The 115,343-nt window shown below is 68.0% G+C and carries 99 protein-coding genes and 5 tRNA genes (1 of these 104 running past the window's edge); 61 read left to right on the top strand and 43 right to left on the bottom strand.

The window, feature by feature from the left end; genetic code table 11:
• The 18 genes from KZC51_RS05300 to KZC51_RS05385 form a co-directional block, all read left to right on the top strand.
• Positions 1–187, top strand: the end of a protein-coding gene (locus tag KZC51_RS05300) for an FHA domain-containing protein (RefSeq protein WP_247628969.1). 1,268 nt of this gene lie to the left of the window's left edge; 187 of the gene's 1,455 nt are visible here — the last part of the coding sequence; the start codon falls outside the window, past its left edge; it ends in the stop codon at positions 185–187.
• Entirely contained in the window at positions 184–1,833 is a 1,650-nt protein-coding gene (locus KZC51_RS05305) for a serine/threonine-protein kinase (RefSeq protein WP_247628970.1), read from the top strand. The genes KZC51_RS05300 and KZC51_RS05305 overlap by 4 nt, the downstream gene beginning before the upstream one ends.
• The gene (locus tag KZC51_RS05310) at positions 1,830–2,555 is read left to right on the top strand and encodes a hypothetical protein (RefSeq protein ID WP_247628971.1); all 726 of its coding nucleotides are present in this window, start codon (positions 1,830–1,832) and stop codon (positions 2,553–2,555) included. Before KZC51_RS05305 ends, KZC51_RS05310 begins: the two co-directional genes overlap by 4 nt.
• The gene (locus tag KZC51_RS05315; RefSeq protein WP_247628972.1) at positions 2,552–4,042 is read left to right on the top strand and encodes an RDD family protein; all 1,491 of its coding nucleotides are present in this window, start codon (positions 2,552–2,554) and stop codon (positions 4,040–4,042) included. The genes KZC51_RS05310 and KZC51_RS05315 overlap by 4 nt, the downstream gene beginning before the upstream one ends.
• Before the next feature lie 43 nt (positions 4,043–4,085).
• On the top strand, positions 4,086–8,585 hold the full coding sequence (locus KZC51_RS05320) for a type VII secretion EssC family protein (protein ID WP_247628973.1): 4,500 nt from the start codon (positions 4,086–4,088) through the stop codon (positions 8,583–8,585).
• Positions 8,586–8,653: 68 nt separating this feature from the next.
• Positions 8,654–9,154 carry a hypothetical protein gene (locus KZC51_RS05325; RefSeq protein WP_247628974.1) on the top strand — a complete coding sequence of 167 codons (501 nt, stop codon included), beginning with the start codon at positions 8,654–8,656 and terminating at the stop codon, positions 9,152–9,154.
• Positions 9,155–9,229: 75 nt separating this feature from the next.
• Positions 9,230–9,592 carry a hypothetical protein gene (locus KZC51_RS05330; protein WP_247628975.1) on the top strand — a complete coding sequence of 121 codons (363 nt, stop codon included), beginning with the start codon at positions 9,230–9,232 and terminating at the stop codon, positions 9,590–9,592.
• A gap of 9 nt (positions 9,593–9,601) precedes the next feature.
• Positions 9,602–10,918: a putative T7SS-secreted protein gene (locus KZC51_RS05335; protein ID WP_247628976.1), complete on the top strand. Its 1,317-nt coding sequence runs from the start codon at positions 9,602–9,604 to the stop codon at positions 10,916–10,918.
• A gap of 1 nt (position 10,919) precedes the next feature.
• Positions 10,920–11,528 (top strand): hypothetical protein, encoded by a 609-nt coding sequence (locus tag KZC51_RS05340; protein ID WP_247628977.1) that lies wholly within the window; start codon positions 10,920–10,922, stop codon positions 11,526–11,528.
• A 33-nt stretch (positions 11,529–11,561) separates the two neighbouring features.
• A complete protein-coding gene (locus KZC51_RS05345; RefSeq protein WP_247628978.1) occupies positions 11,562–12,227 on the top strand; it encodes a hypothetical protein in 666 nt (221 codons plus the stop codon).
• A gap of 109 nt (positions 12,228–12,336) precedes the next feature.
• A complete protein-coding gene (locus KZC51_RS05350; protein WP_028501988.1) occupies positions 12,337–12,624 on the top strand; it encodes a WXG100 family type VII secretion target in 288 nt (95 codons plus the stop codon).
• A 275-nt stretch (positions 12,625–12,899) separates the two neighbouring features.
• The gene (locus KZC51_RS05355) at positions 12,900–13,604 is read left to right on the top strand and encodes a hypothetical protein (protein WP_247628979.1); all 705 of its coding nucleotides are present in this window, start codon (positions 12,900–12,902) and stop codon (positions 13,602–13,604) included.
• 219 nt (positions 13,605–13,823) lie between these two features.
• Entirely contained in the window at positions 13,824–14,111 is a 288-nt protein-coding gene (locus tag KZC51_RS05360) for a WXG100 family type VII secretion target (RefSeq protein WP_028501988.1), read from the top strand.
• 85 nt (positions 14,112–14,196) lie between these two features.
• On the top strand, positions 14,197–14,490 hold the full coding sequence (locus KZC51_RS05365) for a hypothetical protein (RefSeq protein ID WP_247628980.1): 294 nt from the start codon (positions 14,197–14,199) through the stop codon (positions 14,488–14,490).
• Complete coding sequence (locus KZC51_RS05370; RefSeq protein WP_247628981.1) at positions 14,487–16,151, top strand: alpha/beta hydrolase; 1,665 nt, start codon at positions 14,487–14,489, stop codon at positions 16,149–16,151. The genes KZC51_RS05365 and KZC51_RS05370 overlap by 4 nt, the downstream gene beginning before the upstream one ends.
• A gap of 14 nt (positions 16,152–16,165) precedes the next feature.
• Positions 16,166–16,873, top strand: coding sequence for a hypothetical protein (locus tag KZC51_RS05375; RefSeq protein ID WP_247628982.1), 708 nt, complete (start codon positions 16,166–16,168; stop codon positions 16,871–16,873).
• Between the two features lie 26 nt (positions 16,874–16,899).
• A complete protein-coding gene (locus KZC51_RS05380) occupies positions 16,900–17,601 on the top strand; it encodes a hypothetical protein (protein WP_247628983.1) in 702 nt (233 codons plus the stop codon).
• 134 nt (positions 17,602–17,735) lie between these two features.
• On the top strand, positions 17,736–18,482 hold the full coding sequence (locus KZC51_RS05385) for a hypothetical protein (RefSeq protein WP_247628984.1): 747 nt from the start codon (positions 17,736–17,738) through the stop codon (positions 18,480–18,482).
• A gap of 15 nt (positions 18,483–18,497) precedes the next feature.
• On the opposite strand, the gene KZC51_RS05390 is transcribed toward KZC51_RS05385, so the two are convergent.
• Positions 18,498–18,971 (bottom strand): recombinase family protein, encoded by a 474-nt coding sequence (locus tag KZC51_RS05390; RefSeq protein WP_247628985.1) that lies wholly within the window; start codon positions 18,969–18,971, stop codon positions 18,498–18,500.
• Positions 18,972–19,024: 53 nt separating this feature from the next.
• Positions 19,025–20,014 carry a malate dehydrogenase gene (locus KZC51_RS05395; RefSeq protein ID WP_247628986.1) on the bottom strand — a complete coding sequence of 330 codons (990 nt, stop codon included), beginning with the start codon at positions 20,012–20,014 and terminating at the stop codon, positions 19,025–19,027.
• A 51-nt stretch (positions 20,015–20,065) separates the two neighbouring features.
• Between KZC51_RS05395 and ypfJ the strand changes: the two genes are divergently transcribed.
• Both ypfJ and pip read left to right on the top strand, forming a co-directional pair.
• Positions 20,066–20,944: a KPN_02809 family neutral zinc metallopeptidase gene (ypfJ, locus tag KZC51_RS05400; RefSeq protein ID WP_247628987.1), complete on the top strand. Its 879-nt coding sequence runs from the start codon at positions 20,066–20,068 to the stop codon at positions 20,942–20,944.
• A gap of 67 nt (positions 20,945–21,011) precedes the next feature.
• Complete coding sequence (gene pip / locus KZC51_RS05405; protein WP_247628988.1) at positions 21,012–21,980, top strand: prolyl aminopeptidase; 969 nt, start codon at positions 21,012–21,014, stop codon at positions 21,978–21,980.
• 22 nt (positions 21,981–22,002) lie between these two features.
• On the opposite strand, the gene KZC51_RS05410 is transcribed toward pip, so the two are convergent.
• The 3 genes from KZC51_RS05410 to KZC51_RS05420 all read right to left on the bottom strand — a co-directional run bounded on the left by KZC51_RS05410 (position 22,003) and on the right by KZC51_RS05420 (position 25,703).
• Entirely contained in the window at positions 22,003–23,769 is a 1,767-nt protein-coding gene (locus tag KZC51_RS05410) for an aldehyde dehydrogenase family protein (RefSeq protein WP_247628989.1), read from the bottom strand.
• A gap of 247 nt (positions 23,770–24,016) precedes the next feature.
• Complete coding sequence (locus tag KZC51_RS05415) at positions 24,017–25,396, bottom strand: MFS transporter (RefSeq protein WP_247628990.1); 1,380 nt, start codon at positions 25,394–25,396, stop codon at positions 24,017–24,019.
• A gap of 43 nt (positions 25,397–25,439) precedes the next feature.
• Positions 25,440–25,703, bottom strand: a complete 264-nt coding sequence (locus KZC51_RS05420) for a glutaredoxin family protein (RefSeq protein ID WP_247628991.1) — start codon at positions 25,701–25,703, stop codon at positions 25,440–25,442.
• An 83-nt stretch (positions 25,704–25,786) separates the two neighbouring features.
• Between KZC51_RS05420 and KZC51_RS05425 the strand changes: the two genes are divergently transcribed.
• Complete coding sequence (locus KZC51_RS05425) at positions 25,787–26,179, top strand: SIP domain-containing protein (protein ID WP_247628992.1); 393 nt, start codon at positions 25,787–25,789, stop codon at positions 26,177–26,179.
• Positions 26,180–26,209: 30 nt separating this feature from the next.
• On the opposite strand, the gene KZC51_RS05430 is transcribed toward KZC51_RS05425, so the two are convergent.
• Entirely contained in the window at positions 26,210–26,665 is a 456-nt protein-coding gene (locus KZC51_RS05430) for an FAD synthase family protein (RefSeq protein WP_247628993.1), read from the bottom strand.
• 221 nt (positions 26,666–26,886) lie between these two features.
• Here KZC51_RS05430 and KZC51_RS05435 point away from each other — a divergent pair, with 221 nt between their 5' ends.
• The gene (locus tag KZC51_RS05435) at positions 26,887–28,044 is read left to right on the top strand and encodes a glycosyltransferase (protein ID WP_247628994.1); all 1,158 of its coding nucleotides are present in this window, start codon (positions 26,887–26,889) and stop codon (positions 28,042–28,044) included.
• Here KZC51_RS05435 and KZC51_RS05440 read toward each other — a convergent pair.
• Genes KZC51_RS05440 through rfbA form a run of 3 tightly spaced genes read right to left on the bottom strand, consistent with a single transcriptional unit; the run spans position 28,041 to position 31,323 of the window.
• Positions 28,041–29,456, bottom strand: coding sequence for a sugar nucleotide-binding protein (locus KZC51_RS05440; RefSeq protein ID WP_247628995.1), 1,416 nt, complete (start codon positions 29,454–29,456; stop codon positions 28,041–28,043). The two genes, KZC51_RS05435 and KZC51_RS05440, sit on opposite strands and share 4 nt — an antisense overlap.
• On the bottom strand, positions 29,456–30,454 hold the full coding sequence (rfbB, locus tag KZC51_RS05445; protein ID WP_247628996.1) for a dTDP-glucose 4,6-dehydratase: 999 nt from the start codon (positions 30,452–30,454) through the stop codon (positions 29,456–29,458). Before rfbB ends, KZC51_RS05440 begins: the two co-directional genes overlap by 1 nt.
• A complete protein-coding gene (gene rfbA, locus KZC51_RS05450; RefSeq protein WP_247628997.1) occupies positions 30,451–31,323 on the bottom strand; it encodes a glucose-1-phosphate thymidylyltransferase RfbA in 873 nt (290 codons plus the stop codon). The genes rfbB and rfbA overlap by 4 nt, the downstream gene beginning before the upstream one ends.
• Positions 31,324–31,470: 147 nt before the next feature.
• On the opposite strand from rfbA, the gene KZC51_RS05455 reads away from it, so the two are divergent.
• From KZC51_RS05455 to KZC51_RS05485, 7 genes are all read left to right on the top strand, one after another.
• On the top strand, positions 31,471–32,688 hold the full coding sequence (locus KZC51_RS05455) for a lipopolysaccharide biosynthesis protein (RefSeq protein WP_247628998.1): 1,218 nt from the start codon (positions 31,471–31,473) through the stop codon (positions 32,686–32,688).
• Between the two features lie 47 nt (positions 32,689–32,735).
• Complete coding sequence (locus KZC51_RS05460; RefSeq protein WP_247628999.1) at positions 32,736–34,079, top strand: YveK family protein; 1,344 nt, start codon at positions 32,736–32,738, stop codon at positions 34,077–34,079.
• The gene (locus KZC51_RS05465; protein WP_247629000.1) at positions 34,063–35,373 is read left to right on the top strand and encodes an O-antigen ligase family protein; all 1,311 of its coding nucleotides are present in this window, start codon (positions 34,063–34,065) and stop codon (positions 35,371–35,373) included. Before KZC51_RS05460 ends, KZC51_RS05465 begins: the two co-directional genes overlap by 17 nt.
• 19 nt (positions 35,374–35,392) lie before the next feature.
• The gene (locus KZC51_RS05470) at positions 35,393–36,007 is read left to right on the top strand and encodes a hypothetical protein (RefSeq protein WP_247629001.1); all 615 of its coding nucleotides are present in this window, start codon (positions 35,393–35,395) and stop codon (positions 36,005–36,007) included.
• A gap of 81 nt (positions 36,008–36,088) precedes the next feature.
• Positions 36,089–41,434 (top strand): PKD domain-containing protein, encoded by a 5,346-nt coding sequence (locus KZC51_RS05475; RefSeq protein ID WP_247629002.1) that lies wholly within the window; start codon positions 36,089–36,091, stop codon positions 41,432–41,434.
• A gap of 128 nt (positions 41,435–41,562) precedes the next feature.
• Positions 41,563–42,147 carry a CDP-alcohol phosphatidyltransferase family protein gene (locus KZC51_RS05480; RefSeq protein WP_247629003.1) on the top strand — a complete coding sequence of 195 codons (585 nt, stop codon included), beginning with the start codon at positions 41,563–41,565 and terminating at the stop codon, positions 42,145–42,147.
• A gap of 182 nt (positions 42,148–42,329) precedes the next feature.
• Positions 42,330–44,876 carry a right-handed parallel beta-helix repeat-containing protein gene (locus KZC51_RS05485; protein WP_247629004.1) on the top strand — a complete coding sequence of 849 codons (2,547 nt, stop codon included), beginning with the start codon at positions 42,330–42,332 and terminating at the stop codon, positions 44,874–44,876.
• Positions 44,877–45,157: 281 nt separating this feature from the next.
• On the opposite strand, the gene KZC51_RS05490 is transcribed toward KZC51_RS05485, so the two are convergent.
• From KZC51_RS05490 to KZC51_RS05520, 7 genes are all read right to left on the bottom strand, one after another.
• A complete protein-coding gene (locus tag KZC51_RS05490) occupies positions 45,158–49,630 on the bottom strand; it encodes a PKD domain-containing protein (protein ID WP_247629005.1) in 4,473 nt (1,490 codons plus the stop codon).
• 56 nt (positions 49,631–49,686) lie between these two features.
• The gene (locus KZC51_RS05495) at positions 49,687–50,121 is read right to left on the bottom strand and encodes a DUF4352 domain-containing protein (protein ID WP_247629006.1); all 435 of its coding nucleotides are present in this window, start codon (positions 50,119–50,121) and stop codon (positions 49,687–49,689) included.
• 390 nt (positions 50,122–50,511) lie between these two features.
• Positions 50,512–51,672, bottom strand: a complete 1,161-nt coding sequence (locus tag KZC51_RS05500) for a glycosyltransferase family 4 protein (protein ID WP_247629007.1) — start codon at positions 51,670–51,672, stop codon at positions 50,512–50,514.
• Positions 51,669–52,574: a hypothetical protein gene (locus KZC51_RS05505; protein WP_247629008.1), complete on the bottom strand. Its 906-nt coding sequence runs from the start codon at positions 52,572–52,574 to the stop codon at positions 51,669–51,671. The genes KZC51_RS05500 and KZC51_RS05505 overlap by 4 nt, the downstream gene beginning before the upstream one ends.
• Positions 52,575–52,576: 2 nt before the next feature.
• Positions 52,577–53,686 (bottom strand): Gfo/Idh/MocA family protein, encoded by a 1,110-nt coding sequence (locus KZC51_RS17815; RefSeq protein ID WP_247629009.1) that lies wholly within the window; start codon positions 53,684–53,686, stop codon positions 52,577–52,579.
• Positions 53,683–54,894 carry a DUF1972 domain-containing protein gene (locus KZC51_RS05515; RefSeq protein WP_308194289.1) on the bottom strand — a complete coding sequence of 404 codons (1,212 nt, stop codon included), beginning with the start codon at positions 54,892–54,894 and terminating at the stop codon, positions 53,683–53,685. Before KZC51_RS05515 ends, KZC51_RS17815 begins: the two co-directional genes overlap by 4 nt.
• A 58-nt stretch (positions 54,895–54,952) precedes the next feature.
• Positions 54,953–56,485, bottom strand: a complete 1,533-nt coding sequence (locus KZC51_RS05520; RefSeq protein WP_247629011.1) for a sugar transferase — start codon at positions 56,483–56,485, stop codon at positions 54,953–54,955.
• Between the two features lie 358 nt (positions 56,486–56,843).
• On the opposite strand from KZC51_RS05520, the gene KZC51_RS05525 reads away from it, so the two are divergent.
• From KZC51_RS05525 to KZC51_RS05535, 3 genes are all read left to right on the top strand, one after another.
• Complete coding sequence (locus tag KZC51_RS05525; protein WP_247630592.1) at positions 56,844–57,989, top strand: low temperature requirement protein A; 1,146 nt, start codon at positions 56,844–56,846, stop codon at positions 57,987–57,989.
• Between the two features lie 84 nt (positions 57,990–58,073).
• Positions 58,074–59,039, top strand: a complete 966-nt coding sequence (locus KZC51_RS05530) for an intradiol ring-cleavage dioxygenase (protein ID WP_247629012.1) — start codon at positions 58,074–58,076, stop codon at positions 59,037–59,039.
• Positions 59,040–59,249: 210 nt separating this feature from the next.
• A complete protein-coding gene (locus tag KZC51_RS05535; protein ID WP_247629013.1) occupies positions 59,250–59,537 on the top strand; it encodes a hypothetical protein in 288 nt (95 codons plus the stop codon).
• 30 nt (positions 59,538–59,567) lie between these two features.
• On the opposite strand, the gene KZC51_RS05540 is transcribed toward KZC51_RS05535, so the two are convergent.
• The gene (locus KZC51_RS05540) at positions 59,568–60,035 is read right to left on the bottom strand and encodes a hypothetical protein (protein WP_247629014.1); all 468 of its coding nucleotides are present in this window, start codon (positions 60,033–60,035) and stop codon (positions 59,568–59,570) included.
• Between the two features lie 225 nt (positions 60,036–60,260).
• Between KZC51_RS05540 and KZC51_RS05545 the strand changes: the two genes are divergently transcribed.
• On the top strand, positions 60,261–61,292 hold the full coding sequence (locus tag KZC51_RS05545; RefSeq protein WP_247629015.1) for a fatty acid desaturase family protein: 1,032 nt from the start codon (positions 60,261–60,263) through the stop codon (positions 61,290–61,292).
• A gap of 155 nt (positions 61,293–61,447) precedes the next feature.
• Here the strand turns inward: KZC51_RS05545 and KZC51_RS05550 are convergent, their stop codons facing one another.
• Positions 61,448–62,818 (bottom strand): coiled-coil domain-containing protein, encoded by a 1,371-nt coding sequence (locus KZC51_RS05550; protein WP_247629016.1) that lies wholly within the window; start codon positions 62,816–62,818, stop codon positions 61,448–61,450.
• 268 nt (positions 62,819–63,086) lie between these two features.
• Positions 63,087–63,392 carry a DUF7882 family protein gene (locus KZC51_RS05555; protein WP_247629017.1) on the bottom strand — a complete coding sequence of 102 codons (306 nt, stop codon included), beginning with the start codon at positions 63,390–63,392 and terminating at the stop codon, positions 63,087–63,089.
• Between the two features lie 99 nt (positions 63,393–63,491).
• Between KZC51_RS05555 and KZC51_RS05560 the strand changes: the two genes are divergently transcribed.
• Both KZC51_RS05560 and KZC51_RS05565 read left to right on the top strand, forming a co-directional pair.
• The gene (locus tag KZC51_RS05560) at positions 63,492–63,800 is read left to right on the top strand and encodes a hypothetical protein (protein ID WP_247629018.1); all 309 of its coding nucleotides are present in this window, start codon (positions 63,492–63,494) and stop codon (positions 63,798–63,800) included.
• Positions 63,801–63,930: 130 nt separating this feature from the next.
• Positions 63,931–65,253, top strand: coding sequence for a VCBS repeat domain-containing M23 family metallopeptidase (locus tag KZC51_RS05565; RefSeq protein ID WP_247629019.1), 1,323 nt, complete (start codon positions 63,931–63,933; stop codon positions 65,251–65,253).
• 12 nt (positions 65,254–65,265) lie between these two features.
• Here KZC51_RS05565 and KZC51_RS05570 read toward each other — a convergent pair whose 3' ends face one another.
• On the bottom strand, positions 65,266–66,186 hold the full coding sequence (locus KZC51_RS05570) for an AEC family transporter (protein ID WP_247629020.1): 921 nt from the start codon (positions 66,184–66,186) through the stop codon (positions 65,266–65,268).
• Positions 66,187–66,287: 101 nt separating this feature from the next.
• Here KZC51_RS05570 and KZC51_RS05575 point away from each other — a divergent pair, with 101 nt between their 5' ends.
• The gene (locus KZC51_RS05575) at positions 66,288–66,782 is read left to right on the top strand and encodes a hypothetical protein (RefSeq protein ID WP_247629021.1); all 495 of its coding nucleotides are present in this window, start codon (positions 66,288–66,290) and stop codon (positions 66,780–66,782) included.
• Between the two features lie 300 nt (positions 66,783–67,082).
• On the opposite strand, the gene KZC51_RS05580 is transcribed toward KZC51_RS05575, so the two are convergent.
• Both KZC51_RS05580 and KZC51_RS05585 read right to left on the bottom strand, forming a co-directional pair.
• The gene (locus tag KZC51_RS05580) at positions 67,083–69,179 is read right to left on the bottom strand and encodes a DEAD/DEAH box helicase (RefSeq protein ID WP_247629022.1); all 2,097 of its coding nucleotides are present in this window, start codon (positions 69,177–69,179) and stop codon (positions 67,083–67,085) included.
• Positions 69,180–69,295: 116 nt separating this feature from the next.
• Positions 69,296–70,120, bottom strand: a complete 825-nt coding sequence (locus KZC51_RS05585; RefSeq protein WP_247629023.1) for a hypothetical protein — start codon at positions 70,118–70,120, stop codon at positions 69,296–69,298.
• A 420-nt stretch (positions 70,121–70,540) separates the two neighbouring features.
• Between KZC51_RS05585 and KZC51_RS05590 the strand changes: the two genes are divergently transcribed.
• Entirely contained in the window at positions 70,541–70,819 is a 279-nt protein-coding gene (locus tag KZC51_RS05590) for a hypothetical protein (protein WP_247629024.1), read from the top strand.
• A gap of 115 nt (positions 70,820–70,934) precedes the next feature.
• On the opposite strand, the gene KZC51_RS05595 is transcribed toward KZC51_RS05590, so the two are convergent.
• The 3 genes from KZC51_RS05595 to KZC51_RS05605 all read right to left on the bottom strand — a co-directional run bounded on the left by KZC51_RS05595 (position 70,935) and on the right by KZC51_RS05605 (position 71,251).
• Positions 70,935–71,007, bottom strand: a tRNA-Phe gene (locus tag KZC51_RS05595).
• Positions 71,008–71,076: 69 nt separating this feature from the next.
• Positions 71,077–71,150 (bottom strand) — tRNA-Asp (locus KZC51_RS05600).
• Positions 71,151–71,178: 28 nt separating this feature from the next.
• Positions 71,179–71,251: transfer RNA gene (locus KZC51_RS05605), tRNA-Glu, on the bottom strand.
• A 209-nt stretch (positions 71,252–71,460) separates the two neighbouring features.
• Between KZC51_RS05605 and KZC51_RS05610 the strand changes: the two genes are divergently transcribed.
• On the top strand, positions 71,461–72,822 hold the full coding sequence (locus KZC51_RS05610; protein ID WP_247629025.1) for a M23 family metallopeptidase: 1,362 nt from the start codon (positions 71,461–71,463) through the stop codon (positions 72,820–72,822).
• 97 nt (positions 72,823–72,919) lie between these two features.
• Here the strand turns inward: KZC51_RS05610 and ppa are convergent, their stop codons facing one another.
• A complete protein-coding gene (gene ppa, locus KZC51_RS05615; RefSeq protein ID WP_247629026.1) occupies positions 72,920–73,411 on the bottom strand; it encodes an inorganic diphosphatase in 492 nt (163 codons plus the stop codon).
• A 147-nt stretch (positions 73,412–73,558) separates the two neighbouring features.
• On the opposite strand from ppa, the gene tilS reads away from it, so the two are divergent.
• Entirely contained in the window at positions 73,559–74,557 is a 999-nt protein-coding gene (gene tilS / locus KZC51_RS05620; RefSeq protein ID WP_247629027.1) for a tRNA lysidine(34) synthetase TilS, read from the top strand.
• Positions 74,558–74,668: 111 nt separating this feature from the next.
• On the opposite strand, the gene KZC51_RS05625 is transcribed toward tilS, so the two are convergent.
• On the bottom strand, positions 74,669–75,262 hold the full coding sequence (locus KZC51_RS05625; RefSeq protein WP_247629028.1) for a DUF937 domain-containing protein: 594 nt from the start codon (positions 75,260–75,262) through the stop codon (positions 74,669–74,671).
• A gap of 138 nt (positions 75,263–75,400) precedes the next feature.
• Here KZC51_RS05625 and hpt point away from each other — a divergent pair, with 138 nt between their 5' ends.
• From hpt to KZC51_RS05675, 10 genes are all read left to right on the top strand, one after another.
• Complete coding sequence (hpt, locus tag KZC51_RS05630; RefSeq protein ID WP_247629029.1) at positions 75,401–75,952, top strand: hypoxanthine phosphoribosyltransferase; 552 nt, start codon at positions 75,401–75,403, stop codon at positions 75,950–75,952.
• 145 nt (positions 75,953–76,097) lie between these two features.
• Complete coding sequence (gene ftsH, locus KZC51_RS05635) at positions 76,098–78,098, top strand: ATP-dependent zinc metalloprotease FtsH (protein WP_247629030.1); 2,001 nt, start codon at positions 76,098–76,100, stop codon at positions 78,096–78,098.
• Between the two features lie 2 nt (positions 78,099–78,100).
• On the top strand, positions 78,101–78,730 hold the full coding sequence (gene folE / locus KZC51_RS05640) for a GTP cyclohydrolase I (RefSeq protein ID WP_247629031.1): 630 nt from the start codon (positions 78,101–78,103) through the stop codon (positions 78,728–78,730).
• Between the two features lie 2 nt (positions 78,731–78,732).
• On the top strand, positions 78,733–79,554 hold the full coding sequence (gene folP / locus KZC51_RS05645; RefSeq protein ID WP_247629032.1) for a dihydropteroate synthase: 822 nt from the start codon (positions 78,733–78,735) through the stop codon (positions 79,552–79,554).
• 168 nt (positions 79,555–79,722) lie between these two features.
• Positions 79,723–80,118, top strand: a complete 396-nt coding sequence (folB, locus tag KZC51_RS05650; protein ID WP_247629033.1) for a dihydroneopterin aldolase — start codon at positions 79,723–79,725, stop codon at positions 80,116–80,118.
• On the top strand, positions 80,115–80,654 hold the full coding sequence (gene folK / locus KZC51_RS05655) for a 2-amino-4-hydroxy-6-hydroxymethyldihydropteridine diphosphokinase (RefSeq protein WP_247629034.1): 540 nt from the start codon (positions 80,115–80,117) through the stop codon (positions 80,652–80,654). The genes folB and folK overlap by 4 nt, the downstream gene beginning before the upstream one ends.
• A complete protein-coding gene (locus tag KZC51_RS05660) occupies positions 80,651–81,133 on the top strand; it encodes a DUF3180 domain-containing protein (RefSeq protein ID WP_247629035.1) in 483 nt (160 codons plus the stop codon). Before folK ends, KZC51_RS05660 begins: the two co-directional genes overlap by 4 nt.
• A complete protein-coding gene (locus KZC51_RS05665; protein ID WP_247629036.1) occupies positions 81,084–81,665 on the top strand; it encodes a PH domain-containing protein in 582 nt (193 codons plus the stop codon). Before KZC51_RS05660 ends, KZC51_RS05665 begins: the two co-directional genes overlap by 50 nt.
• Positions 81,662–83,623, top strand: a complete 1,962-nt coding sequence (locus KZC51_RS05670) for a PH domain-containing protein (protein ID WP_247629037.1) — start codon at positions 81,662–81,664, stop codon at positions 83,621–83,623. Before KZC51_RS05665 ends, KZC51_RS05670 begins: the two co-directional genes overlap by 4 nt.
• Before the next feature lie 4 nt (positions 83,624–83,627).
• Positions 83,628–84,320, top strand: a complete 693-nt coding sequence (locus tag KZC51_RS05675; RefSeq protein ID WP_247629038.1) for a DUF2520 domain-containing protein — start codon at positions 83,628–83,630, stop codon at positions 84,318–84,320.
• A 30-nt stretch (positions 84,321–84,350) separates the two neighbouring features.
• Here KZC51_RS05675 and KZC51_RS05680 read toward each other — a convergent pair whose 3' ends face one another.
• Positions 84,351–86,201 carry a DUF2207 domain-containing protein gene (locus KZC51_RS05680; protein WP_247629039.1) on the bottom strand — a complete coding sequence of 617 codons (1,851 nt, stop codon included), beginning with the start codon at positions 86,199–86,201 and terminating at the stop codon, positions 84,351–84,353.
• An 82-nt stretch (positions 86,202–86,283) separates the two neighbouring features.
• On the opposite strand from KZC51_RS05680, the gene lysS reads away from it, so the two are divergent.
• The gene (gene lysS, locus KZC51_RS05685) at positions 86,284–87,828 is read left to right on the top strand and encodes a lysine--tRNA ligase (protein ID WP_247629040.1); all 1,545 of its coding nucleotides are present in this window, start codon (positions 86,284–86,286) and stop codon (positions 87,826–87,828) included.
• On the opposite strand, the gene KZC51_RS05690 is transcribed toward lysS, so the two are convergent.
• Positions 87,821–88,957: a DUF4192 family protein gene (locus KZC51_RS05690; protein WP_247629041.1), complete on the bottom strand. Its 1,137-nt coding sequence runs from the start codon at positions 88,955–88,957 to the stop codon at positions 87,821–87,823. The genes lysS and KZC51_RS05690 overlap by 8 nt on opposite strands.
• Positions 88,958–89,081: 124 nt before the next feature.
• Between KZC51_RS05690 and KZC51_RS05695 the strand changes: the two genes are divergently transcribed.
• Complete coding sequence (locus KZC51_RS05695) at positions 89,082–89,255, top strand: hypothetical protein (RefSeq protein WP_247629042.1); 174 nt, start codon at positions 89,082–89,084, stop codon at positions 89,253–89,255.
• 91 nt (positions 89,256–89,346) lie between these two features.
• The gene (cls, locus tag KZC51_RS05700; RefSeq protein WP_247629043.1) at positions 89,347–90,807 is read left to right on the top strand and encodes a cardiolipin synthase; all 1,461 of its coding nucleotides are present in this window, start codon (positions 89,347–89,349) and stop codon (positions 90,805–90,807) included.
• A 128-nt stretch (positions 90,808–90,935) separates the two neighbouring features.
• Here cls and KZC51_RS05705 read toward each other — a convergent pair whose 3' ends face one another.
• The 4 genes from KZC51_RS05705 to KZC51_RS05720 all read right to left on the bottom strand — a co-directional run bounded on the left by KZC51_RS05705 (position 90,936) and on the right by KZC51_RS05720 (position 96,163).
• A complete protein-coding gene (locus KZC51_RS05705; RefSeq protein ID WP_247629044.1) occupies positions 90,936–92,267 on the bottom strand; it encodes an ABC transporter substrate-binding protein in 1,332 nt (443 codons plus the stop codon).
• A gap of 64 nt (positions 92,268–92,331) precedes the next feature.
• Positions 92,332–93,228 carry a carbohydrate ABC transporter permease gene (locus KZC51_RS05710; protein ID WP_247629045.1) on the bottom strand — a complete coding sequence of 299 codons (897 nt, stop codon included), beginning with the start codon at positions 93,226–93,228 and terminating at the stop codon, positions 92,332–92,334.
• The gene (locus KZC51_RS05715) at positions 93,225–94,151 is read right to left on the bottom strand and encodes a carbohydrate ABC transporter permease (RefSeq protein ID WP_247629046.1); all 927 of its coding nucleotides are present in this window, start codon (positions 94,149–94,151) and stop codon (positions 93,225–93,227) included. Before KZC51_RS05715 ends, KZC51_RS05710 begins: the two co-directional genes overlap by 4 nt.
• Entirely contained in the window at positions 94,148–96,163 is a 2,016-nt protein-coding gene (locus KZC51_RS05720; RefSeq protein ID WP_247629047.1) for a beta-galactosidase, read from the bottom strand. Before KZC51_RS05720 ends, KZC51_RS05715 begins: the two co-directional genes overlap by 4 nt.
• Positions 96,164–96,308: 145 nt before the next feature.
• Between KZC51_RS05720 and KZC51_RS05725 the strand changes: the two genes are divergently transcribed.
• The gene (locus KZC51_RS05725) at positions 96,309–97,325 is read left to right on the top strand and encodes a LacI family DNA-binding transcriptional regulator (protein WP_247629048.1); all 1,017 of its coding nucleotides are present in this window, start codon (positions 96,309–96,311) and stop codon (positions 97,323–97,325) included.
• 38 nt (positions 97,326–97,363) lie between these two features.
• Positions 97,364–98,095, top strand: coding sequence for a hypothetical protein (locus tag KZC51_RS05730; RefSeq protein ID WP_247629049.1), 732 nt, complete (start codon positions 97,364–97,366; stop codon positions 98,093–98,095).
• Between the two features lie 15 nt (positions 98,096–98,110).
• On the opposite strand, the gene KZC51_RS05735 is transcribed toward KZC51_RS05730, so the two are convergent.
• Positions 98,111–99,109, bottom strand: a complete 999-nt coding sequence (locus tag KZC51_RS05735; RefSeq protein WP_247629050.1) for a diacylglycerol/lipid kinase family protein — start codon at positions 99,107–99,109, stop codon at positions 98,111–98,113.
• 70 nt (positions 99,110–99,179) lie between these two features.
• Here KZC51_RS05735 and KZC51_RS05740 point away from each other — a divergent pair, with 70 nt between their 5' ends.
• Positions 99,180–99,719 (top strand): RNA polymerase sigma factor, encoded by a 540-nt coding sequence (locus KZC51_RS05740; protein ID WP_247629051.1) that lies wholly within the window; start codon positions 99,180–99,182, stop codon positions 99,717–99,719.
• Positions 99,720–99,753: 34 nt separating this feature from the next.
• Here KZC51_RS05740 and KZC51_RS05745 read toward each other — a convergent pair whose 3' ends face one another.
• On the bottom strand, positions 99,754–100,134 hold the full coding sequence (locus KZC51_RS05745; RefSeq protein WP_247629052.1) for a YybH family protein: 381 nt from the start codon (positions 100,132–100,134) through the stop codon (positions 99,754–99,756).
• Between the two features lie 138 nt (positions 100,135–100,272).
• On the opposite strand from KZC51_RS05745, the gene serS reads away from it, so the two are divergent.
• The 4 genes from serS to KZC51_RS05765 all read left to right on the top strand — a co-directional run bounded on the left by serS (position 100,273) and on the right by KZC51_RS05765 (position 103,824).
• Complete coding sequence (gene serS / locus KZC51_RS05750; protein ID WP_247629053.1) at positions 100,273–101,589, top strand: serine--tRNA ligase; 1,317 nt, start codon at positions 100,273–100,275, stop codon at positions 101,587–101,589.
• On the top strand, positions 101,586–102,407 hold the full coding sequence (locus tag KZC51_RS05755; RefSeq protein ID WP_247629054.1) for an HAD family hydrolase: 822 nt from the start codon (positions 101,586–101,588) through the stop codon (positions 102,405–102,407). The genes serS and KZC51_RS05755 overlap by 4 nt, the downstream gene beginning before the upstream one ends.
• A 43-nt stretch (positions 102,408–102,450) precedes the next feature.
• Positions 102,451–102,535 (top strand) — tRNA-Ser (locus tag KZC51_RS05760).
• Between the two features lie 50 nt (positions 102,536–102,585).
• Complete coding sequence (locus KZC51_RS05765; protein WP_247629055.1) at positions 102,586–103,824, top strand: LCP family protein; 1,239 nt, start codon at positions 102,586–102,588, stop codon at positions 103,822–103,824.
• A 122-nt stretch (positions 103,825–103,946) separates the two neighbouring features.
• Here the strand turns inward: KZC51_RS05765 and KZC51_RS05770 are convergent, their stop codons facing one another.
• From KZC51_RS05770 to KZC51_RS05790, 5 genes are all read right to left on the bottom strand, one after another.
• On the bottom strand, positions 103,947–105,347 hold the full coding sequence (locus tag KZC51_RS05770) for a rhamnulokinase (protein ID WP_247629056.1): 1,401 nt from the start codon (positions 105,345–105,347) through the stop codon (positions 103,947–103,949).
• Positions 105,348–105,486: 139 nt separating this feature from the next.
• Positions 105,487–107,538 carry a bifunctional aldolase/short-chain dehydrogenase gene (locus tag KZC51_RS05775; protein WP_247629057.1) on the bottom strand — a complete coding sequence of 684 codons (2,052 nt, stop codon included), beginning with the start codon at positions 107,536–107,538 and terminating at the stop codon, positions 105,487–105,489.
• A gap of 22 nt (positions 107,539–107,560) precedes the next feature.
• Complete coding sequence (locus KZC51_RS05780) at positions 107,561–108,397, bottom strand: alpha/beta hydrolase (protein ID WP_247629058.1); 837 nt, start codon at positions 108,395–108,397, stop codon at positions 107,561–107,563.
• A gap of 3 nt (positions 108,398–108,400) precedes the next feature.
• Positions 108,401–109,567 (bottom strand): L-rhamnose isomerase, encoded by a 1,167-nt coding sequence (rhaI, locus tag KZC51_RS05785; RefSeq protein ID WP_247629059.1) that lies wholly within the window; start codon positions 109,565–109,567, stop codon positions 108,401–108,403.
• Positions 109,564–109,959 carry an L-rhamnose mutarotase gene (locus KZC51_RS05790; protein ID WP_247629060.1) on the bottom strand — a complete coding sequence of 132 codons (396 nt, stop codon included), beginning with the start codon at positions 109,957–109,959 and terminating at the stop codon, positions 109,564–109,566. The genes rhaI and KZC51_RS05790 overlap by 4 nt, the downstream gene beginning before the upstream one ends.
• Before the next feature lie 156 nt (positions 109,960–110,115).
• Here KZC51_RS05790 and KZC51_RS05795 point away from each other — a divergent pair, with 156 nt between their 5' ends.
• On the top strand, positions 110,116–111,120 hold the full coding sequence (locus tag KZC51_RS05795; RefSeq protein WP_247629061.1) for a LacI family DNA-binding transcriptional regulator: 1,005 nt from the start codon (positions 110,116–110,118) through the stop codon (positions 111,118–111,120).
• Positions 111,121–111,147: 27 nt separating this feature from the next.
• Here the strand turns inward: KZC51_RS05795 and KZC51_RS05800 are convergent, their stop codons facing one another.
• From KZC51_RS05800 to KZC51_RS05810, 3 genes are read right to left on the bottom strand one after another with little or no spacing between them, the layout of a single operon-like run.
• Positions 111,148–112,758 (bottom strand): MFS transporter, encoded by a 1,611-nt coding sequence (locus tag KZC51_RS05800; protein WP_247629062.1) that lies wholly within the window; start codon positions 112,756–112,758, stop codon positions 111,148–111,150.
• Positions 112,755–113,549 carry an ion channel gene (locus KZC51_RS05805; RefSeq protein ID WP_247629063.1) on the bottom strand — a complete coding sequence of 265 codons (795 nt, stop codon included), beginning with the start codon at positions 113,547–113,549 and terminating at the stop codon, positions 112,755–112,757. Before KZC51_RS05805 ends, KZC51_RS05800 begins: the two co-directional genes overlap by 4 nt.
• A 1-nt stretch (position 113,550) precedes the next feature.
• A complete protein-coding gene (locus tag KZC51_RS05810) occupies positions 113,551–114,927 on the bottom strand; it encodes a hypothetical protein (RefSeq protein WP_247629064.1) in 1,377 nt (458 codons plus the stop codon).
• 141 nt (positions 114,928–115,068) lie between these two features.
• Between KZC51_RS05810 and KZC51_RS05815 the strand changes: the two genes are divergently transcribed.
• Positions 115,069–115,157, top strand: a tRNA-Ser gene (locus KZC51_RS05815).
• The last annotated feature ends 186 nt before the right edge of the window (positions 115,158–115,343 follow it).

A 115,343-nucleotide genomic window follows, 5' to 3' on the forward strand; every position in this document is an offset into this window, starting at 1 on the left:
TCTCGAGGTCCGTCCGGAGGGCGACACGGTCGTGGTGATCGATCTGCACACGACGAACGGGTCGACGCTGCTGCGCCCGGGTGCCGATCCGATGCGGTTGCACCCCGGCGAGCAGACGCTCGTGCTCTCCGGTGACGTGGTCGACCTCGGCGACGGCGTCACGGTCGCCTTCGAGGATCTGCCGTGAGTCGTCGTCCCTCTCCGCCACCCGAGCTGCCCGGCTTCACGTACGTGGAGCCGTTGGGCACGGGCGGCTTCGCCGACGTCTTCCTGTACGAGCAGGAGATGCCGCGTCGTCGTGTCGCCGTGAAGGTGCTGCTGGCCGACCGCATCTCGAGCGGCGCCGCGCAGGAGTTCACCGACGAGGCGAACGTCATGGCGATGCTGTCGACACATCCGGCGATCGTCACGATCTATCAGGCGGGCGTCGCCGGAGACGGCCGACCGTACCTGGTGATGGAGTACTGCCCGCGGCCGAACCTCCAGTTGCGCGCGCGCAAGGAGCCGTTCTCGGTGGCGGAGGCGCTGCGGGTGGGCGTGCAGGTGGCCGGTGCCGTCGAGACCGCACATCGTGCCGGGGTCCTGCACCGCGACATCAAGCCTGCCAACATCCTGGTCACGGAGTACAACCGGCCCGCTCTCACCGACTTCGGCATCGCGTCGACCACCGGCGCGACGGGCGAGGCCTCCGGCATGTCGATCCCGTGGTCGCCGCCGGAGTCGTTCGCGGAGCCTCCGCAGAGCGGTCCCCGCACCGACGTCTGGGCGCTGGGGGCGACGCTGTACACGCTGCTGGCCGGACGGTCGCCGTTCGAGAGGCCGGGCGAGCGCAACTCGAGTGCCGACCTGATCGAGCGCATCGAGCGGGCGGCACTGCAGTCCCTCAACCGTCCGGACTCTCCCGAGAGCTTGCAGCGCGTGCTCGACCGCGCTATGGCGAAGAACCCCGACGACCGGTTCCCGAGCGCTGTGGCGTTCGCGCGCGCGCTGCAGAAGGTGCAGATCGAGCTGTCGCACTCGGTGACGCCGATCGATATCGTCGACGAGCACCCGTCGCAGGACGAGCTCGAGGACGACGGCGACGGGCTCACCCGCGTGCGGGAGATCGTGAGCATCGACCCCGATGCCGCCTCGTTCACGCGTCCGTCCGCGACCACGCAGCCGCGTGGTTCGCAGTGGGCGCCCACCGACGTCCCGCGCTTCGATGCGCCGCCCGCCGCCGAGCCCGCGGTCGAGGCCACGCAGATCCGTCCGCCGCGGCCGCCGGCGCCTGCCCCCGCCGCCGAGGAGCGCACGATCCTGCGCGCCCCGATGGTGGTCGCTCCCGATGCGGCGGCGCCGTTCCCGACGGCGCCCCCGACGGCGGGTGCGCCGGGAGCCCCGACGCCGCCCCCGCCGGCGAGCGAGACCCCGGCGGCACCGCGCCGTCGCACGGGACTGTGGATCACTCTCGCCGCCGCCAGTGTCGTGCTGATCGTCGGAGGCATCTTCGGGCTCAACGCCCTCGTCGCCGGCCTCGCTCCGGAACCGAACCCGCAGGCCTCGGATGAGCCGGAGGCGACCCCGCAGGATCCGATCTCCGAAGCCGTGCCCAAGGTCGCCGATGCGACGGCCACTCGCACCGGCGATCAGGTCACGTTCACCTGGACGAACCCGAAGCCGCTCGAAGGCGACAGCTACCTCTGGGTGAACCTGGACCCCGCCGGCGACGGTGCCGTGAACCAGGTCTCGGAGGAGTCGGCGACGGTCACCGGCGCCGGGCAGGTGTGCATCGAGGTGATGCTGCGTCGCGCGAACGGCACGGCCTCCGACGTGGTGAAGGTGTGCGGATGAGCGCCGCGGCGGGCGTCACGGTCGAGTTCGCGGGAGAGTACTTCCCCGTGAGTGCCGGGGGACGGTTCATCGTGGGGCGCGAGGGCGACCTCGAGCTCGACGACAACCTGTTCCTGCACCGGCACTTCCTCGAGATCACGGATGCCGATGGGTTGTGGTGGCTGTCGAACGTCGGTACCCGGCTGACGGCGACCGTGACCGACTCAGCCGGTGGGGTGCAGGCCTGGCTGGCGCCGGGCGCGCGCCTGCCCCTGGTGTTCGAGAAGACCACGGTGGTCTTCAGTGCCGGGCCGACCACGTACGAGCTGACCCTGCACGCTGCCGAGCCGACGTTCCGCGCCACCCAGCGCGAGCACGACGACGGTGGGGCATCCACGATCGGCGACATGCCGCTCACGCTCAGCCAGCGGTTGCTGATCCTGGCCCTCGCCGAGCCGCAGCTGCGGCGCGACGGGACCGGGATGAGCGAGATCCCGACCTCCGCGAAGGCGGCAGAGCGACTGGGGTGGACGGTCACCCGGTTCAATCGCAAGCTCGACAATGTCTGCGACAAGTTCGACCGCATCGGCGTTCCCGGGATGCGCGGCGGCCAGCGCAGCTTCGCCACGAACCGGCGGGCCCGGCTCGTCGAGCATGTGATCGCCTCGCGCCTGGTGACTCGAGCGGATCTGCCGCTGCTGGACGCCTCTCACGACGACGACGGAGAAGGAGAGCAGGAGTGATCTGGGAGATCGACGATCACGCTCCTGAGATCGAGGGACTCGACAAGAACGGACGACCCGACCCGGCGTATGCCGCATCCCTCGGCCTGATCGCCGCGGGGCGCGGTGCGCGCGTCGGCGCGGCGGTGCTGGAATGGGTGTTGGCCGTGATCATCGCCCTGCCGGCGATCTTCACGCTGACTCCGATCCTGGTCGGTGCTGCCGCCGGCGGATTCGACCCGGAGAAGTTCTTCGCGCGCGACGATCTGGTCTGGATCATCGTCGCCGTCGCGGCGTCGCAGGGCCTCATGATCGCCTACATCGTGGTGCAGCTGGTGCTGCACGGACGCAAGGGCATCACGCTCGGCAAGGCCGTGTGCGGCATCCGCTCGATCAACGTCCGCACGCTCGAGCGCCCCGGCTTCTGGCGCGGCGCGGTCGTGCGCTACCTCGTCGCGTGCGCATCGTTCCTGATTCCCGTGATCGGGCCCGCGCTGGTCGTCGCGCTCTCCCCGCTGTTCGACATCGAGAGGAGAGGACGCGGGTGGCTCGACCTCGCCGCCGCCACCTGGTTCGTCGATGCCCGTCGCGGGCTGAACCCCTATGACCAGAAGCGGATGCGTATCGCGCGCAAGCGCGTGAAGACCCCGGAGCACGAGGAGAAGGCGCCGCTGCCGTCGCTCGCGACCCCGGTCGACCGTGATGCTCCCGCCGCCTACGTGCCGAGTGCGCGTCAGTCCGGCGGCGTGATCGGCGCGCACCGCAGCGGCACCGGGACCGTGCCGGCCGCGTCGCCGGAGGAATCCTCCGGAGCGGCGGTCGTGTCGGCTGTGCCGCCGTCGCTGGCCACCGGAGCGCCCGCCCCGACGTTCGCGCCGCCGGCCGCCCCGGCCCCGGTCGCTGCTCCGGTGTCCTCGTTCGCGCCGCCGGCACCCGCGCCCGCCGCCCCCGCGCCCGCTGCCCCCGCGCCCGCCGCCCCCGCGCCCGCCGCGCCCGCTGCGGTGCCCGTTGCCGCGCCGGCTGCCCCGTCGACACCGGCCGTCCTGCGCCCGGCGGCCACCCCCGCCCCCGCCGCGGCACCGTCGCCGTCGACACCGCCCTTGGCTCCGGCATCCGCATCCGCATCCGCCCCCGCACCGGCGGCCGCATCCGCACCTGCACCGACAGCTGCACCTGCCGGTGTGCGCGCCGTGCTGATGCTCGACTCGGGCGACCGCATCGAGGTGCGCGGCACCACGCTGTTCGGGCGCGCGCCCGCCGCCGCCGCCGGCGAAGGCGAGGCGCAGCTGGTGCGCGTGCCCGACGACACCCGCTCGGTGTCCAAGACGCACCTGGCCGTGATGCCCGCCAGACGCGGTGTCTTCGCGGTCGATCGCGCCTCGACCAACGGCAGCGCGATCATCCGGAACGGGGCCGAGACCCCGCTGGTCGCCGGCCATCCGGCCGAGCTGCAGACCGGCGACACCGTGCGTTTCGGCGACCGGACGCTGACGGTGGAGTGGGTATGACCGCACACGATGAGACGCGCCCCCGGCGCGGTGAGGACGGACGATGAGAGTCAAGCTGACCCTGCGTCGACCCGCAGCCCCCCTGACGGATGTGGTGGTGATGGCGGACTCGACGGCGACCATCGCCGATGTCGCTCGCCAGATTGCGACCACCGATCCGCAGCGGAGCATCGCGGCGGGTCCCGCCGATGTGCTCACGCTGTCCGTGGCGCCGCCGACGAGCGACCAGCTCACGATGCTCAGCCCCGACCTGCTCGTGGGCGACGCCCCGATCGGCTCCGGGTTCCTCGCCGAGGTCGTCAACGTCGGACCTCACCACGCCTCGACCGGCACCATCGGCGCCCGCCCCGCCGCCTTGCTCAGCGTCGTGTCCGGACCCGCGTCCGGGCAGGAGTTCCCGCTGCCGATCGGTCACTTCCTGATCGGTCGCGATGCGGCCAACGACGTCACCGTGGCCGACCCGCTCGTGTCGAAGCGCCACGCCCGCATCGAGGTCGCCTCGACCTTCGTCGAGCTGGTCGATCTCAACTCCGCCAACGGCATCCTCGTCGACGGCGGGCTCGTGCAGCGCCTGCGTGTGATCCCCGGCCAGCGGTTCACGCTGGGCGACTGCGAGTTCGTGGTGCATCTGGTGAGCGATTTCGACGGCTCCGCCGACGGCGACCCCGTGCTCGAGCGGGGCGGCGCGCTCATGTTCAACCGCAGCCCGCGCGTCGAGGAGCGGTTCACCGGCGAAGACCTCGACGAGCCGCGCTACCCGCGCGATCAGGTGCAGCGGCTGTTCCCCTGGCCGATGCTGGTGGCGCCGATCCTGCTCGGCCTCGCGATCTTCGCCATGAGCGGGAACCCGCGGTCGCTGCTCATCGTCTTCATGTCGCCGCTGATGATGCTCGGGAACTTCATCTCGCAGAAGACCAACCTCGGCCAGCGTCTGCGCAAGGAGGAGGAGTCCTTCGAAGAGCAGTTCGAGCGCCTGGAGGAGAAGCTCTACCACGCGCACCCCCGGGAGCGGGAGGTCCGTCACAACGAGGTGCCGGCGGTCGCCGTCGTGTTCGACGAGGCGATGCGGCTCGGTCCGCTGTTGTGGACGCGGCGCCCCGAGCACTGGAACTTCCTGGCGCTGCGTCTCGGAGTGTGCGAGGACGAGTCACGCACCCGCATCAAGCGCACCGAGACGCCGGAAGCGCTCGTCGAGTACGTGGAGCGCGTCGACCGTCTGGAAGAGCGCTACAGGATGATCGCCGATGTGCCGATCCTGGAGTCGCTGCAGAGCGTCGGGTCGATCGGTGTCGCCGGGCCCACGTCGCTCGCGAGCGATGCCCTGCGCGGTATCGCGGTGCAGCTGTTCGGCATGCACTCGCCGAACGAGCTCGTCACCGTCGCGCTCACGGAGCCGGGCTGGGCGAACGAGCTGGACTGGTTGAAGTGGCTTCCGCACACCTCCAGCGAGCGCAGCCCCTTCAAAGATGTCTCGCTCGCCGATTCCGCCTCCACGGGCGCTGCCCTGCTCAGCGGTCTGGAGGAGATCGTGCTGCGCCGATCGCGCGAGGCGAAGTCGCAGCGTCCGCCCTACGGGGACGACTGGGACCCGATGCTGTACGGCACCGACGTCAAGCGTGCCGCGGAGGATGCGACCTTCCCCGGCCAGACGGCCATCCTGGTGATCGTCACCAACGACGCCCCCGTCGATCGTGCCCGGCTGACGCAGATCCTCGAGCGCGGAGCGGATGTGGGGGTCTACGGTCTGTTCGTGGCTCCGGTCGTCGCGGCTCTGCCTGCCGCCTGCCGCACCTTCGTCGACGTGAGCGCCGGCCTCGAGCACGCCGTCGTCGGCACCGTCCGCAGCGGCGTCGGGTACGGCGACGTGCAGGTCGAGGGCGTGTCGCACGCGTACATGACCATGTTCGCCAAGCGCCTCGCGCCGGTCGTCGACTCCAGCACGGTCATCGAGGACTCCTCCGACATCCCGAACTCGGTGAGCTTCCTGTCCCTCGTCGGATCCGAGGTGGCGGAGGACGCGAACGCGGTGATCGACCGCTGGCGTCAGAACAACACGATCATCGACCGCTCCGGCGCTCGGCAGTCCCGGCTCAAGAAGGCCGGCAACCTGCGCGCCATCATCGGGCAGTCGAAGACCGATGCGATGACGCTCGACCTGCGCACGCAGGGGCCACACGCGCTCGTCGGCGGCACGACCGGTGCCGGCAAGAGCGAGTTCCTGCAGGCCTGGGTGCTCGGCATGGCCGCCGCACACAGCCCCGACCGCGTGACGTTCCTGTTCGTCGACTACAAGGGCGGATCCGCGTTCGCGGACTGCGTCGACCTGCCCCACACCGTGGGCCTGGTCACCGACCTGAGCCCGCACCTGGTGCGGCGCGCTCTGACCAGCCTGCGTGCCGAGCTGCACCACCGTGAGCACCTGTTCAACCGCAAGAAGGCCAAGGACCTCCTCGAGCTCGAGAAGCGCCGCGACCCCGAGACCCCGCCCGCCCTGGTGCTCGTGATCGACGAGTTCGCCGCGCTCGCCGGCGAGGTCCCCGAGTTCGTGGACGGCGTGGTCGACATCGCCCAGCGCGGCCGTTCGCTCGGCATCCATCTGATCATGGCGACCCAGCGCCCGGCCGGCGTCATCAAGGACAACCTGCGCGCCAACACCAACCTGCGTGTCGCCCTGCGCATGGCCGACGAATCGGACTCGAAGGATGTCGTGGACGACCCGGTGGCCGCGTCCTTCTCGCCGTCGCTCCCCGGGCGCGGCATCGCGAAGACCGGGCCGGGGCGCCTCGTGCCGTTCCAGTCGGCCTACGCCGGCGGATGGACCACGGACGAGGCCCAGGTCGCCGAGGTTCGAGTGGCCGAGCTGCGGTTCGGCTCGATCCAGACCTGGGAGGCCGAACAGGCGCCGGAATCGGACTCGCACGACGAGGATCTCGGCCCCAACGACCAGAAGCGCATCGTCGCCACTCTCGTGAGGGCGGCACGTGAGGCGCGCATCCCCGCCCCCCGACGCCCGTGGCTCGACGACCTGGAGAGCTCTGTCGATATGCGCGACCTCCCCGTGCTCGGCGACGGACAGGTGCTGCTCGGCAAGATGGATGTGCCGGAGCGGCAGCTCCAGGAGCCGGCGTACTTCCACCCCGACAAGGACGGCTCCCTGCTGGTCTACGGCACCAGTGGATCGGGGAAGTCCACCGTGCTGCGCACGCTCGCGATCGCGGCCGGCTTCGACCCCGCGCACTCGAACGTCGAGGTGTACGGTCTCGACTTCGGATCCGGATCCCTCAAGAGCCTCGAGGTGCTCCCGCACGTCGGGTCGATCATCTCCGGCGACGACTCCGAGCGCGTGCAGCGTGTGCTGCGCTCCCTCGCGAAGGTGCTCGACGACCGTGGCAAGCGCTTCAGCGCCGCCAACGCCTCCAGCCTCACGGAGTATCGCGAGATCACCGGCACGGACGAGGCGCGCATCCTGTTCCTGATCGACGGGTTCCCGCAGTTCCGGGCGGAATGGGAGTCGACCACGGCGCGGATGCCGTTCTACCAGACGTTCATGCGCATCCTCGGCGAAGGGCGTCCGCTCGGCGTGCACGTGATCGCGAGCGCCGATCGCTCGGGATCCGTGCCGACAGCGGTCAGTGCGAACGTCTCGCGACGCGTGGTGCTGCGCCTCTCGGACGAGTCCGGATACGCGATGCTCAACGCCCCCAAGGACGTGCTCGACGAGCGGTCCGCCCCCGGGCGCGCGATCGTCGACGGTCTCGAGACGCAGATCGCGACGCTCGGCGGCACGCCGAACGTCGCCGAGCAGACCAAGCTCCTCGACCACCTCGCCGCGCAGCTCCGGGCGAGCGGTGCGCGGGAAGTGGCCGAGATCGGCGCCCTCCCGACACGGCTGTCCGTGCGCGACCTCCCGGACCGGATCGGCGAGTTCCCTGTTCTCGGCGTCGCCGAGGACACGCTGGCGCCTCGCGAGTTCGACCCGGTGGGGACGTTCGTGGTGGCCGGCCCGCCGCAGTCCGGCAAGACGACGGCCCTCAAGGCGATCATCACATCGATGCAGCGGCTGGACCCCGGGGTCAGGCTCTTCCACTTCGGCGGGCGGCGCGCGCAGCTCAAGGGCTATGTGGACTGGACGCGCAGCGCGGTCACCCCGGAGGACGCGAAGGAGCTCGCGAAGGAGATCGCCGAGATCGCTGTCGACGAGACCCTGCCGATGCGGATGCTCATCGTGGTCGAGGATGTGCCCCAGTTCGCCGACGGCCCCGCGGAACGTGAGATGAAGGCGCTCTTCCAGGCGATCAACCGCAGCGATCATCTGCTGGTGGGCGATGCCGACGTCACTCAGGTCACGAGCGGCTTCGGCTTCATCGGAGACTTCAAGGCCGGACGCAAGGGCATCATCCTCAAGCCGGATGCGTTCGACGGCGATGCGGTCTTCAAGGTGCCCTTCCCCAAGGTCAAGCGCACCGACTTCCCGGAGGGGCGAGGCATCTTCGTGCAGGCGGGGCGTCAGGTCACGCTGCAGATGCCACTGGTGGAGGGCTGAGGGATGGTCGTGATCGCGGTGGGGCACGACGGGGCGAAGAGGCGGAACAGATCAGCGAGGATGGCGGAATGAGCGGGAACGAGGGAAAGCGCGCGAAGTCGACGCCGTGCGATTGCGGATACGTGGAATCCGGGGTCCTGCCCGCGCGACTCTGCTACGCGTGCGGCGATCGCGCTCTGCGCGCCTGGGAGGCCGAGGAGAAGTCCGTTCTGGGGAGGATGCCGGGTTATGCCACGGCCGTGGCCGAGCTGGTGAGAGAGGCGGCGAAGAGCCAGGACCGTGCGCTCAAGGCGCGTGCCAACGAGCCGTTCGCCGACGCCGCGTGGGAGCGCAGCAAGGCGGCGCGGGGCCTGGCGCGAATCCGGCGCGCGCACAGACACGAACTGGCGCAGGTGCCGCTCGACCGCTGGAATGACGCGGCGGCGGTCGTGGCCCACGACCCCCGGGAGCTCTTCCGCAAGGAGTCGAAGCGGTTCGCGAAGCGTGGTCCCGGTGCGGCTGCGCTCACGGCCCTCGGCGCGGTGGCGATGGAGGATCTCCTCAAGGTCGTCCGTTCGCGGAACGGGTGACCGAGGTGGGGAGTTCTCCCCATCGCAGCACGTGGCGACGAGCGGCTATCGTCGGATCGGGAAGAGGAGGGTGTCGTGGCAGGCAATGACGGCATGTTGCTCCCAATGGGAGAGCTGCAGACGATGGCGCAGCAGATCAGTGGGATCATCTCGGAGTTCGAGTCAGCAAGCGCGAGGCAGGGCGATGTGCAGGACGCCGTCGGCCGCCCCGCCGGGGACGGTCGCCTTCGCGACCGCTGCCATGCGTTCGAAGGCAGCTGGAACGACAGCCGGGACAAGCTGCTCACCAAGCTCCGCTCGGTGAGCGAGCGTGTGCAGGGGACGATCGACGAGACGACCGCGGCGGATCTGGATCTCGCCGGTCAGATGGAGCAGGCTGCGGCGACGCCGCAGGCAGCAGCTCCGAGCGCCGGTCACGGCCAGCCGTACGCCAACTAGGAGGCACTGATGCAGACCACGAGAGGGCGAAACGTCGAAGTCATCGCGGGAGACCCGGTCGGGATCGACACCCGTGCGACACAGATCTCCGAGCTCGCCGAGGACATGCTCTCCGCGGCCGCGGTGTTGCGCGGCATCGGTGACGGGAGCATTCGCGGCAAGGGCTATGCCATGGACAAGATCCGCGAGGTCGTCGACGACTCGCACAAGGATCTCAAGGAGGCCGGGGAGCGATACCAGCCGGCGGGCACCGTGCTCGGAAGGTATGCCGATGCCCTCAGCACGGCCCAGCAGCAGATGTCGACCATCGTCAGCGACTGCGCGGACTCTCTGAGCGCGCTCAGTACGCGTCAGACCGCTGCCGCCGACGCCCAGAGCGACTTCACCAGTCACACCACGGCGCTCGCGTGGAATCCCCCGGCCCCGGATGCCGAGGACGCGAGCGCCCGCGAGAGCGACCGCCTCGAGCAGGCCGCGGCCAGCGCTGCCACTGCGCTCGCGCAGGCGCGTGAGGCCCATGACGCCAACCTCGCTCGTTTCGACACCGTCTACGACTCCTGGGAGAGCGCGTACGAGACGGCGGTCAACGACCTGGAGGACGCGAACAAGATCGGTGAGGACTCGACCTGGGAGGACATCGCGGGGGTGATCGCCGTGATCGCCGAGATCCTCAGCTGGGTCGGCCTCGGCCTCGCGGTGCTGGGGCTCATCATCGGCGGCCCCTTCATCGCTGCACTGGCGGTGATCGTGGCGGTCGTATCGCTCGTGCTGACGGTGGCGCTGATGTTCGACGGGCGCAAGGGCATAGGCGATCTCCTCTGGTCGGTCGTCGGCATCCTTCCGATCGGAAAGCTGGGGATGCTCTTCAAGAAGGGTGGCCAGCTGAAGTTCCTCGGAGAGATCGGCAAGGGCATCACGAAGCCCTTCCAGCAGATCCGCGGGCTCAACAACCTGCAGTTCGCTCCCCGCTCCGGCTGGCGGGCGGACTGGCTGCCGAAGTTCGATGCCTTCGCCGGTCGCGTGTCAGGGGTCAAGATGACCGGTCCGTTCTCGCTGACGGGAATGCTCGACCGTCTCGTCGGCGGCACCAATCGGTCGTTCACCATCGCTTTCACGAATGCGGTGAACTCGGCACCCAAGCAGGCGATGGGGACGCAGCTCATGAGTCAGCTGCCGACAGCACTGCAGAACGTGGTGGGCGGTGCGCCGACGGCGTTCGAGCAGGCCTTCAACGTCTACAAGTGGATCGACCGCGGCATCTCCGTGACAGGAGGACGCCCCAGCGGGGCCCTGTCGCCCGCGGGTGCCATCAACGGGGTGTTCTGAGATGGCGACTGCGACACCCGCGATCACGTGGGGGCTGGACTACGACGCGGCACAGTTCATCCCGCTGCCCGCTGCCGGCGAGGGCGCGGAGCATCCGGACGGAGCCCGCGCCTGGATCGACACGGTCATCTCCCATTACGAGAGTTCCGCGCCGCTCACCGATGGCGATCGTCAGGGGCTCGCTGTCACCGCTGAGGCCCTCCTCACGATGATCGAGCCGTTCGTGACGCGCCTGTGGTTCGCGCCGCCCGGGGTCTACAGCGACGTCCTGGTCAGCGTCGTGGTCACAGACCTCGAAGGAGACTCGGCCCGCGAGATCATCGCGGAGGTCACCGCCTCGCCGGAGTCTACGGCGTCGGATGGCGTCGCTGTGGAGACCGACTCGCACGGCTCGGGCATCCTGGTCCGTCGCACCACCGGAGTGCAGCCGGAGGACGGGCGGGCGCTGTTGGTCGCGCAGTGGGATCTGCTCCTGCAGAACGGTGCCGTCCTGATCGCGATCAACGCGATGGGCACGACGCTCCCTGTCTTCGCGCGGCTCGAGGAGGAGCTGATGGGGCTCGTCGAGGGCATCGTGCTCCCTGCCGGCTCCGGGGCCGATGCGCAGTGAGCTCGCGCGCACGGCATCTGTGAGGATGGTCCTATGAATGATCTCCGCGTCGAGCTGCAGTACGGGATCCCGCCGTTCCGCATCGCACTTCCCCCAGGGTGGCGTCGGAAGGCGGCATCCTCCGAGACGGAGAGATCGGACCTCGAGCGCGCAGCGCAGTTGTTCCGCCAGGCGGGGCGCCCCGACCTCGAGGCGCAGTACCGGGCGATGATGGCCCGCGTGCGCCAGGGCATGGCGCGGTCCAAGGTCTTCGCGATCTTCCGACAGGAGGAGGTCGAGGCCGAGGAACTGCTCCCCATGACGATCACGGCATCCGCGGTCGACGGAGAGGGCGGAGCGAACCTCGACGGGTGGATCTCGGAGGCGTTCCGCACCAGGGGTGCCGACTTCCTCGAGGACGCCAAGCACATCGTGCGATGGGAGGCGGAGTCTTCGGCGATGCCCGGCGGGTCGGATATCGGCGCGGTGGCCGGACGCACACTCACCTACGTCCTGCCCGTACCCGCCACCAACAGGTCACGTGCCCTGGTGTTCACCACGACGATCCTCACGCCGGACAGCGCGGCGATCTCGGAGAGCGCGATCCGCGGCATGACGGTGCTCAGCGATCTGATGATCTCGACGGTGGCCTGGGAGCAGCTGGCGGAGGAGCCGGCAGTCCCGGAGTTGGCAGGGCAGACGCCCACCCACGGCAGCTGAGGCGCGGCATGGGGAGTTGTCCCCATCGACGGCTTTGCCGGTTTGTCCGTAGGGTGGAGTTATTCGGGCCGGAGGGGTCCGTTCCAGTCGATTTGCGGAGGTGTGGACGATGGCCGATTTCGGTGCGTCTTATGCGGAGATGGAGCAGGTGGCGTCGTCGCTGTCGCAGGCTCGTGATGACATTCAGGGTCAGTTGGACACGCTGAAGGGTCAGGTGGACACTCTTCTGGGTGAGGACTTCAAGACGCAGCACGCGTCGGGCAAGTTCGGTGAGGGGTACACGGAGCTGACGACGGGTCTGAAGACCGCGGTCGATGGCATCAATGACATGTCCGAGTCGCTGCTGGGCATGATGCGTGCGATCCAGGACCTGGATCAGCAGCTCGCCGGCAGCTGACACGCGGCACTGTGTCACGAAGAGGGGCGACCATGACGGTCGGCCCTCTTCGTCGTTCGCGGACGCTTACCCTGGGAGCATGAGTCCGTCTGAGGCTGTCGTGGAGTTCGAACGCGGCGTGCTTCAGGCGAATGCACCCCTGGCCGCGCTGCATGAGGCGGCGGGAGTCTCGGGTGATGCTCGGATGCGGGAACTCGCGGCCCACATCGCGTTTCCCGTCCTGGCCGGGCGCCACCTCCGCCACCGTGTGGAAACGGGCGGCGCAGGAGGCGGAGATGACTGCGGTGTTGGACGAGTACGCGTCGTCCGCGCGCCCGCTGATCCGACCGGCGGACCAGGAGCGTTGGGAGCTGCTGGTTGCCGACATGCAGCGCAGAAGCGGCGAAGGCTTCCTCGCAGACGAGCTCGGGCGCAGCGCGGTGGGAGCCGCGCTCCTGCGGGCGAAGCTCGGCGGACGTCCGCATCGGGCGCAGCAGCGCGGCGGCATCGACTGCGCATGCGGTTATGCGGTCGACGGTGTCATGCCGGAGAAGCTGTGTCCGGAGTGCGGGGATGTGCTCCTGCGGCGCTGGGTGGCCGAGGAGCGGCGACTGTTGCGGTCGATGCCAGAGTACGCGGAGGAGGTCACGCGAGTGATCGAGGCGACTGCACAGAAGCAGGCCAAGCTGGCCCAGAGTCGCGGCGACGACACGGCCGACGAGGCGAGCGCGACGCGCAGAGCCGGCGGACGTCGGCTCGCACGTCTCCGCCGCACGTACCGCGTCGAGTCGATGAAGCTCGATCTCCGGCGTTGGTCGAGCTTCATCGAGGTGCTCTCGCGAGAGGCCCGCCCTGCGGTTCGGACCACCGCGGCGAAGGCGCAGAAGCGCGGCCTCGGCGCTGCGGCACTCACCGAGCTCTCTCTCCTCTCGATGGCCGACGAAGTCAAGATTGCTGAGCGCATCCTCGAGAAGCGCAAGAACAGTCGCTGGAAGGTCTGAGGTTCAGCCAGATGGGGAGCACTCCCCATCGCGTCGCGCGGAGCTTCCCAGTGGGCGCCGAGTTCCGCACGATGATGGCGCAGGCCAACCGGTGCCCGGGTCGCTGCGCCGCTCGTCGATGGGGAGTTGTCCCCATCGACGGCTTTGCCGGTTTGTCCGTAGGGTGGAGTTATTCGGGCCGGAGGGGTCCGTTCCAGTCGATTTGCGGAGGTGTGGACGATGGCCGATTTCGGTGCGTCTTATGCGGAGATGGAGCAGGTGGCGTCGTCGCTGTCGCAGGCTCGTGATGACATTCAGGGTCAGTTGGACACGCTGAAGGGTCAGGTGGACACTCTTCTGGGTGAGGACTTCAAGACGCAGCACGCGTCGGGCAAGTTCGGTGAGGGGTACACGGAGCTGACGACGGGTCTGAAGACGGCGGTGGACGGCATCAATGACATGTCCGAGTCGCTGCTGGGCATGATGCGTGCGATCCAGGACCTGGACCAGCAGCTCGCCGGCAGCTGAACCACCGTGTTCCCGGTGAGGGGCTGACGGGAGACTGTCGGCCCCTTTCCGTCACGCACATCCAATATTCGTCGGGGGGCGAACCATGAGCGATGTCGAGATCTTCTACGCCGAGTTGAACGACGCGTCCAGCGCGCTCACCGCGGCCACGTACGAGGTCCTGATGGAGGCCGCGAACGTCATCGGCGAAGACACCGGGGTCGAGAATCCCGCGCAGCGCGCCGCACTCCGTCTCGAGATGCACCGACGCCTCACCGCCCTGCACGACGCGGCGTACGACCGCAACGAAGCCGCCGATGCTCTCGCTGCCGCGATCACCGACATCGCGAACAAGTACACCGAGCTCGACACCGAGCTCACCGGGGGAGACCGCTCATGACGCTCACCTCGCCGAACCGCGGCTACCCGCTCGAACGCCTCGAGGGCAACAGCGGATCGATGGCGTACTGGAGCGGCCTGTTCACGCGCGTCGCGGATCGACTCGGTGACCTACGCACGGCGGTGCAGTCCGCCCACGACCTTCCCGGCGTCGGCAGGGCCGTCACCGCGGTGCGCACCGACGCGAGCGACCTCTCCGGACTGCTCCCGGCCGACATCGCCGAGGCGCAGCTGCTCGCCGGAGTCATGCAGCGCTACGCCGACGCCTTCGACGCGCACGCGAAGCCGGCCAACGACCTGATCGACGACATCGAGACCGCCCACGCGGAGTGGTCGCGCCTGAACATGGCCGCCGACCACGCCGGTCGTGCGGCGATGGCCGCCGCCTACGGCGATGACCAGGACAAGATCGACGACACGAACGATGCGGTGACCGAGGCGATCGGCGACCGGGATGCCGCGAAGGAGGCGCTGGACGCCCTCTGGACGCAGTACGAGGGGTACTACGGCGACTGGGACACCGCGTACGCCGCCGCGCTCTCGGAACTCGCCGGTGGTGGTGGGACCGTGCTGACGAACGAGGCGCGCGATCTCCTCGACGCGCTGCTCGCGGCCACGAGCCCGGAGGACATCTACCGGCTCTGGCTGGAGAACCCCGAGCTGCAGGACGAGATCATCAAGAGCCATCCCGAGATCATCGGCAACCTCGACGGCATCCCCTGGGACGTGCGGGCGACGGTCAACAAGGCGCGGCTGGACGAGCTGCTCGAGACCGAGCCCGAGGGGCCGCATCGGGATGAGCTCGAAGCGATCGTGCGGGCGCTGAACGCGGCGGGAACTCCGAAGCCGAACCTGATCAGCTTCGATCCGGACGGCTCGGAGCAGGTCACCGCAGCGCTTGCCTACGGCGATCTGTCCACAGCATCCGAGATCAACACGCTGATCCCTGGGATGAAGGGCAACGTAGGCGATCTCTTCTCCTGGGGGGAATCGGCGAAGGCGCTCAATGACTCGGTCGGTCCCGGGTCTGCCACCGTGGTGTGGTTCGGCTACGACACGCCGGAGCTGCTGGAAGAGCCTGCGATGGACCGGGCGCAGGATGGCGCGGCGGCGTTGCGTTCGTATCTGCTCGCGGTGCGCGCGCTGTCGCCCGATGCCGACGTCAACGTGATCGCGCATTCGTACGGGTCCACCACGGCCGCACTGGCGATCGGCTCGCAGCCGGACGGACTCGGTGTCACCTCGTTCATCGCGGTCGGTTCCGCCGGCTTCCCGAACGATCCCACCGTGGTCGAGAACCTGACCAACGGCAAGCCGCCGCAGATCTATGCGACCATCTCCGAGGACGATGCGATCGCTCGGATCGGCCGGGCTACGGCCCCCGGGCATCCTGTCAGCCCCGAGCGGCTGCCGGGCACTACCGTGTTCGACAGCGATGGCGGAGTTGATTCATCCGGGGGGAGCCTTCCCTCGGCGACCGGGCACGATGCCCTCGGGCCCGGTGCCTACCTGGAGCCGGGGTCCGAATCGTTCTATAACGTGTCGGAGATCATCCAGACCGGGCAGCCGGGCACGGAGCGCGGAGGCGAAGGCAGCACGCAGGGATTCTGGGATGCGGACAACTGGTGGATCAGCGATGAGTATGCGCTCATCGACTTCTGAGCGGATGGTGACGGATGCGCGGTAAGTGGCAGCGCGGACTGATGGCGGCAGCAGCCGTCGGATTGGTGATGACGATGACGAGCTGTGGGTCGGCGCCTGAGGGCGATGCGCTGTATCGCGAGGGGGAGAAGAACTACGTCGCTTATGCCACGGTCATGCACTCCGTGATCATGGCCGTGCATGAGGGGGACTGGGCCGTGGATCAGGGCTCCTTCGGCGCGTCGCCGATTCCCTGTCGCATCAACGGCGAGCTGACGGGGTACACGTTCTCCTGGGCGCGGGTGCTGGAGCCCGAGGAGGCGATCGATGTGGACGCCGTCGTCGCTGCCGCGACCAAGGCCTTCGAGGACGCCGGGGTGGAGGCCAGCACGGCGAAGTTCGGTGAGGGAGATCGCCAGGAGGTGAACGTCATCGGCACGGGCGGCGACGTCGGTCGTGGTGTGGTGACGATCCGTCCTGGTCGGAATCAGATCCGGGCGTCAGCAACCCCCGGCTGCATTCCCGGCGATGCTGCGGATCTCTCCGATATGGTCTTCGGTGGCGAGCTCGCCGATGACGGGGCGTCGCTGCGCTTCCCCGCGTTCGAGGGCCCGGACTGGCAGCCGCGGTTCTACTTCCCCGAGGGGAGCCCGATCTACGTCAACGAGGACGGTACGCCTGTCGAGCCGCAGCCGACGACCACCGAGTTCCCCGTGGCGCCCTACGGTGGCGCCGCGTCCTGACAGCCGGGTTCTGCTTGGATACTAGGGTGGCAGCCATGCGTTACGCGTGGGCGGTCGTGGCCGCCGGATTGGTGCTGGTGATGACCGGATGTGCTGCGCAGGCGGCTCCCGAAGGCGATGAGCTGTATCGCGACGGAGAGAAGCGCTATCTCACGATGGCGAACACGATGCACACCGTCCTGATGGGTGTGCACGAGGGCGTGTGGGACGTGCCGATCGGGGGCTACGGAGCCTTCCCGATCGCGTGCGATCTCGGCCATGCCGACGATGGCTACCGTTTCGCGTACCGACGTTCCGTGGCGTTGTCTGACGTCGACGGACAGGCCCTCAGCGACGCGGCCGTCAAGGCGTTCGCGGATGCCGGCTTGGAGTCGGATACGGCCGTCTACGGCGAGGGGGACCGCGCCGAGTGGAATGTCATCGCCGAGGACGACGCGGTGGGCCGAGCCGTCGTGACCATCCGGCCGGCAGAGGGCACGGTGACGGCATCGGCCGACACCCCGTGCATGCCGGGAGATTCTGATGCTCTCTCGGCGATGGTCGGCGATGACGAGAACCGTGGGGACGACATCCTGACGTGGCGTTCGATCCCGGCGACAGAAGGCGTGGATTCGGTGCCGCAGTTCTACTTCCCCGCTGGCGGACCGGTGTACTTCAACGAGGACGAGAGCGTGGTCGAGCCGCAGCCCGTGGTGACGGATCCGCCGAAGGCGCCCTTCGGGAGCTGAGGCGGGCGAGCCGGTCGTTCCGGCAGTCGTCGAACGCGCCGCAGATCTACTCGACACTCTCGGACGATGCCGTCGCGCGGCTTGGTCGGGCCACATCGTCGGCGCACCCGGTCAGCCCGGAGATGTTGCCGGGCGTGACCGTGTTCGACAGCGACAGCGACAGGGGTAAGACGATGATGCGAAGTGTGTGGGTGGCTGTGGCTGCCGGATTGGTGTTGATGATGACCGGATGTGCCGCGCAGCCTGTCCCTGAAGGCGATGAGCTCTACCGGGAGGGGGAGAAGCACTACGTGGCGATGGCGTCCACGATGCACGACATCATCATGGATATTCATGCGGGGGACTGGGAGATCCCGTTCGGCGGTCATGGAGCTGTCCCCGGGGACTGCGATGAGGGTGTCGCGGATGATGGTTACAGCTTCCATTACCGCCGCACAGTGGACATGGTGGACCTGGTGGATATGGATCCGCAGACGATCAGTGATCGTGCTGTCGCTGCGTTCACGAAGGTGGGCTTGGAGCCGGTGACATCGATCTATGGGGAAGGGGGCGATCGGCCGCAGTGGAACATCATCGCCGAAGACGACACCGCCGGCAGCATCTTTGTCGAGATTCATCCGGCCGAGGGGTGGGTCGGCGCGTCCGCCGACTCCCCCTGCTATCCCGGCGATAGCGATGACCTCGGCTGGATGGTGACTGATGACGGGAACCGGAGCAACGATGATGTGGTCTGGCAAACGCTCCCGGCGTTCGAGGGAGTCGATTCGGTGCCGCAGTTCTACTTCCCCGCCGGTGGCCCGGTGTATTTCAACGAGGACGAGTCACCTGTCATCCCGCAGCCTGTCGTCACGGACCCGCCGAAGGCGCCCTACGGGAGCTGAGGCGGCGGAGGGCGCTCAGCGCGCCGCAGCGTCGGCCAGGTGCCGCGCGTCGTGGTTCAGGACCTTCACGATGATGCCGTGACGGCGCAGCTCCGCGGCCGTGCGAGCCCCCTCGTCGGCGTCGAGGCCGAGTGCCTTGATGTTCGCGACGACCACGACATCACCCTCTCGCAGGGTCGAGATGAGGCGCGCGAGGCGGTCGTTCCAGCTCTCCAGGATGTCGGGCGCCGGATGACGGAAGCCCTCGATCGGCACGCCGAAGCGGGTCAGGTCGTCACGCTGCTCGACGACAGACGGCATCCCTTCGCGAGCGACGACCAGGCCGACCAGACGCGAGCCGGCGGGCCGCGCGATCCAGAAGTTGCGGTTCTGCTGCAGCTCGGTGAAGCACTTCGGGCACTGCGCCGCATCGTGGGGCAGGTGCAGCGGACTGGTGAGGGCGTCGTCGACGGATGCCGCCACCTTCGTGGGATCGATCGTCTCGCTCATCGCGCACCTCCGCACCCATTCTGCCCTGTTCTGCCGTGATTCGGCGACCGGTGTCAGAGCAGTCCGAGGGCCTTCACCGCGTCGCGCTCCTCGACCAGTTCGGCGACGGAGGCGTCGATGCGGGCCCGCGCCCAGTCGCTGACCTCGAGGCCCTCGACGATCTGCCACTCGCCGTCGACGGAGCGCACGGGGAACGACGAGACGAGGCCCTCGGGCACGCCGTACTCGCCGCGCGAGACGACACCGGCGGATGTCCAGTCCTCGGTGCCGCGCACCCAGTCGCGCACGTGCTCGATGGTCGCGTTGGCCGCCGAGGCGACGGATGACGACCCGCGCACCTGGATGATCTCGGCACCGCGCTTCGCGACCCGGGGGATGAACGTCTCGTCCAGCCAGGTCGGCACGTCGCCCACGATCGCCTCGAGCGCGTCTGTGACCGACTCTCCGCCGACCGTGGCGTGCGAGATGTCGGGGAACTGGGTGGCCGAGTGGTTGCCCCAGATCGGCAGGCGACGGATCGTGGAGACCGGAACGCCCAGCGTCTGCGAGAGCTGGGCGCGGGCGCGGTTCTCGTCGAGGCGGGTGAGGGCGGTGAACCGCTCGGCGGGCACTCCGTCAGCGGATGCCGCGGCGATCAGCGCGTTCGTGTTCGCGGGGTTGCCGACCACCGTGACGCGCACACCAGGGGCCGCGTTCGCGGCGATCGCGGCACCCTGCGGCCCGAAGATGCCGGCATTGGCGGCGAGCAGATCCCCGCGCTCCATACCGGGACCGCGCGGACGGGCGCCGACGAGCAGCGCGAGATCGCAGCCGTCGAAGCCGACGGCGACGTCATCGGTCACTTCGACGTGCTCGAGCAGGTCGAACGCCCCGTCCTGCAGCTCGAGCGCTGCGCCCTCCGCGGCCCCCAACCCCTGCGGAATCTCGAGCAGCCGCAGCCGCACCTTCTCGTCGGGGCCGAGCAGGTCGCCTGCCGCGATCCGGAACAGGAGTGCGTAGCCGATCTGTCCGCCGGCGCCGGTAAGGGTGATCGTGGTCGTCATGCCCCGAGCCTACGTCCGTTCCGGGTCGGCTGTCGGAGTACCCTCTCTCTCATGACCTTCAACCCCGACGCCGACCTCTCCGGCAACACGACGCGTCGCCGTGGGCGCACGGCCGCCGTCGCCGGTGGTGCGGGTGTCGGCGTGCTCGCCCTCATCGCGCTCATCGCCGGTCCGCTGCTCGGCATCGACCTCACGGGGTTGCTCGGGGGGATCTCGCAGCCGAGCGGGTCGGGAACCGGCGACAGCTCTGTGATCGAGAACTGCGACACCGGGCAGGACGCCAATGAGAACGTCGACTGTCGCATGGCCGGCGCGCAACTCGCGCTCGACGCCTTCTGGGAGAAGAACGTCGACGGCTACCGCGCCCCGCAGCTCATCGTCGTCGATGGTGCCACAGGCACGGCCTGCGGCACGGCCTCCAACGCCGTCGGCCCGTTCTACTGCCCCGGTGATGAGACGGTCTACATCGATCCGACGTTCTTCGACCTCATGCGGCAGCAGTTCGGCGCATCGGCGGGCAACCTCGCGCAGCTGTACATCGTGGGTCACGAATGGGGCCACCACATCCAGTACATCACCGGGGTCATGGACCGTTACCCGAACGACGGGACGGGGGCGGCGAGCAACGGCGTGCGAACCGAACTCCAGGCGGACTGCTACGCCGGAGCATGGATCGCGCGGATGTCGGAGGACGAGGGCCCGGACGGAGTCCCCTACCTCCAGCCATCCACTGAGGAACAACGTGTGGATGCGCTCAACGCGGCATTCACGGTCGGCGACGACCATATTCAGGCGCAATCCGGCTCCATCAACCCCGAGAGCTTCACCCACGGAACCAGCGACCAGCGGCAGGGGTGGTTCGCGAACGGCTACACCAACGGGCTCGGTGTCTGCGAGCAGGCACTCACTGCTGCCGACGGCGACCTGTAATCCCCGCTGACCGGGTCCTCCCGGGGTAGCGTGGAATCCGTAGTCTTCTTTCCGGGCTGGGGGCACAATGACGATGAACCTGGATGCGCTGTATCCGCCGATCGAGCCGTACGAGTCGGGCGAGCTCCTCGTCGGCGACGGCCACCGCCTGTACTGGGAGGTCAGCGGAAACCCCGAGGGAAGGCCGGTCGTCTTCCTGCACGGCGGCCCGGGCAGCGGTACCTCGCCGTGGCAGCGTCGCTTCTTCGACCCCGAGAAGTACCGCATCGTGCTGTTCGACCAGCGCGGATGCGGGAAGAGCACCCCGCATGCGGGAGAGCCTGGTGCGGATCTGCGTCACATCACCACGGCCCACCTGATCGCCGACATCGAGCTGCTGCGCAAGAACCTGGGCGTCGAGCAGTGGCAGGTCTTCGGTGGCTCCTGGGGCAGTGCGCTCGCGCTCGCCTACGCACAGGCGCATCCGAATGCCGTCTCGGCGCTCGTGCTCCGCGGCATCTTCACGCTGCGGCGTATGGAGCTGGAGTGGTTCTACGAGGGCGGAGCCGCGGCATTGTTCCCCGACCTGTGGGAGAGCTTCATCGCGCCGATCCCGGTACTGGAGCGCTCGCACATGATCGACGCGTATCACCGGCGGCTCTTCGACCCCGACCCCGCCGTGCACGTGCCCGCTGCGATCGCCTGGTCGACCTGGGAGGCCTCGACCGTCACGCTGCGTCCCGACACCGAGCAGATCGCCGCGATGTCCGACCCGCGCGCTGCCACCGCCTTCGCCCGGATCGAGAACCACTTCTTCGTGAACCGGGGCTGGTGGACCGAGGGGCAGCTGCTCGCCGGCATCGATGCGATCCGGCACATCCCCGCCGTCATCGTGCAGGGCCGGCATGACGTCTGCACGCCGATGATGACCGCCTGGGATCTGCACCGGGCCTGGCCGGAGGCCGAGTTCGTGGTGGTCGACGACGCCGGGCACTCGGCGGCAGAGCCCGGCATCCAGCAGGCGCTGCGCGACGCGACCGACCTGTTCTCCTTCTGACGTCGGCCGCTGCGCCCGGGGTTCAGGCCCGCAGCGCCTTCGTCAGGGTCTTCACGAGCCCGAGCACGCCGCCGTTCGCGCGGAAGCGGGTCAGTCCTTCGCTCACGGTCGCCCCGGTCCGGGACGACACGAACCACGGCGGCTTCGGCAGGATCGTCAGGCGTCCTCCGCCGTTCAGGATCGGCAACGACCGCGGCAGCGGGCGGAACGGTCCGCGGATGACGGAGCGCTCGACGTCGTCGAGCAGCAGCGCGTTGTGCACCACGCCGATCCCGCTGCCCACGTCATCGATCGTGTTCCCGGGGAACGCGCCCCAGGTCATGGTCGGGGTGATGAAGCCGAACGCCGTCCACCCGTTGATCGCGATGGAACCGTAGCGGAGGCTCGCGATCGCCCGCTCGAAGCCGGTGCCGAGTGCGCGCTCGGTGGCAGGCGCGATGATCAGATTCGCGCCGAGCGTGCCCTGGAGCTGATCGTTCGCGTACGCGACGGCGGCGTCGAGGAACTCCTGACCGGTGCCGGCCACGGCGACGACGCCGAGCACCGGCGCGAAGTACTCGGTGTTCTGCAGCGCGGTCGGGTCGTCGTCGCCGTCGATCTCCACGAGCACGCGGTCGCCGAGCACGAGTGCGTCGGGATAGTCGTCCGCGGCGCGATGCATGCGCGCGGGGGAGCCCGGGTACCAGATCGGCCGCTCCGGGGCGTTCGCGTAGGCGCGGCGGAGTGCGGCGCGGAAGGCGGGGCCCTGCGCCCAGTCGGACGAGAGGATCACGATCTGTCCGGCGATGCAGTTGTGTCCGCTGTTCTGCAGCCGCATCGTGGCGATGTGCTCGGCGTGATAGGTGAGATCCGCGTCGCTCCAGTCGCCGGGCACGACGATGATTGGCGAGACCCCGCCGAGCTCGGCAGTGATCGGCTTCTTCAGCTGTGGCCGCATCTCGCGTCGGCGGCGCTTCGCCGCGGCTCCGGTGCCCCACACGATCGCGTCGAAGGTGGCCGCAGACCCGGTGATGTGCACGTGCGCCAGGTCGGGGTGCCCGGTGAGATACGCGCCGACCTCGGGCCCGCCGCGCACGATGCGCACCAGACCGGGTTCGATCAGGGGGGCGAAGGCGCGCTTGTAGATCGGCACCAGAGCGTCCTGAGTCGGGTTGACCTTGAGCAGTGCGGTGCGGTTGTGGGCGAGGAGTTCGTAGAGCACATCGAGCACGGGGATCGAAGTGATGTTGCCGGCGCCGAGCACCAGGCCGACGCCTCCCGAGACTGTCGGCGTGCGCTGAGCGAGCCCCGCCGCGGCGCGCGCGGCGTTCGGGGTGACGCCGGGCTCCAGCCAGACCTCACCGGTGTAGCCGGAGAGCAGGAACCTGTCGATGCCGGTGAGGGGGAAGGCGTGCACGCGCGCGCGTCCGCCCGGTGCCCGGTCGATCGTGATCCCGTCGAGGGGGTTGGTGCCCTCGGCCAGTCGCGACAGCGTCTCGATGTAGGCGTCGAGCGCGCCGAGCACGCTGTACGGTCCGCTGAGCCACTCCTCGCCGCGGAGGGGATGGCGTGCGTCGAGGCCCTTCGACGCGGCGGCGGTGTGCGCCCAGTCCTCGGCCGTCGCTGCCACGCTGGTCCGCACGGCGCGCAGCAGGGTGACGCGCTGGGCGAGGGTGAGCGCCGTCCACGTCCGCGCCCCGGCGTGCAGTTCGACGATCGCGGAGTCGAGTCGTCCGCGTGCGTCGGCGCTCAGCTCGTTCGTCGGTGCGTTCGCGGCAGCTGGACTAGCCGTTGTGGTCGCAGAAGTCATCGCAGTCTCCTTCGGACGGGATCCCAGCTTAGGCCGCGAGCCTGGGCGAGTTCGCGGGGCGGATGACGCCGAGAACGCGCGACGTGCAGGAAGAAGTGCGAGTTGTGGGAGCATCCGCCCCGGTTTGCTCCTGCACGTCGCGGATCCTCCTGCACGTCGCGAGCCTCGTGGTCGCGGGTGGCGCTCTCTCGGCACGCACAGGCGAGGGCGCAGGCGTCGGCGTCATGAGCCCCCGCGGGTGAGCGATTCACGGGCGCTCGATATCGCTCCGACGCAGCCGGTAGCGCCGCAGCGGGAGCAGGCTCGCGAGCATCAGCACGGCGGGGAGGATGCTGAAGCTCAGCACGATGCCGGTGATGGCCTCCTCGGGCTGCGCGACCGCGGTGCCGGCGACCGTGGAGATGTAGCCGGTGCCGGCGAGGGTCAGCGACACCGCGGTGGCGCCGAGCGCGAAGCCGACGGTCTCTCCCGCGGTCCAGATGCCGGTGAAGGTGCCGGCCTGCCCGCGTCCGCTCGTGCGCTCATCGTGCGAGATGACGTCGGGGAGCATCGCCATCGGCAGCGACTGCAGTCCGGCGTAGGCGATGCCGGCGACGGCGACCGAGCCGTAGATCCAGCCGCCTGGCGCCCAGAGCGCGACCGTGATGGAGGCGGCCGCCAGGGTGAACAGCACGCTCGCCATCGTGAATGCCCGTTCCTTGCCGACACGGCGGGCGATCACGGTCCAGCCGGGGGTCGCAAGGAGCGCGGGCCCGACGAGGGCGATGAAGACGAAGGTCACGGCGTCTTCCGAGCGCAGCACCCAGGTCGCCAGGTACTGCGCGCCGGCGAGCATCGTTCCCGTCGCCAGCGCCTGCAGGAGGAACGTACCCAGAAGGGCGCGGAAGGGCTGACTGCGGCGCAGAGCCCGGAAGCCGGAGAGGTACTGCTCGCGGATGCCGTTCGGTGCGGTGGCTGCCTGCCCGGTAGGGGAGGTGCGCGACGCTGCGATGTCGGCCGTGCGGGCGGCGATGAACATGCCGATGCCGATCGCGAGACCGGCGATGATCCCCATGAGCAGGTAGCCGATGACCTGATCAGAGCCGGCCTTGCGCAAGGCTGGTCCCCCGGCGCCGAACAGCAGGATCGAGGCGGTCAGCACGACGACGCGCCAGCCGAGCAGGCGGGTGCGTTCGTCATAGCTGTCGGTGAGCTCGGCCGGCAGCGCGACGTACGGGACCTGGAAGAGGCTGAACGCGGTGGCAGTGGCGAGGAAGGCCAGGAGCACGCAGATCGCCCCGGTCACCGGTCCCCACGACGGCGGTACCGCGAAGGTGAGCGCGAAGAAGACGGGCAGCGCGAGCGCGCCGGTGATCATGAAGCCGCGGCGGGAGCCCGTGCGTGCGAGCTGTCGGTCGGAGGCCGCGCCGATCAGCGGATCGATCACGACATCCCAGATCTTCGCTGCCGTCACGATGAGGCCGGCGGCGAGTGCGGCGACGCCGAGGTTGTCGGTGAGGAAGTACGTCAGCACCAGCCCGGGGAGCGTGGCGTAACCGCCGGTGCCCAGCGAACCGATCGCGTATAGCACGATCGTGCGGGCGGACAGGCGGACGGATGCGTGTTCCGGGGGAGCCTCGGTGCTCATCGCGCCAGTGTATCGGCGCGTGCGAGCGGTGCGACCGTGCGCGTCAGATCAGCGACAGCTCGCGGAGCTTGGACTCGACGTCGGAGTTCGCGGGCTCGACGTGGTGGGTGGAGTCGGGGTAGACGACCACCGGGATGTTGGTGCGGCCCGAGATCTCCTTGGCCACATCCGCCGCAGACGGGTCGGCGACCAGATCGACGTAGGTGTACTCCACGCCGAGCTCATCGAGCTGCTTCTTGGTGCGGATGCAGTCGCGGCACCAGTCGGCGCCGAACAGGGTGATCGTGGATTCGCTCGGAGAAGTCATACATCAAGGGTATGCCCGGAGAGGAGGGAGGGCTTCGCCGCCTCGGCATTGTGAGTAAGGGTAGCCTTACCTATACTTGGAGTATGACTGGCGCGTGCGAACATCTGAGCGATCCGGATTGGGGCAATATCGAGGGCCCGGTCCTGATCGCCGGCGACGCCGCGGACGCGGCTGCCATCGCCGGTATCGCGGCACGTCTGCCGTGGGATGCCCAGGGCGCGATCGTTCTCGAGGCCGCTGCTCGGGTCCAGCTCCGTCACATCGACGTCCCCGCGGGCGTCTCCGTGCGGTGGCTGCTGCGCGGCGACGGCATCCGCGCGCACACCAAGGGGGAGCGCCTCGCGAACGCCGTGCACGCGTGGTGCGTCGAGTGGACCTGCGCCGAGCCGCCCGCGCACTGGACGGTATGGCTCGGGCCACACACGCCACCCCACGTGGCGCGCATGGCCCGAAGTCTGTTGGGCGTCGCGAACTGACGGTTCCCCGCCGGCGGTCGGGTCTCCGGATCAGCGCGAGGCGGACGTCGTCTGCATGTTCGCCCCCGCGGTGATCGCGTCGAGCGCTCGTCGCAGCGACGAACTGGAGGTGTGCGCGGTGTACGGGAAGTACACGACCTCGACACCGACCTCCGCGAACTCGCGCTCGAGACGCAGGCCCTTCTCGGTGCCACGCCAGTCGTCACCCTTGAAGAAGTGCGTGAAGCGCACATCCTCCCACGCGTCCATCTTGGACGGGCTCGTCTCGACGTAGACGTCGTCGACGAAGGAGATGTGACTCACGATCTCCGCACGCTCCGCCGTCGGGATGACGGGCTCGATGCCCTTCACCTGGCGCAGCATCTCGTCGCTCACGACGCCGGCGATCAGGATGTCGCACTGCTGCTTGGCGTGACGAAGAAGGTTGAGGTGCCCGACGTGAAAAAGGTCGAAAGCTCCCGCGGCATAGCCGATACGCGTCCCCATGCGTGATCTCCCCAGATCAGTAATCCCCAGAGCGGATCCCCATCCGCCAGCGACTCCCACAGCCGCATCCGATCAGTCTAGCGGACCCGCGTCCGCCCATGCGACCCCCGATCTCGCGACCGTGCACCGGCATCCGCGGGTTTCCCACCCCACAGGAACCCGTGCGACGATGGGTGCCGCAGGCCAGTGAAGCAGGGGGAGGGCGGCGCGTGGGGACAGCGGTGACGGTCATCGTGCCGACGTTCAACGAGCGCGACAACGTCGCCGAACTCGTGGAGCGCACGGCAGCGGCACTGCGTGGTCGTGACGCCGAGATCCTCTTCGTCGATGACAGCTCCGATGACACAGCTGATGAGGTCGCCCGCGTGGCCGCGGACGCCCCGGTGCCGGTGCGGGTCATCCACCGCACGGACAATACCGGGGGGCTGGGCGGTGCCGTCGTCGTCGGGCTCGCCGCCGCAGGCTCCGACATCTGCATCGTGATGGACGGCGACCTGCAGCATCCGCCCGAGTTGCTGCCGGCGCTGCTCGACCGGTTCGCCGAGGGGGGCGCCGACGTCGTCGCGGCCTCGCGCTATGTGGGCGGCGGTGACACCAGCGGCCTGGGTACCGCGGTGCGCTTCGGGGTGTCGCGGGCGGCGACCTGGCTGACGCGGGCGATGTTCCCCATCCGACTCGCGCGAAGCACCGACCCCATGACCGGGTTCTTCCTCGTCGACCGCCGTCGGCTCGACGTCGCGTCGCTGCGCCCGCAGGGGTTCAAGATCCTGCTCGAGATCCTCGCTCGCACCGACCTGCGCATCGCCGAGATCCCGATGGAGTTCGCCGAGCGCCGGCACGGCACCTCCAAGGCGAGTCTGCGTCAGGGCGTCACCTTCGTCGCGCACCTCGCACGCCTCCGCTTCGGCAAGATGTCGTTGTTCGCGATGATCGGCGTGATCGGAGCCGTGGCCAACATCGGCATCATGTGGCTCCTGGTCGCGCTCGGAGTCCCCTACATCTGGGCCGCGATCATCGGAGCCGAGGTCACCATCGTCGGCAATTTCATCCTGCAGGAGCGGTTCGTCTTCGCCGACATGCGTACGGATGCCCGTGGCCTCGGCCTGCGCTTCGCGACCTCGTTCACGTTCAACAACGTCGAAGCGGCCGTGCGCATCCCGGTGATGGCGCTCATGGTGGAGAGCTGGCACATCTCCAGCGTGCTGGCCACCGGGCTCACGCTCGTCGTGGCGTTCTTCGCCCGCTTCCTCTTCCACTCGCTCGTCGTCTACGCGCCGCGTCGTCGTGCTGCAGAGGGGCGAGAGCCGAGAGCCGACACGGCGACGCTCCGCATCATCCGTGCGGTCGATGCCGAGGCGATGAAGCCCGGCGAGCTCTAAGCGTCCGTCGCCAGGTACTCCTCGAGGGAGATCGCCGCGTCGCGCGGGGTCCAGCCCGTGGCAGTGATGCGGCTCAGATCGAGCATGCTGTTGAGGGGTCGAGGGGCCACAGGCCCCGCCTGACCCGCGAAGTACTCGGCCGTCGTCACATCGCTGACCCCGGCGGGGTCGTGGCCGGTCAGACGGTAGACGGCCCGCGCCACGTCGGCCCAGGACTGCGGCTCACCGGCACCCGTGACGTTGTACACGCCGTACGCCGGACGCTGCGCGAGCAGGTGCGCGATCGCGGATGCGAGATCGGCCGTGAAGGTGAGCCGCCCGATCTGGTCGCCGACCACGCGTGGCGCGATGCCGCGCTCGGCGAGAGACGCCATGGTGCGCACGAAGTTCCTGCCCTCGCCGATCACCCACGAGGTGCGCACGATGTAGTGGCGGGGCACCGTGGCGACCACGGCATCGCCCGCTGCTTTGGTCTGCCCGTAGACGCCGAGCGGCTGCACGGGATCGGACTCGGCGTACGGCTCGGCCTGCGCGCCGTCGAAGACGTAGTCGCTGGAGACGTGCACGAGGGTGAGGCCGTTCTCGGTCGCGATGCGGGCGAGCGCGGCGACGCCGGTCACGTTCGCCGCCCAGGCGTCGCGTCGTCCGGCCGGTGTCTCGGCCAGGTCGACCGCGGTGTACGCACCGGCGTTGATGATCGTGCCGTAGTCGCGCCAGCGACGTGCGAAGTCGAGGTCGGCGGCCCCGAGGTCGAAGGTCTCGCGCGTGGCGTACTCGATGTGCGCCACGTCGCCGAGTTCTGTGCGCAGTGCGGTGCCCAGCTGTCCGGATGCGCCGATCACCAGCGTCTTCCGCGGGCCGATCGGTGTCACCTCCGCCAGGCGCGGGTGGGCGAGGTCCTTGGCGGAGATCTCGACGTCGTCGAGCGGGATCGGCCATGCGATCGCCGCGGTCTCGTCAGCCAGGTTCAGGAACGAGTACTCCGCGTCGGGCGACCAGTGGTCGTTCACGAGATAGGCGTAGGCCGTGTCGGGCTCGAGAGTCTGATACGAATTGCCCACCCCGCGCGGCACCAGGATCGCCCGCGACGGGTCGATCTCGGCGGTGAAGACGGTCCCGAACGTGGCGCCCTCGCGCAGGTCGACCCACGCGCCGAAGATCCTGCCGGTGGCGACCGAGACCCACTTGTCCCACGGCTCCGCGTGGATGCCGCGGGTGGTGCCGACGGCGTCGTTGAACGAGATGTTGTTCTGCACCGGCCCGAAGTCGGGGAGACCGGCGGCGACCATCTTCTCGCGCTGCCAGTTCTCCTTGAACCACCCGCGCGAGTCCCCGTGCACGGGCAGGTCCACCAGCAGGAGACCGGGAATCGGCGTCTCGGTGACCGTGAGCGTCTTGCCGAACTCGGTCATCACTGGCCCTTGGAGGCGTAGAACGACTCGGTGGCGTCCTTCGACGGCGCCCACCAGTCCTCGTTGTCGCGGTACCAGTCGATCGTCGATGCGAGACCGGATTCGAAGTCGGAGTATCGCGGCTGCCAGCCCAGCTCGGTGCGGAGCCTGGTCGAGTCGATCGCGTACCGCAGGTCGTGCCCTGCGCGGTCGGTCACGTGGTCATACGCGTCCGCGGGCTGACCCATCTGAGTGAGGATCAGTTCGATCACGGAGCGGTTGTCCTTCTCGCCGTCGGCCCCGATCAGATACGTCTCCCCGATCACGCCCTTGTCGAGGATCGTCAGGACCGCCGAGGAGTGGTCGTCGGCGTGGATCCAGTCGCGCACGTTGTGGCCAGCGCCGTAGAGCTTCGGACGGATGCCGCGCAGCACGTTCGTGATCTGCCGCGGGATGAACTTCTCGACGTGCTGGTAGGGGCCGTAGTTGTTCGAACAGTTCGAGATCGTCGCCTGTACGCCGAAGGAGCGCACCCACGCCCGCACGAGCAGATCGCTGCCCGCCTTGGTGGAGGAGTACGGCGACGAGGGGTTGTACGGGGTCTGCTCGGTGAACCGCTGCGGGTCGTCGAGCTCGAGGTCGCCGTAGACCTCGTCCGTGGAGATGTGGTGGAAGCGGCGCTCGTGACGGCGCGCGGCTTCGAGGAGCGTGTAGGTCCCGATGATGTTCGTGTCGAGGAAGGGCCGCGGGTCGTGCAGCGAGTTGTCGTTGTGCGACTCCGCGGCGTAGTGCACCACGGCGTCGGTCTCGGCGAACAGCGAATCGACCAGCGCGGCATCCATGATGTCGCCCTCGACGAGCTCGACCCGATCCGCGGGCAGCCCGGCCAGTGACGCCCGGTTCCCGGCGTACGTGAGCTTGTCGAGAACCGTCACGTGCGCATCGGTGTGCGCGACGACGTGGTGGACGAAGTTGGAGCCGATGAAGCCGGCACCACCGGTCACGAGCAGGCGGGTCATCGGTGTCCTCGTTCCAACAAGTCGAGCAGGTAGGTGCCGTAGCCGGACTTCACGAGTGCTTCGGCGCGAGTGCGCAGCTGCTCGTCGTCGAGGAAGCCCTGACGCCAGGCGACCTCTTCCGGAACGCCGATCTTCATGCCGGTGCGCCGTTCCATCGTGCGCACGTAGTCGGCCGCGTCCGTCATCTGATCGAACGTGCCGGTGTCGAGCCAGGCGGTTCCGCGGGGGAGCACCTCCACCTGGAGCTTCCTGCGCTGCAGGTACTCGCGGTTCACATCGGTGATCTCGTACTCGCCGCGGGCGCTCGGAGCGAGGGTGCGCGCGATCTCGACGACGTCGTTGTCGTAGAAGTAGAGACCCGGTACTGCGTAGTTGCTCTGCGGATCCTTCGGCTTCTCCTCGAGGGAGACGGCCTGCCCGTTCTCGTCGAACGAGACGACGCCGTAGGCCTGCGGCTCCGCCACCCAGTACGCGAACACCGCACCGCCGTCGATGTCGGCGAAGCGCTTGAGCTGCGTGCCGAGCCCGGGGCCGTAGAGCAGGTTGTCGCCGAGTACGAGCGCGACGCTGTCGTCGCCGATGAAGTCGGCACCGATCGTGAAGGCCTGCGCGAGGCCGTCCGGCGACTCCTGCTGGGCGAAGGTGAGCGAGATGCCGAACTGCGAGCCGTCGCCGAGGAGCCGTTCGAAGTGCGCGGCGTCGTGCGGGGTCGTGATGACCAGGATGTCGCGGATGCCGGCGAGCATGAGCGTCGACAGGGGGTAGTAGACCATCGGCTTGTCGTACACCGGGATGAGCTGCTTGGAGACTCCCAGGGTGATCGGATGCAATCGCGTTCCGGATCCGCCCGCGAGAATGATGCCCTTCATGATCCCCCTTGTGAAAACGTCGATGTCCATGGTGGCGTCGCGTGATCGACGGTTCCCCAACCGTCCACGACCCCCACAGTCGTCCTAGGACACCCTAGCGCGGAGCGGTCCCCGACCGCGTGCGAGGATGTCTTCCGGGAGGGCGACATGAAACGCCAGGCTGTGGGAGCCATCATCGCGCAGGCCGTGCAGGCTCTGATCGGACTTTTGATCCAGATCCTCGTCGCACGCCTGCTCGGCATCGACGACTACGGGCGCTTCGCGATCCTCTACGGCGTCGTGATCCTCGCCACCGCGGTCGTGACGGGACTCGTCGGTGATTCGCTCGTCGTGCTCGACCGCTCGCAGCGCACCGTGCGCGCCGGCCTCGAGGCGATGCTGCTCGCGTCGTCGGTGGCGCTGGGCATCGGTGCGTTCCTGATCGCCTGGGCGACCGGATTCAGCAGTGCGCTGGAAGCTCTGCTGTTCGCGGTCGCGCTCGCCGCCTTCTCGATCGAGGAGATCGTGCGGCGCCTGCTGATCGCGCACATGTCGTTCATCCGCGCGGCGATCACCGACGTCAGCGGGTTCGTCGTCGCCTTCGCCGTGATCCTCACCGCCCAGCTCATGGGCGTCCTCAGCGTGAGCTTCTTCCTGGGAGCGATCGCGGCAGGGCAGGTCGTCGCCTCGGTCGTCGGATGGTTCCTGGTGCCGAAGAGAGACCGCGTGCTGGTGAGCCTGCGTGGCGCCGACATCGTGGTCGTCTGGCGCTACGGGGTGTGGCGCGGCCTGCAGCAGGTGCTGCGCCCGAGCCTTTTCACGACCGTGCGTCTGCTGTCGCTCGCCGCCGCCGGTATCACCGCCGTCGGTCTGCTCGAGGCGGCCCGCACGTACACGTCACCGCTGATCCTCGTTATCGGCGGTCTGTCCTCTTTCCTCTTCGTGCGGTTCGCGGACCAGCGGCGGGGTGGCACCGCGACGAATTCGGTGCGCGAGGCAGACCGTGCCGTCGTCTTCCTGCTCGCCGGCACCGTGGTGATGAGCATCATCGCCGTCGTGCTGATCCCGTGGGTGAGCCCGCTCGCGTTCGGGGTCGAGGTCGACCCGCTCGCCGTCATCGCCTGGCTGGCCTACGGCCTGTCTGTCGCGATCGTGACGCCCTACGGGGCACTCGGAGCGGTCGGCGGCAAGCAGATCGCCGTGTTCCTGATCCGCCTGTCCGACACCGTGCTGGCGGTGCTCATCGCCGTCGTCATGCTGATGCTCGGCGCCTCGGTGTCGGCGCTCCCGTTCGGCCTGGCGTTCGCGTCGATGCTCGGCGGTCTCGCCCTGCGGTGGCTCGTGGTGGCGTCGACAGGACGGGACTCGGAAGACTCAGGGGCGTGACGCGCCCGAATGATACGTTTGGTCGCAGTGTGGGGGAGGGGAAGACGATGGAGGACGTTCCTTACGGACGTATCTTGCGCGAGGGGTGGCTGATCATCGTCGCGCTGGCGATCTTCGGCGCGGGCGCGGCGTGGCTGGTCGCCAAGGCGCTGCCGGAGACGTATGCGGCGACGTCGACGATGCTGCTGCGGGTCGACTCGAGTGAGGCATCGCTCTTCGAACGCAACCAGTTCAGTCTCGCGCGCATCAAGTCGTACCCCGCGCTGATCGACAGCCCCGAGGTCATCGACGCCGTGCGATCCGATCTTGCGCTCGACGAGGACGACTACTCGGACCGCGACATCCGGCGGATGCTGTCCGCAGAGAACACCGCAGACACCGTACTGCTCGTGGTGCAGGCGGATGCGCCGTCCGCGAGTCTCGCCGCCGATGTCGCGAACTCGGCGGCGACGCATCTCTCCGAGCTCATCAAGACGACCGAGAACGTGAAGGGCGACACGCGTTACACCGTGAACCTCGATCAGGTGCTCCCCGCCGTCGAACCGCAGTCGCCCATCTCGCCGCAGGTCACCGCGATCACCGGACTCGGTGGTGTCGCCGGACTCGCTCTGGGCGCGATCGTCGCCGTGTACCGCACCACCACGAACCGTCGACTCCGCACGATCTCCGACGTCCGCCGTGCGACGGGACTCCCGGTCGTCGGCCAGATCCCTCGTCGCCGCCGCGTGCGGCCCGAGCCCGAATCCATGACGCTCATGGCTTTCGAGGAGACGGTCGGCAACCTGGCGGCGCTCGCCGGAGACGGTCTGCGCACGCAGCTGCTGGTCCCCGCATCCGCCGGCGCCATCGACGACGAGACGGTGCTCGGGCTGCTCAAAGCACAGGAGGTCGTCGGGCGCAGCGCCTGCGTGGTCGACACGCGCAAGGAGCACGTCACCGGCGGGGGCTACAGCCTCAACGCGCTGCTGGACCATGAAGAGGACGACGCCGACGGCGATGACATCGACGATCGTGCGGTCATCGTCGCCGACGAACCGATCCCGGTGGAGACCCTGCTGCGTCTGCTGCCGACCGCGGTCGAGCGACTGCACGAGAGCTTCGACATCGTCGTCGTCATCGCCGAGCCCACGGAGTCCGCACTGCTCGAGACCCTCGTCGAGGGCGGAGCGGGCATCATCGTCTCGGTCAAGCACAACAGCACCTCCGCGCCCGATCTGGTCGCCGTCGCCACGCGCTTGCGGGTGATGGGCATCCGTCCCGTCGGCGTGCTCATGATCCACACGGGGCGCGGTGCGCTCGGGTCCATCGCGGAGTCCTGGCGGGTATCGGACCGAGGGCACGGCGGATTGCACGAGGACGCCGGCGGAGCCACGCGTGCACATCGAGGCTGACGCCCCGGTGAACCACCTGCACGGTTCGGCGCATACGCCCAGCCGTGCACGACTCGTCGCGGTCGGAACTCTCTACATCCTGCTGATCGCCAGCGTGATCCCGTGGCGCAGCCAGACGATCTACAGCGGAGGACTCGACTTCGTGGTGGTGGCGAAGGCGCTCATCGCGCTGGTCGCCTTCGGCTCCGCCGCACTGTTGGCGGTGCGCACCAGGGATCGGATGTCGATCGGCATCGGACCGGCGGCCGTCATGACGATCGTCATGCTGGTGAGCGCGCTGGGGGCTCTCGTCGCGGGGAACGGGGCCGCGACGATCGTGCTCGTGCTCCGCGTGTTCCTGGTCATGGCGACCATCCTCATCCTGCTCACGACCGTGCCGTGGACGGTCAGCATCCGCAGCCTCCTGACCGGGATGGCGCTGGTCGGCGTGGTCGCTGCCGCCACCGGTCTCCCCGGTCTCGTCTCGACCGGGCGGCTCGGCGGCGGCATCCCGGAGATCCATCCGAATGAGCTGGCCGGCCTCGCCGGTGCCCCGCTGATCGGCCTGGTCATCGTGATGCTCCGCCGCGGCGTGCGCCTCAACACGCTCATCGCCTCGGTGGTCCTGCTCACGATCGCCGTCGCGACCGGCTCGCGCACGGGCCTCGCTGCCATCGTGTTCGGCATCGTCGTGGCCGTCTTCGTTAACGGCATCCGCGACCGCAGCGTCGTCTACGCGCTGCTGGGCTGCCTTCCGCTCGGCTACGCCATCGCCTCGTTCACGAACGTCTTCGGCAGCCTCGCCACTCGTGCCGGGTCCACCGATACCACCTCGGCGCTGGACTCCCGCTTTGACGCCTGGAAGGTCGTGCTCGGCTGGGGGTGGGACGAATGGCAGAAATGGATCGGGCTCGGACTCTCCGCCAAGACGGTCCCCGTCGACATCAAGTGGCGCGACGAGCAGGTGCTCGACAGCAGCTGGGTGTCGATCCTGGCGCAGTCAGGACTCATCGGCGTCACCCTCGTGGCCGCGCTCCTGCTCTGGTGCGTCGTGACCGCGTGCATCTCGGCCAGTCGTCGGTGGCTGGTCCTGCCGTTGCTGGTCCTCGTGATCTTCCGCTCCACCACCGAGAGCGGTCTCGTCGACAGCGCAATACCGTTCTTGACGCTGATGGTGCTGGCGTCCGTGCTCACTCATCGCTCGCGGCACGGTGGTAGCGTGAGCGCTCATCAGGGCGCGGAATCGGCGACGTGGCAGTGGGACGCGATCGCCGATCGGCAGGCGGTACGTGCAGCCGGCGCGCGGGAGAACTGAAAAGCGAGGGGAGACGAGCATGTCGGAGTCGGAGAGCACACCGCGAACGCGGCGCATCTGGATCTGGGTCGCAGTCGCGGTCGTGGCGATCGCTGTCGCGGTGGGCGTCTGGGCCTTCACTGCGGGGCAGCTGGCGGCCTCGCCCACGAGCACGGCCTCGGAGACGCCGACGCCGCAGCCCACCGAGGTCGAGACGCCGACTCCCGGAGCCACCGCGCCCGTCGAGAAGCCGGACGACGCCACCGAGACGCCGCTCGACGAGGTCGTCGAACTCGATCAGGGTGCGTCGATCAAGCTGGTGTCGGTGGATGCGGTGACCGCGGGCCGTGACATCCCCGGCGAGAGCAGCGGCCCGGCCGTCAAGGTGATCCTCAGTGTGACGAACACCGGAGACAAGCCTCTCGACACCGGTGGAGTGAGCGTCAACCTGACCTACGACGGCGACGATCGGACTCCTGCGCCCGCCGTCAGCGCGGATGATGCCACCGTCCTCCCCGCCTCGATCGCGCCGGGCGAGAGCGCCGAGGCGACGTTCTATTTCGCAGTACCTGTTGCATCCGACGGGGATATCCGTATCATGGTCGATATACTGGCTGCAGCATCAGACGTCGTGTTCGTGGGAGCGCGACCGTAAGCGCCGGTTGAGGGGAAATCACCGGCCCGGGCGTTGAGGGGAACGCCGTAGGGTCCGGTTGATCATGGACTGGGGAGTCTGATGAATTCTGGGGAATTCAAGCGCGGCTATGCACGCCGCCTTGTCACCGTTCTCGTGACCATGCTCGCGATCATCGCGGGCTCATTCGTGGCGATGACGCCCGCAGCGGCGGACGTGAGCCCGCCGGAGGGTGATCCATCCACGGTGACGGCCGACGCGCTGCCGACCGTGCAGATCAACGGCATCGTCTGGGACCAGGAGGTCGTGGGCAACGTCGTCTACGCCGCAGGATCCTTCTCGAGCGCGCGCCCTGCGGGCGCCGCCGCAGGCACGAATGAGACTCCTCGTTCCAACCTGCTGGCCTACAACATCCAGACCGGCGCGCTGATCACATCGTTCGCGCCGACCATCAACGCGCAGGTGCGCTCGGTCGAGGCCTCGCCCGACGGCACGCGCCTGTACATCGTCGGTGACTTCACCACGGTGAACGGCCAGACGCGCAACCGCGTCGCCGCATTCGATCTGCCGAGCGGGACGCTCTCGTCGTTCAACCCGAACTCGAACGGCACCACGATCGGTGTCGACGCCACGAACTCGACCGTGTACTTCACCGGCACCTTCGGCCGCGTCTCGGGACAGGACCGCTTCGGCGCCGCCGCCGTGAACCGTGACGGAACGCTGCTGCCGTGGGCTCCGGTCCTCGGGGAGCGCCGCGGGCGCGTGGTCGTCGTCTCGCCCGACGGCACCAAGGTGGTGCTCGGTGGGGACTTCCCGACTCTGAACGGCAGCTCCAACCCCGGCTACGGGCTTGGCATGGTGTCTGCCACCGACGGTTCGCTGATCGTGCCGTTCCAGACCAACAACATCATCCGCAACGCCGGCAACGACGCCGCGATCCTGTCTCTCAAGTCCGACGCGGATTCGTTCTACGGAACCGGCTACGTCTTCGGTTCCGGCGGAAACCTCGAGGGCAGCTTCCGTGCGTCGTGGGACACCGGCTCGTTGAGCTGGGTGAACGACTGCCACGGCGACCAGTACGACGTGCAGCCCATGGGCGACGCCGTCTACGCGGCCGGCCACTCGCACTACTGCGGAAGCCTCGAAGGCGGATTCCCGCAGAGCGACCCGTGGAGCTTCTACCGCGCGATCGCGGTCACCAAGGAGCCCTCGCGCATCACGCCGAACGGCTTGAACCTCGGCTACTACGACTTCGGGGGCAACCCGGCGCCGAAGATGCTGCACTGGTTCCCGAGCCTCAACACCGGCACCGTGAGCGGCGCGTACCAGGGCCCCTGGACGGTCAACGGCAATTCCGAGTACCTCGTCTACGGCGGGGAGTTCACCCGGGTGAACAACGTCGGGCAACAGGGTCTCGTGCGCTTCGCCGTGCCCGCCAAGTCCACGAACGCGCAAGGACCGATCCTGTGGAACACGGACTGGCCGGCCAGCGCGCTGCCGCTCGACGGATCGATCCGTGTGACGTGGCCGCTCAACTACGACCGCGACAGCGAGTTCCTCAAGTACGAGGTGCTGCGCAACAACGTCGTGATCAAGACGTTCGAGAACGTGCGCTCCAAGTCCAAGGACTGGGGTCTGCCGCCCATGACCTACGTCGACTCCGCCGTGGTCAGCGGCACTTCGTACACGTATCGCATCCGCGCGACGGACAACGAGGGGCACAACATCCTGGGCGGCGCCGTGACCGCGACCGCGACCGGAACCGCGACGAGCAGCACGTATCGCAGCACGGTGCTCGCTGACAGCCCGCTGGACTTCTGGCCCCTCGACGACACAGCCGGATCCGTCTCCTACGACTGGGCGGGAGCATCCGACCTCACGGTGAACAGCAACGTGAGCCGCGGTGTCTCCGGTGCGATCCTCGGCGACAGTCGCACGGCGGCCAGCTTCAACGGCGGCAGCAACGGCTTCGCATCGACCACCACCGCGGTCGCTGGTCCGCAGACCTTCGGCATCGAGGCCTGGTTCAAGACGACCACGACCGACGGCGGCAAGATCGTCGGCTTCGGCAGCAGCTCGACCGGCAACTCCGGCAGCTACGACCGGCACGTCTACATGCTTCCCAACGGTCGCGTCACGTTCGGCGTGTACCCGGGGTCCTCGCAGACCATCGAGTCGTCCGCCGCATTGAACGACGGGCAGTGGCACCACGTCTCCGCCGGACTCAGCTCCGAGGGCATGGTCCTCTACATCGACGGCGTCCGCGTCGCGCAGCGCAGCGACGTCACCTCCGCGCAGGGCTACAACGGCTACTGGCGCATCGGCGGGGACTCGCCGTGGGCAGGCTCGGACCGGTTCATCGGTCAGATCGACGAGGTCGCCATCTACGCGGCACCGCTGAGCAAGACGCAGGTCGCCTCGCACTACACGGCATCCGGTCGCACGCTCGAAGGAGCGACCGTTCCCTCCGACGCGTACGGCGCCGCGGTGTACGGCCTCGATCCTGCGCTGTACTGGCGACTCGGTGAGTCTTCGGGCAGCACGGCGGCTGACAGCTCCGGCTACTCGCAGCGCGGAACCTACTTCGGCTCGGTGACCAAGGGGACCAACGGTGCCCTGAGCGGCGTCTCCGACACAGCGGCGACGTTCAGCGGTGGACAGGTGATCAGCCAGAACTCGTTCTCCAACCCGCGCTCCTACTCGCTCGAGACCTGGTTCAAGACGAGCACGACCTCCGGCGGAAAGCTGATCGGCTTCGGCAACAGCCCCGACGGCAACTCCAACAACTACGACCGCCACATCTACATGACGGACGCAGGCAAGCTGGTGTTCGGCGTATGGACCGGGCAGGAGCAGACGATCCGCACGGACGCCTCGTTCAACGACAACACGTGGCACCACGTGGTCGCGACCCAGGGCGCTCAGGGCATGCGGCTCTACGTCGACGGTCAGCTGCAGGGCACGAACCCCAACACCGATGCGCAGGACTACACCGGTTACTGGCACGTCGGAGGCGACGTCACCTGGGGCCCGGGCGACTGGGAGTTCGACGGCGCACTCGATGAGGTCGCCGTGTATCTCGCGCCGCTGTCGGCAGCCGACATCTCGCAGCACTACGCGCTCGGGTCCACCGGAGCTCCCGCGAACGTGCCGCCCACGGCCAGCTTCACCCACACGGTGGACAAGCTGAAGGTGAACGTCGACGGCTCGGCATCCGCCGACTCCGACGGCACGATCGCCGGCTACTCGTGGAACTGGGGTGACGGTTCGCCCGCCACCGCCGGGGAGACCAGCACGCACACCTATGCAGAGGGCGGGCAGTACACCGTCACGCTGACGGTGACGGACGACAGCGGTGCGACCGCGACGTCCACGGCGTTGGTGACCGCGGTTCCCAACCAGCTCCCCGTCCCGTCGTTCACGACGTCCACGACCGATCTCACGGTCGCGGTCGACGCCTCGGCGAGCAACGACACCGACGGCACGATCGCCGGCTACTCGTGGAACTGGGGTGACGGTTCGCCGGCCACGACCGGCCGCACGACGACCCACGCCTACGCGGCAGACGGCCAGTACACGATCACGCTGACGGTCACTGACAACGACGGCGCCACCGCGCAGAAGACCGCCTCGGTCACCGTCACGGCTCCCGTCGGCGCGGTCACCTACGCTCGCGACGATTTCAACCGCACCCTGGCCACCGGTCTCGGCTCGGCGAACGTCGGCGGGGCGTGGACGCTGTCCAACACTGCTTCCAACTACCGGGTGGATGGCTCGTCCGGGGTGTTCGTGCAGCCGGCAGGCGGAGCGCAGCGGTACGCGTACCTCCCGTCCGTGTCGTCCACAGACACCGCGATCGACGTGGACGTGGCGCTGCCGCAGCGTCCGGTCGGCGGTAGTGCGTACTACACGTCGCACATCCGCCGGGTGGGTGCCGACGACTACCGGTCTCGCGTGGTCGTCGCAGCAAACGGCGCGGTGACGGTGCAGCTGCAACGCACCACGACGATCCTGGTGAACGTGCCCACGTCCCTCACCGTCGCCGCGGGTGACAAGCTCCACGTGCGCACCGAGGCGACCGGCACCTCGCCGACCACTCTTCGTGTGAAGGTGTGGAAGGTCGGCTCCGCCGAGCCCACCAGCTGGACGGCGTCCACCACGGACTCGACAGCGGGGCTGCAGGCCGCAGGCGATGTCGGACTCGGTGTCTACCTGGGCAGCGGTGTCACGAACGTGCCGTTCCAGACGGGCTTCGACAACTTCTGGGCCGGTTCGAGCAACGGTGGTCTGGTGCCGCCCGCCAATGAGGCGCCGACGGCCGCGTTCGTCGCCACGCCGAACGGTCTCGCGGTCGCCTTCAACGGATCCACCTCGAGCGACTCCGACGGAACCATCGCGTCGTACGCCTGGGACTTCGGAGACGGGACCACCGGAACGGGAGTCACGGCGAACCGCACCTACGCGGCAGCAGGCACCTACACGGTGAAGCTCACCGTGACGGATGACGACGGCGCCACCGGGACGATCTCGCACCCGGTGACCGTGACGGCCCCGGTGCCGGGCAACCAGGCTCCGACCGCCGCCTTCACGACCAGCGTCGCCGGGCTCACCGTGAGTGCCGATGCCGCGACGTCGACCGATCCTGATGGCAGCATCGCCTCGTACGCATGGAACTTCGGTGACTCGACCACGGGAACCGGCGCGACTGTGAGCCACCCGTACGCGGCGGCGGGGACGTACACGATCACCCTGACCGTGACGGACAACGGCGGTGCGACGGCGACCACGACGCGCAGCGTCACAGTGACGGCTCCGGCCGCCGCGGGGCTCGTCCAGGACGACTTCAACCGGGCCGACGGTCTGCTCGGGGCCGCGCCGCTCGGCGGGGCCTGGACGCAGACCGCCGGTGCGGCGAACGTCGGCATCGATGCGAACCGGGCCCGTCTCACGACGGCAGCGGCGAGCCAGACCCGCTCGGCCACGCTCAACGCCACCACCTCAGACAGCACGGACCTGACGTTCTCGTTCTCGACGTCGACCGCCGTCACCGCAGGGCGCATGTACGTCTCGGCCCTCGGTCGCGTCGTCGGCGCGGACGACTACCGTGCGCGGTGGCTCATCGCCCCCAACGGTTCCGTCCAGGCGCAGCTGTCGCGGGGCGGCACGGTGCTCAGCTGGGTCGACATGACCGGCATCACGATCACACCGGGCACCGTGTACAACGTGCGCGTGCAGGTGTACGGAACCGGCACGACCACCCTGCGCAGCAAGATCTGGGCGGACGGTCAGACGGAGCCGCAGAACTGGCAGCTGTCGACGACCGACGCCACGGCTGCATTGCAGACCGCGGGATATACCGGAGTCACGACATATTCCAGTAGCGGCTATGGCCCACTGCCCTACAGTGTCTACGTGGACAACTACAAGGCAGTGAAGGTTCTCCCCTGAGTTTCGCAGAGTCGTACCGTAGCCTTCGCACGGCCCAGAAGGGTCGTGCGAAGGGCGCGCCGGCATACTCTCTCTACGTCAACAGGCCGGCAGGTCGCGTGTTCGCGGCGTTCGCGCACACCATCGGGATGACCCCCAATCAGGTCACCATCGTCAGTGCCGTCTTCACGTTCACCGGCATCGTGCTGCTCGCCACCGTGCCGCCCTCGATCGGTCTGGGCATCGCCGTCTGGCTCTTGCTCGCGCTCGGATACGCGTGGGACAGCGCCGACGGCCAGGTTGCTCGCCTCCGCGGGGGAGGGTCGCTCGTCGGAGAGTGGCTCGACCACATCTTCGACGCTGCGAAGCTCGTCTCCCTGCATATCGCGGTGGCCATCGGGGCATACCGCTTCTTCGACCTCGACTCCGTACTCTGGGTGCTCGTCCCGCTCATCTTCAGCATCGTGGCCACCACGACGTTCTTCGGGATGATCCTGAATGATCTGCTGCGTGCGCGTCAGGGTGTTCCTCAGGCCGCCCAAGCCGGAGGATCTTCGCCGTTGCGCGCGATCCTGGGCATCCCGACCGACTACGGAACGTGGTGCTTCGCGTTCGTACTGTGGGGCTGGACCGCGGGTTTCATGGTGGTCTACACGCTTCTCGCGCTGGCGGCGCTGCTGTATCTGGGCGCGGCCGTCGTCATCTGGTTCCGTAAGATGAAGTCTCTCGGCTGAGTAACATGGAGGCTGAGCGCAGTCAATCGATTCGATTGACTATCCAGGACTTACTCAGCAAGCGCTTATACGGTCCATCGCAACCCGACGCTGTAGCCGGGTGCCATCGCGCTTTCTCACGCCGCCCCCGACTGGCGCGAGGAAGTGTGGACAACTGCGAACCCGAGAAAGCCTCCCCCTCCATGCGAACTCGTTCCCTGTCTACTGCCGTCGTGCTCGGCGCACTCATCGCCCCGTTGATAATCGGGACCCCAGCTCTCGCCGCCACAGACGATCCCCTCACCCTCTCCGATGACATGAACCGCACGGTGAGCCGTGGCCTGGGTTCGTCGGCCGCCGGCGTCACTTATGACGCCGTGCCCGCCGCATCCTTCTCCGTCGCCGGCGGAGTCGCGAAACTCGCCCCGATCGCCTCGGGCGCGACGGCGACCTTGCGCCCCCGTGCGGTATCGCTGACAGACGCCACGCAGTCCGTCGTCTTCACGCTGCCCACTTTGCCCAAGTCGGGATCGGGTGTGTACCTGAGCCTGCAGTCCCGCCTCACCGCAGCGGGCTTCTATCAGGTGCAGGTGCGCGTCGACCCTCGTGGCGTGGTGCTGCTGGAGACGCTGCGCGTGAACGGCAGCACCCAGACCTCGCTCGGGCATGTCAACGTGCCGGAGCTGAGGGTGAAACCCGGTGTCCCCCTCACTCTCGAGACGCGGATCACAGGTTCGAGCGCCGTCACCATCGATGCGCGTGTCTCCGCGACCGCTGCTGCCCCCGGTGCGGGGTGGAAGCTCTCGGTTGCCGACAAGGCCTCTGCGCGGTTGACGGAGGCAGGTCGCACGGGAGCTCGCGTGTACGTGTCGCGTTCCACGCCCGCGCAGGCCGTTGCGTTCGATGATCTCCGGATCACCGAGAACGTGTCCGCGCCGACGACGCCGACCGCGCCCACGACGCCGACCGCGCCCACGACGCCTACGACGCCCACGACGCCCACGACGCCGACGACCCCGACCGTGCCGACGACGCCGACCACCTCGTCCTCGATGCCCGCATGGGACCTCACCGGTTCTCGGATCAAGCCAGGGGCCGCAGTGCCTGGTGCAACTTCTTACGCGGTGCCGGCCGGCGCCGTGTTCGTGAATGCGGCGGCGACCGCCGCGGGAACCGGCACAGCGGCATCGCCGTACTCGACTCTGCAGCGCGCGGTCACAGCGAGCCCCGCCGGATCGACCATCGTCGTTCGAGGTGGCACGTATCACGAGAATGTCACCGTGCCGGCGGGCAAGCGGGTCACCATCCAGTCGTATCCCGGCGAGTCCGTGTGGCTCGACGGTTCCGAGAAGCTCACCGGGTGGAAGGCCAGCGGGACTGCCTGGTACGTCAGCGGCTGGACGCACGACTTCGATTCGACTCCCAGCTTCACCAAGGGTGAGGCCGACGGCACCGCCGCCGGTTGGCGGTGGCTCAACGCGGACCGCCCGATGGCGGCGCACCCGGAGCAGGTGTGGATCGCTGGCACGCCGTTGCGCGAGGTCGGTTCTCTGGCGCAGCTGAAGGCCGGGACCTTCTTCACCGATACCGCGGCGGACCGCCTCTACATCGGCTCCGATCCGGGCAAGGGCGAGGTGCGGGCCTCTACCCTCACCAAGGCCATGTCCGTGCGTGCCGAGGGAACGGTCATCCGGGGGATCGGCGTTCGCGGCTACGCCACTTCGGTCTGGATGATGGGCGCCGTGACCGTCGAAGCACCCAAGACGACCTTCGAGAACGTCGCGCTCTACGACAACGCATCCACCGGACTCTTCGTCGGAGCGGCGGATGCCACGCTGAAGAACGTCACAGTGGCGCGCAATGGTCTCATGGGCATCGGCGCGAACTACGCGGATCGCCTCAAGGTCACCGGACTGCTCGCGGTCGAGAACAACTCCGAGGGGTTCAACTCCTCCCCGGTCTCGGGCGGGCTCAAGATCGCCAAGAGTCAGACCTTCAGCGTCACGGACTCGGCCTTCCTCCGCAACAACGGCCCCGGACTGTGGACCGACCAGTCGGTGTCAGACATCGACATCGCGCGCAACGACTTCGCGTACAACACGGGAGCCGGTGTGTTCCTCGAGCTCTCGCATCGCGTGGACTTCGTGAACAACCTGGTGCTCAACAACCAGGGCAACGGGGTGAAGATCAACAACACCGGCAGCGTGCAGATGTGGAACAACACGATCGTGGGTGGCAATCGCACGGTGAACATCGTGCAGGATTCCCGCTCTGCTCTCGACCCGTCGGTTCCCGGGCACGATCCCCGACGCCCGCTGGGCGACCCGGGCATGCCGTGGCTGATCAAGGACATCACGATCGGCAACAACGTCATCGCGCAGAGCTCGGGCAACTGCACGCTGTGCGTCGAGGATTACACCGCGAAGTACACGGGCGCGCAGCTGAACATCATCTCGAACGGCAACGTCTTCCAGCGCACCACCGCCACCAACCCGTCGTGGCTCGTCATCTGGTCGCGCGGTTCGGTGAACCCCAACCCGGCCATCTACACGTCCTTGAGCGCATACTCCACAGCGACCCAGCAGGACAAGAAGTCGGTCAGCGTGGATGCCCGCGCGGTCACCGGTGCGAACGGCGCACTGCTTCCTGCTGATGCGGCTGCGTTCGCCGCAGTGCCGATGGCACCGACGAGCGCCGTGACCGGATTGCTCGGCACCACGCAAGCGCGTCTGGGCGCGATCTTCCCCTGAGCCCGTGGAGATGATGGCCTGGCCGGGGCGCCCCTGGCCAGGCCATCGTCGGCTGATGCGCGGTGCGCGGTGTGCGGTGTGCGGTGTGCGGTGCGCGGTGGCGCGTGGTGCGTGGCGGTATGCGGCGCGTGGTGGTGCGTGGTGCGTGGTGCGATCGACGGTGCTGACACAGAACCGGGCGGGTGTCGTCCATGCGACGGATCCCGCGCGGTTCGTCCCGTGACATCCGGGTGCCCTCGTCAGGACCCCGCCGGCCGCGCCTGCGGGGTCCTGACGTCGTACTACTGGGCGGGACCCGCCCAGAGGTTGTCGTAGCTGTACACCAGCGGGACCGTGGTCGCGCTCGACGACAGGTAGCTGTTGACTCCGACGTAGCCGGGCGCCTGCAGCACCGCGGTGCTGTCGGTGATGGTCGAGGCCCACGCGGTCGGTTCCGTCGTGCCAGTACGCCACACCTTCGCCTTGAGCGTCGTCGCGTTCGTGCCAGTCACCTGGAACCGCACGTTGAGCGAGTCCGGGCCGGTGACGGTCAGACCGGAGACCGTCGTCGAGGCGAGCACTGTCTCGGTTCCGGCCACGGTCTTGGTCAGCCACAGCGCGACCGTGCCGTTCGCCGCCACGCGGAACTTCGCGCGGTAGTCGTTGGCGCTGTCGATCTGGCGTCCGATCGCGGAGAAGTAGTAGCCTCCGCCGGTCGACGGTTGATTGAACGCGACGGTATAGCGTTCCTCGGTGTTCGCCGACGGCGTCGAGCCGGCCAGCACGGCGGTGTAGTTGTTCCCCGCCGAGAGCGTCACCTTGCCGACGCCATCAGCCACCGAGAACTTGCTCAGGGCGGTGGTGGTGCCGGGGAGCATGGTCCACGAACCGCTGGTTCCGGAGTTGCCCCAGCCGTTGGTGGCGGTGCGATCGAAGGTGTCGGTCGCCCAGACCGCGGGCGCAGTCACTGTGACCTGCGCCGTCGTCGTCGCCGAAGCTCCGCGGTTGTCCTTCACCTCGAGAGTGACGGTGTAGGTGCCCGCCGCAGCGTAGGCGTGAGTCGCGGTGGCTCCGGTGCCCGTGGTGCTGTCGCCGAAGTCCCAGGCGTACGAGGCGATCGCGCCGTCCGGGTCCGATGATCCGGAGCCATCGAAAGCCGCGCTCAGGTCGGTGACTGCAGAGGTGAAGGCCGCCGTCGGTGCCGCGTTCTGCGTGATCACGACATCCTGTGTCACGGAGTGCGTTCCACCGCGGTTGTCGGTCACCGTGAGGCGCACCGTGTAGGTGCCGGTCTGCGCGTAGGTGTGCGTCGCGGTCGCGCCGGTCCCGGTGGTGCTGTCACCGAAGTCCCACGCGTACGAGGCGACGGTTCCGTCGGGATCGGCCGAGGCCGACCCGTCCACGCTCAGATCGCGCTGGTCACTGGTCGCCGTGAAAGCGGCCGTGGGGAGCTGGTTCACCGGCTCCGTCGCGGTGACGCTGCGCGTCGTACTGGCCGATGCGCCGCTGTCGTCGGTGACGGTGAGCGTCACCGTGTAGGTGCCGGCTGCGGCGTACGTGTGCGACGCGGTCGCCCCTGTGCCGGTCTCGCCATCGCCGAACGTCCACGCGTACCCGGTGATGGTGCCGTCCTGGTCCGCCGATGCCGACGCATCGACCGCGAGACCGAGGTTCGTCATGGTGGGCGTGAACGCCGCGGTCGGCGCCTGGTTCGCCGGCGTGCGTCCTGCCGCGGCGAAGTGCGCGCGGATCCGGTCGCCGCTCAGCGCCACGGGATAGACGGCCACCTCATCGAGGGTGCCCGCGAGATAGTTGCTCGTCGTGCCGCCCCAGGTGCGGTCTGCGCCGATGCGCCAGTAGCCGCGCTGGTTCAGAGCACCGGTGACCCCGTTGCTTCCGATGAGTTGGCTGTCGACCCAGAACTTCATTCCGGCACTGCCCTGCGTGGCGACGACATGATGCCACTGGCCGTCGTTGAAAGCGGTGGACGTGGCGATCGTGGTCTGCGTGCCGTTGTTGGCCCCGAACACGAGTTTGCCGTTCGACTGCATCGTGACCTGACGGTCGATGCTGCCCGTGTTGCTGCTGAGCCCACTCGTCGTGTTGCCGAACCCGATGAGGGTTCCGCCCTTGTTCGATGTGGACTTGAACCACAGCTCGGCGCTGTAGGCGGACGGTGCGTTCCACGCCTCCTGTGCGACGATCTGAGCGTTGGTGCCGTTGAACGTGGTCGCGGAGTCGCCCGTGACCGCGCCGGTGACATTGCGTGTCACTGTGCCGGCGAGGTTTCCCGTGGTCCCGCCGACGGCGGAGTCACGGATCGTGCCGGACGTCGTCTCGTTCAGCCGCCAGTAGAGGTCGGGGGTGTCTGCGGACACCGCGGCGCCGTACGTGTCGGTCGGCGCGGCGGTCCAGGTGGCCGCGCGGCCGCTGGCGAGGTAGTGCGCCTGCACGTCGCTCTTCGGAAGTGCCTTGGCGTACACGGCGACGTCGTCGATCGTGCCGGAGAGGGCCATGTCGGTCGGACGGTTCGTGAAGCCGCTCGTCTGGTCGGCGCCGATGCGCCAGTAGCCGGAGTGCGACTTGGGTGCGGTGTACGACTGGTCACGGCCCACACGGTCGCCGTCGACGAAGAGCTGCATGCCTTCGCTGCCGACAGTGCCCACGATGTGGTGCCACTGGCCGTCGTTGATGCTCGTGCGGCTGAAGACCGTGCGGTACGAACCGTCGTTGATCGCGAAGTTCGCGCGACCGGACGAATCGAGGTAGAGGACACGATCCGTGTTGCCGGCTGTCGAGGTGCCGGCCGCCGAGTCGCCGAAGCCGACGATACGACCGCCGCGCGAGCTGGTGGTCTTGACCCAGGCCTCGACGGACACGGCGGCATCCGCGTCGACGGCGTCCTGTGTCGTCATCTTCGGGTTGCTGCCGCCGGCCGACGTCACCGCCTTGTCGCCGTCGTTGGTCAGGGCGCCGTTCGCACCGAGGGTGAGTGTGCTCGACGAGCCGGGAGCGTCTCCGACATCATCGGCGAAGCGCGTCCCCGTGGTCTCGCCGAGACGCCAGTAGTGCGTGGCTCCGCTGGCCCTCACCGCGGCTCGGTAAGCCGACGTGGGGGTGCCGGACACGGTGATGTAGGGCGACCAGGCGCTCCACTGCACATTGCCGTCGGCATCCTTCGCGCGCACTTGGTAGCGAACCTGACTTCCTGGCGTCTGCCCGGTGTCGGTCGCGCTCAGGCTGGGCAGCTTCCAGAACTCGCTGTCCGTACGCGTGAAGGTCGCGATCTTGGTGGCGGGGCTGCGGAACACGTCGTAGGTGATCGCCGCGTTGTCGCGGTCCCAGACGCTGCTGAACGGGATGCGGACCACACCCGCTTCGTCGGAGTACGGAGCCGGAGTGAAGCCTGCCGAGTTGATCGGTCCGACCGCATGCGGCGACGTGGTGCGCTTCGCGAACCGCACGAGCCCCTGCTGGGCGACGTTGTTCACCTTCGGGAACTCGCCACCGAGCACGATGTACTCCGAGTTGCCCGTCACCGACCATGCGGCCTGACGGGCCGAGGTGTAGGAGCCGAACTCCAGGTCGGGGTACCAGTGCAGCAGGCCCGTGTAGGGGATGCCGGTGTAGTCCCAGCCGTAGGCGTCCTTCTTGGTCGTGATGCCGGTCGGGAAGGTGGGCTCCGCCGTCGCCTTCTGCCAGCGCGACCGCGGGTTGGTGTCGGGGAAGCCGCCGATCACGGAGCAGTCGTGGCGGTGGCTCACGGAGTACAGGACCTGTCCCTGGGGGAAGCTCGCGTACGAGTCGCCCAGGCAGTCGTTGACCCAGTTGATGCCGCCCGTATAGGGGTCGGCCGCGAAGGTGCCCTCGAACGTGGCGCCCGTGCCGAATGCGTATGCGGTGCCGTAGACCTGCACGCCGTCCGTGCTCAGGCTCGAGATCGCGCCGTTGAGTCCGGCAGTGCGGATGCGGTCGGTGGCGGCCCAGGCCAGCGCATTGCCTGAGGACGCCTCGAGCGAGGCCATTCCGTAGACGGCTGCGCCGTTGAGCTCGGTGAATGAGCCGCCGATGATGACGCGAGAGCTGTCGGGGCTCATCACCATGTCCCAGACGAATCCGTCGCCGCCAGCGGACGGCGCCCAGTCGGTGATCGCCTTGGTGGTGGTGTTCCACGCCGCGAGCTCGCTGCGAGGCTTGCCGCCGCTGGAGCGGAAGTTGCCGCCGACGTAGACCGTGTCGCCCGCGAAGGCGAAGCCGCGCACCTGCCCGTCGGCGCGGGGCGCCCAGTCGAGCAGGGCGCCGGTTGCGACGTCGAAGGCGGCGACGTGCGCGCGCGCCTGGCCGTCGACGGTGGTGAAGTCGCCGCCGAAATACACGGTCTTCCCGTCGGGAGTGCCTCGGACGACAAGTCCCTGCGCATCCATGCTGTGGGCGAAGTTCGCGACCGGGTTGCCCGTGCGGATATCGAACGCGAAGATGTTGTTCGCGTCGATCTCGCCTGCGCCTCCCACGGCGACCCCCGGCGGACGCGCCTTCGTGAAGCTGCCGGTCACGTACACCGTGTTCCCTACGACGGCCTGGCTCCACACCACGCCGTTGATCTGCCAGGTCGGCAGGGCGTCGGCGCTGACGGTGTCGGGCAGCGCGGGTGTCTCCGCGGCGGAGGCGTTCTGTGTGGGGCCGGCGAAGACCAGCATCGCGGCCAGCATCGTTGCGGCGGTGGCGAATGCGGCCAGTGTCCGACGGAGGCGCTGTGCACCGGTCGCTCGGGTCATGACGGGTCCTTCGGTAGTGGTCGTGAAATGGGGGGCGGTCATCGGTCTGCGCATCATCAGCTCAGACCGCCCCGGAAGACGGCGGATGTGTGGACGGCGTCGAAGTCGACCACCAACGTGATCTCCGAACGGGCGTCGGACGGAACAGCGAACGCGTAGAAGGCCTTCGCGGTCTTGCCCGGCTGTAGGGTTCCCGCGAAGTCGACCGCCTCGGCATCGGCGGCATAGACCTTCGTCAGCGGGGCGCCGTCGGCATCGAGCAGCGTCAGCACCGCTGTGCCGAGGTCGATGGCGTGGTCCGAACCGTTCGAGATCGTGATGGTGAGACGCGCGTACTCGCGCCCGGGGAAGCTGCCGGGCCCCTCGCTGGTCTCCTTGTCGAACGACACGTCCGCGATCGCGACCTTCACACTGTCCTCGTACGACACGGCGCCGGACGTCGACGCAGGCTTGGCGCTCTGCGTCGGCTTCGATGCCTTCCCGTCGCGCACGACCTTCGCGATCGGCTGATCGGGATCGGCGGCATCCGACGTCGCCGACGGCGCGGGAGAGCTCCCCGGCGACTCGGTCGGCGCGCTCGTCGATGTGCTCGACGACGGGCTCGGTCTGGCGTCGCTCTGCGGCTCACCTGTGCTTGAACACGCGACAAGAGTCGCGCAGAGTACCAATGTTGCGACGCACGCGTACGCTCGAACAATCCCCACGATTGCTATCCCCAGTTTTCCCCAATGGGGGAAGCCGCCGGATCCGTGTACGGATTCCGCCGATCGGTGTCATACCCCTATGACACTCATTCCCCAGATTTGATCAGGGTAGCGTGTCGCAGCCGGGAAATCCAGAGAAATATCTGAACAGCTCTGTGGTGGGCTCTCGCGAGCACGTCAGCGAGAGGAGAACCTCGACAGCACGGCGAGGATCTCCGACTGGTAGCGCGCCGTGTTGAACCGCGTGCTCGCCTTGGCGGCATCGGCCAGCGCGAGGGCGCGGAATCGCTGCCAGTCGTCGCGGATCCGGCGGATGCCGTCCGCGAGTGCCGGCGCGTCATCCATGGCGACCAGGACCGTGGAATCGAACCCGGATGCGGCCTCGCGCAGGCCCGTGTGATCGGCGACGACAACCGGTCGTGCGCTGAGAACGGCCTCGATCACGACATTGCCGAACGATTCATCGGCACGGGAGGGCACGATCGCCACGTCGGAGGCTGCCACAGCCTCCCAGACGGACGGGAGGAAGCCGACGAAGCGCACACGATCCTCGAGCGCCAAGGCCGTGACGCGCTGGCGGAGCTCTGCCTCATACCACTCGTAGCCGGGGAACACGTCGCCCACGATGTCGGCGTGCGCTTCGACGCCCTGATCGCGCAGCAGGGCGATCGCGTCGACCACGAGGTCGACACCCTTGCGTGGGGAGAGGCGCCCCACATACGCCACGCGAAGGGCGGAGTCGATGCTCTCGCGCGGAGGGGTCACGGCGGCGGGCCCCTCCACGCCGTTGTGGACGACCCATACGCCGCCGGTGCCCGCACGTGCCTTCGGACGGCACACGCGCAGACTCGTCTCGGAGTTGAAGACGATGCCGTTGGCGAGCCGTAGTGGCGCGGTGAGGAGCCGGCGGGAGGCGGGCGACAGCGACGCCTCCGCTTCATGCACATACACGATCCCCGGCCGCCGCGACAGGCGCGCCGCCAGGGTCCAGAACGGCGTCGTGAGAGTGTTGGCGAACACGATGTCGGCGTTCACCTCGCGGATGAGCCGACGCATGCGGGGGAGAGCTGAGAAAGTCGTCCTCAGCAGGTCGATCATCCCGCGCGGGGAGAGCATGCTCTTGCGGATGATGGGCGCCGCGAGCACCCGCACCTCGGCTCCGGTCTCGCGGAGAAACGGGATGAGCGGACCGTCGACCGAGCAGGTCACCACCACACGATCGCCCGCGGCGCGGAACGCTCGCACGGCCTCCAGGACCATGCGGTCCGAGCCGTAGAGGTCCGCGGAGGGGTTCGCGACGAGGATGGTCCGCCCGCTGGGCGCGACGGCGTCTGTCATCGTGCCGGGGTGCTCGCGCTCGGCCAGTACTCGTCGACCAGGCTCACCGTCGAGGCGATGTTGGCACGGCTGGACGCGCCGAACACGATCGACTCGAGGTTCGGGAGTCCGCACACCCACTCGATCGCTTCGCGCGGAGGCACCGCACCGCTGGCGAACACCGACATGGCGACCGCACGGAACGGGCGCTTGTCGATCGCGTCGAGATAGGCATCGACGCCGCCCGACATCCGGAAGCCGATCTTGTTGATGTTCGAGCAGACGATCGGGTTCTCCACGCCGACGGCGTCGAGGTCGTCGAGCAGGCGGGGCAGGTTCATCGTGATGAAGCCCGGCTCCGCGTTGTACCGCTTGCGGACGTGGTCGGCGAAGATGCGGAAGGCATCGCGGAATCCGAGTCCGGACAGCAGATCGACCACGACGTTCTGCATCCAGATCACGGGCGTGGACAGTCCCGCGAACATCTTCAGCTCGGCATCGATGAGCAGGGTGGAGATGCCCTCGATGTCCTTGCGTGCCAGCGACGACGTGCCGCGGGCGATGCTGTCGAGCAGGCCGTCTTCCGGCAGGAACTTGCGGATGGCACCCAGGAAGCCGTCTTCGGTCACGGCGTTGGCGTACTTGTGCGCGTACGGCATGCCGGGGAAGAACTTCATCTCCGGATAGCGGTCCGGATTCGCGCGGACGCGGTCGGCGACCTCTCCGATGCGCTCATGCGTGGTGCACATGAACGTGTGCACGCCTTCGTCGTAGGCGGCGTCGAGGACATTCATGATGGCATCCAGGTTCTGGAAGCGCATCTGCTGCGCGCGGGCCTTCTCCTCGGACATGTGGTTGACGCCGAAGAACTGGTTGTCTCCGAACAGCAGGCGGTCCATCTTCGGTGCGACGGTCTCGGTCATCGTCATTTCCCTCCGCGCAGCGCGCGCCATGCTTCTTTGACTCGACCGGGGCGTTCCGCGGTCGCGGTGCCGGCGGCGGCGCTCTGCAGGCGAGCGTCGTCGCGCACGGCATCCTGGCTGATCATCGCGATGACCTCGTCGGTCACCGCGGCGGATGCGAAGTCGTTCTCGCTGCGGCTCTCGCGGCCCTGTGCGCGTTGCACGAAGGCGTCCAGCTGAGCGCTGTACTCCTCGCCACGCAGATAGAACCAGGGAGCTTCGGTCAGTTCCGTCGTGTACCGCACGTTCCAGCCGGCGGTGTAGCCCTCGGGGATCGGCGCGGTGTCGCGCAGGTAGACCTGGATCTCCTGACGGTCCGCGTAGATGCGGCCGTGCTCGCCCCACAGGGTGATCTTCGTCGTCATCTTGCGCTGCGACTCGTCCGACCAGTTCGCGATGATCTGCGCCGTGCCGTTCGGGTAGTGCAACGTGCTCGCCACGGCGTCGTCGATCTGCGCCGAGAAGATGCTGGTGAGCTGGCTTCCGCTGACGGACTCCGGCTCGCCCAGGTACCAGGTGAGCAGGTTGAGCGGGTGCGCCGCGTAGTCGTAGAGGCAGCCGCCACCGGTCGCACGCTGGCTGCGCCACGTCGTGCCCGATGCCTTGAGCACCACGGGGCCGTACGCCTCGGCGAGGGCGGTGTTCACCTGTCCGAGTGCGCCGGCGTCGAGCAGCTTCTTGACCTCGAGGAACGCGCCGACGAAGCGGTTGTGGTAGCCGACCTGGGTCACGACGCCCCGCTCGGCGGCAAGGGCCGTGAGCTCCACGCTCTCGGCCGGGTCGATCACGAGCGGCTTCTCGCAGAAGACGTGGATGCCGCGGCTGAGCGCCTCGCGGATCATGCCCGCGTGCAGGTGGGTGGGGGTCGCGATGATCACGGCACCCGGCTTCGCCGTGTCGAGCATCTTGACGAAGTCCTTGTAGGTGGTGACTCCCGTGTACTTGGCCAGGATGTCGAGGAGATATCCGGTGGCATCACAGACGCCGACGAGATTCACGTCCGGGTGGGCCTTGATCATGGACAGATGGGAGAGCCCCATCTTGCCGAGCCCGACGACGGCGACGTCGATCACTTCGCTACCTCTATTCCTGTGTCGTTGTGCAGTGTCGCGCTCTTCGGCTTGCGACGATCTCTCGCGGTGAGCAGGGCGGCCTCGTACTCGCTGCCGATCTTGTCCCACGTGAACTCCTCGCGGAAGCGCTGCCGGCTGGCGGCACCCATGCGTTCCCGGCGCTGTGCGTCGCCGATGATGCTGTCGAGCAGCGGAGTGAGGTCGTCGGCATCCGAGAAGTAGGCGTTCTCGGGGCCGGCGACCCAGGTGTTGTACTGGTTGTCGTGGGCGATCACGGCGTTCCCCGCGGCCATGGCCTCGACGAGGGAGGGGTTCGTGCCTCCCACCGTGTGTCCGTGCAGATACGCCGTCGCGTGGAAACGCAGCGACTGCATGCGCTCCGGCTCGAAGATCGCTCCGGGGAACAGCACCTCGTCCGAGGCGGCGTCCATCACCTCGGCGTGGTACGGGTCGCTGCGGTCGTACGGTCCGACGACCACCAGCGGCATGCCGCGGCGGTGGCGCGACCAGGCGGTCACGATCTCGAGCACGGAGTTCTCCGGAATCGGCCGGCAGACCATGATCGCGTACTGCCCCGGAGTCAGGTCGAGCTCGGTGACCGGCGCCGTCGAGGCCTCGGTCACCTCGTGTGCGCCGTACGTGATGGTCGTCACGCGTCGACGACCGAAGTGGCGACGCAGATAGGTGGCGATCACGGGGTGGTCGGCGATCAGTACGTTGCCGATCCAGCCGGCTATGCGCTCGTTCGCGAGCAGGATGCCCTGTTTGAGCACGCCCCAACGCTTGCGGGTCCACTCCATGCCGTCCATGTTGATGACGTTCGGGATCCCGCGCAGCCGCGGCATCACATCGAAGATCGCGGTGTTGTAGCCGAACGTCAGCCAGACGTCGCCGTCTTCATGTGCCTTCGTGGCGTGACGGATGGACTTCAGGTCGAACGACGACGTACCGCGCCATCCCTCGAGGGGCTCGCGGATGAGCACGCGCTCGAGACCGTTCCACCGGTCGACCGTCGTCGGGCCTTCGCCGGGGACCTGACAGTAGACGATGACGTTCCACCCACGGTCGTGGAGGTAGAGCCCCACGTTCTCCGCGGCGGTCTCGAAGCCTCCGTACGCGGCGGGCACCCCATGTGTCCCGAGTATTCGGACAGTCGACGGCACGATGATTTTCCCCTCATTGCGGGTGCCCCTCAGCACCCTTCTCACTGTGTTACCTCTCGACGTCACCGCCTCTTCCGGCGACATCGAGCAACCGCGTCTGGGTCTAGTATGCCCCGCTCGGTTGCACCATGACCTTGGCGGTGCGCCACATGATCTGCAGGTCGTTCACGACGGACCAGTTCTCGACATAGCGAAGGTCGAGGCGCACGCTCTCATCCCAAGAGAGATCGCTGCGACCGGAGACCTGCCACAGGCCGGTGATGCCCGGCTTGATGTACAGGCGGCGGAACACGGTCCCGTCGTATGCCGTGACCTCGCTGGGCAGCGGAGGGCGCGGTCCCACCACGCTCATGTCGCCGATCAGAACGTTCCAGAACTGCGGCAGTTCGTCGAGCGAGAGCTTGCGCAGGATCCGGCCCACGCGGGTGACGCGAGGATCGTCCTTCATCTTGAACAGCAGGCCAGCGCCTTCGTTCTGCTCCTTCAGCGCTGCGAGCTGCTGCTCCGCGTCGGTCTTCATCGAGCGGAACTTCACCATCTTGAAGCGTCGCCCATCGCGGCCGACGCGCTCCTGGAAGAAGAAGACAGGGCCCGGGGAGTCGATCTTGACCAGCAGCGCGAGCACCGGGGTGATCAGACCGATCGGGATCAGAGCGAGCGTCGCGACGGCGATGTCGAGCGCGCGCTTGAGGATGTGCTGGCCGCCCTCGTAGCGAGGGATCTGCACCTGGATCAGGGGGAGCCCCTCGACCGGCGCGAAAGAGATCCGAGGACCGGCGACATCGGTGAGCCGGCTCGACAGCACCAGCTCGGCAGCAGTGCCCTCGAGCTGCCAGCTGAGCCGCTTGACGAACTCGGGGTCGCCCTCCGGGCGGCTGGCGACGATGATCGTGTCGGCGCCGAGCTCGGCGGCGACCGTCGACACGGTGTTGACGTTGCCCAGGACAGGGAACAGCGCATCGCCGATCTCGATGTCGCGGGCGTTGCCGTCGAGCAGCGTCGCACCGACCACCTGGTAGCCGGAGGCCCCGATCGGGTGGAGCGTGCGCACGACGTACTCGACGTCGTCCTTGTTGCCGACGACGAGCGTGCGCGACGCGAAGCGTCCGTGGCTCCGCTGGATCTGGAGCCAGTGGCGCCAGATCCAGCGGGTCACGAGCAGAGTCAACACACCGAGCGGCAGCCCCAGCAGCAGCGTCAGTTGCATCGACTCCCAGCTCAGGAGCACCGCGACGATGGCGATGATCCCGAAGGCGAGACCGCTGGCGTGCACGACGCCCCGGTACTCGGTGGCACTCGCACGGAAGAGCGCGGCGTCCCGCGTGTGGAGTGCGCTGAGCATGAGGTACCAGAGCGCGGCGAGGGGCACGCCGGCTCGCAGGACCTCAGGCACGGCGACGCCGTGGAGCAGCTGGACGGTCGCGGTCAGTCCGACGGCGAACAGGATGACAGCCGCATCCGTGACTCGCAGTCTGATCCGGTAGCGACGCTCCCACTGACGGCGTCGTTCCAACGTGGCGGAAGCGCGCGGCGTGACCACGGTGCGCGTCACCGACTTGGTGGCTCTCGGTGCGGCGACCGGCACGTAGCCGGATCCCGTGCGAGTGATGCTCAGGGCATCCTCGACGGAGGTCATGCCCCGGCCCCGAAAGCCGTTGATGTACGCAGAATTCCCCAGTGCGACATGGTTTCCCCAGTGTTTCCCCAGACCGCGAGCAAAACGCTTGCGGCATTCGTCCGCATTCCCGACCCCTCGGGTTCCCGCTGCCATCTCCGTGATCCCACACCACGGTTTTGCGATCGCCGTCCCACACGGCGGTGCTTGCAGCGGGCACTGCAGACTCTCGAAAGCATAGCGGAACGTTCGGGCGGAGGGAAGATAATTCGTGCGTGTGGATCAATCAGGGGTCGACAGGGGCGTCGCGGCCGAACGCGGGTCTATCCTGACCCCCGTGATCGACAACACCGCACCCGCACGTTTCCAGCTCCGTCGCATGCTGCCTCGTGATCCGGGTCAGCCGCACCGGGCGGCCAGCATGCTCGAGCTTTTCTTCGACCTCGTGTTCGTCGTGGCGGTGAGCATCGCTTCCGCCCAGCTGCATCATGCGCTCAGTCATGGGGACTTCGTGCACGGCATCGCCTCGTACGCGATGGTCTTCTTCGCGATCTGGTGGGCCTGGATGAACTTCACGTGGTTTGCCACGTCGTTCGATACCGATGACTGGTTGTACCGCGTGACGACGATCGTCCAGATGGGCGGTGTGCTGGTCATGGCCGCCGGCATTCCCGACGCGTTCGAGCACGGCAACTTCACGATCCCGGTCCTGGGATACATCGTGATGAGGGTCGCCATGATCGCGCAGTGGCTGCGGGCTTCGCGCTCCGCCGGCGAGCTGCGGGCGGCCACCCGCCGCTACGCCTTCGGGATCGGCGGTGTGCAAGTGCTGTGGATCCTGTTCCTGCTGATCCCCGGAGGGCCGTCGCAGATCGTCGCCTTCGTCGCGTTCGCCCTGATCGAGATCAGCGTCCCGGTCTTCGCGGAGCACCGGAAGCAGACGCCGTGGCATCCCCACCACATCACCGAACGCTACGGCCTGTTCACCCTGATCGTCCTCGGCGAGAGCCTGCTCGCCTCGGCGAACGCGATCATCGATGCCCTGAAGGAAGTCGAATCCCTCGGGCCGCTCATCGCGATCTCCGTGCTCACCCTCGTCGTCACCGCCTCGCTGTGGTGGGTCTACTTCTGGCCGCCGCATCACCGTGCGATCACGTCGTTCGGCCGCACGCTGCGGTACGGCTACATGCACTACTTCGTTTTCGCGGCTGCGGCGGCTTTCTCGGCGGGCATCGAGGTCGAGATCGACGTGCTGACCGGAAAGAGCGAGCTGTCGAGTGCGGCCGCCTCCTTCACGGTGACGATCCCGATCGCGCTCTTCCTGCTCGGCGTCTGGTGGATCGCGATCCGCGAGAACGCCGACCGTCTGGTGAACGCGGTCGTCCCGATCGGGGCGCTCGTCGTGTTGCTCGATCCGGTCCTTCCCATCCCCGTCGCCCTCACCGCCGTCATCCTCATCGGGATCGTGGTGGTGCTCGTCATCCGACCGCCCGTCGCGAGGGAGAACGACCGCCTGGGTTCATAGAAGAGACATAGGCTTCCCAAAGGCTCTTGATCGGCCGTGTGGCGACCATGGGGACACCCGATGGTTCACGAAAGGAGCCACATCATGAGCCGCATCCCCGAACCGGTCCAGACTCCCGACGGACCGGCGTATGAAGGTCGCCTCCTCGACAGGGCTGAGGAAGAAGTCGTCGACCAGGGCGCCGCGTTCGACCTGCGCACCCTGGTCAGCAGACGGGGGATGCTGAGCCTTGCCGGCATCGGGCTCGGCGCGGTCGTCCTGGCGGCCTGCGCACCGGCGTCGTCGAGCGGCTCGGGCTCGACGGCGACCCCCAGCGCGACGACCCCTGCGACCTCGCCGACCGCGACCGTCGACGGGGAGATCCCCGACGAGACGGCCGGCCCGTACCCCGGGGACGGCTCCAACGGTCCCGATGTGCTCGAGGACTCCGGCATCGTGCGGGCCGACATCCGCTCGTCGATCGACGGAGCCGCCACCGCGGACGGAGTGCCTCTCACCTTCGAACTCCAGATCCTGGATCTGGCAGGAGGGGGCGTGCCCTTCGAGGGAGTCGCTGTCTATGCCTGGCACTGCACGGCCCAAGGGGAGTACTCGATGTACTCCGAAGGACTCGAGAACGTCACCTATCTCCGTGGGGTGCAGGTGGCCGATGCGGACGGCAAGGTCGCATTCACATCGATCTTCCCCGGGTGCTACTCCGGCCGCTGGCCGCATATCCATTTCGAGGTGTATCCCGACCTGGCGTCCATCACCGAGGCGTCGAACGCCATCGCCACCTCGCAACTCGCGCTCCCGGAATCCGCGTGCAGCGAGGTCTACGCGCAGTCCGGCTACGACGGCTCGTCGCGCAACCTCGCCACCATCACGCTCGCGAGCGACAACGTGTTCGGAGACGACTCCGCCGCGCTGCAGCTGGCAACCGTGACGGGCGACGTCGCGAGCGGGTATGCGGCCACCCTCGTCGTCGGAATCGACACCGCCACGACGCCGACCGCGGGCGCAGCTCCCGGCGGCAGTGCAGGAGGCGGCGGGGAGCCGCCCGCAGGCTGAGCGCCGCGGGGTCGGGCCTCTCCCGCGACGTCGAGTGCGCGATCTGTTAGACTGTCTGATGCAACGTGAGTGATTCGCCCCTCTCGGCCGTCACGTCGCCACTGATCAGGGCCATTACGGACCGCTCACGTCGATGCGCGCGGGATCCGCCCTCGATCTCACATCAGCGAGGCGCCGACGTGCGCCCGCCCCACAGCAATGAGCATGACCATGAGTATCACGACCTTCCCTCCTACCGACCCGTTGACCTGGAAGCAGGCCGACACCGACGTGCACGTCGCGACGCGCAACGGCGAGTTCGCCGGCTTCGTCGAGTTCGACGGCTCCGCCCACCTCGTCCGTGACGAGCGCGGCACCGATCTCGGCGCGTTCGAGACCCTCGATGACGCCCAGGGCGCGCTCGAGAACAGCTCCGCGTCCCGCGCCGCTTGGGGCCGCCGGGCGCCCTTGACGCTCCCGCGCGCCTTCCGCCGGGGACTCCGCCGCGCCCGCGCCTGACTCCTGCCCCCGCCCGATCCGGCGGATCGGTCAGTTCCCGGTCTCGTCGGGCCAGGCCGCCGGGATCCCGCCCTCCGAGGTCGCAGGAACGACGCCCTGCAGGGGGGTGATGGTCTCCCACCCGGATGACGCGTCGCGCAGGAAGAGTACGACGGCATCGCCTCCCTGTTCCTCTGACATGGTGTCGTGCGTATCCCCGCAGCTGCGGGGAAGCGATGTGACGACGATCTCCGCGTCGCCGCTACCTGCGAGCCAGGAGTCCACTTCCACGTTCCAGGTCGTCGCGGGGATGTCCATGTAGCTCGTAGAGCCGGCCTGATCGATGATGCGGCCGAGCGCGACCGCATCCGCTTCCGCGGCGGCATCTGCCGGTGTCTCGAACCAGACCCAGTCGATGCATGCTTCCGAGGTGACGAGTGGAGAACCCGCGCAGCTCGCGGTCGGAGCGAGGGCGAGGAGCACAGCTGCGGCTGCAATCGCCCGGGCGTGTCGAGGCATGATCCGATCATGGCACAGCGCCGCGAGAACTCCGCGGTCGTATTCCGTTCGACGTATGTGGCCGGGGCTACTCTGAGTTAAGCGTTGGGCGTCCGCCTTGGGCTTTCACAGCCGCAGGGCTCCGATCGACGGGAGAACATCATCTCCACTTCACAGGTCGAAAAGACCGCAGCAACGCTGGGACCGGTACGTCAGACGTACGCCGGCAACGCAGACTTCCCCCCGATGGCTCAGGCCTACAAGCAGGTCTCCCAGGTCGTCCGAGAGATGGGACTGCTCCAGCGCGCGAGCGGGTTCTACATCTGGGTCTCCATCGCCATCACGGTGGCGCTCGCCGGCTGCATCGCCGGATTCATCCTGCTCGGCGACAGCTGGTTCCAGCTGCTCATCGCCGCAGCCCTCGGCATCGTCTTCACGCAGATCGCCTTCCTGACGCACGAAGCGGCCCACCGTCAGATCCTCAGCTCAGGACCAGCCAACTTCCGCCTGGCGCGCATCCTCGCCGCCAGCATCGGCATGAGCTACGCCTGGTGGGACTCCAAGCACACCAAGCACCACGGCAACCCGAACCAGGTGGGCAAGGACCCCGACATCGAGGTCGACACGATCTCGTTCCTCGAGGAGGACGCGGCGAAGTCCCGCGGCCTCATCCGGCTGATCACTCGCAAGCAGGGATGGCTGTTCTTCCCGCTCCTCACGCTCGAGGGCCTGAACCTGCACTATCTCGGCCTCAAGCACCTGACGACCAAGAAGAACGTCAAGGGACGCTGGATCGAGCTGAGCATCATCGCCGCCCGCTTCATCATCATCCTCGTGCCGGTCTTCATGATCCTCCCGCTGGGAATGGCGTTCGCGTTCATGGGCGTGCAGCTGGCCGTCTTCGGCGTCTACATGGGCGCCTCCTTCGCGCCGAACCACAAGGGCATGCCGATCATCGATCCGAACGCCCGTCTGGACTTCTTCTCGAAGCAGGTCCGCACCTCGCGCAACGTGAGCGGCGGATGGTGGGTCACCTCCTTCATGGGCGGACTGAACTACCAGGTCGAGCACCACCTGTTCCCGAACATGCCGCGTCCGAACCTGTCGAAGGCACGTGAAGTCGTGCGCGATTACTGCATCGCGAACGACGTGCCGTACACCGAGACCAACCTCATCCGGTCGTACGCCATCGTGATCCAGTACCTCAACCGGGTCGGGCTCTCCGCCGGAGCGGACCCGTTCGACTGCCCTGCCGTCTCGCAGTTCGGCCGCGCGTAGTCGCCACGCTTTCTCCGAGTCGCCCCGTTCCTCTTCCCAGAGGAGCTGGGCGACTCGTGGTTAAGGGAGGTGTCGATGAAGACGGCGGACCGGGAGAGAACGCAGAGGGGGCTGGCACGGATGATCCGTGCCAGCCCCCTTGAGGCGCCGGTGGTTCAGCGCTTGCTGCTCTTCTCGGTCTCGACCACGTCGATCGTGATCTTCTCGAGCGGGCCGTCGTCGACGATCTCGTCGTCCAGCACCTCGTCGCCGAGGAACTCCTCGGCCGGGGCGTCGTCGTCGTCGGCCGGCTCTGCAGCGACGGCCGGGGTCGTCGCCGCAGACTGCTCGTCCGAGAACACACCATCGGGGCGGATCAGCTCGCGCACCTCGGCCATGAAGCTCGTGAGCTGCTGCTGCTGCCACCGGAGCTGACGGGTGCGGTCCTCGGCGTCGCGCAGCACCGCGGAGGTGTGGTTGGTGACGGAGTCCACGATCTTCTGCGACTTCACGCGGGCGCGGTCCAGGGTCTCGCGGGCGCGCACCTGGGCGTCGGCCTCGATGGACTGCGCCTGCGAGCGCATCAGACGCTCGTAGTCCTCGGCCTTGGCCGAGATGCGCTGAGCGTGCTCGAGAGATGCGGCGACCTGCTCGTTCGCGTCGTTCGTGATGCGCTCGGCATGTGCGACGGCCTGGTTGTGCAGCACCAGGAACTCCTGCTGGGCGTCGTCCTGGCGACGGGTGAGCGTCTCCTCGAACTCCAGGACGCGGGCGTTCATCTCGCGGACCTCGCGCTCGGCATCGGCGCGCAGCTGCGTGGTCTCGCGGGTGACGAGCGACCGGAGCGCGGCGGCACCCTTCTCTGCCTCCGTGCGGATGGCGGTCGCCTCCTGGGACGCCTGGTTCACCTTCTCGGCGGCATGGCTCGCCTCGCGCTCCAGCCGCGCCTCGTGCGCCGTGTACTCGGTGTCCATCTTCAGTCGCACCTGGTCGGCGTCGCGCTGCGCCTGCGAGGTGATCCGCTCGGCGTCGGCCTCCGCCTCGGCGCGCTGAGCGGCCACCTCTTCGCGCGCGGCGGCCATGAGGCGGTCGGCCTGCACGGCCGCGTTCTGGATCAGCACGTTCGCCTGTTCCTCGGCCACCCGCAGGATCGCCTCGAACTGCTGACGCGACGGTGCTTCCTGACCCTCGGCCTTCGGGGCGTCGACGAGCTCGGACGTCAGGGTGGCGATCTGCTGCTCAGCCTCGCTGGCCTGTGCCTTCGCGGCGATGAGCTCACTCTCGATCGCTTCACGCGATGCGCGCTCCTCCGCACGGATGGATTCGAGGGCCGCCGTGTGACGCTCATCGGCATCTGCAAGATCGGCCGTCACTTGCTGAAGCTTGGTGCGCAGTGTCGCGAGGGCCGCGTCGACCTCGGTCTTGTCATATCCGCGGAAGCCCACGGTGAAAGTGGACGGGTCCTGCGTGTTCGTCTCGATCAGCTGGTCGAAGAAGTTGGGCGATCGCTGGCCGCTGTGATCGGCGTTTCCGGAGGATTCGCTCATGGCGGTTCCTGCCTTTCTGGCGGGGCCACGTCGTGAGCAGAGAGGAGCCGCTCCGCGGAGCGGAACGACGGGGAACACGCGGGCCGAAGGATGTCGTGAAGGGACTGGTGCCACGACAGCGACCTGCCGGAAGCCGGGCCGAGCGGTGGCGCGCTAACAGCATAGTTGCGTCTGCTGAGAGTTACGCCCCCCGGGTTTCGGTGGGCTGCGGAACGCGGTCGGTGCGCGGGGCGAAGACCGGGGTGAGTGCGGTGTGGAGCTGTCCGTCTCAGGGAGCGTGGATCAGGTGATCGAGCACCAGTTCGCCGGTGGCGTTGAGCACGCGCATCATCTCGGCGATCAGCTTCGCGTCGATCGGCGGCTGATCGGCGTCATCGAATCCGAACTGCAGAGGGATCGCCGGGTGGATCCACACGGTGGCTCGCAGATCCGGACCCTTGCCCACCGGCCGCCACGTCATCATGAAGCTCTCCTGGCGGCGCAGCTTGGTGGAGATGACGATCTTGAGGTGCGCGAGCGTCGCATCCTCGATGTGGATCGGGTCCGAGGTGCCGTCATACCTGAGTCTTCCCATAACCAGAACCGTACGCCCATCCACAGGTGTCCCCTGCATCGGAATCGCTCGCGACGCAATCCCCTTCTGCAATGGAGCGCAGAAGCCTAGCGTCACGACATGGACGACATGGACGAGAAGGATGAGACGAAGGAGACGCCGACGATGGTTCGTACCCAGGTCGCAGTCAACGAGGTCGGATTCTTCCTGGCGCAAGGCCAGGACGTCGCGGACCTGAAGCGCCGCATCGAGTCCGCCGTCCAAGCGGGGGGTCGCCTCGTGGATTTCCTCGTGGTCGGCAACCGTTCTGTCAGCGTTCTGATCTCCGCTTCGAGTCACGTCGTCATCTCGGTGGAGACGGTGGAGTTCGATACACGGGACTTCGGGGACGACTCCGTGCAATTCAGCGGTGCGTTCGACATGCTGTGACGAGGGTGGCGCAGGACTTCGCGGTAGCGTCCTGTCCGCACGGGATCGCGGTGCCGCTGCGGGTGCGCTGGTACGGTGACCACGGTGGACATCGCGTCCCTGGGGCCGGCCGAGCGGGAGAGAACTCGACATGAAGCGAACGTCACGGCTGCGTCTCGTGCGCGTCGCGATGGTCACCGTCGTCGCCCTGCTGGGGGCCGTGCTGGTGCCGTCGCTGGGATCGGCGCCTTCCGCGTCAGCGGCGACGGACGGTCGGATGGTCTATCCCGCGTCGGGGAACATCCAGTCCAAGGTGGGCGACGGGTGTCGCTCCAACTACCGTGCGCACGACGGCATCGACATCTCGGGCCAGGGCGGAACGCCGATCCTGGCCGCATACGACGGCATCGTCAGGACTCGCGCGTTCGGCAGCGGCTACGGAAACTACGTCGACATCGAGCACCCGGGCGGCTACGTCACCCGATACGCGCACATGGCAGCGCCGGGAACGGTCGCGCCCGGTGCACGCGTCGTACGCGGTCAGCAGATCGGCGTCGTCGGAAAGACCGGTGCCACGACCGCCCTTCACCTGCACTTCGAGGTGTGGCGCAACGGTGCGGTCTACACGCGGATCAACGACGGCTTCACGTGCCTGTCCAACGTCGCGCGGGGGACGGCGATCCCCTTGACCTTCCCCGGTCTGGGCGCGCTTCCGTATGCGGCGGTCCTCTCCGCGGACTACACCGGCAATCGCAAGGCGGATCTCCTCGGTATCGCCGCCGACAGCGACCTGCACCACTTCGGAGGAACCGGCACGGGCAGGTTCGGATCGGCATCGATCATCACCTCGGCCTGGGGAACGCGTAAACACCTCACCCATACGGATTTCAACGGCGATGGCGTGGGTGACATCCTGGTGGCGCGCAACGACGGAGTCCTCGAGTTCTACGCCGGTCGCGCGGGCGGCGGATTCGGAGGACTCAGCACCGCCGGCACCGGGTGGTACACGATGCTGCTGGTGACGTCGGGAGCCGACTACACGGGCGACGGACGGCAGGATGTGCTCGGGGTGTCTCCTGCCGGGATGCTCTCGATCTATCGGGGAAACGGAGCGGGAGGTTTCACCGCGCCGACCGTGACCGTCGGCGGCGGATGGCAGGAATTCCGTCACCTTGTCGGCGGCGACTTCGACGATGACGGCATCGGCGATCTCATGGCCGTCGACAGCGCCGGCACGCTCTTCTTCTATCCGGGCGTGGTCAACAAGTTCGGTGCGCGGCGGTCGCTCGGCGGTGGCTGGGGTGCGTTCACCGCCTTGACGGGAGGCGTGGACTACAACGGGGACGGCTTCGTGGACCTCATCGCGCGCACTGCGGCGGGTGAGCTGTATCTGTATCCGGGAACGGGGTCGGGGACGCTCGGTGCTCGTACCCTGATCGGAACCGGCTGGAGCGGTTACCTCGAGCTGGAATGACGCCGTCGCCGCTCAGCCGAGGAGCGCCATCACCAGCACGAGTACCGGCAGGCATCCGAGTGTCGTGAGGAACACCGTGTCACGCGATATCGCCTCGCCCACCCCGTATCGCTGCGAGTAGTTGAAGACGTTCTGCGCGGTCGGGAGGGCGGCGAGCACGGTGACGATCAGCACCTCGTGCGCCGCCAGGCCGAACACGAAGGTCGCCGCGGCCCAGGCCAGTGCCGGCATCACGAGAAGCTTGAGCCCGCTGGCGAGGAGCACGTCGCGCCGGTGCCCCCGCGCTCCGAGAACGCGCTGGCCGTGCAAGGACATGCCGTAGCTGATCAGCAGGACCGGCACGGCGGCATCCGCGATCAACTGCGCGGGTTCCATCACGATCGGGGGAACTGCGAGGCCGGTGATGGAGACGATCGTTCCCAGCAGTGAGCCGATGATGAGCGGGTTCGTCGCTGTGCGCAACAGCGTACGTCGGAGCGAGACACGTGCGCTGGAGACGGCGTCGAGGATCGCGAGCGAGATCGGGGTGAAGATCAGCAGCTGCATCAGGATGACAGGCGCCGGGTATGCGGCACTGCCGAGCAGGTAGAGCGACAGCGGAAGGCCGATGTTGTTGGAGTTGACCTGTCCGGCCGACAGGGCGCCGATCACCGTCTCTGCCATCGGGCGATGCCAGGCGAAACGGGCGACGAGCGCATAGATCGCGATCACGGCGACGGCGGCGATCGCGGAGACCGGCAGCAGGGCGGAGAACAGCAACTTCGCGTCGGCGTGCGCGAGCACGGAGAACAACAGGAACGGCGACAGCACGAAGAAGATCAAGCGGCCCAGCACGTGCGGCGCGTGCGGGCCCAGGAGGTCGATGCGCGCGATGAGATAACCCACCGCGATCGCCACGGCCACCACGGCGAATCCGGTGAGCGAGTCGATCATCTCTCGAGCGTATCGAGGCGCGGGAACCCTTCACGCAGATGACGGCTCATGACCGCATGGCGGTACCGGGGTCTCCGGCGATGCATCCCTACGATGAGAGCATGACCCGAGCTCGGACGGCCCGTTCCCTCGCTATCGCGATCGCCCTGCTCGGAGGGGTGGCGCTCGCGGGGTGTGCGCCTGAAGGTGCGACGTCTGCGCCGACGCCTTCGGCAGGCCAGAGCTCGGACACCCCCGCACCGACGGCGACTCCGACTGTCGCGGAATCCGCGGAGCCGACGCGGAAACCGCAGACGCCGGTGGCGCTCACCCAGGGCGAGCTGCTGCAGATCTGCATCGATGCGACCACTCCGCAGTTCGACCCGGACGTGCGCTTCGATGACACCAGAGCTCGCATCGAGGAGCGCACAGTGAGCCCCGAATGGCTCGTGCTCATCCCCGTGCAGACCAACGGCTACGACGGGCAGGCCGCGTGCACGATCGGCGGTTCGGCGGCCGACCCGGACATCGGGATGGCATCGGCATCGATCCAGGTGCTGTCGGAGGAGCAGATCCAGAAGATCATCCGCGGCGAAGATGACGGCACCGACGGCTGACACACCGTCGGGGAATGACCCGCTCTTCGCGGGAAAACGCCCTTTCACCAGGGCAAGGCAAAACCCCCGCCATGTAGAAGCTAGGCGAGGGTTTCTGGGACCGTTGTAACGACGGTCCTTGTGGCTCCGACGGGCGTCGATCCCGTGACCTCACGATTTTCAGTCGGATGCAGCGGGGTAACGAGTCTCATGTAGTGCTCGTTTGGCGCGTCAGTACGCGGGATGCGTCGTGGTTGGACGCAGGTGGTTTTGGGTGGATTCAGTGAAGCAACAGACACGGGACCGGCACGCACAGTGTGCTCACACTCTGGCCCCCTCCTCTCCCCTGAGCGTGCCTTCCTCTATCGCACGCTCCAGGATGACCGGAATGCCGCCGTTCGAGTCATTCGTGAAAATACGGACCTCACGCTCTGCGCGCGTGACGGCAAGATACAGCAAAGAAAGCAGCCTCCGACGTTCGGGGGATGCTGCGTTCTCGGGTATCGCCGGAAGCCCGACGACAAGGACGGTTTCGAACTGCAGTCCAGCCAAGTTCTCGGCCGAACCGATCACGATGCCTTTGCTGCGGTAGCCGAAACCGTCGACGTCCTCGCGTGATGTGATCGCTCGAACATGAAACTTCTCATTGGCGCTGAGGGCTGAAGCAAGCTTGCGATACGGTGCGCTCAGGCGGTCATCGACGATTGCAATCGCCATACGGCCACGACCGTAGACGTCGTGGACGGCCCTGATGATGTCATACTCTTCCGCCTCTTCAGTGCTTGCGTTCCGAACAATCGGTACCTCACCGTCCTTCTGGGACGATTCGATCGTCGCAAAATCGACGAGCCACTCGTCGCCGAACGCGTAGGTCGGGAATCCGTGGTGGATGTGCTTTACGAGATCGAGGACCTGGGGTGTGAATCGGTGGACGGTTGTAAGTTCCAGATCGGTCGAGTCTGCAAGTGAATCGTCGTCCCTACCATATTCCCCAGACCTGACGTCGTCGGCCGCAGCGCCGATATATTTCGCTGCTGGCGACTGCCGTGGATCGAGCGCCATGAAGATGCGGGGATAATTGTGTGCATCCGACGGCAGGTAATGCAGCACCTGCCGTTCGAGTGGGCTGAAGAGATGAAACTCATCAACGAAGACAAGGTCGTAACCGACAGATTTGCGTCTGCGATTCCAAGAATGGCTGGTGAGATGGCCGAGAAAGTCAGCCATCACCTGGTCAGTGGTTACGAGCGAGCGATCCTCCAAGCTCTGCATGTATGCGGTGTACAGAGCGAAGATGATCCGGAAATCCTGCCGTCCATCAATCGGCATCATCCAGGCGGAGCGCGGCGTCTGTGCATATCGTGCTTCGGCGCCGTGTGACGGAAATATCCCGGCGGCGCCAATAACCGATCCGAACTCGGTCAGCAGATCCCAAGCAAAGGCAAGCCGCTCGCCATCATCGGACGACTCAAGCCCGTTGAGAATGGTTTTCGAGGCGCCGGAGCGGTAGGTCACCCAATCTGTGGCGAGGAAATCTTCGATCACCCCACGGATTTCGTCGAGTTGCGCCTGCTTGCCTGAATCGCTGTCCTCTCCCACTACAGAGTAGTGGGAGGGGCCATCAGCGGTGATGGGAAGGATCTCTTCCGCAAGTGCGAGCAGAGGAACGATGTCGAGCTCAGGCAGCGGGCCGAGCCCTAGCATGTCAATGTTTCCAGAGATCTGGTTTGCAAGTGCCCAGCTGTGTGTTGTGATCAGAACGCGAATTTCTTCGCCGCGTGCTCGTGCCTGCACGATCTCCCACGCGGCTTTAAGAGTGAGGGCGAGCGTCTTCCCGGATCCAGCAGGGCCACGGAGTCTGATTGATCGAGTGGTTGAGGCGTCGATAAACGACCGCTGGTCTGGACTCGTTGCCCTGAGCCAGCCCGCGAGCGATACATCCTGTTGTTCGCCCGTCTGAACACGGGGAAGGAACACCTCAGCGTCGACCTCGCCACGCCGCTTCGACAGGTGGTCCTGGAGGTCGGAGATCGCCTGTTCCCAGTCCTGGATCACAGACTTAGGGAAGCGTGGGATCTCTTGCTGCAGTTGTTCGAGTCTTATGGGCGGGGTTGAATCATCACTTCGCCAGAACACGGTGAGACCGGGTCCCTGGTTGATTCGTTCCGTAATCCATCGGTGCCCACCACCACCGTGACCGGGAACGGCGAAGAAAGAAATAAGGTTGTCATGCTTGTACTGATGCCACGCCTTGGGGAGCGATACCTGCGACATCGTGGTTCGTTCGGCGTAAGAGGCCATTCGGCTGATAACTTCGCGCCGATGCTTGATCAATGCGTCCGGAACGAGGTTGTCCTGCGTGTGGGACTCTCGCCAGATCATCACTAACGGTGTGTCGCGGTCGTCATCGGTGGTCAAGAGAACGTCCGACTCGTCGTAGTGTGCAACAAAAATGCGCGGTGTGGCGTCAAGCGCTGCCTCGTCGATGGCCGATGCGACAAGACGGAGCGCTCGCGGTGACGTGATTAGCGGTTTCAATGGAGTTGTTCCTCTAGTCGTTCGGCATAGGCATTTCGTGTTTCCTCATACTCGTCGGGTAACCCAATAGGCATGAAAACCATGGCGAATCGCTGGACAACCGCATGGGAAAAGCGTTCAGAAAGCGCGCCGATTCGCCGGTACCCGCCGGCAGCGCGAGACGGCACAAGCGTGATGGATTGCTCCCAGACCTGTTCTATGTGCCGTAAGTACGCGAAATAGCCTTCTTCATAGCCGGGAGCGATCGCGTTTAGGAACAGAGAGTCGCCACGGGGCTGCGTGAAGCGCTGCTTGATCGCCTTCTTCGCCTCTTTGAGCAGGCTGTCGGGCTTACGCCCCGTCTGGATCAGATTCTGCGATCGAACCAGATCCGTTGTCGCGTTCTGGACAGTTGTCCACCGCCGAGTGGCGATGCGGATTCCTTCGCATGCATCTTGCAGCAACTGTGTTGTGGGGGGTGGCACTTCGTAGGCAAGCGACACCTCGGTCGGGTCGTCGACTTCATTGCACCAAGCGACAAGCCGTTCATTGCTTGGAGGGCGTAGCCCAGCCTCGCTCAATGCCGCTTTGAACGCTTCAACGTGGGTCTTCTGCAATATCCCGTGTTGTTCAGGGAAGTAGATCTCGAGCAGGTACTCGTTCGGGCTCAGAAGCGGGATGCAAGTTATCCGACCTGAATGCTTGTTATAGGCGAGGTCACAGTCGGCGGTGACGACCAGGAGATGGCGGTTCCAGGGGGTGCCCTCTCCCGTAGCCAACTCCAGCACGTCGCCCTGCTGGAGCTCCTCTTCTGCGGTACGGGAGTTGACTTCGTTGATCAATGCGCCTCGCTGGGTCGAAGGGGTTGGTGGCGAGTGTAGTCGATATGGGACGCCGCCCTTGAATGAGTAAAGAGAGTTCTCACAAGGTTGAAGCAGGGGCTCTTAACAAACCGCCATCGAGCGAGGCGCGGTCCCGATCGCAGTCGCGTCCCAGCGGCAGCGGCGCACCGGCTGTGGCCTCATGCCTCAGGTCGTCACCCTGCTAAATCGCGGCTTGACTCTTTCGAGAATCCGAAACAAGTGAACGAGCTTGTTTCGAACTATGACCTGGAGTTTTTTCCAGAACGGTCAGTGTCCCCCGGCTTGACAGGCTTCGCTGATCGGTTAGAGAAGGCTGGTGGGTCCCGGTCGTGTCAGGGTGCCGAAGCACTGTGGAGTTGTTCCCGCAATCGCGGAACACAACTCCAACAGGAGGTTGCAATGGCTATCCAGACATCCATCCCGGTCAACTTCGAGGTGTACTTCCCGCGCGGAGCCTTCATGGTCGGTGAGGTCGAGCCGGTCGCGAAGTGGTCCGACGACGGCCAGCGCCAGGGGCAGGACCTCGACAAGCGCACAGGGCACCCCCTGTGGCAAGTGCGGATCATCGACGCGGACCCGGACGCCAAGAAGGGTCAGGGAGAGGTGACAGTCAAGATCGCGAGCATCGCCGAGCCGCCAGCACCGCAAAAGCCGGAGCTCCACTCGCTCAACGACTGAGTCGGAACAGTCCAGGGGAGCGGCTCGGAAAACGCCCCTCGCCAGGGCAAAGCAAAACCCCCGCCATGTAGAAGCTAGGCGAGGGTTTCTGGGACCGTTGTAACGACGGTCCTTGTGGCTCCGACGGGCGTCGATCCCGTGACCTCACGATTTTCAGTCGTGCGCTCTACCAACTGAGCTACAGAGCCGCGCGACCGGCGAACCTGTCGCGTCCTAGACGAAGGGCCCTCTCCGAAGAAAGAGCCCGTCGCACGGAGCGACCCTGACGGGACTTGAACCCGCGACCTCCGCCGTGACAGGGCGGCACGCTAACCAACTGCGCTACAGGGCCATACTTGTTTTCAATTGTATCGGACGAGTGACCCCAACGGGATTCGAACCCGTGCTACCGCCGTGAAAGGGCGGCGTCCTAGGCCGCTAAACGATGGGGCCGAGTCAGTCCCGGGGGACTTCCTTGCCGACGCTCAAGCATAAGGGATGTCTGAGGCAAATCGCGAATCGAGGGCGCGGCGGCTTCCTCCCGGGCGTGTTCAGGGGGACGATGGAGGCGTCACCCGTGCGCACGAACTCACGATCTCACCTGTTGCGGATGTGAAAGTTGTTGTTAGTGTGACATGTGTGAAACCGGCGGAAGGGGCCGTGTGAACGATCTGACCACGGCGGATGCGGCAGCTGCAGCATCCGCGGAATGCGGGTGTGCGCCGAGCCCGGCTGAGAGCCGCGCGCTCCGCAAGAGCGGCATCACGCGCCGCGGTGCCCTCGGACTCGGCGCTCTGAGCGTCGTCGCGCTGAGCGCATTCGGTGTCACCTCCGGTGTCTCCGCCGCCTACGCCGCGTCCTATCCGAGCTGGGACGACGTGCAGAAGGCCAAGAAGAACCAGGCGGCGAAGGCGGCAGAGGTCAGTCGCATCGAAGGCCTCATCCAGTCCCTCACGCAGAAGGTCGCCGAGACGCAGGCGGCCGCGAAGGTCGCTTCCGACGACTTCTTCAAAGCTCAGCAGGAGTACTTCGCCGCGATCGCCAAGGCAGAGGAGCTCCAGGCGAAAGCCGACGAGCAGTCCGGCATCGCCGACGAATCCGCCCGTAAGGCAGGTCAGGTCGCGGCGCAGCTGTACCGCAACGGTGGCGACGACACCTCTCTCGAGCTGTTCTTCGCCGGTTCCGCCAGCAACGCCGACGAACTTCTGTCGCGCCTGGGCACGATGGACAAGCTCCTCGAATTCAACCAGTCCGTCTACGACGATGCAGTCGCGGCACGCAACTCCGCGCAGTCTCTGAGCGATCAGGCCGTCGTCGCACGAACCGAGCGCGACCGCCTGCAGCAGATCGCCGAGCAGAAGATGGTCGCGGCGCAGCAGGCGGCCGACGCGGCACAGGCCGCGCTCGACGAGCAGTCCGCGAACCTCGCCACGATGCAGGCGCAGCTCGCCGCGCTCAAGGACACGACCGCCAAGACGGTCGCCCAGTACCAGAAGGGCGTGGAAGAGGCCGAGAAGGAGCGCAAGCGTCGCGAGGCTGCCGAGGCGGCAGCAGCTGCGGCCGCTGCCGGTGGCAACAGTGGCGGCGGCGGTGGCGGCGGTTCGCCTGCTTCCAGCGGTTGGGTGCGTCCGCACGGCGGCTACCGCAGCTCGGGCTACGGACCCCGCTCACAGCAGTGCAACGCGAACGGATGCTCCTCGAGCTGGCACTACGGCGTCGACCTGGCGAACGGCTGCGGTGCGGCCATCTACGCCGCGCACTCCGGCACCGTCGACGCGGCCTTCTACAACGGCGGCTACGGCAACTACGTGCGCATCCAGCACGGAGGCGGCATCGCCACCGGGTACGCGCACATCCGCCAGTTCGCCGTCCGCAGCGGCCAGTGGGTCAGGGCGGGACAGGTCATCGCCTACGCCGGGAACACCGGAGGCTCGTTCGGGTGCCACCTCCACTTCGAGGTGTACATCAACGGGGCCTACACGAACCCGATCAACTTCATGGCGGGCAAGGGCATCTCGGTCTGACTCCGGCCCATCACGACGAAGACCCCCGGCCGCAGAGCGGTACCGGGGGTCTCCTCGTTCACAGTGCCGGGCGGCGGCAGAGACCGTCGCGGCGGGGTCAGTGCCCCTGCTCGCTGAAGCGGACGATGGCCTCGTCGAGGATGCGCTGCGCCTCGGCAGCGTTTCCCCACTCATCGACCTTGACCCACTTGTTGGGCTCGAGGTCCTTGTAGTGCTCGAAGAAGTGCGAGATCTCCTTCTTCGTGTACTCGGCGATGTCCTCGATGTCCTGGATGTGCGCCCAGCGCGGGTCCTTCGACAGCACGGCGACGAGCTTGTCGTCTCCGCCGGCCTCGTCGCTCATCTTCAGAACCGCGACGGGCCGGACCTCGACGACGACACCGGGGTAGATGGCGTGGTCGAGCAGCACGAGCACGTCGAGCGGGTCGCCGTCCTCGCCGAGCGTGTTGTCGAAGTAGCCGTAGTCGGCCGGGTAGCCGAAGGTCGTGTAGAGCACGCGGTCGAGGTGCACTCGTCCGGTCTCGTGGTCGACCTCGTACTTCACGCGGCTGCCGCGCGGAATCTCGATGACGGCGTCGTGTGCGCCCATGCGTGTGCTCCTCAGGAAAGTTCGGTTGGATGCCGCGGACTAGCCTAGTCGCGGCTGCTGCACGCCCGCGGGTGCCGACCGATCAGGTCGCGGGTGGGGCGGTCGACCGTGGCGGACAGAACCTGATGCGTGTCCTACCGTGGAGGGGTGCCGTCGCTCTCACCTGTCATCGCCGAGATCCGCCTCGCCGTGCGCACCGCGCTCGCGGAGCTGCCCGAAGGATCCACTGTCATCGTCGGCCTCTCCGGAGGGGCGGATTCGCTCGCGCTGACCGCCGCCACCGTCTTCGAGGGCCGGAGCCGCCGCATCCAGGTGCTGAGTCTGACCGTCGACCACGGACTGCAGGAGGGATCGTCGCTCATCGCGAGCACCGCCGCGGTCGCGGCGGAGGGCGTGGGTGTGGATGACGCGCTGCAGACCCGCGTCGAGGTCGACCGCTCATCCGGCGCGGGTATCGAGGCGGCCGCGCGCGACGCCCGCTACGCCGCGCTCGCCGGTGTCGCGCGGGCAGAAGGAGCAGCGGCCGTCCTGCTCGGGCACACCCTCGACGATCAGGCCGAGACCGTGCTGCTCGGTCTCGCCCGCGGTTCCGGTGCGACCAGCCTGCAGGGCATGGCGCCGATGCGAGAGGACGAGGACGGCCTCCGCTGGATCCGCCCGTTGCTCGGCGTGCGCCGGGAGACGACGCGGGCATTCTGCACGGCATCCGCTCTCGATTTCTGGGACGACCCCCACAATCTCGATGAGCGCTTCGCGCGTGTGCGCGCCCGTGAGACGGTGCTGCCCGTGCTGGAGGCGGAGCTCGGACCCGGCATCGCCGAGGCGCTCGCCCGCACGGCCGAGCAGCTGCGGGAAGATGCCGCGGCGTTCGACGAGATGATCCACGAGACGATCGAGGACATCGTGGAGCACGCCGAGGCCGGCATCTCCGTCAGCGTGGCCGCGCTCGCCGCGAACCCGGCGGCGCTGCGGAACCGCATCATCCGCCTCGTGGTCGACAGCGAGTTCGGGGTGAGCCTCACCCGCGCGCAGACCCTGGAGGTGGCGCGCCTGGTGACGGACTGGTCGGGGCAGGGGCCGATCGACCTGCCCGGATGCTCCGCCGCTCGCCGCGGCGGACAGGTCGTGTTCGCGGCGCGCGACTGACTCCCTCGCTCGCACCTTTGCGGCCGAAGACGACTTCTGCGACCCCTCGGATGGGAGGAAGCCGCAGAAGTCGAGAATGGCCGCCGTCGTGGCGACCCAGGATGAGGGTGGCTACTTCTTGCCGCCGAGGAGGCCGCCGAGCAGACCGCCCAGGTCGATGCCACCGCCGGAGCCGCTGTTGCCGCCGCCACCGAGCAGCCCGCCGAGCACGTCGCCGATGCCGCCGCCGGAACCGTTGTTGCCGCCACCCAGGAGGCCGCCGATGAGATCGCCGATCCCGCCCGAGCTCTCGGAGCCGGCATCCGCCTTCTCCGCCTTGCCCTTATTGGCGTTCGCGATCAGACCCATGACGATGGGGGCGAGGATCGGGAGCAGCTTGCCGAAGTCGATGCCGGCGGTGGCCTTCGACTCGGTGAGCTGCTGGGTGACCTGCTTCTCGTCCGCTCCGAGGATGTGGCTGACGATCTTGCCCCCGTCGGCCTCGTCGATCTCGTCGACCGTGGAGACGCTCTTGGCGCCTTCATGCTTCTTCAGTGCCGCCTGGATCGCGGATGATCCCTCGTCGGTCTCGGCGTTCTTGGCCAGACCGCCCAGCAGTACGGCACCGCCCTGCTCGACCGCGGCCTTGGCGACGTCGGGGGAGACGCCGAGCTTCGCGGCGATGTCGTCGATCGGCACCTGCTTCAAGATGTCGTCAAGGGCCATGGTGAATCCTTCCGTCTGTGGGCGTGAGCCCGTCTCACCGCTCACAGTAGTGCGGATGCCCCCGGGCGGGGGGAGCAGATATGGGGGATGACCGGCACCGCGGACGGAGCATCCGACCCCGTCGCCTAAAATCGATCCATGCGCGCCTCGGAGATCCAGGATGACCTTGCACAGATCCTCGTCACAGAGGAGGAGATCCTCGCCAAGCTCGACGAGCTGGCGACGCAGGTCGCTGAGGACTACGCCGGGAAGGACCTGATCCTGGTCGGCGTCCTCAAGGGCGCGGTCATGGTGATGGCCGACTTCGCCCGGGCGTTGCCTTTCCACGCGCCGATGGACTGGATGGCCGTCTCGAGCTACGGCGCCAGCACGAAGTCGAGCGGCGTGGTGCAGATCCGCAAGGACCTCGACACCGACCTCAACGGCAAGCATGTGCTGATTGTGGAGGACATCATCGACTCCGGCCTGACCCTCAGCTGGCTGCTGGAGAACTTCGAGTCCCGCGGGGCCGAGTCGATCGAGGTGCTCGCGCTGCTTCGCAAGCCCGAGGCGGCAAAGGTCGTCATCGACTGCCGCTACGTCGGCTTCGACATCCCCACGGACTTCGTCGTCGGCTACGGGCTCGATTACGACGAGCGCTACCGCAACCTGCGCGACGTCGCGGTGCTCGCTCCGCACGTCTACAGCTGACGCGCCCGGCGCGTCCATGCGCCCCCCTTCCCGGGCGCCCTTCGTCTCATCGCTCGGGCTCCTCGCTCAGGAACCGGGGGTGAGGGGTACGCCGTGGGCGAATCACAGCTAGCGGCAAAGGACGGCGCGATACGCTGATCCGATCATGGATGTGAAGAAGATCACCAGGAACCCCCTGATCTACGTGGCGCTGATCGGTCTGCTGCTGTTCGGCGGCTTCCTGCTGATCTCGAACCTCGGTGCGCCCAAGCAGATCACCACGCAAGAGGGGCTGAAACTGCTCGCCGGCACCACGGTCACCGAGGTGCTCAACACCGATGGCGACCAGCGCGTCGACATGACGCTCTCGAAGGCCTTCGAGGGCGCGGAGAACGTGCAGTTCTACTATGTCGACGCCCGGGCCGACGAGGTCGTCGCGGCGATCAACGACGCCGATCTCAAGGACGGCTTCAACGACGCGGTGCCGCGCTCCACCTGGTTCGACGGCTTCATCTCCCTTCTCCTCCCGCTCGTGCTGCTGGGCCTGCTGTTCTGGTGGCTGTTGTCGTCGATGCAGGGCGGCGGCGGCAAGGTCATGCAGTTCGGCAAGTCGAAGGCGAAGCTCGTCAACAAGGAGTCGCCGACCGTCACCTTCGCCGACGTGGCCGGTGCCGACGAGGCGATCGAGGAGCTCCACGAGATCAAGGAGTTCCTGCAGGACCCCGCGAAGTTCCAGGCGATCGGTGCTCGCATCCCGAAGGGCGTGCTGCTGTACGGCCCTCCGGGAACCGGCAAGACCCTCCTCGCCCGCGCGGTCGCCGGTGAGGCAGGCGCCCCCTTCTACTCGATCTCCGGATCCGACTTCGTCGAGATGTTCGTGGGTGTCGGAGCCTCCCGTGTGCGTGACCTGTTCAACGTCGCCAAGGAGAATGCGCCGGCGATCATCTTCATCGACGAGATCGATGCTGTCGGTCGCCACCGTGGCGCTGGTATGGGCGGCGGAAACGATGAGCGCGAGCAGACCCTGAATCAGATGCTCGTCGAGATGGACGGCTTCGACCCCAACGCGAACGTCATCGTGATCGCGGCGACGAACCGTCCCGACATCCTCGACCCTGCGCTGCTGCGTCCCGGTCGTTTCGACCGTCAGATCGGCGTCGATGCCCCCGATCTCAAGGGTCGCCAGAAGATCCTCGAGGTACACAGCAAGGGCAAGCCGCTCGCGAAGAGCGTCGACCTCGAGGTCGTCGCCCGCAAGACCCCGGGATTCACCGGTGCCGATCTGGCGAACGTGCTGAACGAAGCCGCGCTGCTCACCGCGCGCTCGAATGCACAGCTGGTCGACAACCGCGCACTCGACGAGGCCATCGATCGTGTGATCGCCGGCCCGCAGCGACGCACGCGTGTGATGAAGGACAAGGAGAAGCTCATCACGGCCTACCACGAGGGCGGACACGCTCTGGCGGCGGCGGCGATGAACTACACCGACCCGGTGACCAAGATCACGATCCTGCCGCGTGGCAAGGCTCTCGGCTACACCATGGTGCTCCCGCTGGACGACAAGTATTCGGTCACCCGCAACGAGCTGCAGGATCAGCTGACCTACGCCATGGGCGGTCGCGTCGCGGAGGAGATCATCTTCCACGACCCCACCACCGGCGCGTCGAACGACATCGAGAAGGCGACGTCGATCGCCCGCAAGATGGTCATCGAGTACGGCATGACCACGCAGGTCGGTCCGGTCAAGCTCGGCACCGAGGGCGGAGACATGTTCGTGGCCCGCGACATGGGGCGTGGCCGCGAGTACTCCGAGAAGGTCGCCGAGCGCGTCGATGCCGAGGTGCGCGCGCTCATCGAGCAGGCGCACAACGAGGCGTACACGGTGATCAGTGAGAACCGCGACATCCTCGACCGTCTCGCCCTGGCGCTGCTGGAGGAGGAGACCCTCGATCACAATCAGATCGCGGAGATCTTCACCGAGATCAAGAAGCTCCCCGAGCGTCCGTTGTGGCTGTCGAGCGAGGATCGCCCGGTCTCGGAGCGTCCTCCGATCGAGGTGCCGAAGAAGGATGTCTCCCTCGCCGCCTCCGTCGAGGCGCCGGCCGCTGCCGCGCGCACGCAGACGGGATCGGCGGGCGCCGGTCAGGCGCGACCAGCGACGGCCTGAGCGTGGCCGTCGACAGAGGTCGCGTCGAACGGTTCACCCGCGAACTGCTCGAGGCGATCGGGGAGGATCCCGACCGGCCTGGATTGAAGCAAACGCCCGCGCGCATGGCCGAGCTGTACTCGGAGTTCTTCTCCGGGGTCGGTGAGGATGCCGCGGAGCCGCTGGCGCGCACCATCAGCGTCACGCGTGGCCCCGCCCCCGACACCCTTCCTTCCGGCGCCGTGCTGCTGCGCGACATCCGGTTCCGCTCGGTGTGCGAACACCATCTGCTTCCCTTCGCCGGCCGTGCGCACCTCGCCTACCTCCCCGGCGAACAGGTCGTCGGGCTGGGAGCGCTCGTGCGCGTCGTGGAGATCCTCGCCTCACGACCGCAGGTGCAGGAGCGACTCGGTGAGCAGATCGCCGACACCATCGCCGAGCACCTCGACACCCGCGGCGTGCTGGTCGTGCTCGACGCCAGCCACGGCTGCGTCACGATGCGCGGCGGACGCCAGCCCGAAGCCTCCACCCTCACGATCGCCGCGCGAGGGGAGTACACCGACCCGATCGCGCGTGCCGAGCTCATCGCGCTGATCGGCCCTTCGACGAGCTCAGGGACCCAGGGCTCAGGGGCCCAGGGCTCAGGGGCCTAGGCATGACCGGCATCTGGGGCATCGTCAATGTCACCCCTGACTCGTTCAGCGATGGCGGCCGCTTTCTGGACGTCGACCGCGCGGTCGCGCAGGGGCTGCAGCTTCGTGCCGACGGCGCGACTGTGCTCGACATCGGCGGTGAGTCGACTCGTCCGGGCGCCGAGCGTGTCAGCGCGGCCGTCGAGCAGCAGCGCGTGCTCCCCGTGATCGAGCAGCTGGTCGCAGCGGGGGCCCCGGTCAGCGTCGACACGATCAACGCGTCCACAGCCGCGGCCGCTGTGCGAGCCGGGGCACGGATCGTGAACGACGTCTCGGGCGGCCTCGCCGATCCGGACATGCGTGCCGCCGTCGCCGAGTCCGGCGCCGACTTCGCGATCGGGCACTGGCGCGGTTTCTCCGATGACATGTACGCGCACGCGGAGTACCGCCGCGCCGCGCGAGAGGTCGCGGGGGAGCTGCAGGAGCGCGTCGGCGAAGCCGCCGCATCCGGAATCGCCCCTTCTCGACTGATCGTCGATCCGGGCATCGGCTTCGCAAAGGCCGGAGACCAGAACTGGGACGTGCTACGGGGGCTCGACGAGATCGTCGGGCTCGGGCTGCGCGTGCTGGTCGGCACCTCGCGCAAGCGCTTCCTCGCCGAGACGCTGCGTCAGTCGGCCGGATCGGCGGCGGTCCATGCCGAGGTGTCGGAGCAGCGGCGCGATCTCGCCACGGCGGTCACCAGCGCCCTCGCGGCCCGCGCCGGCGTATGGGCGGTGCGCGTGCACGACGTCGCCGCCACCCGCGACGCCCTGGCGATCACGCACGCCTGGGACGGTCGCTGAGGCGTCCTCTCGGCGCGGCCGGTGGGTCGCGTGTCCACAACTCAGGACGATTCGGGCGGGAACGGCGGGTGGCGCGCGTGCTCCTGCGGAGAAGGCCCAGCACGATCTGCGGCTCTTCCTGAGTTGCGAGCAGGCGCGGCGGTCGGGGGTCCGCCGTACGCTAGGGGCATGGATTCCCTCGACCAGATCGCATTGACCGGCCTCACCGTGTTCGGCCGACACGGCGTGTACGACCACGAGCGCGAGAACGGGCAGGAGTTCACGGTCGACCTGCAGTTGTCGTTGTCGCTGGAGCAGGCCGCGGCGACCGATGACGTGCGCGACACCGTGCACTACGGAGAGCTGGCCGAGAAGGTGGCCGCTGTCGTCGCGGGGGAACCGGTGGACCTTATCGAGACGCTCGCCTCGCGGATCGCCGATGTCGCGCTGGAGGACCAGCGGGTACAGTTCGTGACCGTCACCGTGCACAAGCCGCACGCCCCGATCCCGCTCACGTTCACCGATGTCGCGGTCTCCGTGCACCGAGGGCGCAGGCCCGCCGCGCTGGAGGACATCACCGCATGAGCCGCAACCTGACGATCCCGCCGAACATCCCGCCGTCCCGCGGGGGCCGCGCCGAGACGGTCGCCGTCGTCGCCCTCGGTGCCAACCTCGGCGATCGGCAGGCGACCATCCGTGCAGCGGCGGAGCGCATCGCCCGCCTTCCCCTGGTCACGGACGTACGCCTCTCAAGGCTCTTCGAGACCGTCGCCGTGCGCCCCGACGGTCCCGATCCGGATGCCCCCGGCTATGTGAACGCGGTCGCGCTGGTCACCACGCGTCTGGCACCCGAGATCCTTCTCGGGATGCTGCATGCCATCGAGGACGAGAACGGCCGGGAGCGCCATCAGCGGTGGGGCGACCGCACGCTCGACCTCGACCTCATCACGTACGGCGACGTGGTCTCGGACGATCCTCGTGTGCAGCTTCCGCACCCTCGGGCGGCAGAGCGGCTCTTCGTGCTGGAACCCTGGTTGGATCTCGACCCCGACGCCGAACTGCAGGGGCACGGCCGGGTGGCCGACCTCGCCGAAGAGCTGCGGGCGCGAGGCGACGGATGAAGCGGACCTCGGCGGGCCTGCTCGTGGTGCTCGCGCTGTTCGCGGCCGGTGGCGGGTATCTGCTCGATCAGCTGCTCACCGCGGGCGGACGCGCGACCTTCACTCCTTCCCTGCTGCTCCCGGTGCTCCTGCTGCTGATCGCGGCCGCGGCGCTCGGTGTTGCATGGCCGGTGCGGCGCAGCGTGCGCTCCGGTGTCCGCATCGATCCCTTCCGGGCGCTGCGGGCGGCGACGCTTGCGCGCGCATCCAGCCTGGTCGGAGCCCTCATGGCGGGCTTCGGCGGGGGACTCCTGGCGTTCCTGCTGTCCCGCCCCATCGATCCCCCGGTAGGGTCGACAGTGGCGATGCTGGCCCTGATCGGGAGCGCGATCGTGCTCGTGATCGCCGCGCTCATCGCCGAACAGTTCTGCACCCTGCCGAAGGATCCTGATGACTCAGAACCCAGAGACCTCGCCCCTGAACCCGGCAGAGGGCACTGACCTCGCCGCGCTCGACCAGGGCACCTACACGCAGCTGCGGACGGCTCGCAATGAGGCCCGCCTGGAGCTCGACGGCACCTGGCACCAGATCTCGCCACGCTACGTCGTGTCGCAGATCGTGCAGAACGCGATCTTCCTGGTCTTCGTCGTGATCGCCGCGGTCGTGCTCAACGTCGTCCTCTCCCAGGACTGGGTCTGGATCCCCGCCGGCGTCGTGATCCTGATCACCCTCATCACGCTGATCATCCTTCCGCGGCAGGCGAGGGCGATCGGATACATGCTCCGCTCCGACGACATCGTCTTCCGCAAGGGCATCCTGTGGCAGCGGATGATCGCCGTGCCCTACGGTCGCATGCAGCTGGTCGACATCACGCAGGGGCCGCTCGACCGTGCATTCGGGATCACGCAGCTCAAGATGGTGACCGCGGCCGCCACGACCGGCGTGCAGATCCCCGGCCTCACCCAACGTGCGTCCGAGGCGCTGCGCGACACCCTGATCGAAGTCGCCGAGACCCGCCGGACCGGCCTGTGAGCGAGCAGTTCCCGGCACCGCCGACGCCCTCCACCGTGCAGGGCGCGCCGGCCGCAGAGCCCCTGACGCTCGCCGACGGCGAGTGGCACCGGATGCATCCGCTCACGCCGCTCTTCAAGGGCGGGCTGGTGCTGATCGTCGTCGCGGGCATCGTGATCGCGAACATGCGCGACCGGGTCATCGCGTGGGTGGTCGACATCTTCGAGCCTGACGCGCACTACGGGGACTACACCGGAGGCGACCCTGTCGACTGGGTCCTCGAGAACAATCTGATCCTGATCGCGCTGCTCAGCGTGCTGGGGCTGCTGGTCGTGCTGATCCTGGTGTTCTGGTTCATCTGGCGCTTCCACCAGTTCCGCATCACCGGCGATCACGTCGAGGTGCGCAAGGGGCTCGTCTTCCGCTCGCACCGCCGTGCCCCGCTCGACCGAGTGCAGGGCGTGAACCTCACCCGCCCGTTCCCTGCCCGCATCATCGGCCTCGCCAAGCTCGAGGTCGTCGGAGCAGGCAACGACGCGAACGTCGAGCTCGAGTACCTGGCCACCGGACGTGCGGAATCGGTCCGCGCCGACATCCTCCGCCTCGCGTCCGGCGCTCGCGCTGCACGACAGACTGCGACGAATGCGGCCTCCGGCGGTCCGACCGCCCCGGCGACCGCTCGCGCCCAGCTCGTCGGATCGATGAACGACGGTGTCACCGGCATGATCACCGGCGTCGATCTGGCCGACGTCGCTCCGGAGAGCGTCGTCAAGATCCCCACCGGTCGCCTGGTCGGCTCGCAGCTGATCTCGGGTGTGCTCTGGGTGGTGTTCTTCGGACTCATCTTCGCGGTCGCGATCGGCGGCATCTCGATCGGTGCGCTGCTCGACGGAGAGGCCGTGAGCGGATTCATCGGACTGGGCCTCGTGCTCGGCATGGGCATCCCGTTCATGATCGCCGTCGTGGGTATCACCTGGGCACAGATCTCCAAGTCGCTGCGGTACTCGATCGCGCCGACCCCCGACGGGGTGCGCATCACCTACGGCCTGCTCACCACGGTCACCGAGACGCTTCCGCCCGGCCGCATCTTCGCGGTCGAGGTCTCGCAGTCGCTGCTGTGGCGGCCGTTCGGCTGGTGGACGATCAAGATCAACAGGATGAGCGGCAAGAGCGCCTCGGCGCAGCAGTCGGGCAGCGCCCAGCAGTTCAACGTGGTGCTCCCGGTCGGCAAGCGTCCGGATGTCGAGCGTGTGCTGGGGCTGATCCTCCCCGATGTTCCCGCGAGCGACATCCCCCTCATCTGGGAGCACGGCGTGCTCGGACCGGTCGAGGGAGATCCGTACCGCACCATCCCGAAGCGTGCGTGGTGGCGCCGTCCGGTGTCGTGGAAGCGCCACGGCTTCGCGGTCACGGAGTTCGGCCTGCTGCTGCGCCGCGGCGTCGTGTGGCGCAAGCTCGCGGTGTTCCCGCTCGCGCGTCTGCAGGGCGTATCGCTGTCACAGGGGCCGATCGATCGCGCGCAGCGCGTGTCGGGTGCCCAGGTGCACACGGCGCCCGGGCCGATCACGGGAATGCTCTCCGGGCTCGAGCGCGATGATGCGCTCTCGCTGCTGGATGACGTGAGCCGTCTGGCCGCGGCCGCGGCGGCGCGGGACACCACCCACCGCTGGAGTGCGGCGGCGAACGCGGCTCCGGTCGCGCCTCCCGCGGCTCCTGCGCCCCCGATCCCGGGAGCCCCGATGCCGCCGACGCCGCCCGCAGCACCGTTCGGGGGAGCTCCGGCTCCGTCGGCGCCTCCGGCTCCGCCCGTGCTGCCTCCTGCTCCGCCGGTCGGGCCTCCTGCTCCGCCCGCTGCGCAGCCTGCCCCGCCGGCCGGGCCTCCTGCTCCGCCGGTGCCGCCCGCACCCCCCGCTCCGCCGGTGCCGCCCGCACCACCCGCTCCGCCGGTGCCGCCGGTCGTGCCTCCGACGACGGACTGATCGCATGGTGCGAGACGGACGCCTCGGCGTCGGCATCATCGGTGCAGGTCGTGTGGGCCCGGTGATCGGCGCGGCGCTCGGCGGCGCGGGCCACGCCGTCGTCGGCATCACGAGCGGCTCGGATGACGAGCGTGCCTCGGCCGTGCTGCCGGATGTGCCGGTGCTGGACGCGCTCGAGGTCGTCCGTCGTGCCGAACTCGTCATCCTCGCCGTGCCGCACGACCAGCTGCCGTCGCTCGTCGCCGGCATCGCCGAGGTCGGAGGATGGCAGATCGGCCAGCTGGTGCTGCATACCGATCCGGCGTATGGCATCGAGGTGCTGCGCCCTGCCGCCGAGCGCGGCGCGATCCCGTTGGCCGTCCACCCGGCGATCACTTTCACGGGCACGTCGATCGACCTCCGGCAGCTCCCTGCGAGCTTCGCGGCCGTGACCGCGCCCGCTGCCGTGCTGCCGATCGCCCAGGCTCTCGCCGTGGAGATGGGATGCGAGCCGGTCGTCATCGCCGAAGGTGACCGGGCCGTCTATGCCGACGCCATCCAGACCGCGGCGGACTTCTCCCGCTCGATCATCGGACAGTCCACCGCCCGGCTGCGGGAGATCGGCGTGGAGAACCCCGGCGGCTACCTCTCGGCCCTGGTGCAGTCGACGGTCGAGCGGGCGCTGCGCGAAGCATCCGATCCGCCGCCGGTGCTCTGATCCGCGGTCGCGGACCAGGGCGCTGTCGCGTCAGCGACCGCCGGAGAAACCTCCGCCACCTCCGCCGCCGGAGAAGCCGCCGCCGAAGGATCCTCCGGCGCTCGACGAACTGCTCGTCGACGGCGCCGTATAGCTCGCGGCCTGGTGAGACGACATCGCGAACGCGGCGAGCTGCATACGCAGGAAGGGGGAGGTCGGGTCGCCGATCCAGCCGGGGCCGCGCTGCTCCACGGAGTAGGCGTGCTCCAGCACGCGACCCCACTCGTCTTCCATCCCGAACAGCATCGCGTAGGGGAGCAGCCGTTCGTAGACCAGGATGACGTTTGCGGAGCCGTCCTGGCGTCGTTCTGCCCCGCTGTACGACTGCAGCATGCGCAGCCGGTCCTCCTCGGCGACGCGGATGAACTCCTCGACGCCCCTCAGATACTCGAGCTGCCTGGCCCCCTCGACCGTCAACACGGTGTGCTTCGAGAACGTGTAGAAGCTCGAGATCAGCACGAGCACCACTCCGAAGCTGATCGCGACCATCGCGGGGATCGCGGAGATGCGTCCGCCGATCACGCCGGACAGGCCGATCGCGAGGCCGACCGCCCCGACGGCGATCGCGCACCACTGCAGGATCATCGCGCTGCGGCTGCGCGCAGTGGTGGTGTACCCGCGGGTCTCCGCAGCCGCCTTGCCACTCTGCTGCAACGCCGCCATGCGCTCGGCGAAGGTCTCGCTCGACGAGGGGATCGCAGCGACGCCGTCGCCGTCCGCTCCGACGAACAGCGCATCGAGTGCTTCGACGTCGAGCTGGTCAGGGATCCGTGTGCCGGAGAGCCGGCGCAGACGCGGCTGCTCGAGTTCCGATCCCTCTTCGATGCGCAGGGTTCCTCGCACCGCGAGGTGCACGATCTCGGCGGGGATCGGATCCTTCGCACCCGGGACGATCGCGGCTGCGAGCAGCGGGGGCATCGAATCGGGCACGTCGTACTGTGCGACGATGATGCCGTCGGCCGTGCGGCGGCGTCGCGCGGTGGCGGAGACCGCGATCCAGCCGCCGGCGGAGAGCCCCACCGAGCCCACCGCAGCGATCGCGGGACCGATGTCGGTGATCGCGTTCGGCTGCCGTGCGGGTGCCTGTGCGACCGTTGCCGGATCGAAGCCGATCGCGACGGTCACCCCGTCTCCGGCCGCGCGCTCGCCGGATTCGACGTGGAACACCGCGGTGTCGCCGTCGACCTCCGGTCCCTGGATCGGGCACTCGGTAGAGGAGCCGGAGAACCCGGAATAGCAGCGGGCCGATCCGGTGAGGTGGCCGCTCATGGTGGCGTCTACCACGATGTCGGCGCTGAAAGATTCGATCGCCTGCGTGCTGTCGAGGGGGAGGAGGTCCCAGTAGAACTCGTCGACGCCGTTGTCGGCCGCCAGGATCACATCGCGCATCGAGTATTCGATCACGTAGGTGTTCAGGCCCCGCACATAGTCGTCCGTGCCGGTGAGGATGTAGAGCACCCCGTCGTCGGTCTCGGTCTCGAACGGCACATCGGCGCCGGTCTCGTCGGTGACGGACAGCACCGTGGTGTCGGTCCAGGCGCCTTCGTAGCTGGTGGCGAGGCCACGCACGATCCCTCGGTTCTGGTCGAAGTCGGGAAAACGAGCGACCAAGGTCTCGGTGACGTGCATCCGTGAACGGCCGTCGTCGTCCCGTCCGATCTCGTAACGCGCATCCCACGAGGCGTAGGAGAAGGCATCGACGTCGTCATCGGCGACAGGCGCGGCGGCGAGGGCTGGGGCGGTCTCCGGCGTGGAGGCCGCTGCCGCTGACGGCATCAGCGCAAGGCCGGAGACGGCGAGAGCGAGCGCGGCGAACGTGCGGGCGATCCGTGTGACGACCATACTTCGAGGCTACCCAGGCGACGCCCACGGGGCTGCACCCGACCTCGGTAAACTGGACACGACTTTTCAAGGAGCCCCGCACATGACTGACGCGTCCGCCGCGCCCGAGCAGAACCCGAAGAACGACCCTTCCCTGGGTGCGGGTGATGACGACATCCACGAGCAGAAGGCCGTGCGGCTCGCCAAGCGCGAGCGCCTGATCGAGAAGCGGGCGGATGCTGCGGGCGGGGCTTTCCCCGTGGCCGTCCCCGTGACCCACGCGATCCCGGCGCTCCGTGCAGAGTACGGCGAGCTCGAAGCCGGTGCCGAGACCGGTGTCGTGGTCGGCGTCGCCGGACGTGTGGTCTTCAGCCGCAACACCGGCAAGCTCTGCTTCGCGACGCTCCAGGCCGGAGACGGCTCGCGCATCCAGGCCATGATCTCGCTCGCGAACGTCGGGGAGGACTCCCTCGCGGACTGGAAGGAGTACGTCGACCTCGGCGACCATGTCTTCGTGCACGGAGAGGTCATCTCCAGCCGCCGCGGCGAGCTGTCGATCATGGCGGATGCCTGGGCCATCGCCGCGAAGGCGGTCCTGCCGCTGCCGAACGCCTACTCCGAGCTGAGCGAAGAGGGCCGCGTGCGCAGCCGCTACCTCGACCTGATCGTGCGTGAGCAGGCCCGCACCACCGTGCGCGCCCGCGCTGCCGTGAACGCGAGCCTGCGGGCGACGTTCACCTCGCACGACTACCTCGAGGTCGAGACGCCCATGCTGCAGGTGCAGCACGGCGGCGCCTCCGCGCGCCCGTTCGTCACCCATTCGAACGCTTTCGACACCGAGCTGTACCTGCGCATCGCGCCGGAGCTCTACCTCAAGCGCGCCGTCGTCGGCGGCATCGAGCGGGTGTACGAGATCAACCGCAACTTCCGCAACGAGGGTGCCGACTCCACGCACAGCCCGGAGTTCGCGATGCTCGAGGCATACCAGGCCTACGGTGACTACAACCAGATGGCCGCGCTCACACAGGAGCTCGTGCAGAATGCCGCGATCGCGGTGTCCGGCTCGACCACAGTGACCTGGGCCGACGGCACCGAGTACGACCTGGGCGGGGAGTGGGACCGCATCTCGATGTACGAGTCGCTCTCCGCGGCGTCGGGTCGTACCGTCACGCCGCAGGACGCGGTCGAGGACCTGATCGCCTTCGCCGAGGCGAACGGCGTCGACGTGCCGCCGCAGGCCACGCACGGAAAGCTCGTGGAAGAGCTGTGGGAGCACTTCGTGAAGGGCGACCTCGTGCGGCCGACGTTCGTGATGGACTTTCCCGTCGACACCTCCCCGCTCGTGCGCGAGCACCGCTCGATCGACGGTGTCGTGGAGAAGTGGGACCTGTACATCCGCGGGTTCGAGCTCGCGACCGGGTACTCGGAGCTCGTCGACCCCGTGATCCAGCGCGAGCGTTTCGTGGAGCAGGCGAAGCTCGCCGCCCGCGGCGACGTCGAGGCCATGCCGATCGACGAGGAGTTCTTGCGCGCCCTCGAGCACGGCATGCCGCCGTCCGGTGGCATGGGCATGGGCATCGACCGGCTGCTCATGGCGATCACGGGACTCGGCATTCGCGAGACGATCCTCTTCCCGCTCGTCAAGTAGTCGGCCCCTCGGGAGCAGTCGCGGTGCGCCGGAACGTCCATTCCGGCAGCAGCGTGGCTTCGATCATCGTGCGCAACAGCGCGGCCAGCCCGTAGTCCGGGTCGATCTCGTGCACGAGGTCGAGGTAGTGACCCGCGTGGCTGGAGCGGCCCAGGGCCCAGGACAGCCATGCGGCAGCCGTGAGCGGCCCAGGACGAGACGCACGAGGCGCGGCGGCGGCGGCATGCCGGACCACTCCGAGCGCGAGTCGGAGACGATCGGCGTCGGGCGCCGGCCCCATGCCCAGGAACACTGCCCCCAGGTCGTCCGAGATCATGTGACCGTCGCGTGCGAACGACAGCTGCGCCTGGAGCGTGCGGATCCCCCCGTCCATTCCCGTGGCCCACTGTGCGAGCGCGACGTCGCGGAAGACCGGGCGGTCCAGGCACCAGAGCAGCGCGGCCGTGGTCGAGGGCGACGCATCTTCCGGCTTCTCGAGCATCGACTCGAAGAATGCGGGGATGTCGGCCAGCGCGACGATCCCTGCGAGCGCTGCCGGACTCTCGCGGCCGGTCAGCGGGCCGATCGCGTCGTGATCGAGCAACTCGCCGATCTCGTTCAGGGCGCGGGCGACCCGCTCCTTTCTGGCGAGGTCGGCCACCGGCAGTGCTGTTCCGGCCAGCTGATCCCCCGCGACATCTCCGAGCCCTGGTACCTCCGGCACCGGTCCGAGCTCGTCGAGATCGCCCAGGCGCGGTTCGTCGGCCAGGTAGCTCGACCATCCCCGCGGTGTCACGCACAGGGCGTCGACGATGCGCAGCCCCGCGTCTTCCGCGCGCCAGAGGAGCTCGTCCACAGCGACCGCGACAGGCAGCACGAGTCCGTCGACCGTCTGCTCCGGACCGTCGTCGGAATAGACGACGACGGCGACGGCATCCGTTCCGGTCACACGGGAGATGAGGCCGACCGCTGCGTCGGCGTATGCCTCGAGATCGGTGTCGGCCGTCGGCAGGTCGAGACGCATAGCGCCGTGCGTGCGAGAGCCCTGGAACGGAAGGAGCACGACGCTGCGGCGCGGGGTGAAGCCGGCGAGGGCCGGGACGATGCCGAGGAAATCGGCGGAATCTGAAGCACGGAGAACTGTGGTCATGCACCGAGTGTCGGGGCGGTGGCAGGGCGGGCGGGGCGGAATCGAGTGATGTGGATGGAATCGGTCGAACGCTGCGGGTGGGGACGAAGAGTCGGGTAGGGCGATCGCCGCGTACCATGGGGGTATGGAGAACTTCTGGCTCGCAGTGGCATGGTCGCTCTTGCCGACCATCGGCGTCAGCATCGTCTTCTTCATGGTCGTCCGTGGCATCCTCCGCTTCGACCGCACCGAGCGCAAAGTGCACGCGCAGATCGAGGCGGAAGAGCGCGCTGCGCGCGGCCTCCCTCCCCGCTCCTGAGCGCCGTCGCACGCATCGGCTACTGTGTAGCCAGCGCACGGGAGCCCGTGCCGGCCTGGCGCGATCGTCGACGCAGGGGTGAGGGGACACGATGACCGCGGAGACCTGGGGATGGTGGTTCGCCGCATTCCTGCTGCTGCTCGACCTCGTCATCCGAGTGACGGCGATCATCGTGATCCCGCGAAATCGTCGTCCCACCGCCGCGATGGCCTGGCTGCTGGCCGTGTTCTTCATCCCGTTCGTCGGCGTGTTCCTCTTCCTCCTGATCGGAAACCCCCGCCTGCCTCGTGCGAGGCGTCGCAAACAGGACCAGATCAACGAGTACATCGCTGAGACCAGCGAGCACCTCCACTTCGGCACGCTGCGTCCGAATGCGCCGGCGTGGTTCGGGCCGGTGGTCCAGATGAACCAGAAGCTCGGGGCGCTCCCGCTCTCCGGCGACAATGGCGCGCACCTCATCTCGGACTACCAGGAGTCGCTCGACGAGATGGCAGAGGCCATCCGCACGGCGCAGGCGTACGTGCACGTCGAGTTCTACATCCTGCAATCCGATGAGGCGACCGACAACTTCTTCCGGGCCCTCGAGGAGGTCTGCGCGCGCGGTGTCGAGGTGCGCGTGCTCCTGGATCACTGGGCGAACCGCTGGAAGCCTCGCTACCGCGAGACCATCCGTCGTCTCGACGCGATGGGTGCCGACTGGCACCTGATGCTGCCGGTGCAGCCGCTGAAGGGGCGCATGCAGCGTCCCGACCTGCGCAACCACCGCAAGCTTCTGGTGGTCGACGGCGTCGTGGCGTTCCTGGGCTCGCAGAACGTGACGGATTCGACCTACAACCTCCCCAAGAACATCAAGAGGGGCCTGCACTGGGTCGATCTGATGGTCCGCCTCGACGGCCCCGTGGTGCTGAGCGTGAACGCGATCTTCGTCGCGGACTGGTACAGCGAGACCGACACGGTGCTGGAGGGCATCGACATCACACATGCTGAGATCGGCTCCGGCGACCTCGACTGCCAGGTCGTGCCATCGGGGCCGGGGTTCGAGGTCGAGAACAACCTGCGTCTGTTCCTCGGGCTGCTGTACGCGGCGAAGCAGCGCATCATGATCGTGAGCCCCTACTTCGTGCCCGACGAGGCCCTGCTGCTGGCAGTCACGGCTGCGGTCGATCGTGGCGTCAACGTCGAGCTCTTCGTGTCGGAAGAGGGCGATCAGGCGATAGTCTACCACGCCCAGCGGAGCTACTACGAGGTGCTGCTCAAAGCGGGCGTGCGCATCTGGATGTATCGCAAGCCGTACATCCTGCACACCAAGAGCCTGACGATCGACGACGAGGTCGCCGTGATCGGGTCCAGCAACATGGACATGCGCTCGTTCGGTCTGAACCTCGAGGTCTCGATGCTCGTCCGCGGTGAGGAGTTCGTCACGGAGATGCGCGAGGTCGAAGACAAGTACCGCTCGCTGAGCCGCGAGCTGACGCTGGAGGAGTGGATGCAGCAGCCGTTGCGCTCCACCGTGCTCGACAACCTCGCCCGGCTCACCTCCGCGCTGCAGTAGACAAGCACTTCAGGAGACAAGCACTTCAGGCGCTCGTCCCACGGTGTGACGCAGCATCCCCGGATACGACGATGCCGCGGGAACCAGCGCTGGGCTGGCTCCCGCGGCATCGCGGTGGGCGGATCAGATCACTCGGCGACGGGGATCGCCTGTGCCTTCAGCGTCGAGATCGTCGACTCCTGTGCGGACTTCAGCGACTCCAGCAGCGTCCCCTGTCCCGTGACGGCCTTCTGGAAGCCGTCCGACACGTCGGCGTACGTCTGCGTCATGGTCGGGCCCCACACGAAGTCGGGGTTGACCTGCGCCGCCGCCTCGGCGAACACGTCGTAGATGGGCTGGCCGCCGTAGAACTCGACGCCCTCCTTGAGCGACGCGAGGTTGAGCCCGTCGGTGGTCGCCGGGTAGATGTTGGCCGACTTGTTCAGTGCGGTCAGCGCCTCATCCGAGGTGTTCAGCCACAGCGCGAACTTCGTCGCCTCGTAGAGGTGCTCGCTGCCCTTGAAGACCGCGACCGATGAGCCGCCCCAGTTGCCCGAGCTCGTGCCGCCCGCCTCCCACTGCGGGGATGCCGCGACGGACCACTTGCCTGCGGTGTCGGGAGCGCCGCTCGCGATCGAGTTCGCACCCCACACGGCGGAGTTCCACGACCACACCTCGCCCGAGTTGTAGGCGTTGTTCCACTCCTCGGTCCAGGCCGGGTAGGTCGAGACGAGGTCCTCGTCGAGGAGTTCCTGCCAGTAGTCGGCGACCTGGGTGGTCGCGTCGTCTGTCAGGTCGACGGTCCACTTCTCGCCGTCGTTCGCGAACCATCCGCCGTTGTTCTGCCACACGAATCCGGCGAACTGGTTGATGTCGGCGGTGGAGAAGTCGGTGAAGTAGCCACCGGCTGCGCGGATCTTCACTGCGGCGGCCTTGTACTCCTCCCACGTCGTGGGCACGTCGATGCCGTTCGCCTCGAACAGGTCGGAGCGGTAGAACAGCGCCATGGGGCCGGAGTCCTGCGGGATGCCGTACACGCCGTCCTCGCTGCCGAGCGTGACCTGGCCCCACGTCCACGGGATGAACTCGTCCTCAGCCGCCACGACGTCTTCGCACGCGGAGAGGTCGGCGAGGCCGTCCTGCACGCGGAAGCTCGACAGTGCGTCGTACTCGATCTGGCCGAGGTCGGGAGCGTTGCCGGCCTTGAGCTGGCTGAAGAAGCTCTGGTAGGTGCCGGAGTTGCCGTTCGGTCCGGTCTGGACCTTCACCTGGATGTCGGGGTTCTCCTCGTTCCACATCGCGGCGACATCCTCGATGCCGGGGATCCACGACGTGAACTCGAGCGTGACCTTGCCGTCTGCGGGGGTGCAGGTGGCAGCATCCGCGCTACCGTCCGTGCCACTGCCTGCCGTGCATCCCGCCAGCGCGATGGCGCTGAGCAGTGCGACGCCGGTGGCGACTGCCCTCTTGGTGTGCTGCATGATCTTCCTCTTTCGGTGGGTGTTTCGGGTGTACAGGGAGGCCGCCGGGGTCCGGCGGCGTGAGTCATTTCACAGAGCCGTTGCCGAGGCCGCTCTGCCAGAACCGCTGGAGCATCAGGAACGCGATGATCAGCGGGATGATCGACAGGAACGACCCGACGAGCACATAGGTGCGCAGTTCAGGGATCTGGTTGAGCTGCGTGTTCCACGCGAACAGTCCGTAGGTGATGGGGAACAGCTCCTGGCTGCGCAGCATGATCAGCGGCAGGAAGAAGTTGTTCCAGATGGTGACGAACTGGAAAAGGAAGACCGTGATCAGCGCGGGGGTCATCAGTCGGACGGAGATCGTGAAGAACGTGCGCACCTCGCCGGCGCCGTCCAGACGGCCGGCTTCGATGAGCTCGTCCGGCACCGACGCCGAGGCGAAGATGCGCGTCAGGTACACGCCGAACGGACTCACGATGCTCGGCAGCAGCACCGCCCAGAACGTGTTCGTGAGGTTGACCTGGCTGAACAGCAGGAACAGCGGCAGCGCGAGTGCCGTGGCCGGAACGAGCACGCCGCCCAGCACGACGTTGAAGAACAGCTCGCGTCCGGGGAACGTGTACTTCGCCAGCGCATAGCCGCACATGCCGGCGAACACCGTCGCGAGCAGGGCGCCGAGGCCGGCGTAGCCGATGCTGTTGAGGATCCAGCGCAGATAGATGCCGCCGTCGTAGGTGAAGAGGTCGCCGATGTTCTCGAACAGGTTCCAGTCCGCGAACCAGAGCGGAGCCGTGGTGAGCAGATCGCCGCGGTCCTTGGTGGATGCGATGAAGAGCCACCAGATCGGCGTGAGGAAGTAGAGCGTGAACACGCCCATGATCAACATCGCGGCGCCGCGGGAGATGAGGCTCTCGCGAGGCCCGCGTGGGCTCAGATCGTCGGCGGTCGCGCCGCGCTTCAGAGTCAGCATGCTCATTGCTCAGCCTTCCGCTGGGAGATCTTCAGGAATGTGAACGACAGGATGAACGTCGCCAGTGCCAGCACCACCGAGAAGGCGGCCGCGAGGTTCGTGTTCGGGATCGAGTTGGTGGCGTAGATGGTCATGTTCGGCGTGAACGTGCTCGACACGGCAGCGCTGAACGACCGGAACACCTGGGGTTCGGCGAGGAGCTGGAAGGTGCCGATGATCGAGAACACCGTGGTGAGGACGAGGGCAGGGGCGACCATCGGGATCTTGATGGACCAGGCGATGCGGATCTGCCCGGCGCCGTCGAGCCGCGCCGCCTCGTAGACCTCGGCGGGGATCGCCAGAAGGGCGGAGTAGATGATCAGCATGTTGTAGCCGACGAAGACCCAGGTCACGACGTTCGCGATCGACCACAGCACCATCTCGGGGGAGAGGAAGTCGATCGAGCGCGTGACGTCGGTGAACGGCGACAGGTTGGGGGAGTAGAGGAAACCCCACATGATCGCGGCGATCACACCGGGCACCGCGTACGGTGCGAAGAACGCGAGGCGGAAGAACTTCTTGCCCTTCAGCACGGGGGAATCCAGCAGCAGCGCGAACAGAAGTGCCAGGCCGAGCATCACGGGCACCTGGACGATGCCGAACAGCAGCACCCGACCCACGGACTCCCAGAACGGAGCGTTCGCGAAGACATTGGCGTACTGCGTGAACCCGCCGAACACCTGCTGCGGCTGACCGTACGTGCCCTCGCGCTCGACGACGAGCAGCGACTGGTAGATCGCGTAGCCGATCGGGATGAGGTAGAAGAGCAGGAACAGCACGCCGAACGGGCCGGCGAAGAACGTGATCGCGCCCTTGTGCGGGGTGAATCGACGACCTGGTTGCTTTCGCCCCCTCCCCGACTCGGTGACGAGCAGCTGTGTGGCGGTCATGCGATCGACTCCTCTCGAATGATGCGCACGGCTCCGGCCGGCACGACGACGTGCCCGTCCACCGCTGTCTCGGTGACGAGGTCGAGGCCGGTGGCGTCGACGGTCACCTCCGCGGCACCGTGGTTGACGATGAACAGATAGGACTGGTCCGCGCCGCGGCGCCGCACGAGCTCGAGTGCGCCGAGTTCGCCGATGACGGATGCCGGTGGCGTGAGGCCGACGTCGGCGACGATGCGCGCCATCAGGTCGCGGTAGGCGTCGGCGTTCGGGAGCGTGGCGAGGTACCACGCGGTCCCCCCACCCCAGCTGTTGCGCGTGATCGCGGGGGAGCCGTCGGCGGCGCCTCCGGTGAACGAGGCCACCACCTCGGCGGTGGTGGCGCGTCCCCGCTCCGACCACAGGCGTGCGTCCGAGCCGTCGCTCAGGCGCACGACCGTGCCCGCCGCGACCGGGGCGAACTCCTCGATGCGCACGCCCAGCGCGTCGCGGAACGGGCCGGTGTAGCCACCGGTGAAGATGCGATCCTGCTCGTCGACCGTGCCGCTGTAGAACGTGACCAGGGCGGTTCCGCCCGCGGCGATCCAGTCGGTGATGACTGTCGCGTCCTCCGTGCGCACGAGGTGCAGACCGGGCACGACCACCAGCCGATAGCCGTCGAGGTCGCTGCCGGGGCGCACGATGTCGACGGTGATGCCGAGGTCGTGCAGCGCCGTGTAGGCGGCGTGCATCTGATCCAGGTACCCGATCGAATGGCTAGGGCGGGCGTCGGCATCGGTCGCCCACCAGGCCTCCCAGGAGAAGACGATCGCCGCGTGCGCCTCGACGCGCGAGCCGGTCACCTCCGACAGGCGTCCCAGCGTGGCGCCGAGCTCCGACACCTCACGCCAGACGGCGGTGTCGGTGCCGGCGTGCGGGAGCATCGCGGAGTGGAACTTCTCGCTGCCCTGCACCGACGCGCGCCACTGGAAGAAGCAGATGCCGTCCGCGCCGCGGGCCACGTGGGTGAGGGAGTTGCGCAGCAGCTCGCCATCGCCCTTGGGCAGGTTGAGCGGCTGCCAGTTCACGGCACCGGTGGAGTGCTCCATCAGCAGCCACGGTGCGCCCTGAGCGAGCCCGCGCGTCAGATCGGCGTTGAAGGCGAGCTCGGAGGTGGGGTCGGCGAGGCGGTGGTCGAGGTAGTGGTCGTTCGCCACGATGTCCATGTCATCGGCCCACGACCAGTAGTCGAGGTTCTCGATGTGGGTGGTGACCATGAAGTTGGTCGTGATCGGTCGCGGGCTGAGCGGGCGGATGACCTCGGCCTCTGCCCGGTAGTAGTCGATCAGCTGGTCCGAGCTGAAGCGGTGGAAGTCCAGCGTCTGACCGGGGTTGCGCAGCGACAGGGTGGCGCGCGGGGGCAGGATCTCGGACCACTCGCGGTACGTCTGGCTCCAGAACGAGGTGCCCCACGCCGCGTTGAGGGCGCCGATGTCCTGATACCGCTCGCGAAGCCACAGGCGGAAGGCCGCGGCGCTCTCGTCGCAGTAGCAGAGGGCGTTGTGGCACCCGAGCTCGTTCGACACGTGCCACAGCTCCACGGCGGGGTGATCGCCGTAGCGCCGGGCCACCTGCTCGACCAGCGAGAGTGCGGCGGTGCGGAAGATCGCCGAGCTGGGGCAGAACGCCTGGCGTCCGCCGGGGTAGCGCCGCGTGCCGTCCTCGACCATGGGCAGGATCTCGGGGTGCGCGGTGGTGAGCCACGCCGGGGGAGAGGCGGTGCCGGTTCCCAGGTTGACCCGGATGCCGCCGGCGTGCAGTCGCGCGATGATGTCGTCGAGGCGGGAGAAGTCGTACTCGCCGGCGCGGGGCTCGATGTGCGCCCATCCGAAGATGTTGATCGCGACCAGGTCGACGCCGATCTCCCGCATCAGGGCGATGTCCTCGTCCCACACCTCGGGAGTCCACTGCTCCGGGTTGTAGTCGCAGCCGAAGGCGATGCCGTCGTGGGTGAAGGGCCGTGCGGGGGTGGTCATGCGCTCCTCAGATCTGTGAACGTGCACAGCGTGGAGCGCGAATTCTCGGCGCTGAGACTCTGTGAACGTGTACAGACTAAACATCCCCACTCCGCGGTGTCAACAACAACCTCCAGGTGTGCGCGTGCACATACGATGAGTGCTGATGAGCAACGAGCGCAGGCACCGGGCGACGGTCAAGGACGTGGCGACCGAGGCGGGAGTGTCCCGAGGCACGGTCAGCCGCGTCCTCAACGGCCAGCCGTACGTGTCGAACGAGGCCCGTGCGGCGATCGAGGCCGCGATCGCGAAGGTCGGATTCGTGCCGAACCGCGCGGCCCGGAGTCTGGTGATGCAGCGCACGCAGGCGATCGGCCTGATCGTGCACGAGCCGCACTCGCTCTTCATCGAAGACCCCAACATCGGGGCGATCCTGCTGGGCGCCAATGCGGCGCTGTCCGAGGCGGACTACCAGCTCTCCTTCCTCATCGCCGATTCGGCTCGTGACATCGAGCGGCTCGCCCGCTACCTCACCGGCGGCCTGATCGACGGCGTCATCGTCGTGTCCGCCCGCGAAGGGGATCCGATCACCAAGGCCATCGCGCAGCTCGACCTGCCCGCGACGTTCGTCGGTCATCCGCACGACATCGGCGACGCGGCCTACGTCGCGATCGACAACCGAGGAGCGGCACGCGAGATCACCCGGCGGCTCGCGGCGACCGGACGGCAGCGCATCGGGATGATCGCCGCCGCGCTGGATCGCGACTCGGGTGCCGATCGCCTGGCCGGATTCGTCGACGCCAGGGGCAACGACTTCGATCCTCGCCTCGTGCAGCGCGTTCCGCTGTACTCCTATGCCGACGGGCAGGCCGGCATGCGCGCGCTGCTGGAGACGTGTCCCGACATCGACGGTGTCTTCGCCGCGAGCGACGCGGTCGCGGCGGGGGCCATGGACGTGCTGCAGGCCGCGGGGAAGCGCATCCCTGCGGACGTGGGGATCGTCGGGTTCGACGACAGCTCGTGGGCGCTGCGCTGCGACCCTCCTCTCTCCACCATGCGGCAGTCGGCGAATGAGCTCGGCCGGGCCGCCGCCGAATCCGTGCTCGCGCAGCTGCGCAGAGAGGCCCCCTCGACGGAGAGTCGGATCCTGGAGTGCGCCGTGGTGTGGCGAGAGTCCGCCTGAGAGGTGCGCCGAGGAGACCCCGCCAGTACCCTGGTGGCATGACCTCCCCGCTGCGTGTCCTCACATCCGTCGCCGGTGTCTTCGCAGCGGCGCTGCTCGTCGCCGGATGCACGGCCGGCCCAGGAGCCCAGTCGCCGACGAGCTCTCCGGCGCCGAGCGCTGACAGCAACGACGATGCGAACGACATCGAGGGCACGCTGCTCGACGACGGACGCATGTTCGCCGTCGTCACGTGGGGCTCGTCGACGTGCGTGCCGCAGGTCGACGAGGTCACCGGATCCGGTCAGAACGTGACCGTGACACTGGTCGAGCCCAGGGGCGACGACGGCGCAGAGAAGGCATGCACCGCCGACATGGCGCCGCGCGCGAGCGTGGGGGCGCTGCCCGAGGGTGTCGACCCGACATCCGACGTCACCCTGAAGGTCACCTACGGCGACCTGGTCGAGGACGTGGACCTGGACGGCAACGCTGCCTTCGCCGGCACGCCGGGATCATCGACCGAGTACCTGCCTTCGGCCGGGTGGGTCGACGACAGCAACCTCGTGCTGCTGACCTGGGGATCGTCGTCGTGCCCTCCGGTGATCGAGTCGGTGGAGGGTTCCGGCAGCTCTGGAACGGTGACCTTCGTGACCGATGACACCAAGGCGTGCACCATGGACATGGCCCCGCGCGCCACGATCGTCAGCTTCGGCGACGACCAGATCGACGACGACGGCTTCACGCTCACGCTCGTCGGCGGCGGACTCGAGGGCGACGTCACGGTCAGCTGACCCGCGTCGCGCGGGTCAGGACGAGATGATCCGGTGCCCGGCCGGCAGCGCCAGCAGGAGCGCGCCGGGGTCGACGCGGCAGGTGATGCGCCCGGCTTCGCCGAACTCATCGCCGTCGAGTTCGATGGGGATCGGTGTCGATGCGGCGGCCTCGGCGGCGAGTCCGCGGAAGTAGTGCACCGAGGCGTCCTTCCCGCGGCGCTCCAGCACGCGGCGTCCGGCCCGAAACCGCCGCAGTACCGAGTTGTCCCACCAGATCTTGCGCCACACCCCGAGCCAGCCGAGCATCCCGGTCGGCTGGATCACGGCGACGTCGAGCGTGCCATCGGTGATCGACCCGTCCGGGATCAGCGCGATGCCCGCGGGCAACGTGCCGCAGTTCGCGAACAGGATGCTGTGCACCTTGGTGCTGTGCAGACGTCCTTCGTCGATCTGGTAGACGGCGCGGAACGGCTTCGCTCCGGCGAGTGAGCGCGCGGCCCCGTCGACGTAGGCGATCCATCCGACCGACTTCTTCAGATCAGACCGGGTGTTCGCGATCATGTCGGCATCCAAGCCGATGCCCGCGAGCACAACGAAGGCATGTTCGGTGTCGCTGCCGTCCTCGCGTGTGATCCGGGCCCAGCCGATGTCGATCGGGAGTCGGTGGTCGCCCAGCGCCGCACGGATCATCTCGGCGGGATCGGTGAGGGGCAGGCCGAGGTTGCGGGCGAGGAGGTTGCCCGTGCCGCTGGGCAGGATCGCCAGCGGGACCCCGGTGTTCGCGATGGCCTCGGACACCGCGCGCACCGTGCCGTCGCCACCGGCGACGAGGACGACGTCCACCCCGCGGGCGAGTGCTTCGGCGGTGGCGGCCTGCCCGGCATCCTCGATCGTGGTCGTGTAGAACGCGGGATGCTCCCACCCGGCCTCGCGGCTCAGGTCCCGCACGGCCGCGCGCAGGTGCTTCTCGTCGACCTTGATGGGGTTGTAGACGAGCGCCGCCTGGCGTCGAGCGGAAGCGCGCTTCGTCATGGCGCTACTCTAAACCCGCACCCGACCCCACCCCTTCACGGTCGGGCGGGCGCGGCAGGAGGAGAGGCAGATGGGCGAGCGGACACCGCACGTGGACGGGAATCAGGGGCGCACACTCCTCTCGACGATGCTCGCCGACGAGCCGCAGCGGCTTCGGCGCCGCAGCATCTCGCTCGGGGTGCCGGTGGACGATGCCGACGATGCGGCGCAGACCGCGCTGCTGCGGGCATGGCGTTCGATCGAGCACCTCGAGGTGCCAGAACCGGGACGACTCTGCTCGTGGCTCGACGCGATCGCGCGCAACGTCGCCATCGACCTCGCGCGACACCGCGCGCGGCATCCGGAGGCCGTGCTCGATGACGCGACGCCCGACCCCGGGAGTGTGGCCGGAGTCGTCGAGATCAGAGTGCTGCTCGACGGCGCCCTGTCGGCTCTGCGCGCTCTGCCGGAATCGCTGCGCGCGCCGCTGCTGCTGACGGTGGTCGATGGACTGTCGACCACCGAGGTGGCGGATCGTCTGGGCATCGAGCCGGCAGCCGCGCGGCAGCGGATCTCCCGTGCGCGAAAGGCGATGTCGGCCTGCCGGAAGTCGGGGATGGAGGCGGACTGAGGGAGACCGGCCGGCCGGACGGCCTCCCCGCAGGTCACGCGGTGCCGAAGGGGTTGTCGATCACGTAGCGCCATCCGTGCGTCTCATCGTGCACAGCGACGTCGGCGGTCGTGCCGGCGAGCGCGATCGGCGAGCCGTCGGGAGCGGTGCCGTCGATCGTCCAATCGGCGACGGCGAGGCCCACGCCGTCATGCTCGAACACGTGGCGGACGTTCATCACGATCGGCAGGTTCAGGCCGAGGAACTGCTCGAGCGCGCCGCGCACGGCATCCTCACCCGTGACGGGCTGACCCGGAGCGGGGACGAAGACGACGGCGGGGGCGTTCAGCGCCATCAGCCCCTCGAGGTCGCGGGCGTTGAACCGGTCGGCGAAAGCCAGGTTCAGCTGGTCCAGGGAGGTGACGGGAGTGCTCATGGGCGTCCTTTCATGCGGGTCGGCGGGATGACGACCACTGTGGAGAAAGACGTCGCCGCGTCGAAGGTGTGACATCCGGGGTCGACGAGGCGCTCTGCGCCGGGAATCGGCCTCAGACGGGCACCGTAGAATCGATGGATGATCGACCTCGCACTCCTCCGCGAACACCCGGAGATCGTCCGCCGTTCACAGGCAGCCCGTGGCAACGACCAGGGCACCGTCGACGTCGCACTCGAGGCCGATCGATCGCGCCGCGCGGCGCTCGCCGCGTTCGAGGAGCTGCGCGCCGAGCAGAACGCCTTCGGCAAGCAGGTCGCCAAGGCCCCCAAAGAGGAGAAGGCCGCGCTCGTCGCGCAGGTCAAGGACCTCGCCGAGCGCGTCAAGCTCGCCCAGCAGGCGGCCGGAGCGGCAGCGGATGAGGCGGCTGCAGCGCTCGCCCGCATCGAGAACGTCGTCATCGATGGTGTTCCTGCGGGGGGCGAGGCGGACTTCGTCGAGCTGCGCCGCGTCGGCGACGTGCCGTCGTTCGACTTCGAGCCTCGCGACCACCTCGAGCTGGGGGAGATCCTCGGCGCGATCGACATGGAGCGCGGAGCCAAGGTCTCCGGCGCCCGGTTCTACTTCCTCCGCGGCATCGGTGCGCGTCTCGAGATCGCCCTCATGAACCTCGCGCTCGACAAGGCTCTGCAGAACGGCTTCGTCCCGCTGATCACTCCCACGCTCGTGCGCCCGGAGATCATGCAGGGGACCGGCTTCCTCGGCGAGCACGCCGATGAGGTCTACCACCTCGACAAGGACGACGACCTCTACCTGGTCGGTACCAGCGAGGTCGCGCTCGCCGGCTACCACAAGGACGAGATCGTCGACCTGTCCGATGGCGCCCTGCGTTACGCCGGATGGTCGACCTGCTACCGCCGCGAGGCCGGCTCGCACGGCAAGGACACCCGCGGCATCATCCGCGTGCATCAGTTCAACAAACTGGAGATGTTCGTCTACATCGACCCCGCCGATGCCGAGGCCGAGCACCTGCGGCTGGTCGCACTCCAGGAGGAGATGCTCACCTCGCTCGGGCTCGCCTACCGCGTGATCGACGTCGCTGCCGGCGACCTGGGCTCGAGCGCCGCACGCAAGTACGACATCGAGGCGTGGGTCCCGACCCAGGGCGCGTTCCGCGAGCTCACCTCGACCTCGAACTGCACCACCTATCAGGCGCGTCGGCTCGATGTGCGACACCGGCCGGCCGCCGATGCTTCGGCGACCCCGGGGCGCGAGGCGAAGACCCAGCATGTCGCGACGCTGAACGGCACGCTGGCCACCACACGCTGGATCGTCGCTCTGCTCGAGACGCATCAGCAGGCGGATGGTTCGGTGCGGGTTCCCGAAGTGCTGCGGCCATACCTCGGCGGGCTCGAAGTGATCGAGCCGACGCATCGATCGGCACAGGGGTCCGAATGACCGCTCCGTGGCTGGTCGGGCTCGACGTCGACGGCACGATCCTGCTGCAGGACGAGACGATGAGCCCCGGCGTACCGGAGGCCGTCGCCCGCGTGCGCGATGCCGGGCACGAGGTGACGATCGCCACGGGTCGCAGCTGGATGGCGACTCGGCGCTACGTCGAGGAGCTCGGACTGACGGCGGAGTACGTCGTGTGCTCCAACGGTGCGGTCACGATGCGGCGCGTGGGTGCCGAGTGGGAGCGATGGAACGTCGAGACCTTCGACCCGGCTCCTGTGCTCGCGCTGCTGCGCGACCGTCTTCCCGAAGCCCGCTACATGGTGGAGCTCGCCTCGGGGCAGCGGCTGTACACCGAGCAGCTCGACGACTGGACGCTCGACGGTGGACGCCGGGTGAGTTTCGACGAGCTCGCCGCGGAGCCCGTCTCCCGCGTCGTCGTGGTCTCGCCGGGACACGACGAGGAGGACTTTCACCGTCTGGTGGCCGACGCGGGCCTCAACGAGGTCTCCTACGCGATCGGCTGGACCGCCTGGCTCGACATCGCCCCGCAGGGCGTCGACAAGGGGACGGCGCTGGAGCAGGTGCGCGTCGCGCTCGGCCTCCCCGAGGAACGCGTGCTGGTCGCCGGGGACGGACGCAACGACATCGGCATGTTCGGCTGGGCCCGGGCGCTCGGCGGACGCGCGGTGGCGATGGGGCAGGCGCCCGATGTGGTCAAGGACGCCGCCTCCGAGGTCACCGGCGATGTGGCCGACGGAGGGCTGGCGATGGCGCTGGGCACGCTTCCAGCACCCGCTCAGGTGCGCGCGGGACAATAGAACTCGGCTAGACTCACGCCTTGTCGACAGATGCGTCTGTCGAGGAGGGTTGTCCGAGCGGCCGATGGAGCTGGTCTTGAAAACCAGTGGGCAGAGATGTCTCGTGGGTTCGAATCCCACACCCTCCGCATTACGAGCACGGTGACCCCGCACCGCACGCCGATCCGAAAGGCCCCGAGTGAGCGAATCCACCCGCCGCCGTCGCACCATCGCACGGCACGGCCAGCTCCGCAGCCCCGGACCGGTCAGCCAGCTGCTCAAGTTCATCGCGATCGGCCTCGCCGTGGTGCTCGTCAGCGGCGTGGGTGTAGCCGCATACATCGCCTACGACTTCTCGAGCACCGTCGCGGCCAACGCCGTCGACCTCGACGGGCAGGAAGCCGTTCCGCCGAACATCGGCGAGTACGAGGGCGGCTTCAACATGGTCCTCGCCGGCGTCGACACCTGCGAGGAGAAGTACGCCTCGCTCTTCGGTGAGCGGTGCAGCGGCAGCGACTCCGAGGGGTCGCTCAACGACGTGAACCTCCTGGTGCACGTCTCGGAGGAGCCGCGCCGGATCACCGTCGTCAGCTTCCCCCGAGACCTCATGATCCCGATCCCGGAGTGCACCGACGACGAGGGCAACGTCCACTCGGCCATGAGCAAGCAGCCGCTCAACGTGGCGTACAGCGATGGCGGTCTCAACTGCGTCGTGCAGACCATCTCCCAGCTCAGCGGCCAGGAGGTGCAGTTCGCGGCATCCGTCACGTTCGGCGGCGTGATCGAGATCACCAACGCGATCGGCGGCGTCGACGTGTGCCTGGCGAACCCGATCAGGGACCGTTACACGGGTCTCGACATGTCGGCAGGTACCCACACGGTGGAAGGGCTGCAGGCGCTGCAGTTCCTGCGCACGCGTCATGGTGTCGGCGACGGCAGCGACCTCGGGCGCATCGGCAACCAGCAGCAGTACATGTCGAGCCTGGCGCGCAAGCTCATCAGCGGCGAAGTGCTCGGCAACGTGCCCGTCATGCTGAAGCTGGCCAACACCGCGCTGAGCAACCTCGAGGCGAGCACCTCGCTCGCCAACAACCCGATGACGATCGTGCAGATCGCCCTCGCGGTCAAGGAGGTGCCGTTCGAGGACATCGTCTTCGTGCAGTACCCGACCGGTGCGGACTACGCCGACCCGAACAAGGTCGTGCCGAACACCGAAGCGGCCACGGCGCTCTGGGACGCGATCGAGGCCAACGCCCAGCTGCAGATCACGCACGAGAACACCAGCAACGACGGCGTGGTCGTCGAGGAACCCGCGGCCCCGACCGAAGAGGTGACGCCGGATCCCACGGCCACCCCGGAGAACGTCGTCGCGCTGCCGAACACGATCAAGGGCAACTCGGCCGCCCAGCAGACCTGCTCGAACGGCAACGTCCGCTAGATCGGGAAGGGCGGGTGTTCGTGCCCGCATGTGCGGTCGGTCGTGCGCCACGTGCGCCACGTGCGCACGGCATCACATGTGCCGCGGGCCAGCAGCGGTGCCAGCGCGGGGCGAGGCTGCTGTCAGGCCTGCGGCTCGAAGCGCTCCGGCTCATGCGTCGCGGCGACCAGCGCGCGCAGCTCCTCGAGCGACGAGGGTGCGGCGCCCAGGGCGCGGGCCTGTACGAGCACGTTGCCGAGTGCGGTGGCCTCCACCGGCCCCGCGAACACCGGCAGTCCAGTGCGGTCCGCCGTGGCCTGGCAGAGCAGGCGGTTCAGCGAGCCGCCCCCGACGAGGTGGATGCGGTCGAGCTCGCGACCGGACAGATCAGCCGCGGTCTGCACGGCCTGCGCGAACGCGGTCGCGATCGACTCCACGATCGAGCGGGCGAACGCCGGCCTCGAGGCGGGGGCATCCGCGCCGAGCAGTGCAGCGATGCGCGCGGGCATGTCGCCGGGGGTGCTGAGGCTGGGGTCGTCGGCATCGAAGAGCGGCACGTCGCCGCTGACCTCGGAGGCGGCGGCGAGGAGCGCGGGGAGGTCGATGGCCGAGCCGTCCTCCGCTTCCCACGCGCGCACGGTCTCGCTGAGCAGCCAGAGCCCGGTGACGTTGTGAAGGAAGCGGTAGCGGCGGTCGACGCCGAGTTCGTGCGTGAAGTTGGCCTCGCGCGCGGCATCCGTCAGCACCGGCGCGGCGAGCTCGATGCCGACCAGCCCCCACGTGCCGCACGAGATGTACGCCGAGTGCGGCGTCGACAGGGGAGCGGCGACGACAGCGGATGCCGTGTCGTGCGAGCCGACCGCGATCACCGGCAGATCCTTGCCGATGCGTGCGGCGAGCTCGGGGCGCAGGCGGCCGATGGTCGCGCCGGGGTCGATCAACGTCGGCAGGATGCGCGGCGGAATGCCCAGGCGGTCTGCCAGCGCCGTGTCCCACTCGCTGTCCGCGACGCCGAGCAGGCCGGTGGTCGAGGCGTTCGTGCGCTCTGCGGCGGCGGTGCCGGTGAGCAGGAACGCGATCAGATCGGGGATCAGCAGCGCGGTGTCGGCCTCGGCGAGGTGCGTCTCGACCCGGTACTGGTACAGCGTGTTGAACGGTAGGAACTGCAGTCCGTTGCACGCATACAGCTCGGGGAAAGACGCGATGGAGTGCACCTCCTCGACACCGCGGACGGTGCGCTCATCGCGGTACTGGAAGGGCTCTGCGAGGAGTTCGCCGTCTTTCACCAGGCCGTAGTCGACGGCCCATGAGTCGATGCCGATGCTCTCGATGCCCGGCTCCCGGCGCACCGCCTCGGCGAGCCCGTCGAGCACGTGCTCGTACAGCGCGCCGAAGTCCCAGTGCAGGCCGTCCGCACGCTCGACAGGACCGTTCGGGAAGCGCGACACGAGCTCGAGGTCGAGCACGCCCTCGCCGATGCGCCCGATCATGACGCGTCCACTGGTCGCGCCGAGGTCGACCGCGGCGACACTGCGGGTGCTCATGCGAGTGCCGCGTCGTTCGTCGAGTGCACGGCATCCGCGCGAGTGCACGGGTCCGCAGCGTCGGCAGGTCGTGCACTCGACGCCAGGCCGTGCACTCGGTGGTGGTGCCGGCGGTGGTGGTGCCGGCGGTGGTGGGGGCTCATCGCAGGAAGGCCGCGGCGACGCCGGAGTCCACCGGGATGTGCAGACCCGTCGTGCGGCTGAGCTCGGGACCGGTCAGCACGTACACGGCATCCGCGACGTTCTCGGGCACGACCTCGCGCCCCAGGATCGTGCGGTTGGCGTAGAACTGACCGAGGTCCTCTTCGGCGACACCGTAGGTCGCGGCGCGGTTCGCGCCCCAGCCCGAGGCGAAGATGCCGGAGCCGCGGACGACGCCGTCGGGGTTGATGCCGTTGACGCGGATGCCGAACTCGCCGAGCTCGACCGCGAGCAGACGCACCTGGTGCGCCTGGTCGGCCTTGGTCGCGGAGTAGGCGATGTTGTTCGGGCCGGCGAAGACCGAGTTCTTCGACGAGATGTAGATGATGTCGCCGCCGAGCTTCTGGTCGATCAGCACGCGGGCGGCGGCCTTCGACACGAGGAACGAGCCCTTCGCCATGACATCGTGCTGCAGGTCCCAGTCCTTCTCAGTGGTCTCCAGCAGCGGCTTCGACAGCGACAGGCCGGCGTTGTTGACGACGAGGTCCACGCCGCCGAACGCCAGCACCGCGTCGTTCAATGCCGCCTGGATCGCGTCGGCGTCTGCCACGTTGGCCGCGACACCGATCGCGACGTCGGTGCTGCCGAGCTCCGCCGCTGCGGCCTGGGCCTTCTCGAGATCGAGATCGGCGATGACGACGCAGGCTCCTTCGGCCGCGAGGCGGGTGGCGATCGCCTTGCCGATGCCACTGGCGGCGCCGGTCACGAACGCGATGCGTCCCTGGTGCGACTTCGGCTTCGGCATCCGCTGCAGCTTGGCCTCTTCCAGCGCCCAGTACTCGATGCGGAACTTCTCGGCGTCGGAGATGGGGGAGTAGGTGGAGAGCGACTCGGCGCCGCGCATCACATTGATCGCGTTGACATAGAACTCGCCGGCGACGCGCGCCGTCTGCTTGTTCGCGCCGTACGAGAACATGCCGATGCCCGGCACCAGCACGATGAGCGGGTCGGCACCGCGGATGGCGGGAGACTCGGCGGTCGCGTGCGCGTCGTAGTACGCCTGGTAGTCGGCGCGGTACTGGGCGTGCAGCTCGTGCAGGCGGGCGATCTGCTCCTCGGCGGTCGCGCTCGCGGGGAGGTCGAGGATCAGCGGCTTGACCTTGGTGCGCAGGAAGTGGTCAGGGCAGCTGGTGCCGAGGGCGGCGAGCTCGGGAGCGCGCTTCGAGGCGAGGAAGTCGAGCACGACGTCGGAGTCGGTGAAATGGCCGACCATCGGCTTGTCGGTCGAGGCGATGCCGCGGATAGTGCCGGCCAGGGCGGCGGCGCGCTCACGGCGCTCGGCTTCCGGAAGGGCCTCGAAGCCGGAGCGGACTCCGCCGAACGGAGCAGTCTTACCGTTGGCCTCGATGTACGCGGCCGCGGTGTCGATGATCCACAGCGAGTTCGCCTCCGCCTCATCCGAGGTGTCGCCCCACGCGGTGATGCCGTGGCCGCCCAGGATGCAGCCGATCGCCTGCGGGTTCGCAGCCTTGATCGCGGCGATGTCCAGTCCGAGCTGGAAGCCGGGGCGGCGCCACGGCACCCACACGACACGCTGCCCACCAGCACCGTCGCCGAAGATCGTCGTGGTCAGTGCTTCGCCGTCTGCCGCGGTCGCGATCGCGATGCCGGAGTCCGGGTGCAGGTGGTCGACGTGCGCGGCATCCACGAGTCCGTGCATCGCGGTGTCGATCGACGGAGCAGCCCCGCCCTTGCCGTGCAGGCAGTAGTCGAACGCCGCGACCATCTCGTCTTCGCGGTCCAGGCCCGGGTACACGTCGACGAGGGCGCGCATGCGGTCCAGACGCAGCACCGCGAGGCCCTGTTCGGTGAGCGTGCCCAGGTCGCCGCCCGAACCCTTCACCCACAGCAGCTCGACCGGCTGCCCGGTCACCGGATCGGTGTCGGTGCCCTTCGCCGAGGTGTTGCCGCCGGCGTAGTTGGTGTTCTTCGGGTCGGCGCCCAGGCGGTTGCTGCGCGCGATCAGCGCGGCGGCGGTCGGGTTCGTCATCAGAGTCGTGTCCTTGGTTCGATCAGGCAGAAGGGGAGAGGATGCGCGCCGCGAAGCGCTCGATGGAGGCGGCCGCCGCACGGTGCTCCGGCCGATTGAGGTGCCCGTGGGTGGTGTCCGGCTCGGTCGACACGTCGACCTCGACGTCGGCGGCGCGCAGCGCTCGGGCGAAATCCTCACCGGAGACGCGCAGCTCGTCGACGCTGCCGTTGATCATGATCGTCGCAGGGAAGCCGACGAGCTCGGCGGCGGACGCCGTTCCGGGAACCGCGTAGATGTCGGCGGAGTCCACCGGGCCACCGAGGTAGTTCTCGTACATGCCCCGCACGGCCTCGGGGGAGAAGAGATCTGCGGACGGGTCCGCGTCGAGCGCAGCCCGCAGCGCGGCGTCGGGGGTCGACTGCACGGCATGCAGCGTCGGGTAGGCGAGCACGGCGAGTGCCGGAACAGGGCCGTCACTGTGCACCAGCCGCAGAGCCGCGCCCGCCGCGAGGTTGCCGCCCGCGCTCGCGCCGCCGAGCGACCAGGGGCCGGGAGCGAGCCCGGAATCCACGGCCCATCGGAATGCGAACTCGACCTCCTCGGAAGCGATCGGATAGTGCACGCCGTCGCGCGGGCTGCTCCCGGCGTCCGCAGCCCAGGCAGCGGGCAACGGAGCGAGGGCGTAGTCCACCGACACCACGGTGATCCCGCGCTCGGCGAAACGTTGCGCGACCCAGTCGGCTTCGGGCATGTCGAGGTCTCCGCCGGCGAACCCACCACCGTGCACCCAGACCAGGCCGGGGCCCGCGGGCTCCGGCGCGGCGTAGACGCGTAGTGTGAGCGGGCCGTGAGGCCCCGCGACCACGATGTCGTTCATGGTTCAGGCGCCCCAGCCGGCCTGCACGCCGCCCACGCGCTCGGCGGCGATCTGCTGCTGGTAACCGGATGCCGCGTACGCCGCCATCGGGTCGCCCGCGAGCCCGCGCGACTCGCGCCACTCCGCGAGGGCAGGGCGCACGTCGGTGTAGAACGCGTCCATGAAGACAGCGTTCGCGGCGAGCACGTCGCCAGACTTCTGCGCCGCGGTGAGCGCGTCGCGGTCGACCAGCAGCGCACGCGCCGTCATCTCCTGCACGTTCAGCACGGAGCGGATCTGGCCGGGGATCTTGTCCTCGACGTTGTGGCACTGGTCGAGCATGAAGGCGACGTCGGGGTTGTTCAGGCCGCCGCCGCGCACGACCTCGAAGAGGATGCGGAACAGCTGGAACGGGTCCGCCGCGCCGACGATGAGGTCGTCGTCGGCGTAGAAGCGCGAGTTGAAGTCGAAGGAGCCGAGCTTGCCGAGACGCAGCAGCTGCATCACGATGAACTCGATGTTGGTGCCGGGCGCGTGGTGGCCGGTGTCGAGGCAGACCATGGCCTTGTGGCCGAGCGAGCTCACCTGCGCGTAGGAGGTGCCCCAGTCGGGAACATCGGTGTGGTAGAACGCCGGCTCGAAGAACTTGTACTCGAGCACCAGGCGCTGGTCGTCGCCGAGGCGGGCGTAGATCTGCTGCAGCGACTCCTGGAGGCGGTCCTGGCGGCCGCGCAGGTCGGCCTGCCCGGGGTAGTTCGAGCCCTCGGCCAGCCAGATCTTGAGGTCGCGGCTGCCTGTGGCGTCCATCACGTCGATGCAGGCGAGGTGGTGGTCGATCGCCTTCTGGCGGATGGCGGCGTCTTCGTGCGTCAGCGCGCCGAACTTGTAGTCGTCGTCCTGGAAGGTGTTGGAGTTCACGGTGCCGAGCTCGACACCCAGGTCCTCGGCGTGCCTGCGCAGGTCGGAGTAGGAGTCGACGACGTCCCACGGGATGTGCAGCGCGACGGACGGGGCGAGCGCCGTGTATTTGTTCACCTGGGCGGCGTCGGCGATCTTCTCCCACGGGTCGCGCGGCGTGCCCGGCGTGCCGAAAACCTTGAAGCGGGTGCCGGAGTTGCCGAACGCCCAGCTGGGGAGCTCGATCCCCTGCTGTTCGAGAGCGGAGAGGTGTTCGGGGGAGAGCGTGCTCACGATGCGCTGCCTTCTGAGTCGGTGGGGGGTGCGGAGTTGTCGGATGGTGCGTGCGCGCCGGTGGCGGCGAGTTGGTCTTCGAGATGGAACACCTCGGAGAGCGGAGCGGCGGCCTGATCGGGGCGGCCGTCGAGCCCGGCGAAGAAGCGGCTCATCTCGGCTTCCCACCGCGCAGCGACGGGGGATGCTGCGAGATACGCCTGGGCGGCGGCGTCGTCATCGGTCTCGTAGTAGCCGATGAGCGTGCCGTGGTCGCCGAGGAAGAGCGAGTAGTTGCGGCGGCCGGCGGCGGCGATCTCCGCCAGCATCTCCGGCCACACCGGCGAGTGCCGGGCGAGGTACTCGCCGAGGAGCTCGGGGCGCACCTGGAGTTGGAAGGCGACGCGGGTCATGTCACATCTCCATCGAAGGAATGAATCGTTTCAAAAGTCGTTCGTGATCGACGATAAGCGATACGTTGACGGCTGTCAAGGTGGCGTGAGACGCTGGATGGGCGTGCCGAGATGATCTGTTTCACCGCGCATCTCGAGAGGGCGGCAAGGAGTTCCATGGCGGTCAACGTGCGCGAGGTCGCCGAAGATGCCGGAGTGTCCGTCGGCACCGTCTCGAACGTGCTGAACCGACCCGACAAGGTGTCCCCTGCCACGGTCGCCCGCGTGCAGGCATCGATCGCACGACTCGGGTTCGTGCGCAACGACGCGGCGCGGCAGCTGCGGGCAGGACGCAGCAGGACCATCGGTCTCGTCGTGCTCGACATCCGCAACCCGTTCTTCGCCGAGATCGCCCGGGGGGCGGAGGAGCGCGCCGATGAACACGGCCTCTCCGTGCTGATCGCCAACAGCGACGAGCAGCCGCAGCGCGAGCTGAGGCACCTCGACCTCTTCGAGGAGCAGCGGGTCGCTGGTGTGCTCGTGACCCCGCTGAGCGAGGCATCCCCCCAACTGGCGCAGATCCGCGACCGGGGGACTCCGGTCGTCCTGGTCGACCGCGAGTCGCTCGACGGGGCGTTCGCCGCCGTATCCGTCGACGACACCGAGGGCGGCCGGCTCGCGACCGAGCATCTGCTCGCGCTCGGACGCCGCCGCATCGCCTTCGTCGGGGGACCGGCGTCTCTGCGCCAGGTGTCGGATCGCCAGGCGGGGGCGCAGGCCGCAGCGAGCGAGGGGGGTGCGGCGCTCGACTTCATCGCGACCACGGTGCTCAGCGTCGAGGAGGGGCGCCGGATCGGGCGGCACATCCTGGAGCGGGAGCCCGCGGACCGCCCCGACGCGATCTTCGCCGCCAACGATCTGCTCGCCCTCGGCATCCTGCAGAGCCTGGTGATGACGGGCGACGCCCGCGTGCCACAGGACATCGCGCTGATCGGGTACGACGACATCGACTTCGCCGCCGCCGCGGTCATCCCGTTGAGCTCGGTGCGCCAGCCGGCCGCCCTCATCGGATCGACCGCTGTCGACCTGCTGCTGCGGGGCCAGGGCGGGGATGCGCCGGTGCGTGAGCATGTGCTGTTCCGCCCCGAGCTCGTCGCGCGGGCCTCCACGCTCGGATCCTGATCCGCGTCATGCCGGCGGCACCGCGCGTCAGGGACGTGCGCTCGCTCGGCGTCTGACCGCGATCTCGGTCGGAATGCCGCGGGAGAACAGCAGCGACAGCAGGCTGATCAGGATGAGGCCGAAGAACGAGACCCGCAGCGACGACAGCTGCGAATCGCGATAGATCTGCGCGAGGGTGCGCGCGTCTTCGTCGCTCAGGCCCGCATCTTCAGCGATCGCCGTGACCGTGCTCGCCGGCACGATCGTGACGCCCTGCTCGGTGGCCGCGCTGATCGTGGTTCTGGTCTCGGCCGGGAGGTCGCTGTGCGCAACGCCCGAGGCGAACGACGTCGACAGCGCCCCGATCAGGATCGAGCCGATGAGCGCCGTGCCGAGCGATGAGCCGAGGTTCTGGAACACTCCCTGGAGTCCGCCCACCTCGCTGGTCTGCGACTCGGAGACGCTCGACATGTTCACGTTCCCCAACTGCGAGGCCAGGAGTCCGAGCGCGCTGCCGGCGAGGAACATCCCGAAAGCGAAGAGGCCGTTGCGCAGATCGCTCGTCGCAGAGCCCAGCAGCACGACCGCGCTCACCACGAGCAGCAACTGCCCCGTGCGGACGATCGCGCGCGGTGTCATCCGATGCGACAACCGCGTGCCGACGATCGAGAACAGCACCAGCGACACCGACAGCGGGAAGATGCGGATCCCGGTCTCCAGGGCGTCGAGCCCGAGGGTCATCTGCAGGTAGACCGGCACCATGAAGAACAGCCCCGCGGTCACCGCATACTGCGCGCCGAGGACCGAGAGTCCGCTGCGGAGAGACGTGATCGAGAACATCCGCACGTCCACGAGGGGCGCGCGGTCCTGCTCCGCCAGGCGTCGCTGGCGCGTGATGAAGACCGCGACGAGCGCGCCACCGAGCGTCATGAACCAGGCGCTCAGCGAGATGCCCAGGGGTGCGAGGGGGACGCCGCCGATCTCGGGCGTCGCCAGCGGCGCGATCCAGCCCCAGATCTTGCTCTGGAGCATGCCGTACACGACGAACACCAGCCCGACCGAGGAGAGCGCGACGCTCAGGACGTCGATGCGCGCGCTCTGCCTGGTGCCGGCGTCGGTGATGATCCGCGCGCAGGCCACGACGGCGAGCATGATCACCACCTCCGCGACGAACACGTAGCGCCAGTCGAAGTACGTCGTCACCGCCCCGCCGATCAGCGGACCGGCCGCGACCGCCGCCCCCGACACCGCACCGATGATCGCGAACGCGGTGACGCGGTCGGCGCCATGGTAGTTGTCGGCCACCAGGGCGGCGATCGCCGGGATCACGAGCACGGCGCCGAGTCCTTCGATCACCGACCATCCGAGGAACAGGAGCTGCACGTTCGGACTCAGTGCGGTGATCAGCGAACCGGCCGCGTAGATGCACGAGCCCACCACGAACGCCCGGCGGCGGCCCCACACGTCGCCGAGCTTGGCGCCGAGCAGCATGAACGCCGCCATGGTCAACGTGTAGAACGTGATCGCGGCCTGCATGGCGGAGACACTTGTGCCGAGATCGGTGACGACGGTCGAGATGGACACGTTCATCACGGTGCCGTCGAGCACCATCACGAACTGCGCGCATCCCAGCACGCCGACCACGGCCCACTTCTTCATGGCATCTCCTTCGGGCTGTGCAGCACATCGGGCGCCGTGGTCGGTCTGCCCGCACCACGCATGATGCGGGCGACGGCGGTGATGAGGAAGAACTGCCCGGTGATCGCCTCGGTGACTGCGACAGTCTGCGCGCCGGTGCTGACGGGCACGAGGTTGCCATAACCAGTGGTCGTCAGGGTGGTGAACGAGAAGAACACCTGGTTCGCGAGTGAATCCCCCTCGGCGCCGTCGAAGATCGGAGCGGGCGACAGGAGGGAGAGCAGGTTGAGCATGAACGCGAAGAACAGGCCGACCAGCACGTACGCTGTGATCGCTGCGAGCAGAGCCTCGACGTTGAGCCCGCGCCGGGTCGCCTGATGGCCGATGATCCGGGCGGGGGCGATGAGGAGGGCGAGCAGTGATGCGGCAGACAGCACAACATCAAGTGCCTGTCCCTCGGCGCCGAGCAGCGTCGCCACGATCGTCGCGATCGCCGCGACCGACAGCACGGCCCAGGCGACGTGCTGCACGAACGGGCGCGCGTCGGTGACACGGAACACGACGGCGACCGTCGCGAGGATCACGAGGAAGGCGATCGGGTTCGGATCCGTCGTGCGCTGCCGTGCGCACAGCCCGTAGCACGCCACGAGGAGGATGAGGAGCACCGCGTAGCCGATCAACGCCGCCGTATCGGTGCCGAACCGGGGATCTGCTCGTCTCCGTGCTCGGTCGCGAAGGGCGTGTGCCATGCCCGGGCGGGGCACGTCGGTCTTGTCAAGGTCTCGCGCGTCGGAGTTCGCCTCGGCGGTCACGTCAGCTCTCCCGACCTGCGGCGGCGGCGCTCACCGGCACCTCGCCCGCTTCCTCGGCTGTGGCATCGACCTCCGCAGGCGGCTGCTCCGCGAGCTCGAACAACAGCACGCCCAGCGTGGCGAGCGCCAGCGTCCAGATCACGAGGCTCGGCGTCAGCGGCCGCACCAGCAGCACCACCGCTGCACCGATCACAGCGACCACGACACGCAGCAGAGTACGTTGCGCATACAGCCACCGGCCGACGCGACCCGTCGTCACCCCGTGACGCTCCCACCCCGCGCGCAGCCGTGCGGTACCGGCGTTGGTCGCGGCGCGCAGCCGGGTGGGCACGGCGAAGGGGCCGCAGAACCAGACGACGACGGCGACCACGAGGGAGAGCACCAGTACGGCGATGGCCGTGTCGCGCATGGCTCCGGTGAAGGTCTCGAACATCACACCCCCGGCGTCGGGTGAGACCGGCCCCGAGCGCATCGCGGCGTCGAAGAAGAGGCGACCGATCGCGAATCCGGCGAGCAGGATCACCATCGACCCGGCCAGTGCGAGGGCGGCCGTGATCCCGGCTGTCCAGCGGCGATGCGCGGCGATGACTCCGGCGGCGAGCAGCAGGAGCGAGATCCACGGCAGCCACACCCCCGCCGATACCGCGAGTCCGTAGGCGAGCTGCACCGTCGGGAGGGCATCGGAGGTCGCGACGACGATCGTGCGATCGACCGTCGGGATCGCCGCGGCGAAGCCCACGCCGCGGTCGACCAGTGCATCCTTCACGGCGTCGATGATCGGCGCGAGCTGGATGCCGATCGTGCCTTCGGCGCCCAGGTCGAGCGCCACGGTCGGGTCGTTCTGCAGCGCGCCGGTGAGCTGGGCATGGCTCACCCGGAGAGCGGAAGCCCACACGTTCGCGAACGCCTCCGATTCCACGAACCTCGCGACCACGCTCGCGACGAGGGACTGGAGGCCCTGAGCTGCCGGCCCCTTCAGCAGCTCCAGCGCGCGGGTCGCCCTGTCGCCGGTCCCGAGGTCGATGATCCCGTCGATCACGTCGGACGTCAGGGTCGGGATGTCGACCTGCTCGTCGATCACCGCGATCACCTGGGTCGTGATGAGCGACTGGATGGCGGGGTCGTCGGCCAACGGCGCGTAACTCGCGACGAACCGTTCGGTGTCGGTCAGCTGCACGTTCGCCCAGGTGGCGACGACGGCGACCGGCGCGAGCAGAGCGCCGAGCGTGATCAGCGCCGTGGCCAGAAGTGTGCGTCCCCAGGTGCGTCGGGAGCGACGTTCGACAGGGGTGTCGGACGGCAGAGCGGCTCGCAGCGTCGCGTTCTCCGCCTCCAGTGCCTGCAGTCGCTGCTGCAGCTCCTCCGTCGTCGAGGCCATCAGGTGCTCCGATCCGTGAGTCGGCGGGATCAGGGTCAGTATGGCAGGGCGCGACGGCGATGAGAATGGCCCGTGGTTCGATCGTGCTGTTCGAACCCGTTATGATGGCTAGGTGCATCCGTGCTTTCGGGTCGGATGCCTGGAGACGTCGCATAGTCCGGCCGAGTGCACCACCCTGCTAAGGTGGAGTCCCCGCAAGGGGACCAGGGGTTCAAATCCCCTCGTCTCCGCAGTAGATTCCCTGGTCAGAACCCGTTTTGCGGTTCTGTTCGACCGTTACTCCTTCCGATGGTTCGTGTTCTTTCGCGATTTCAGGGGAGTGTGAGGGGAGCGCAGCGTTCAGACGACGCAGCGCCTCCATGTCTTGCGCCTCACCGAGAACATGCGCGTAGACCCTCAGAACGGTGTGCGGATCG

The organism is Microbacterium croceum (assembly GCF_023091245.1).
GTDB classification, from domain to species: Bacteria; Actinomycetota; Actinomycetes; order Actinomycetales; family Microbacteriaceae; genus Microbacterium; species Microbacterium croceum.

Coding starts and splice junctions, on each gene's coding strand:
- KZC51_RS05310 (WP_247628971.1), top strand. CDS start 1,830: ATGAGCGCCGCGGCGGGCGTCACGGTCGAGTTCGCGGGAGAGTACTTC.
- KZC51_RS05320 (WP_247628973.1), top strand. CDS start 4,086: ATGAGAGTCAAGCTGACCCTGCGTCGACCCGCAGCCCCCCTGACGGAT.
- KZC51_RS05325 (WP_247628974.1), top strand. CDS start 8,654: ATGAGCGGGAACGAGGGAAAGCGCGCGAAGTCGACGCCGTGCGATTGC.
- KZC51_RS05335 (WP_247628976.1), top strand. CDS start 9,602: ATGCAGACCACGAGAGGGCGAAACGTCGAAGTCATCGCGGGAGACCCG.
- KZC51_RS05340 (WP_247628977.1), top strand. CDS start 10,920: ATGGCGACTGCGACACCCGCGATCACGTGGGGGCTGGACTACGACGCG.
- KZC51_RS05345 (WP_247628978.1), top strand. CDS start 11,562: ATGAATGATCTCCGCGTCGAGCTGCAGTACGGGATCCCGCCGTTCCGC.
- KZC51_RS05350 (WP_028501988.1), top strand. CDS start 12,337: ATGGCCGATTTCGGTGCGTCTTATGCGGAGATGGAGCAGGTGGCGTCG.
- KZC51_RS05355 (WP_247628979.1), top strand. CDS start 12,900: ATGACTGCGGTGTTGGACGAGTACGCGTCGTCCGCGCGCCCGCTGATC.
- KZC51_RS05360 (WP_028501988.1), top strand. CDS start 13,824: ATGGCCGATTTCGGTGCGTCTTATGCGGAGATGGAGCAGGTGGCGTCG.
- KZC51_RS05365 (WP_247628980.1), top strand. CDS start 14,197: ATGAGCGATGTCGAGATCTTCTACGCCGAGTTGAACGACGCGTCCAGC.
- KZC51_RS05370 (WP_247628981.1), top strand. CDS start 14,487: ATGACGCTCACCTCGCCGAACCGCGGCTACCCGCTCGAACGCCTCGAG.
- KZC51_RS05375 (WP_247628982.1), top strand. CDS start 16,166: ATGCGCGGTAAGTGGCAGCGCGGACTGATGGCGGCAGCAGCCGTCGGA.
- KZC51_RS05390 (WP_247628985.1), bottom strand. CDS start 18,971: ATGAGCGAGACGATCGATCCCACGAAGGTGGCGGCATCCGTCGACGAC.
- KZC51_RS05395 (WP_247628986.1), bottom strand. CDS start 20,014: ATGACGACCACGATCACCCTTACCGGCGCCGGCGGACAGATCGGCTAC.
- ypfJ (WP_247628987.1), top strand. CDS start 20,066: ATGACCTTCAACCCCGACGCCGACCTCTCCGGCAACACGACGCGTCGC.
- pip (WP_247628988.1), top strand. CDS start 21,012: ATGACGATGAACCTGGATGCGCTGTATCCGCCGATCGAGCCGTACGAG.
- KZC51_RS05410 (WP_247628989.1), bottom strand. CDS start 23,769: ATGACTTCTGCGACCACAACGGCTAGTCCAGCTGCCGCGAACGCACCG.
- KZC51_RS05415 (WP_247628990.1), bottom strand. CDS start 25,396: ATGAGCACCGAGGCTCCCCCGGAACACGCATCCGTCCGCCTGTCCGCC.
- KZC51_RS05420 (WP_247628991.1), bottom strand. CDS start 25,703: ATGACTTCTCCGAGCGAATCCACGATCACCCTGTTCGGCGCCGACTGG.
- KZC51_RS05425 (WP_247628992.1), top strand. CDS start 25,787: ATGACTGGCGCGTGCGAACATCTGAGCGATCCGGATTGGGGCAATATC.
- KZC51_RS05430 (WP_247628993.1), bottom strand. CDS start 26,665: ATGGGGACGCGTATCGGCTATGCCGCGGGAGCTTTCGACCTTTTTCAC.
- KZC51_RS05440 (WP_247628995.1), bottom strand. CDS start 29,456: ATGACCGAGTTCGGCAAGACGCTCACGGTCACCGAGACGCCGATTCCC.
- rfbB (WP_247628996.1), bottom strand. CDS start 30,454: ATGACCCGCCTGCTCGTGACCGGTGGTGCCGGCTTCATCGGCTCCAAC.
- rfbA (WP_247628997.1), bottom strand. CDS start 31,323: ATGAAGGGCATCATTCTCGCGGGCGGATCCGGAACGCGATTGCATCCG.
- KZC51_RS05455 (WP_247628998.1), top strand. CDS start 31,471: ATGAAACGCCAGGCTGTGGGAGCCATCATCGCGCAGGCCGTGCAGGCT.
- KZC51_RS05460 (WP_247628999.1), top strand. CDS start 32,736: ATGGAGGACGTTCCTTACGGACGTATCTTGCGCGAGGGGTGGCTGATC.
- KZC51_RS05470 (WP_247629001.1), top strand. CDS start 35,393: ATGTCGGAGTCGGAGAGCACACCGCGAACGCGGCGCATCTGGATCTGG.
- KZC51_RS05475 (WP_247629002.1), top strand. CDS start 36,089: ATGAATTCTGGGGAATTCAAGCGCGGCTATGCACGCCGCCTTGTCACC.
- KZC51_RS05480 (WP_247629003.1), top strand. CDS start 41,563: ATGACCCCCAATCAGGTCACCATCGTCAGTGCCGTCTTCACGTTCACC.
- KZC51_RS05485 (WP_247629004.1), top strand. CDS start 42,330: ATGCGAACTCGTTCCCTGTCTACTGCCGTCGTGCTCGGCGCACTCATC.
- KZC51_RS05490 (WP_247629005.1), bottom strand. CDS start 49,630: ATGACCCGAGCGACCGGTGCACAGCGCCTCCGTCGGACACTGGCCGCA.
- KZC51_RS05500 (WP_247629007.1), bottom strand. CDS start 51,672: ATGACAGACGCCGTCGCGCCCAGCGGGCGGACCATCCTCGTCGCGAAC.
- KZC51_RS05505 (WP_247629008.1), bottom strand. CDS start 52,574: ATGACCGAGACCGTCGCACCGAAGATGGACCGCCTGCTGTTCGGAGAC.
- KZC51_RS05520 (WP_247629011.1), bottom strand. CDS start 56,485: ATGACCTCCGTCGAGGATGCCCTGAGCATCACTCGCACGGGATCCGGC.
- KZC51_RS05525 (WP_247630592.1), top strand. CDS start 56,844: ATGCTGCCTCGTGATCCGGGTCAGCCGCACCGGGCGGCCAGCATGCTC.
- KZC51_RS05530 (WP_247629012.1), top strand. CDS start 58,074: ATGAGCCGCATCCCCGAACCGGTCCAGACTCCCGACGGACCGGCGTAT.
- KZC51_RS05535 (WP_247629013.1), top strand. CDS start 59,250: ATGAGTATCACGACCTTCCCTCCTACCGACCCGTTGACCTGGAAGCAG.
- KZC51_RS05540 (WP_247629014.1), bottom strand. CDS start 60,035: ATGCCTCGACACGCCCGGGCGATTGCAGCCGCAGCTGTGCTCCTCGCC.
- KZC51_RS05545 (WP_247629015.1), top strand. CDS start 60,261: ATGGCTCAGGCCTACAAGCAGGTCTCCCAGGTCGTCCGAGAGATGGGA.
- KZC51_RS05550 (WP_247629016.1), bottom strand. CDS start 62,818: ATGAGCGAATCCTCCGGAAACGCCGATCACAGCGGCCAGCGATCGCCC.
- KZC51_RS05555 (WP_247629017.1), bottom strand. CDS start 63,392: ATGGGAAGACTCAGGTATGACGGCACCTCGGACCCGATCCACATCGAG.
- KZC51_RS05560 (WP_247629018.1), top strand. CDS start 63,492: ATGGACGACATGGACGAGAAGGATGAGACGAAGGAGACGCCGACGATG.
- KZC51_RS05565 (WP_247629019.1), top strand. CDS start 63,931: ATGAAGCGAACGTCACGGCTGCGTCTCGTGCGCGTCGCGATGGTCACC.
- KZC51_RS05570 (WP_247629020.1), bottom strand. CDS start 66,186: ATGATCGACTCGCTCACCGGATTCGCCGTGGTGGCCGTGGCGATCGCG.
- KZC51_RS05575 (WP_247629021.1), top strand. CDS start 66,288: ATGACCCGAGCTCGGACGGCCCGTTCCCTCGCTATCGCGATCGCCCTG.
- KZC51_RS05590 (WP_247629024.1), top strand. CDS start 70,541: ATGGCTATCCAGACATCCATCCCGGTCAACTTCGAGGTGTACTTCCCG.
- ppa (WP_247629026.1), bottom strand. CDS start 73,411: ATGGGCGCACACGACGCCGTCATCGAGATTCCGCGCGGCAGCCGCGTG.
- KZC51_RS05625 (WP_247629028.1), bottom strand. CDS start 75,262: ATGGCCCTTGACGACATCTTGAAGCAGGTGCCGATCGACGACATCGCC.
- hpt (WP_247629029.1), top strand. CDS start 75,401: ATGCGCGCCTCGGAGATCCAGGATGACCTTGCACAGATCCTCGTCACA.
- ftsH (WP_247629030.1), top strand. CDS start 76,098: ATGGATGTGAAGAAGATCACCAGGAACCCCCTGATCTACGTGGCGCTG.
- folP (WP_247629032.1), top strand. CDS start 78,733: ATGACCGGCATCTGGGGCATCGTCAATGTCACCCCTGACTCGTTCAGC.
- folB (WP_247629033.1), top strand. CDS start 79,723: ATGGATTCCCTCGACCAGATCGCATTGACCGGCCTCACCGTGTTCGGC.
- folK (WP_247629034.1), top strand. CDS start 80,115: ATGAGCCGCAACCTGACGATCCCGCCGAACATCCCGCCGTCCCGCGGG.
- KZC51_RS05660 (WP_247629035.1), top strand. CDS start 80,651: ATGAAGCGGACCTCGGCGGGCCTGCTCGTGGTGCTCGCGCTGTTCGCG.
- KZC51_RS05665 (WP_247629036.1), top strand. CDS start 81,084: ATGACTCAGAACCCAGAGACCTCGCCCCTGAACCCGGCAGAGGGCACT.
- KZC51_RS05675 (WP_247629038.1), top strand. CDS start 83,628: ATGGTGCGAGACGGACGCCTCGGCGTCGGCATCATCGGTGCAGGTCGT.
- KZC51_RS05680 (WP_247629039.1), bottom strand. CDS start 86,201: ATGGTCGTCACACGGATCGCCCGCACGTTCGCCGCGCTCGCTCTCGCC.
- lysS (WP_247629040.1), top strand. CDS start 86,284: ATGACTGACGCGTCCGCCGCGCCCGAGCAGAACCCGAAGAACGACCCT.
- KZC51_RS05690 (WP_247629041.1), bottom strand. CDS start 88,957: ATGACCACAGTTCTCCGTGCTTCAGATTCCGCCGATTTCCTCGGCATC.
- KZC51_RS05695 (WP_247629042.1), top strand. CDS start 89,082: ATGGAGAACTTCTGGCTCGCAGTGGCATGGTCGCTCTTGCCGACCATC.
- cls (WP_247629043.1), top strand. CDS start 89,347: ATGACCGCGGAGACCTGGGGATGGTGGTTCGCCGCATTCCTGCTGCTG.
- KZC51_RS05705 (WP_247629044.1), bottom strand. CDS start 92,267: ATGCAGCACACCAAGAGGGCAGTCGCCACCGGCGTCGCACTGCTCAGC.
- KZC51_RS05710 (WP_247629045.1), bottom strand. CDS start 93,228: ATGAGCATGCTGACTCTGAAGCGCGGCGCGACCGCCGACGATCTGAGC.
- KZC51_RS05715 (WP_247629046.1), bottom strand. CDS start 94,151: ATGACCGCCACACAGCTGCTCGTCACCGAGTCGGGGAGGGGGCGAAAG.
- KZC51_RS05720 (WP_247629047.1), bottom strand. CDS start 96,163: ATGACCACCCCCGCACGGCCCTTCACCCACGACGGCATCGCCTTCGGC.
- KZC51_RS05725 (WP_247629048.1), top strand. CDS start 96,309: ATGAGCAACGAGCGCAGGCACCGGGCGACGGTCAAGGACGTGGCGACC.
- KZC51_RS05730 (WP_247629049.1), top strand. CDS start 97,364: ATGACCTCCCCGCTGCGTGTCCTCACATCCGTCGCCGGTGTCTTCGCA.
- KZC51_RS05735 (WP_247629050.1), bottom strand. CDS start 99,109: ATGACGAAGCGCGCTTCCGCTCGACGCCAGGCGGCGCTCGTCTACAAC.
- KZC51_RS05740 (WP_247629051.1), top strand. CDS start 99,180: ATGGGCGAGCGGACACCGCACGTGGACGGGAATCAGGGGCGCACACTC.
- KZC51_RS05745 (WP_247629052.1), bottom strand. CDS start 100,134: ATGAGCACTCCCGTCACCTCCCTGGACCAGCTGAACCTGGCTTTCGCC.
- serS (WP_247629053.1), top strand. CDS start 100,273: ATGATCGACCTCGCACTCCTCCGCGAACACCCGGAGATCGTCCGCCGT.
- KZC51_RS05755 (WP_247629054.1), top strand. CDS start 101,586: ATGACCGCTCCGTGGCTGGTCGGGCTCGACGTCGACGGCACGATCCTG.
- KZC51_RS05770 (WP_247629056.1), bottom strand. CDS start 105,347: ATGAGCACCCGCAGTGTCGCCGCGGTCGACCTCGGCGCGACCAGTGGA.
- KZC51_RS05775 (WP_247629057.1), bottom strand. CDS start 107,538: ATGACGAACCCGACCGCCGCCGCGCTGATCGCGCGCAGCAACCGCCTG.
- KZC51_RS05780 (WP_247629058.1), bottom strand. CDS start 108,397: ATGAACGACATCGTGGTCGCGGGGCCTCACGGCCCGCTCACACTACGC.
- KZC51_RS05790 (WP_247629060.1), bottom strand. CDS start 109,959: ATGACCCGCGTCGCCTTCCAACTCCAGGTGCGCCCCGAGCTCCTCGGC.
- KZC51_RS05795 (WP_247629061.1), top strand. CDS start 110,116: ATGGCGGTCAACGTGCGCGAGGTCGCCGAAGATGCCGGAGTGTCCGTC.
- KZC51_RS05800 (WP_247629062.1), bottom strand. CDS start 112,758: ATGAAGAAGTGGGCCGTGGTCGGCGTGCTGGGATGCGCGCAGTTCGTG.
- KZC51_RS05810 (WP_247629064.1), bottom strand. CDS start 114,927: ATGGCCTCGACGACGGAGGAGCTGCAGCAGCGACTGCAGGCACTGGAG.